The organism is Paenibacillus sp. FSL H8-0104 (genome assembly GCF_038050215.1).
Lineage (GTDB): Bacteria > Bacillota > Bacilli > Paenibacillales > Paenibacillaceae > Paenibacillus > Paenibacillus amylolyticus.
Genome location: NZ_JBBOTC010000001.1, coordinates 5709485 through 5824827 on the forward strand (window position 1 = coordinate 5709485; position 115343 = coordinate 5824827).

Sequence of the window (115343 nt, forward strand, 5' to 3'; positions counted from 1 at the left end):
GCTCGCTCCAAGCATCGGCTTCAGCAATTTTGGCCAATATGGCGTTATATAAATCTTCCACCTTCTCGGTGGTAACCACTTCGCCATCCACCAGGGCATAAGGAGTCATAGAACATTGGCCGCAGTTAGTGAGGCAGCCGTATTCAATCACGTCATAGTCTGGATTTTCATCCAGTTGATCCATGACTTCATCTGTGCCAAAATGCATATTATTGGCACAAAATTCAATAATCGGTCTCATGTAGGTTCACCTTCTTTGTTTGACCATTTTAATTTGTGGCCAATTGTAATATAATATAGGGGAAAGGAGTTGAAAAAAATGAGCGAAAACGCACAAAGCACCATGTATGATGAAGTAATTGATGTGCTTGACAAACTTCGTCCGTTTCTGCAACGCGATGGCGGTGACGTGGAACTGGTCGACGTGGAAGACGGCATTATTAAGCTGAAACTGGTCGGTGCCTGCGGCAGTTGCCCAAGCTCCACCATTACCTTAAAAGCCGGGATTGAACGTGCCCTTCTCGAAGAAGTTGAGGGTGTACAAGAAGTCGTACAAGTATTCTAATCAATCCTTCACGAAATAAACCTCAAGAGCCTTTCGCTTCGCATGAAGCGGAGGGCTCTTTTTTTGTGTGCATATGCAGAGAGTCCATTTCATCTGTCCCTTTTACCAGATTCCACGTACAATCCTTCAATTCACCTTTTAAGTATCCTCGCGCTGTATGGTCGGACGAATCGGATCAAGTCCTCCAGATACATCCATAATGTTACCTGTTATAAAATCGGAATGATCAAGGCACAGATACGTAATCACTCGTGCAATATCTTCACCGCTGCCTGGGCGCCCTCTTGGCGTTTCCTCGTCGGTGATGCCTGCCATCTCATCAATCGTTTTCTCTTTGTTCGCACCACGAATGTCACCTGGACATACCATGTTAACCGTAATTCCATACGGCGCTTCTTCAACCGCGAGTGTCTTTGTGAACGAAACCAGACCTACCTTGGCAGCAGCATATACTGCACGATGAGGCCAAGATCTCGCTTCTCCAGCATGACTGAAGCCAAAATGGATAATGCGTCCCCATTGCTTGCGTCTCATCTCTGGCAATACACGCTGATCCAGTAACATCGGTCCCAACAGATTTCCCTGCACAAGCATCTGGACCTCAGCTTCAGAATAATCCGCAAATAATCGTCGTTCACGGACAAATGGACCTGCGTTATTCACCAAAATATCAATGCTGCCCAGCTTACCTTCCACCTGCTCAACCAATGAAGAGATATCTTCCACCTTGGATATATCAGCCTGGATGGCAATGCACCGCACACCCTTGGCTATAATCTGAGCCTTTAAAGCCTCAGCTTCTGTTCTGCTGTGTACATAGTTGAGGGCAATATGACACCCTTGATCTGCCAGACTGAGGGCCGTCATTTTACCAAGACCTTTGGCACTTCCCGTTATGAGGGCAATCTTTCCCTTCACGTTCATCCCCCTCTTCAAAGAGCAGTCACTATCCAGTATAAAAGATTTATCGTCCTCCTACAACTCGCTTATCCACAAGGGATTATCCACCTTTAATTCCAAATATATCTTGATTGAAAACAAACACCTATGGTACTGTCGATGATATAACCCGAAAGGACCTCTACATGAATATGAAGAACAAAAGATGGATAGCATTTCTTACACTTTTAATGTTGAGTTTATTCACAGTCTTTAGTGCCTTACAGGTATCAGCGGCGGCAAGTGAGAATGAGCAAGCACCTGATGAGTACGATTGGATTATTGGACCAGCATCTGTCTCTCTGGATGGTAAGGCCACGCTGGAAGTCCCTGAAAGCCATTCCTATCTGGATAAGCCCAATACCCAACGCTCGATACTTAACAGTGATGGAAAGCCTAACGGGAATGAAATCGGAAGCCTAACCAGCAATAGCGAATTCGGCTCGTGGTATGTAGTGTTCGAGTACGTGAAGACAGGTCATATCCATGATGACGATCAAAATTTGAATGCCGAAGAGCTGTTAAGCAGTTATATCCGAGGCACAGAAGAAGATAACAGAGAACTTGATCCTGAATATAGAACGTACATAACGGGGTGGGAAATCGAACCGGCATATGACAGTACCAAACATCAGTTGGTTTACTCCCTTGGTTTCAAGAATGCTGATCAGCAAGCCATGGTCAATTACAATGTAAAACTCCTGACACGCGAAGGGTACATCACAGCCATTCTGGTTACAGATACGGCCAACTTTCAACAAAGCCGCCAGGAATTCGAGGAAACTGTCCTTAATCAACTTAGCATCAATGCAGGATATACCTACGAGGAGTACAATGCTTCGACTGACAAAACATCCACCATAGGGCTCAACAGTCTTCTGATGGGCGGGATCGGATACACAGCTTCCCAGAAATTCAGTGCTCTTCTTTTGCTCAAAAAAGGATGGGCCTTGATCTTGGTTGTCCTCCTTGGGCTGATCGGTTGGATCAGATACAAAATCAAAAGCTCACACGGAGAAGAAGAGAAACTCTCTCCCTCCGAGAGGACGTACCTGCAAGAAGCCGATGAACAGCAGTATGCTGATCAGAATGAATTATCCTACTACCGCCAATCTGGGCATCCATCCAACGCTGATAAACCGGAAAAACTTTGACTTATGTTGATCCCCACGTCAGCACAGATTAGGAAACATAAAATAAGCCGTATATCTCTTTAGAAGAGATATACGGCTTGTTCTTAATAGCTTCACATCATATCATACATATCGTGAATTATTCAGTTGCAGGTTCAACTGCACCTTTATAACGTTCTTTGATGAATGTTTTCACTTCTTCGGAGTGCAAAGCAGCAGCCAGTTTTTGGATTGCATCTGCATCCTTGTTGTCCTCACGGGAAACGAGGATGTTCGCGTATGGGTTACCTTGCAGATCTTCGATCAGCAAAGCATCATTCGCCGGATTCAGGTTCGCTTCGAGCGCATAGTTAGCGTTGATGAATACCAGATCCGCTTCATCCAATTGACGAGGCATCATGGCTGCATCCAGCTCAATGATATCCAGGTTCTTCGGATTGGCTGTGATGTCTTGAATCGTAGATGAGATATTTGTGTTGTCTTTCAGCGTGATAATGCCTTCCTTCGCAAGTAACAACAGTGCACGTCCACCATTGGATGGGTCATTTGGAATTGCTACTTTTGCGCCGTCTGCCAATTCATCCAAAGACTTAATCTTTTTGGAGTATCCGCCAAAAGGTTCAACATGAACAGGTGTTACAGAAACGAGGTTGAATCCACGTTCTTTATTCTCTGTGTCCAGATAAGGTTGGTGCTGGAAGAAGTTTGCATCCAATTTTTTGTCAGCAAGTTGCTGATTGGGTTGTACATAGTCATTGAACGTAACGACTTGCAAACGAATACCTTGTGCTTCCAGTTCAGGCTTGATGCTTTCCAGAATCTCTGCATGTGGTGTAGGTGAAGCTCCAACTTTCAATTCAACTGTACGAGGTGCACCTGCTGAATTGTCTGCGCCGCTATCGGCGTCCTTGTTGTTTCCGCAAGCTGCGAGAACCGCAATCAACATAAGACTAAGTAGAGCAAAAGACCATTTTTTCATGTGTAAAACCCCTTCTCTAATCATTTTGTCATGTGGCATCCGCATTATTGCATAACCATCATGTTATCTATGTGTTATTTCCTGGTGAAAAATGTAACCAAGCGATCTCCAGCCATCTGGAGAATTTGCACTAGAATGATCATCGACACTACGGATATAATCATGATCTCATTTTGATAACGGAAGTATCCATAGTTGATTGCCAGTGTTCCCAGACCTCCACCACCAACCATGCCCGCCATCGCCGTATAGGAGACAAGCGTAACGATGGTGATCGTTATACCAGCAAGCAGTCCAGGCAGTGCCTCAGGCAGTAACACCCGTCTTACAATCTGTCCGGTCGATGCACCCATCGACTGTGCCGCTTCAATGACACCCCGATCAACTTCTCGCAACGTCGTCTCCACCAAACGAGCAAAATAAGGAGCTGCTGAAATCACCAAAGGAGGTATAACGCCGAGCACCCCCGTAGCTGTACCGACGAGTATACGAGTGAATGGAATAAGAGCAACAATCAATATGATAAATGGGACTGAGCGCAAAATATTCACAATCAGGGATAGTATAGTGTACACTGCCCGTGACTTAATCGAAGCAGATCGGGCTGTCATGAACAGCAGTACTCCGAGCGGTAAACCTAAGATAACGGTAAACAAGCCTGATACACCCAAAATTTGCAGTGTCTCAATGGAGGCTTTACCAACCTCTTCCCAGCGAACTGTTGAAAAATCCATCTAACGAAGCACCTCCACATCAAGTCCCTCAGCGGTTAATTCTGATATCGTCCGATCAATCGCATTTGAATCACCCTCGAACCGAACGGTCAGCTGCCCATAAGGAACCTGTTTGATCGTAGAGATTGTACCTTGCAGGATGGCAAAATCCACGCCTGTCTTACGTACCGTTCTAGACAAAATCGCTTCATACGTTTTGTTACCCAGAAAGGATATCTTCACAAGTTTGGAAGCAGCACCTGCCTGCAATTCAACGCCTGCATTTGCCAGAGCGGTCTCTTCCAGAGCAAGTCCAGCTTCATGGTCACGCATCATGAAGTCCCGCGTGATCGCATGCTGTGGCTTCAGGAACACGTCTGTTACAGGTCCTTGTTCCACAATGCCACCTTGATGAATGACAGCCACCTTGTCACAGATGTTCTGAATGACATGCATCTCATGTGTGATCAGCACAATCGTTAGGTTGTACTTTTCATTAATGTCGAGTAATAACTTCAGGATTGAATTTGTCGTCTGCGGATCAAGTGCCGAAGTAGCCTCATCACAGAGAAGTACATTTGGATCACTTGCAAGTGCTCTCGCAATCCCTACACGTTGTTTCTGGCCACCCGATAATTGAGCCGGATATTTGCTGCTGTGGTGCTCCAGACCAACCAGTGCAAGCATTTCCTTCACTTTGCGATCAATGGCTTCCTTGGGTGTATTCACAAGCTTTAGTGGAAAAGCTACATTGTCATATACCGTTGCCGAAGATAACAGATTAAAGTGTTGAAAAATCATTCCGATCTTGCGTCTCTGTTGCTGCAATTCGGTTTTGCTCAGTTCAGTCAGGTTAATTCCGTCAAGCCATACCTCACCCTCCGTAGGCCGTTCCAGCAAATTAATACAGCGAATCAATGTGCTTTTGCCCGCTCCGGAATGGCCAATCACTCCGTAGATTTCGCCCTTTTGGATGCTCAAATTCAACTCGGATAACGCTGTTGTAGATTTTGTTCCTTTGCCGTACGTTTTCGTTAAACCTTTTAATTCAATCAATCGCACTTGCCCCTTTCCAACCACCTACTTGTATCTTTACCCGATCTAAAGGAAAACTCCCCTTAAAGTACAAAAAAAGAGCCCTTTGCAGATACAAAGAGGGCTCTTCACGTGAAAGAATATACCTTCTCATCTGCCAAAATCGTGTCTTGCACCATTTTGTAGGAATTAGCACCTAACATCTATAACGAACGATACATGTATCATGTCATTACAAATCGGTTGCCGGGCTTCATCGGGCCTGTCCCTCCGCCGCTCTCGATAAGAAATATGTTGTTGTAGGATTTTATAAGTTCATGTAGTTTATGCTTTATAATGTGAACGTAACTTCCAAAAAATCAGTTATATCCGTGTAACATTCGATTGAAACTCAGTATATTCCAAGTATTCCGATTTGTCAAAGGGAATTATTTCTTTTCCATATTTTATTGATATAACTATAAGAGGCTGTTAACGTTTCACAGACCATATCGACACCCTGACGCATTTCCTGCACATGCTGATTCAGATCCTCCAATTTCACTTTACCTTGCAAGGTCTGGTGTAACTGCCACAGGTCATCGTGCATTTCTGAGTTCATGTAGTGAATTTCCATATTACGTCGTTTGCGCAGCTTGCTCATCGGCTCACGATAAGAGTCCTTGATCTGTATTAATTGCAACGCAAGATCATGATGTTCCCTCGCATAGTCGAACTGCCTTAACATTGTGAAATAAGAAAAATGCGCTTTGGTATTTGAAGTATTCAACTGGAATATTTCATTTAATACCGTGCCGACTTTATCCAGAATGGCAAAGCAGCGGATAAAGCCATCTTTGTAGAAATACACATACCGTGCATACTCGGCTTTTTCAGTCGGCGTCATATCATCCGTTGATCCTGCAACGACCTTTTTACGAAAATGAGCAGCAGCGAAACAGCTTTGCTCCAGTTCATCCAGTGAGGAGATGAGTCCCTGAGTCCACACATACAGTTTCCGATAGTCATGCGTGGGATCATGGTCCACATGCATTTGTCGTTGAAATAGCTCAAGCGTATGCGCCATTGCGTCCATCGCTGCCTTCAATTTACCTTCGTTTATACGTGGCTTTTCCCCCAACAACGTTCGCAGCATATCTAACCTCCTCTTTTCCAAATCAACAAGAATTCATCACCGTAAACGAAACATCATTCATTCCGTGTAATTGCTGCTTGCCATAGGTTGCCCTGATCCCTCTGACATCAAACAAAGTCCACCTGTCCAATGATGTACATCACTGGATGGTGGACTTTCATATTTAAAAACGATTAGCCGGGCGATGTAGCTTGTACACCAGGAAACTCATATACGTTAAGACTCCGAACAATATGGCGATATCCAGCATATGAGCAAGAGCTACGAACATGTATACTTCCGGACGGTTCATTGTCACCATCATGAAAATACCAATGACTACTTGCATCAGAATAAGAACAACGGATACCACACCCAGAGTACGCATTTCCTTGTTGTCCGGATGATTACGGTAAGCGAAATGACCCAGGATTGCGATAACAATCACGAGCGACGCAGCTGCTGCACGGTGAGCAAAAGCAACCGCTACCCCACCCGAAAGCTCAGGAATAATCTGACCGTTACAAAGCGGAAATCCAGAACATCCGCCGGCAGAATCCGTGTGACTCACAAATGCACCTGTGTATACCACGAGATATGTGTAAATGGTGGAGAACCAGACCAGATTCCTGAATTTTTTGCTAACCCGAGGGTATTTATTCAGGCGCTCCAATCCGCCATCTTTGGCCTCCTGCCTTATGCCCAGCGCCATCATTAGAGAACTCGCAAAAGCAATCAGTGCAAAACCAAAATGCAGTGCCATGACTGCTGAAGATTGGGAGAAGACAACGGCAAAAGCCCCCATGATTCCCTGGACGATAACAAATACCAGAGTTAAGAAAGAAAACAATTGCAGGTCACGGCGTGACTTGCCAAACCGCAGAAAAGCAACAAACGAGGCAATGGACAACAGTCCAGCCAGTGCACTTACAGCGCGATGGGAATATTCAATGAGTGAAGCCACAGTATGTGCGGGAACGAGTTTTCCGTTACATAAAGGCCATTCTGTTCCACAGCCAAGGCCTGATTCCGTTTTGGTTACGATGCCTCCACCAAAAGTGGCCAGAAACATGACAAGACAGGTTAATACGGTTAACCATTTAAACAAAGTTAAGTGTTTCAATTTTTTCTCACCCGCTGTTGGTTTAAGATGGCGAAGAATATTCTCCGCTTGTTTCGGTACTTTGACACTTATTTCACAACTAAATTCATTATAACGGATAAAATGTTCATTGACGTCGCGCTTTGTGACAAAATGTTAACGTCTGGTGAAATAATGACCCGCAGGTCATTGGAGATATGTAATTGAGGGATATGCCAGTTCAATTGTGTCTTAAACAGAATCCTGAACACACAAACGCCATTTCCCTATTTCAAGAGAAATGGCGTTCTTTTTATTATACCCTTTTACAACATGAACCTGTCATACTTTTATATAAGTTCATGAAACATTTACACAATAACGGAGAGGACAGAAATAACCAGAAGAAGCGGAGCTAAAAGCTTTCTGAAAGAAAGCTGCATCGGAAGCATATGCTTCGCCTTTATCCCCGGATTTTCCCTTTATAAAAGGGATCAAAGAAATCTGGGGATAACAGCGATCGGAAGGTTATTCTGGCATCGTAGTGCCTGTGTGATATTCATCATTTGAACTTATATAACATTATTTATGGATCGTGTTGTACACTTCAACTGCTCGATCTAAGAACTGCTCAATCTCTTCTCTCGACTTGCGCAGCTTGTTCACATACCGTACGAGTTCGCGGCCATCTGTATACGCCACAAAGCTCGGAATGCCAAGAATATTCTGCTCTTCACTAACGGTTCCAACCTGATCCACGTCGACCTCAATCAAGGTCAATTCACGTGCATATTTCTCTTCAACCTCAGGCATAAACGGATCGATGTATTTGCAGTCACCACACCAGTCTGCCTTGAATACGGCAATCGTCAAACGTGGGGATTGGATGGCTACATCAAAAGCCGGTTTGGAGGTAATCTGTTCCATTCGGTTCATCTCCCTTTCTGTACCTTGTCTTACCCTAAGTGAAGCAAATTGGCGAGTGGAAGTCAAATAATCAGCGCATACTTAGAATAACCACATGGTCTGTGAAAATAAACCCAGAACATCATGAAAGGATGTCACATCATGACTTCCACCAGAACCGATTCTTCCAGCGAACAACATCACGGGTCCCTTCTGCAGATGGTCCGTTCCATTCCGGGTGCTGCCCGTGAAATCTGGCGTGGCAAACAGGCTGCATGGCAAGCTTCAGCACAGCTTCGTCACCCATTGCGTGACATCGAGTGGGATACCGATACGGCAGCTGCCTTACAGTCTGAGGTGGAGCGTTTGTTACCTACCAGCAACAAATCTTTTACACGCACGGACCAGGTTCAAAGCGCACTCGTCTGCGAAGAAGATTGCATCATTCTGGAAGAGATTAAGACACTGACTCAGGAGCACAATCGGAGTAATATCACCCGCACGGCAGCCTATCTGGAATGTTATGAGCAATATCCCGAACTGCATTGGGCACTACTGGCCCATATGGTCTCTCGCAACGGCGGATATCACATGACAGATCTTCAGAGTGACTTAATGCATAATCTACAGAATCAAAGCGATCACCAGCATATGTATCGGCTGCTGGAGCGGTGCAATGCACTCATTTTCCAGGATGCATATCCACAGCTTCTGCTGTATATGAACAGTCGCCGGATTGGACGTAGCTGTTTCCATCTCTTGTCGCACTTTCACGTATCGGCGTTTATGACGCCGTTTTGGGAACGCTTTTGGCTGGAACGATGCAGTTCACTGCTAAGTGTGGCATTAATTATTAATGAGCAGAACTATATCGAGAGCCGGGTGGTGCAACATCTTTATTTTCAAAAAGAAGTACTTTCCAAACCCGCATTCCATCTGCATAATCTGGCCGGTCTGAATCATATCGTCTTTCCTCTTGGACAGGGAGCAGGACTCGCAGGACGCGTCATTGAACATTTTGGCAAACTAGATGAGCGAATCATGTTTGGTAAAGGGCTATATGCCCTGTTGTTTGGCGTGGAGCAAGTACACACACATGTGTTGGAGTTCGCACGCTTAGTTCCCCATCGTGGCTCGCGCGCTGAATATTGGCCTGGGCTGTTTACCAATCGTGAAGACGAGGCAGGGGAACATACACTTTATGCTCAGGAGCTAATGGATGAAGAATGGCTTCCAGAAGGGCAACGATTATATAGTCCGGAACTGCTCTCCGTATGGGGGGACACACCTTATGAACCGATCACCAGACATGACTGGCTTCAGACTCGGGATAGTCTCGGTTATCTGACGGCACCGCGTCGGCCATGGCTGTTTGAGATGAGTCACGAACACCGGTATGGCATGCTGAAAACAGCACTGGCTCATGATGCCAAGGCCATCACACACTAATGCTAAAAATCATATAGAGCAGGCAAAGACGGATGATGTGATACCCGATGTACCGCTAATCCTCGCTTGCTGGGCTAATGTCGAGTTCAGTCGCTCAACTCTCCTTAACTATACAAAAAGCCCTGTCCGCTAAACAGCAGACAGAGCCTGTATCCTATTTTCACAAAATATTGGAGCATGGATGATGCTCCTTGCATGTTTAACCTCTTTGCCCAGCTCCACGTTGAAGACGCATAAGTGGACGAAGAATTTTTTGCAGAATACGGGGGTAACTGCCCAGCTCGTCCTTGCGCAGTACACGCAGCACAACCATGAGAACCAGATACACCACCACAACAAGCAAACCAACCACAAGGCAGGTAAGCAAGAAGGATACACGCGCTGGCAGGAACAGTCCAAAGATCGTATTGCCAATCCAGTTCGTTGCAAATCCTACACCTGCTGCAAGCAACACTGTAATGATAAATCCTTTCCAACGATCTCCCATGATGGAGAAATCAACGATTTTGCGAAGGACCCGCAGATTCAGGTACGTGATGACCAAGAAGCAGAGGGCCGTTGCAATAATGATGCCGTAAATGCCGAAAATCGGCGCCAGAATCAGACTTGCGATCAGTTTGATCACAACACCTGCTGCGACACTGATCATCGTAATCCGCGGTTTCCCTACCCCTAGTAAAATAGAGTTGGTGGTCATCATCGTAATCTGGAAAATGGTACCGAATGTTAACAAGGCAATGATCGGCGTTCCATCCAGATTGGTAAACAGCAATCCGTTGACCGAATACGCTGCCGCACAAAGTGCAATGACAATCGGCATACCAGTCAGAATCGAAATGCGCAAGGCAAGTGTAACCTGACTCTTCAGATGCGCTTCATCCTTGCGTGCAAATGCTGCTGAAATGACAGGCACCAACGATTGACTCAAAGCGATAGCCAGAATCGGAGGAATCCCCGCAATACTTTGGGCCTTCGCCCCGAGGATCGCAAGTACACCAGTCGCTTCTTCGAGTCCGATCTGGCCACTAAGCAGTGGTACCACAAGGGATGAATCGATGAAGTTAATGGCTGGAACTGCAAGTGAGGACAGCACAATTGGAATAGACAGCTTGAAGATATCACTGTAGATACCTCGCATCGGCAACTGCTCTGCACGCTCGTAATTCAATTGGGCCGCACGGTCGCTACGACGTAGCTTCAAGGTGAAGTACAGCATGACACCGAAGGCACCCACACTTCCTAATACCCCACCAAATGAAGCACCCGCAGCAATCGTCTGGTCATCATAATTCCATTGCAGCATGACATAAGCCACGATAATGGCTGTACCTACACGGGCGAACTGTTCCACGATCTGTGAAATACCGCCTGCTGTCATGTTGCCGCGTCCCTGGAAATATCCACGCATCATCGCAATGGCCGGGAAGAGCAGCAACGCTGGAGCCAAGGCGCGAATGGCGCTGACCGACTCCGGTACTTTGGACACATACGTAGCATAATAAGGTGCCGCGAACCACAACAAAGCAGACATGACTACCCCGGCCACAGCGGCAAAGATCAGGGCTGCACGGTAGATCTGTTGGGCTTCACTCGCGCGTCCGAGCGCATAACGTTCCGATACCATTTTACTAAGTGTACTCGGTATGCCCGCCGTTGCTACAGTTAACAGCATTAAATATACCGTATTGGAGATGGTAAACGATGCGTTACCGATATCGCCGAGGATATGCTCCAGCGGCACCCGTTGAACCAATCCGAGTACTCTTGCGATCAGTGCAGCGGCCGCCAGAATGAGCGTACCCCTAATGAATGTTTCTTTCTTAGACAAACGAATTCCCCTTCTTTCCTCCACACCGGACGTGCATCCCGTTGAAGCTAATCCTGAACGTTTAGGCGAATCTTACCACCCAGATAATAAAGAGAACAATCATGACGATTTGCAAAATAATTTTCATCACAGTACTCGTAAATAGCCCCACAACGGAACCAAATCCAACTTTCGACGCTTTGGAAGGTGAAGACCCTCCGATCAGTTCCCCGATAAAAGCACCGATAAATGGTCCCAGCACCAGTCCAAATGCCGGAATGACAAATGGGCCAATGATAACACCAATAGTACTCAGCGTTGTTGATAACTTGGAGCCACCGAACTTCTTCACGCCCCATGCACTGACGACATAATCAGCCACAAACAACACAACAACAATCAGAATCTGAATGATCCAGAACCACACACCAAACGGATCAAAGCTGAAGAACCAGCCGTAGACCAGAAACGCGAAGAAAATCGCTACAGCACCAGGCAGTATGGGATATACCGTTCCAGCCATCCCCACTGCAAACAGCAGCACAATTAAAATCCAGGCAATGGTTGCGAGCAAAGGTTACTCCCCCTTCAAAATATGTTCACGGATCACTTCGACAATGCCGTCTTCATTGTTACTCGCTACGATCAGATCAGCCGCTTCCTTCACCTGCTCCTGCGCATTACCCATCGCTACACCAAGACCCACGGCCTCAATGACAGCTAGATCATTCAAACTGTCTCCGACAGCAACAACTTCGGACATCTCGATGCCCAGCAGCTTGCAGACTTCGGCTACACCACTGGCTTTGGATACGCCGGCAGGGTTGATCTCAATATTAACGGGTGAGGAGTTGGTCATTTGCAGACCGCCCATTTGTTGCAGTTCCATCATGATCTGGTGACGCACTTCATCCACTTCCGTATTGAAGCCGAATTTCAACCATTCCAGACCTTCAATGTTGTCCGTCCAGCGGTCCCGATTGAACAGTTCTTCCACGGAGTATGCCCAGTACCAGCTATTATATTTTTCACCGATTTCCTGCATTCTGCGAATCAATGCCGGGTCCATCAGATGACGCATATGCAGGTCATGCGGGGCTTTCCAGACCTCACTACCATTAACAGTAACCATCGGTGTCTCCAGCCCAAGCTGGACCGCATAAGGCATGGCGTGGAATACCGCTCTTCCCGTAGAAAGGCACACATGTACACCCCGACGAATGGCAATTTGAATCCACTTGGCGGTCTCCTGTGTAATTTCATGATTATCGTTAAGTAATGTTCCATCCATATCCAATGCAAGCAATTTGTATTTCAGTTCACTCATACAGTAGTTCCTCCTAGGTTGTCTCTCTATTTCTCCCTAATTTTAAACATTCTTTCACAACAAGATCGCCCGGCACCCGTAACAACGGACGCTCCGGACGTCACAGCTAACGACATTTTACCACAGATCATCTGTATGCAACAAAATAACCCGTAATCGGCAAGATGACGCTACATTATCAATTTATATTGTATATCTTATATCCGGTTGCCCTTGTAAAAGTAATACGACCAGACACGCAAAAACCGCCTGCGATGCAGACGGCTTCTTAAAATTTTGTTTATTCACCTGTTATCTACTTAAACTTCCATTACCTTGCCGCGAATTTGCGACGAGCGTAACGGAATACGATGCCATGTTTCGGTGACAGCAGCAGTGCAAGAACAAACAAAATTCCAGCAACAGCTACCATGCAGCCCGCGATGGAAGCATCCAGAGCGTAAGCCATGATGTAACCTCCAACCGAAGATGCTGCTCCGATCAGAACGGCATACAAAATCATTTTGCCCAGACGATCTGTGAGCAGGTAAGCCGTTGCTGCAGGTACAATCAGCATGCCCACAACGAGAATCGAACCAACACTTTCAAATGAAGCTACGGACGTCATCGAAACGAGTCCCATGAGCAGATAGTGGAACAGCACTACTGGAATGCCGCAGGCCGCAGCCAGCGCCGGATCAAAGGCACATAGCTTAAACTGTTTGTAGAACAGCCCAATAACGACAAGGATGACTAGCAAAGTAATACCCAGCATCCAGACCGCCCTCGGCCCGACATCCGTACCTCCAAGGGTTAGTGTATCCCACTGTACATAAGCGATCTCACCAAACAAGACACAGTCCAGATCCAGATCAATATGCTGGGCGTTCAGACTAATCAGAATAACACCTACTGCGAAGAGTGCAGTAAACACAATTCCGATCGAGGCATCAGACGAGAGTCCTCCCGCCTGCAAACTCTGTATGAAGAACACCGTCAGTAGTCCAAACACCGTTGCACCAAGTAGCATCCACAATGAATCTCTGGAACCGCTCCACAGGAAAGCAATCGCAATACCGGGGAGAACCGCATGGCTGATCGCATCACCGACCAGAGCCATTCGCCGCAGAATCAGAAAACAACCGAGGATGGCGCAGGCGGAAGAAACCAATACGGCCGTTAAGATAATCCAAAACGTTGCCATTACATCTCCCCCCGTTCCTGCTGATTTCGTTGTGTGGCGAGAGTCTGGAGTGTAGCCCGCTCTTCACGCATATACGCCGATTTTGCCTGAATACTACGCAAACGTCGAGCTAATAATCCACGACGCGGAGCCAGCAAGGCTGACCCGGCAAACAACACCGTAGCCGCAAGAACGGTTACAGGTCCTGTCGGCAGATTAGGTACAAGCGTACTGAAGATCGTGCCTGTTGCACCACTCAATGCACCAAATATGCCTGCCAATACCACCATCAGTGCAAGTGAGTCGGTCCAGCACCGTGCCGCTGCTGCTGGAGTTACCAGCAAGGCTGCAACAAGCACCACACCAACGGCCTGAATCCCTGCAACCACCGCGATCACTGTCAAGAGCAGAATGAGCTGCTCTAACATGGCAACTGGCAGACCCATACCACGTGCAAATCCCGGGTCAAAACTCACCAGTTTGAATTCCTTGAACCAGGCAAGACAGGCAATCAGTAATACTAGACATACGCCACCCATGACATACACATCCGTCATGACCATGGATGCCGCCTGCCCAAACAAATATTTATCGAGTCCGCTTTGACTTCCGCTCGCCCCATGCTGGATGCGCGTCAGCATCACTACACCAACCCCGAAAAAGACGGTCAGCACAATTCCCATCGCCGCATCCTGCTTGATCCGGGAGTAGCGTGTAATCCACGAGATTCCGAAGGTAGCGACAATGCCAGCCACCAGAGCACCGAACAGAAACAAGCCTACGGACTTCGTTTCCGTCAACATAAATGCAATACAGATCCCAGGCAGAGCAGCATGAGCAAGGGTGTCCCCCATCAGGCTCTGTTTACGAAGAAAGGTGAAGGAGCCAATAATCCCGCTACTGAATCCTAACAACAGACAGCCAAGCAATATCCAACGTGTATTGGGGTCAGATAAGATGGCAACGATCCAGTTCCACATGCACTACACCTGGCCTTTCTCCGTCCGGCTTCCGATCATCGCAATCCGGCCTCCGTACGTCTCTTGCAGTGTATCCGGTACAAATACTTCACTTGTCGGTCCACCTGCCACCAGTCGTCCATTGAGTAGTAGCACATGGTCGAAGTATTCCTCGACTGTCGCTAGATCATGGTGAACGACCAGTACCGTCTTGCCTTGTTTCTTCAACTGTTCCAAAAGCGAAATGATCGCTTTCTCTGTGGTGGCATCCACACCTGCAAATGGCTCATCCATGAAATACAGATCTGCGTCTTGCACGAGTGCCCGCGCCAGAAAGACACGTTGCTGCTGTCCACCGGACAACTGACTGATCTGGCGGTACATGTAATCACCCATGCCGACTTGCTCCAGGCAGTGTGCCGCCAGGTCTCGCTCCTTTTTCCCCGGACGACGGAACCAGCCTAGATGACCATACCGTCCCATCATCACTACATCGAGTGCATGCGTTGGAAAATCCCAGTCCACCGATTCCCGTTGGGGCACATAACCGATGCGGCGACGTTGTTCCCTGTACGATTGTCCGAAGATCCGTACCTCTCCATGCATCTTCGGTACTAGTCCCAGAACGGCTTTGATCAGGGTCGATTTCCCTGCACCATTCGGTCCGAGTATTCCGATGAGTTGTCCTTCAGGGATATCGAAGGATACGCTGCTAAGCACCGGCTTTTTGTGATACGCAACAGCCAGATCCCTCACACTAAGAGGAGCCGATGTTGGCTGCGTTCCTTGCAAGTGACTATTGTTCAGTTTCGTAGGAGTTTGTTTCAATAAAGTTGTATCTTCCATAATCCTGTACTCCTCTCTTCATGTGATTCATTATTTCAGGGCTTCTACAATCGTCTCAACATTGTGGCGAATCATACCGATGTATGTGCCTTCTTCCGTTCCCTCAGCCCCCATGGCATCCGAGAACAGTTCTCCGCCAATGCTGACCGTATGTCCTTTTTGAGCTGCTCCGGCAATGATGGCTTCCATCGCTTTTGCAGGTACACTCGATTCAACAAATACTGCTTTGATATGGTTATCTACGAGATAATCCCGCAGTTCGCTAACATCTTTTGCACCGTATTCGGCTGCTGTACTGATGCCCTGAAGCCCCATCACTTTCATGCCATATGCCTGACCGAAATATCCAAATGCATCATGCGCCGTAACCAATACCCGGCTTGCTTCCGGAATCTCCAGAATCTTCTCACGCACCTCGGCATCCAGTGCTTCGAGCTTCGCCAGATACGCCTCTGCCTGAGCCTTGTACTCTTCCGCATGGTCCGGGTCCGCCTCCACGAGCGTATCGCGTACGGCTTCTGCCGCATGCATCCAGTGGCTGACGTTAAACCAGACGTGTGGATCATATTCGGTACCGCCTGTATCTTTGCCTGAGTGTAACTCCTCGACTGGAATAGTCTCTGTAACAGCAGTAACCAGCTTGCTTGAGGACATTTTCTCCAAAATGTCTGTCATTTTGCCTTCAAGATGCAGTCCATTATAGAAAATGACTTTTGCTTGTTCCAGCTTGCGAATATCACCTTGGGATGCCTTGTACAAGTGGGGATCAACTCCCGGGCCCATTAGCCCGGTAACATCAACATATGCCCCGCCTACCTCACGTGCTACGTCAGCGATCATTCCCGTTGTAGCGGTTACTTGTAACTTGCCACCACTGCTCGTCTCTGCATCACTGGAACATGCCGTAAGTACAACAACCAGAACCAGCGCCGCTAGCGTAATGACCCCCCTCTGAATACTCCTCATTTTCACCATTAACAATTCAACCGACCCCTTTCCCTCTCCTAAAATACTTGTCTACATCTAATTTTGTTGTACAAGGTATTAAGTTTTAATCAAGACTAATAATGTTTCCCTTGTGCAAATTTTATCCGAAGCCAAAAAAAAAGGCAAGGGATTATTTCCCCTGCCTGTCCAAATGTATTTAATTCACTTCATTAAATTTCTGGTCATGATGTTAGAAGAGCTAACTCACGCGACGTTCTTTTGCATTACTCTTTGTTTTTCCCTTCGTCTTTCTTACCTTTCGGCGTTCCATCGAGACCATACACTTCATCGTATGCATCGAAGATTTTCCGTGCAATCGGCGAGGCACTGACTGACCCGAACCCACCTTCCGGTACAACGACAGCGACAGCAAGCTTCGGATTATCTCGTGGTGCAAAGGCAATAAATACACCATTCTCTTTTTTGTTCGGTCCGGTTCCCTGCTCTGATGTTCCTGTTTTCCGAGCATAATCGTAAGGGAAACCGTCAAATGCACTTACTTTGGTAACCATACCTTTGTGCACTTCATTCCAGTGCGCATCGGCAAAATCAACTTCATTGAGCACCTTAGGTTTGATCTCTTTCACCACATTGCCGTCCGCGTCACGGATTTCCTTCACCAGATGTGGTTCCATTCGCTTGCCCTTATTGGCAAGCATGGTGGTATATTGTGCGAGTTGCATCGTAGTGTACTTGGCTTGTTGTCCAAAGGAGGCAAATGCCAAACGTGTTAGAGCTGATTCGTCTTCATTAGTATATTCTAGCCTACCCAGAAATTCATTAGGCAGATCTACACCAGTGGACACACCCAAGCCAAATTCCTGCATGTGTTTATGCCAGACATCGATACCTTTCTCTGAGCCATATTTACTTAACAAACGTTTCCCCACCATATCAATCATGAAGGCATTGGAGGATTTCTCAATCGCTCTTCTCGCCGTAATAGAACCATTATAAGCAGAATGCGAGTTCTTCACTTGTCGGCCATCTTTCCCCAAAACCGCATATCCCTGATCATGATAGGTCTGTCCTGCTGTAAATAATCCCTCTTTCAATCCAATCAGGACACTTAACGGCTTGATTACTGATCCAAGAAGTATAACGGATTCCGCCCGACTAGGCTTGGCATCATTCGGTGGGAACGACTCGGTGGTTCCGTTCCGGAATACATATTTGATTTTGTCATAATCCCAATCGTTCGGATCATAATCCGGCATACTTGCCATAGCCACCACATTCCCCGTATCCACTTCCATGGCTACTGCGTATCCTGTAATTGCCTTGGGAAGTCTGCGCAATTCGTCCGTTATCGCCTCTTGTGCAGCCATCTGAATTTCCTTGTTAATGGTGGAAACCAGACTGTAGCCTTTCTCCGGTGGTGTTTGTAACATCGTCCCATCTGGCAGATTACGTGCGTCAATATCAATGGACTGATATCCGCTTCGTCCACGAAGTGCTTCCTGATATTGAAGCTCCAGCCCATCGAAGCCAACCTTCTCTTCTTCATGGTACACAAGACCAGGATCACGCTGGGTACTTGCCCCCTCGCGGATGGCCTTATATTTGGTAATGGAATCTGGTGCTCGCTTGAACTCTCTTGTGTAACCCACAACCTGAACCGCTACGCCATCCGGGTCATATTTTCTGATGTTCTCTTCCAACACCATAACGCCTGGATATTCTGCTTTTTTCTCCATGAAAAAAGCAATTTCTTTGGTCGATAGATCTGACTTCACAAGCCTCGGCACATACCCAAACGTTTTCTGGTAATCCAGATCCAATCGTTTGATGATCTCTTCCCCGTCCGGCTGCTCCTTGTCCCCTGGATTAAACTGCTTAAACACAGCCGCCAGATCATGAGCCAGTTCCTCTGCTTCCTGTCTACGTTCATCATTCCGATAATCCTCATATAACAGCACATACAGGGACTGTACAGGTTCGGAATAAGCGAGCGCGACTTCCCCTGTCGCATCATAGATGGGACCACGAACAGGTGCGAGTGGAATGTCTTTGGTATTACGACTCGTTTCCATATACGTCAGTTCAGGACCCTCCACAAACTGCACAAAGGCTAATCTGAAAATAAGGATACTGAATATGACAAATGCCGCGAAAAAAAACAGATTCAGCCTTGCGGTGGAAGGCTTGTTGACGGGTGTATCTTCCTCAGTCATGGGTTTCTTCCTCAATCGGTTAAACATGTTTTAAGCCTCTCCCGTTCCTCTATAAAAATAAAATATTTAATCCGTCTTGTGAACGTGTTCAATCCAATATTTAATCCTTTCTCATACAAGTCTACCAAAGGTTAGCTGTCACGTCTTTCAATATTTGGTTACATTTTCGTAAACAGAACCGTTACACTACCCAATCTACCGATCCCAATGTAAACACTGACATATCAACGTTATCCCGTTCCCCAGATCGCGTTTACCCTTCCTTTATATAAACGTGGTACAGCTCATATGGTTACATATTAATGCAACTAATTAATTCACTCTTACGATCCATTCTCCACGTAAAAACAAAAAAGAGGACCCATGAAGGGTCCCCTCTGTAACCAATGCCTCACATCACTGTGTGCCTGATCCCGATTCTGAATCTTTATTTTTGTCTTTTTTCGGTACACCGTCGAGACCGAATTCCTCGTCATAGGCATCGAAGATCGCACGTGCAACCGGAGCCGCACTGCTCGATCCAAAGCCCCCTTCGGGGATAACCACAGCGACAGCAAGCTTTGGATTATTACGTGGTGCATAGGCGATAAATACACCGTTATCCACCAGTTTACCGCCTACTACCTGTGTCGATGTTCCTGTTTTTCTGGCAAAGTCATAAGGGAATCCGCTAAATGCAGATACCTCGGTTGCCATGCCTCGTTGTACTTCATTCCAGTAGGCATCGTTAAACTCCACCGTGCTGAGTACCTTAGGTTTTACTTTCTCGACCACGTTGCCTTCCGAATCCCGGAACTCTCTAACCAGTTGTGGCTCCATCCGCTTTCCTTTGTTCGCCAGCATTGTCGTGTACTGTGCTAACTGCATGGTTGTGTATTTTCCCTGCTGTCCAAAGGAACCATACACGAGACGAGTCAGCGAGCTTTCCGTGTCGTTCATGTAATCCCGTATCCCCAGGAATTCATTCGGCAGATCAACCCCTGTAGATACCCCAAGGCCGAACTGCTTCATGTATTCATCCCATTTGTCAATTCCGGTCGCACCGTATTTTGAGTACATCTTCTTCCCAATCTCATCAATCATGAATACGTTCGAGGAATGACGAATCGCATCACGAGGATACATTGCACCATACACATGCCCTGATGAGTTCTGCACTCTGCGATTGTCCCCACCAAAGGTCGTTGAACCTCTATCCGAATAAACCGTATTGGTAGTGAAGAAACCTTCTTTCAAACCGATCAAGACACTAAGCGGTTTGATGGTGGAACCGAGTAACACGATCGATTCAGCTCGCTTTTTAGAGTCATCCGGAGGGAATGAACGAATCGTACCATTTTGATACACATATTTGATATCATCATACTGATCATTTGTGATACTGCCTGTTCTCCAGATGTTGGTATCATAATCTGGCATACTGGCAGCAGATACGATTTTCCCGGTATCCACTTCCATCGCAACTGCAAATCCGGTCTTGGCATTCGGATGTAATCGACCGGAAACTTGATTCCGATGAAGCCAACTCAACTGATCCAGAATGGCCTGTTCTGTTTTCACCTGAACGTTTTTGTTAATGCTGGAAATCAGGTCGTAACCTTTCTGCGGCGGGGTAGAGCCTGCTACACCTTCAGGCAAGTTACGCAAATCAACATCAACCGATGTATATCCACTTTTGCCGCGGAGGGCATCCTGATATTGCAGCTCCAGTCCATCAAAACCAACGAATTCGTTCTCTGTATACACCAGGCCCGGATCCGTTTGCGTTTTATTGGCCTCGTCCACCTCTTTGTATTTGTTCAAGGACTTCGAGCTTCTGAACTTCTTCAGATAACCGATGGTCTGAACCGCTACCGTATCCGGATCGTAGAATCGTACATTCTCCTCGACGATCTGAATACCTTTGAACTCGTCCTTGTGCTGTAGGAAATAAGCAACTTCTTCCTCGGACAGATCACTCTTGATCAGACGTGGCATAAAACCGTTCGCTTTGCGGGAGTTCAAGTCCATCTCTTCAATAATTTTCTCCACCGTAAGTGACTCTGAATCCTTCAGCTTGTACTGTTCAAACACATCATGCAACCGGGTTGCAATATCCTGCACTTCCCCTATGTTAGGACTCGGTTTCCCATCAACATCCCCATAGTTTTTATAAAGCGTCAGGTAGAGAGACTGAATGGGCTTGGAGTACGCCAACTTCACCTCACCTGTGGAATCATAGATCGTGCCTCTCACAGGAGGAAGTGGTACATCCTTGGTAATGTTACTTGCTTCTTCCTGGCTAAGTTCAGGCCCTTCCACGAATTGCAAAAAGGCCAAGCGTACAATAATAACGCTAAAAATAACAAAGGAAGCGAAGAAAAATACGTTCATTCGGTAACTGAAGCGCCGTTTGTCCGTAAGTTCATCCTTCTCATTGGAATGTTTTTTCATCCATCCTACCTCTTTCATGACTTGATGCATACCGCTCAAACTGATTCTCCGCGGCATGATAACCTGGCAACGTCGTCATATTCCGGACCCATGTCCGTTGTATTGCTAAGCTGATTGATCCTTTAGATGGGTGTCGGCAAAATTCGGAGGATTAAACCAGTCTCCACTGATCGCCCATGTCGGGTCAAGCGGAACCCAGCTCTCGGAATCACTCAAATACACCTCATTCCACGCATGCGGACCATACCCTCCCTGGCCGTTATAACCAAGTCCTGTAACAACTTTGACTTCAAGTCCTTGTGAACGGGCCATCACGGCGTAAAGACGGGCATAATCAATACATACGCCTTTGCGTGTATCAAATGTATTCTGTGGATTTTGTTCATGCCATATGCCCTTTTGCTCATAGTCATCCACTTTACCATAGTCATACTGAATACGTGAACCTACCCAGTCGTATAGCGCTCTTGCCTTGGCTTCATCTGTCGATTGGCCTTTGACAATCTCACTCGCTGCAGATTCAATGTCCGTCGGAATATTGTGGTCGATAACTTCATATTTGCGTTGCAGGATGCCGCCCAGTTCCTTCTGCACAGCCTGCGTAAATACGGGTAGCTTGTCCTTGATAAACGTGCCAGACAACGGTTCGATAACCGATTTGGCCCCTTGCATATAGATCGGGGATGCTTCCACATATCGGCTGAACATGCTTCCAGGGTAAAGACTGACAATCATGAACAAAACTGCGATGACAATCATTCCGCGGACGGAGCCTATGATCGTGCCAATGAATGCACCCGTCAAGCGACTAAACATACCTTTAGGCGCACTTTCCTCGGATGACCTCTGCCTGCTACTAAAAATAAATGAAGAGAGAAACCCGAGAATCAGTCGGATGAGTCCATAGCTAAGTACAAATAATACAGCGAACCGCATCAGCGGAAAATCTGCAATCGCCGTAACCAACGTATAATACATCTGTTCCCACCGGTTCAACTCACGGTTAGGCATGGCTGAAGCATACTCAGACAGCCACTGCTGTACATATGGCGCAAGCCACAACGTTAAACCGATCGACAACAGAATACCGATGACCGCCATAATGCCATCCATCAGGAACCCAAAGAGTCTGCCTGCTGAACGCGAAGCCCCTCTGGACCAACCCTGCAATAATGAAGCAGCCACAATCAGCAACAGCATAATCGTGATGCCATTCAATTCCTTCAGGCTGTCCAGCCAATTCTGCAGCACGTACCGATTCCCCCTTTACTACGATGCTGGTGCTGTTTTGTTCTCCTGTGCCTGTTCGACAAACGTACGTATAGTTTCATTGTCGAGTTTCCATTCGCCAAGTGAAATTCCGCGGAAGGTCACATCAACTTTATCCGATTGAGTTCTGCCCTTAATCTCCACATTGGGACTTGTGATGGTGAACGCTCCATCCTGTCCTTTGACGTATTTCGCTTTGGAAGCCTCCTTCAGCATCATGCTGGTTGCTTCCTTCTTCAATGTGTCCATCGTGCTGGATTGTACGTCTGTCACTGTCTGTTTGATCTGATCAATGGAGATGCCGCTGTATATCAGTAGAGCCGCAATAATGATGATGGCAATCGCCCATTTCAATACGGTTTTGACCACATTCAGAACAAAGAACAATATGATCAATGCAACCACGATCACCAGCCAGTTCTGCATCACAAACTCTTTGATTACTTCTATGTTCATGACTACACCTTCCGTATTAGAATTCATTCGTAACACTCCCGAATATTATACATGATTTCCGAAGCTGCTGTCAGCTAAGCCCTCTCCCTTAAAAATAAACGGTCTAAGTTCGTCCCGCCGGGCGTACAAGTAGTACCATGAGGTTCTGCCGGGCGAACGGGGAACACGTTCAAGACCTGTAGTTTGAACATGCATCGCTTAACAAGGAGGGGCTTATGTGAAAACGGCCATCTGGCTATACCTGTTTTTGTTCCTTGCTGTATTTGATTTGCACGCCCAGTATCCCATTCTGACCCCTTTTGCCATCTCGCTGGGAGCCGCCCCTACTTTCATTGGCTGGATGATGGGCATCTATTCCTTAACACATCTTCCTGGCAATCTGATTGCTGGAACACAAATCGATAAACATGGGAGTCGCCGCTACATTGTATTCAGTCTGCTCGGAGCAGGATTCATCCTGCTCTTACAAGCCTATGTCCAGACACCATGGCAACTGCTGGCGTTGCGTTCCATCAGCGGGTTTGTACTGGCCTTCCTGTCTCCTGCATGTCTCGCCCTGCTTGCACAGTTATCCAGCGATCCGGTGAAACAGGGGAAGTATATGTCGGGTCACGGGGTAGTACATACCCTCGCTTCTGTTGTATCGCCAGCAGCCGGTGCGATCATTGTGGGTTCCATGGGATTCTCTGCTACATTCTCAGGTTTGGGTTATCTGCTTATTCTCACAGGTGTCATTGCTTTCATGACGATGCCCCGTGGTATCGTCAAACAGCAGGAGAGAGTAACGGTACCTACTAAACCTGACGCTTCACCAGCAGATGCCACAAGTGCATTCCTGCCGGTGTCCTGGCGATACTTTGCTTTGCCTCTGGTGATTGCCTGTGCCCAAGGGATTCTCTTCTTCGAATTACCCCTGCGGGGCGGAGGACAATCGTCCATCATGTCTACCGGACTGCTGTTCTCTATAATCAGTATTGGGGCACTCTTCACCCTCAGCATGTTATTTCTCAACCGGTATTCCCCCAAGCTGCGTCTGGTTGCGGGCGTGCTGTTAATGTCCTTGTGTTTTTTTGTGATGGCAGCCATTCCGCAAGTTCCGTTGACCACCGTATTGTTTGTACTTGGGATGTCCAAAGGCATCATCTTTCCAGCTATGGCTACTCTATTTATCCGTCTGAGCGGAGGAAGCAAGTTGGGCCGCATTTTCTCGCTGCAATCCATAGCCACCTCCATCGGCTCTTTCATCGGCCCCATCACAGCCGGGCAACTTCGTGTCGGGTTATCACCCTATTTCATCGCGTTTCTTTTGTTAATGATTGGTATGCTGCTGCTTCCATACTATACATCCAGACGCGAAGCTCCCCTGTCCGATCCGAAAAGTATATTGAATTAGGCCTGTATCAAGCTCTTCTTCCCTACTGTTATGACAGCAATTAGGTCTGTATTTTCATTAGCTTTGCATCATTCCCCCATTTACAGCTAAACTATATAAAATGGACTAACGTTTTACACGTTAATAAAAGCTAACTGGGAAATCTATCTTTTACAATCACCGAAGGTTTTATCTTATTGAAGACCATTAAGGTTGAACAATTAGCCAAAAGTAGTGAAGGGGACGGAATCGATTTTGAAGAAGCGGTAGCGTTCGCCTTTGTCTCCAAATATTAACTTTATAAAAGCAAATCAGAAATATATGGAGACAACAGCGATCGGAAGAACGATCCGTAACCGGAACGGCCACTAAAGCTATTACTGACCTAATGATGCATTTATGAAATAAGACCTCAAACTTGATGTGTTGTTCTATCCAGTTAGCAGTCGTGTAAAGAAAGGAGTCCATTTTATATAATCAGTCGATTTTCGCTGCAACATTTCCCGGGGAATGTCGACATAAGCTCTCGAACAAGAGGTGAATATCATGCCTATTCATGTCATTGTGGAAGGTAAGAATGACCGAAGCAAACTGAAACGTCTGGTTGGACCCGAAATCAACATTCTATGTACGTTTGGAACACTTAATTCCCTCAAGTTGGAGACCCTGCGCAAGCAAGTCGGTTACGATGAAGTCTTTTTATTTATGGATAATGACAGTTCCGGCAAAAAAATTAGAGGTGTACTTCGGGATGCTTTCCCGGATGCAGTACAGATGTATACACGACGAGGATATGCGGGTGTGGAAGGAACACCTGATGAGTATATCATTGCCCAGCTGGAGAAAGCCGGGTTAGAGACATACATCCAATACCCTGAACATCCTTCCTATTAAAATGAAATACCAAAAGGCTGCCTTTGGGTTGATATCCAACCAGAAGGCAGCCTTTACAATATGAGTATCATGTTATTCGTTGATCAGATTGCGAATATCCTCGGCAATGACAGCTGGCACAACGTCCTCTGTATTAAATGCGTTATATACCTTGCGCAGCTGGTTGTTCTCATCCACCAATCCAATCATATTCATATGGGCAAAATCGTCCTTACTCTCCCCATCGATCAGGATCTGAAATGATTCCCTGGCCAACTGTTTGGTTTTGTCCATATCCCCTCGCAAGAAGTACCATCCGGAATAATCCGCGTGAAAGCGGTCTGCAAACGTCTTAATCTTCTCTCTTGTATCGACTTTCGGGTCGAATGAAATAGATACAAATGAGACATCTTTACCAAAGGTATCGTCCTCTTTCAACAGATCCTGCACCTGGGATAACGTAAAGGTCGTAATAGGGCAGACATCCGGACAACTGGTGAAATAAAAGTAGAACAAGCGGACTTTCCCTTGCGTATCCTCCAGCGATACTGTACTGCCATCTACATTTTCCATAGAAAAGGATTGGATTTCACGAATCTCGGGTAATTTTTCCTTACTGGCAAATACGGTGCCCCACATCAGATACACAGCCATAATAAGTGCGAGCCCGAGCAGCATCCATGTCCATTTGTACTTTTTCAGCATCTTCCTCGTCCCTTCTGTATCTTTTCTTATGAATACGCATACATATGTGAATCCAAAATCACGTTCGTTTCGCTTTATCCATCTACTGTGACATATGTATTCAAAGAAACCTACTTTTTATGAGATTCTATATTATTGTAACGGTTTAAAGGAACAATGCCCATAAATTATTTTAGCATTGTATATCATTCGAATAGTATCGTACGTTCTCTGGCGATTTTCTCACTGTATCCGATATAAAGTTTATCATAGGAAATGCCAAAATAGTTTGACAAACTACGTACATTTATTGGGTGTGGCACAGGAAATTGTCATAACTTTGAAATTAGGGATGTTTTGCATCCTGACAAACGGATATTATACACTATATATGGGTATCACCTAGATAGAGAAGTAATATGCCTTAGAACGATATACCACACAAAGGAGACGTTTATGGATACCTCTACACATTTTGTCATGGGGATTGGTCTAGCCGGTCTGGCTTATGTCGATCCTGTCGTCGCGGCGAGTCCCATGCTTGCAGCTGCGGTAATGGTTGGCACGATCGCCGGTTCCCAGGCCCCGGACATTGATACTGCGTTACGTCTCAAAAGCAATTCGCTTTACATTCGGAATCATCGGGGCTTGTCACACTCTCTGCCATTTCTCCTGTTATGGGTTTTGCTCATCACCGGCGTCATTGCACTGATATTCCCTGGTGTCCCTATTGGACACGTTGCCACCTGGACCGCTGTGGCCGTAGGCTTTCACGTATTCACCGATCTGTTCAACACCTATGGAACCCAAGCCGCCCGGCCTTTTACAGAACGCTGGATTGCCTGGAACATCATTCATATTTTTGATCCGTTTCTATTCACTACACATGTCATAGCTATCCTGTTATGGGCCTTTGATCTGATCGCCCCTGCACCACTCTTCGTTACGTTGTATAGTTTGACCGGTTTATATTATATATGGCGAACGATTGCTCGTGCACAAGCGGTCAGAAAAGTTAGACGTCTCGACAACAGCCCAGAGCAGGCAAGATACATCGTCATTCCAACGATATCATGGAACCGCTGGCATGTGGTTAAACGAGTTGAGGACGGCAGTTATGTGATCGGTAAAATGGATGGTTCTAATCTGGTATGGAGTCTGCACGCTTCGTCTTCTACTCATGCGGCCGTTGCTGCTTCACGCAAATCACCGGAAGTCAGTGCCTTCCTCTATTTCACCTCCTATGCGGTGGCAGAGGTTGAAGAACTGCCTGCCGGTTACAAGGTCCGCTGGGCAGATGTACGTTATCGACACCGGAAACAATATCCATTTGTCGCTGTAATTGTGATGGATCGGAATTTCGAAACGATTGATACGTATGTAGGCTGGTTAAGCGATGAGAAAATGGATAAAAAACTTTTATCTGCACGCCCTTGACGAAGTGAGCATGGCAAGGCACAATCAGACATAGGAACTGATACGCGAGAAAGCCCGGAGCGTTTCCGCTCCGGGCTTTCTGTTTATCCTGTTTTGTTGCTGTTGGTTAAAATAAATTATTTGCCAGACCCAGCCAGAGACTGCTCAGCGATTTGTACCAGACGTTTGGTGATATATCCACCCAAAGATCCTGTTTCACGGGAAGTGTAGTTACCATAGTAACCGTCTTGTGGGATAGTTACACCCAGTTCCTGTGCAGCCTCGATTTTCAATTGTTGCAGTGCTGAATTTGCCTGAGGTACCACCAAGTTGTTAGAACGAGATCCTTGAGCCATATTTATAATCTCCCTTCAATCTGTGTCTGTAATGTAATTGCAAGCTTGCAAGATTATTATGGCTCGTAGGCTACAGGTTATACGGAGTTTTACTAAATTTGTAGATGGAGGTTTTTCCCAATGAGTAAAGGCTTGTCTTTATGGTTCGCATTCTCTTCGATTATCTTGTTAACGGTTTCAGCAATTATGATCTCCTACTCCGGTTGGTTTGCTGCACTACTGTTTGTCCTGTCCATTGCCAACATTGGCTGGGGATTTGTGATTCGCGCCAAAAAAGAACGTCAGGAAGTTCGCTCGGCTGCTTCAGAGCCCACTTCTTGAGCAGGTCATTTGATAGTTCAATAATGAACGCACAAATAAAGAGGAGTCCTTCAATAGGGCTCCTCTTTATTTATGTTAACTATTCATTGCATGAAATGAAGATCTTTGTTCAGGACTACTGTTTACGTCTCGGAACAAATCCCATACGTTCTTTAACTGCATCCAACGTTTGAGCAGCAACTTCTTCTGCACGACGGGCTGACGTATCCAGAACATCCGCCAATTCGCCAGACTCACGAATCTCATTATATCGTTGTTGCAGCGGTTCAATCACAGATACAACCACTTCAGCCAGTTCCTTTTTGAACGGACCATACATCTTGCCTTCATAACGCTCAGCTACTTCCTTAAGTGTCATACCTGCACATTCAGCATAAATACTCATCAGATTGCTGACTTCCGGTTTGTTTGCCGGATCATATACGACTTCACGTCCCGAATCTGTAGTGGCACGGCTGATTTTTTTGCGAATCACATCCGGCGGATCCAGCAGGGCAATATAGCTGCCAGCGTTAGGGTTACTTTTGCTCATTTTCGAAGAGGCATCATCAAGTGACATTACCCGTGCACCCACCTGCGGAATATACGGATCTGGAATGGTGAAGTACTCCCCATAACGGTGGTTAAAACGTCCTGCCAGATCACGTGTCAGTTCCAGATGCTGCTTCTGGTCCTCACCTACTGGTACAAGGTCAGCATTGTATAACAAAATATCAGCCGCCATTAATGATGGATACACAAACAGTCCGGCACCAACGGAATCTTTACCGGATGATTTATCCTTAAACTGAGTCATGCGTTCAAGCTCACCCATGGAGGTCAGCGTTGTCATCAACCAGCCCAATTCCGCGTGCTGCGGTACATGGGATTGCAGAAATACGTTAGATTTCGAAGGATCAATACCTGCTGCAATAAACAGTGCAGCTACCGCTTCAGACTGTTCACGCAATGCTGCTGGCTCCTGAGCCACGGTGATGGCATGAAGATCAACCACCATGAAATGACATTGATAGTCATGCTGGAGTTTTACAAAATTTTTGATTGCACCAATATAGTTGCCCAATGTGAGCTTACCACTTGGCTGAATACCTGAAAGTACTGTTTTCATAACATAACGCCTCCCTGATTGTTATAAAAAACTCCTGCCATTCTCTGCGAACGCAAAAAGGCCCCACATCCGCAAGGGACGTGAGACCGTGGTGCCACCCTTATTCGCTTTTCTTCGATTGCTCCTGACCCTGAAATCAAGTCAAGCTGAAGAAATGCCTTCATTGTTCCGTAACGTGGATTATACGGCAGACTCTAGTGGGGCAAGCCCATCTCTGGCTTAACCTGTTCAAACCTACACTCAAGGGTCCATTCGGTAAAGAGCTCACACCGGTTCACATCAACCACCGGCTTTCTGGAGAGGATTCTCTTGGCCTACTTATCCCTGTCATCGATTTCATGTCATTTAATTCTAATAAATGCTTTCAGAGTTCCATCTTAATGCGCACAGGCGTGAATGTCAAAATGAGTTGAACTTTTTTACCCGAGACATCAAAATCTGTTATGATGGAATTGCTTATCCTGTTGCCTGCTTCACACGAAATAGCGCAGGAAATAGCTGGCATGTACACAACGACACGCCTGCAGCAGTAGCTTCATCACAACTGCTTGCAGACAGATTTCAAGTGGGAAAAGGAGCATCGATATGAAACAAGTGACCAAAGGCCAATGGAATGGTTACGACACGTATATCCTACATAGCCGTGAATTGGAAATCACCCTGCTGCCGCGTCTTGGAAATAATATTATTTCTATTCGCGATTTAGTGCAGGACAGAGATGTCGTCCGCCGTCCGGATGAAGACGATCTTGCCTTTTATCTGCAGAAGCCGTACCATTTTGGCGTTCCTCTCCTGATTCCACCAGGGCGCATTCATCGTGGACAATTCGAATATGAAGGCGTTCGTTACCAGTTCGATCAGAACACGGCGAATGACAACCATATTCACGGTCTCCACCGTACCCAATCCTGGTGTGTCAGTGACATTGAGGAAGATGAAGACGGCTGTGCAATTACGACTGAATTACTGACCAAAAATGAAGAGCATTGGATGGCCCAATTCCCGATTCCCCTAAAACTTGAGATGACGTTCAGTCTGCAAAACGCTGTATTTAGCCAGCGTCTGCGAGTCACCAATCTGAGCTCAACGCCTGCTCCTTTTGGGATGGGATATCATACATGGTTTTTGTTAGACGGCAAACCTGCCGACTGGACACTGCAACTTCCTGTTTCCGGAATATACGGACAGAATGAAGAACAACTACCGACAGGTGAACTGGAATCCCTGGGTGAATGGTCTGCTCTGAACGAAGGCATCAATTTGCAGGGACGTAACTGGGATACCCTGTTGAAAGCTACCGAAGGTGAACCGGCTACGGCTTACTTACGCAGGCAAGATGGGTATACATTGAAATATTCAGCAGATGAAGCATTTTTCAAACATTGGGTTCTCTTTACCAAAGGTGAATCCGATCAGTTCTTGTGCATTGAACCGTACACTTGGCTCCCGGATGCACCTAATTTGGCTTTATCGGATGAACAAACCGGGTTGATTCGCTTGGAACCGGAACAGCCTGTTGAGTTATTTACACGTATTGAGGTTATACCTCCTACAGACTAAGCGAGCTGATCATGCTCTACTTTGCTTTTACGCATATCACCCTATATTTTGATATCCACATACAACTTGCCGACCCGCATTGGGTCGGCTTTTTTATGTGTCCTGTGCACTGATAGTTATCCATATTTTCCCTTACGCCATATCATGTATATTTCCGTATTCTCTAACCATACTAACATCACCAACCCATAAGGAGGTGACACATATGTACGGAAGTCAAGGTAGCGGTAGCCGCTCCAACAACCTGGTCGTTCCCCAAGCAACAGCAGCATTGCAACAATTGAAAATTGAAGCTGCTCAAGAGCTGGGTGTAACTATTCCACAAGATGGTTACTACGGTAACTATACTTCCCGTGAGACAGGTTCTCTGGGTGGATACATCACTAAACGTCTGGTGCAAATCGCTGAGCAGCAATTATCGGGTCGTTCGTAAGCTCGTAATTATTGCTTGAGCCTAAGCAGAATCCAAAAGTAAAAGCGGCCTTCTTCGGAAGTGCCGCTTTCTCTTGTGCAACTAATTAGGAGGTCGACTCCATATCTGAATCCTTGTATGTATTGGTTCTAGGGTAACGAATCATCAGGCTCGCCATATTGTAATTAGACTCCATCGTTGCATCTACCAAAATCATACCTTGTCTTACTGTGAAGTCGTACGATATTTCGCCATGCGTCCAATTGCGTTTGAATTTCAACGTCTCCAGCGCCATCGCCCGGAAAGAAGTTCTCTGGGTTACGTTTAGCCCCCCTTCCTCCACATCCATCTGCCCATCTCGTCCAGCTATCGGATTATGTCGAATACCAAACTTCCCAATTACGTTGTTTCGTATTTGCACAAAAACTACCCCTGAATCTAACCCTGATAACTCATTATCAAGTTCTTTGAATACCAGATCCAACTGTCTCGCTAATGAAAGCTCATCAATTTTCATATTAACACTCTCCTTATATGCTTATAGTCCTATAAAGCAAGGACTTACGACTCATTATATGACATCATATGTGCTCATTCAACAAAGAACGGCAAAGTTGGGTATTTCTAACTATGATTTGCACAATTAATTGCCATTCCACTCCCTTAAACTGAGCTTTTTCAATTAATTACGACAAAATCTTCGAGAATCAAAAATGAGGATTCTGTACAAAAAAAAGGCTACAATCCTGTGTCTGTTAACACGGAATTGCAGCCTTTTCATATATATTCAACCTATTTTTCGGTTGCTGTCATCTGCAGAAACTGCTCAATATCGGCAATAACCAAGTCCGCAGCATTTTGCCAGAATTCCGGTTGTGTCAGGTCCGTACCCAGATGTTTCTGAGCAAGTTCTTCGACCGTCATACGCCCTGTATCCCGCAACAAATCATCGTATTTATCTGCAAATGCCGTTCCTTCTTGCTGTGCTCTCGCATAGATTCCCGCACTGAACATATAACCGAACGTGTATGGGAAATTATAGAATGGCACACCCGTCAGATAGAAATGCAGTTTGGATGCCCAGAAATGAGGATGATCTGATGCAAGTACACCGCAGAACGCTTCCTGCTGCGCCTCCACCATTAATTTGGATAATTCATCCGCGTTGACCAGACCTTTTTTGCGTTGTTCATAGAAACGATTCTCAAACAGGAACCGGGCATGGATGTTCATAAAGAAAGCCACACTTCGCTGTATCTTGTCTTCCAGCAAAGCCAGCTTCTCTTGCTCATCTGTTGCCGCCTGCACCAGGGCATCTGCTACAATCAGTTCAGCAAACGTGGACGCTGTCTCAGCCACATTCATCGCATAACGTTGATTCAATGCAGGCAACTCTTCCATAATGTGTTGATGATATCCATGCCCAAGTTCATGCGCAAGAGTCGACACATTAGATGGTGTCCCGGAGAAGGTCATGAAAATTCGGGTTGCTTTGCTAAGTGGCAAAGACGTACAGAATCCGCCTGGACGCTTGCCAGGACGGTCTTCTGCTTCGATCCAGCGTTTCTCAAAAGCCATCTCTGCAAACGAGGAAAGTTTAGGACTGAACTTGGCAAACTGTTCAACAATATTGATGGCTGCCTCATCGTAAGTGATTTTGCCACTCGATTTACCTACAGGTGCATCTACGTCGCTCCAGCTGAGCTTGTCTACCCCCAGCAGTTCTGCCTTGCGCTCCAGATATTGAACAAGTGCAGGTTTGGCACCATTAATCACATCCCACATCGTATCCAGTGTCTGACGTGACATCCGGTTGATGGCCAGAGGTTCTTTGAGGATATCATCCCAGCCACGTTTCTCATATAACTTCAGACGGAATCCCGCGAGGTGATTCAGCGTGTCAGCACAGAAATCTTCGACATCAGTCCAAGCTTGCTCCCAGTTTGCGAATACCGTCTCGCGTACATTCCGATCACTATCGCTCAGCTTGTTGGCAGCCTGTCCTGCGGAGAGCATCACCGTTTCCCCATCTTGCTCAAACGGAATGTTCACCTTGCTGACAATCGTGTTATAGAATTTGCCCCAACCATGGTAACCATCCACACCCAGATCCAGAGCAAGACCTTCCAGTTCAGGCGACAGCTTCTCACGAGCCAGCGTGCGACTCTCGTTCAGTACAAATGCCAGCGGCTGAATATTTTCCCGAGCAATCCAAGCGTCCCACACCGAATCCGATGTCTGACTGAGTGTATTATCAAACTTCGATTTGCTGCCGTTCAGCATCGCTGAAATAGAACTGATGGCGCCCTGAAGCTGCGTTGCCTTTTTGTCCTTCTGGTTTTGCGATGAGAGGCAGGATACAAACGCAGATCCTTCCGATATGCGGATATAACAGCTTTGCAGCAGTTCCAAAATCGGATCAAATGCAGCCGTCTCTTCTAATGAAGTCGGTGCAGCTGTTTCGTTCAGCAGATGTTGCAGTTTACGTACATCCTCTTCCAGTTCAATCAGATACGCAGCAAATGTCTCGGAGGAAGAACCTCCACTAAAAATGGACTCCAGGTCCCATACGGGGTGTAATGGCGTTTTCATTTAATAAGGCACCTCTCTCTATAAATTGGATGGTTAGTATTGAATTAAAAACTGGTTTTCTGTCAGCCATATCTCTATACTAGAGAAATACTTATAGCAACCTTCAGGAGGTAAACGTATGAAACCTTTACAAGTATCGGCTGATACAGCCGTCAAATTAGCAGAATCCCTGGGCGTACCTTTGGAGCACCTGATGCACATGCCCCAACATATCCTGATGCAGAAGATTGCGGAACTCGCCAAACAAGAAACCTCCAAACCTTCCGCACCAGAAGGCGAACAAGAATGATTCCGTTTGAGAACAGCTGGCCTTACGATATTGTGATGGGAGACATCTATGTACAGCAATGTCCCTACTGTCATGCAAGCAACGTGCTGCTCCCCCTCAAACCCAAAGAGCTTGTGCTCATTCGCGAAGGCAAAAAGAAATTACTGGTCTTTCCCTGCTGTAATACAAGCATGACTGTGATCGACAACGACAGTGACTATTTGTTATCCAGCCGTCCTGTCCGTAACTAATGTAAGATCAACCTAGAGGGGGCTGCGCTTCGCAGCCTCTTTGTCTGTTTCCAGCATCTCTTCAGGGAGTTCCAACTTACTTGAAATCATCTGCTCACGCAGCACGGCCCACTGTTCCCTTGAAGCACGAATCATGGCCGCATCTGTGATCCGCTTGTCATGAATGACCTTGCTGAACCATTGCACTGCTTCATTAAACCGGCCTACCCTGCGGTTCAATTCCCCGAGCAAATACAACAGTTTGGCTTCATTGCCACCCGTTCCTTCACGTTCGAACACCTTCACATAGGCTTCCAGGCTAAATTCAAGAAAACGATGTTCCTGTGCATGGTCCTCCATATAACGATACAACCAAGCTATATGATGCAACAGACCAGCGACGACACGATCTTTCTCCCGGATAACCTGTGCGCACAGCAAGGCAAGCTTGTACGTAGCCAGCGCCTGTTCCAGTGTTCGTGCTCCGCTATAATCACGTTTAACCCAGCGGTTACCGATCTGTTCCTTAAATGCCTTGCGCTGAGCATCATTTAAATGCTCCGTTGCGTTCTCCGTCGTGGCAAACCCGCACTGCGGACAGATGCGAACCACATAAAAATCTGGATTCTCCAGCTTGTAGTAAGCACAAAAATCCGAATCCGTCCGGTAGGGCCTTTTCAAACTCGGTCTTACCCGTGAGGTTTCATACTCGGTTTCGCAATAATGGCAGGTCACTTTCACCTTATACAGCGGCTCTAATTCCAATCTCTTCCATCCCTCTCCCGTACGCTTGTAATCATATTCGGATCTACGGTGTATTCACAAAATGATGTGCAGGCCCGGATAAACGCTGCAGGATAAACGCATGCAAGGGCTCCTCCACACCAATCTGTGTTAAGGCTTGATCCATACATGCCAGCCACGCCTCAGCCCGTTCAACCGTCACTTCAAAATGCATATGACGGGCACGCATCATTGGATGTCCAAACGCCTCGGAAAACAGCCCTGGTCCTCCAAAAAACTGAGACAAAAACATATACTGCTTGTCGATGACCGGCTGAATATCTTCCGGGAAAAGCGGAGCCAGCTGCTCATTCTGCTGAACGATCGGATAGAAAGCCTCGACCAGCGCGCGAACACCTTTCTCACCGCCAAGATTGTCATAAATACTCAAACTGGGATTCATTCGTCTGATTCCCCTTTCTGATGTCGAATTTTGCCATATATTACACGTTCCGTGAACATTGTGAAAACAGTAACAATATCCAGGCCACAAAAGCCTTTATCTTCATTCTATCAAAAAAAACCAAAAAGTCCTATATAACATGAAATCATCAGGACATGTAACCTGCCATCTGTATATAGGACCTTATTCGAAACATAACACAAAAAAAGCGCCAACCGCTTGGGTTGGCGCACTAGATATTTCATTAATAACTCCGCCAGTCCTCTTCCTCAGAGCGTACCAGCGAGGCACGTATCACATATACAAAAGCACAGACCAGGATTCCGGTGACAAGACTCATGATCATCACTCCATCCGAATTGAATTCCACCTTGGAGACAATTAGGTGACGTTCAGGCGTTTTTCTCATTTTAGCACACATCACTCAAAAACACAGCCACTTTTGCAAGCGCTTTCTACGTATAATTTTGTACTGTTTGTCCACTTTTTTTCATATATTGATGGCAATAACATCACAGACTTCCGCACACTGACCATTCCAAATATAAAGGAGAAGAATTCATGGCTGCTTCACAACGACTCACCCATGTCCTGGTCACACTCGCTCTCCTGATCCTTTGTGTGTTAATGGTCTTGTATCCAGCGGAAACCTGGCATGCAGGTGTACGTGGACTGTCCATCTGGTGGGACGTATTGTTTCCCTCCCTTTTTCCTTTTTTGGTGCTGTCCGAGCTGCTGCTCGGCTTTGGCATTGTTCATTTTCTAGGTACCTTGCTGAATCCACTGATGCGTCCATTGTTTCGTGTTCCCGGAAGCGGTGGTTTTGTATTTGCCGTGAGCTGTGCATCCGGTTATCCTACAGGGGCGAAACTGACCGCTCAGTTATGGGAACAAAAGCTGGTTACCCGGGAAGAAGGAGAACGGCTCGTTGCCTTCACTACATCATCCGATCCGATCTTCATGATTGGAGCGGTATCGGTTGGGTTCTTCCATAATGTCGCCATTGCTCCAGTATTGGTTGCGAGCCATTACGCTGCAGCTTTTCTGGTGGGTATGCTCATGCGTTTTCACGGGGGTACAGCCAAAGGCTCACACCCAGACAGTTCTTCTGGATCTCCATCGGAGGAGATACCTAGAAACAGACTGGTCCGGGCCATCTATGCGATGCACGAAGCAAGAAAAGCTGACGGACGGGCATTTGGTGAACTGCTGCGCCAGGCAGTCTCCTCATCCCTTCGCCTTATTATTATCGTAGGAGGGCTGGTTGTATTCTTCTCGGTCATGATGGAGCTGCTTGTCCAGACCGGTTGGCTTGGCGGATTATACGGCATAACCGAGCAATTGTTACGACATAGCGGACTGCCTCCATCTTTATCTCCTAGCTTGGTCGGTGGACTATTTGAAGTAACGCTGGGGAACAAAGAGGCTGGGAGTGCCGGGGCATCCATCCCTCTCGTCTATAAAGTAGCAGCAGCAGCCTTTGTTCTCTCCTGGGGCGGATTATCCGTCCATGCACAGATTATGAGTGTCCTTAGCAACACACCCATGAGATATGGTCCCTTTCTATTTGCCAGAGCCATTCATGCGCTAATCGCACCTGTGCTGGTCCTGCTCTTGTGGACACCCATGATGGGACGTTCCTCTTCACCCGTTCTCATGGAGCCCGGTTTCATCCCATCGTTATCAACGTATACACCGGACTGGGGACTGATTTTCTTATCCGGAATGATTGTTTTTGTAAGCCTCATCGTGTTGTTGTTATTCCTTGCGATATTAAGTTCCATTCTCAAGCCTAGACGACATACCAAAAAATAAGTGAACGATTCATCTATATTTAACTGAATATGCGCCCAAACGTTGTGTTCTTCCGCGGAATTGATTATCATCGGTAGTATAATGACCACAAAGGAGCTTTCATCTTGAGATACTATGTTCAAGACCGCGGAGACCAGTTATCGATTGATCTCAGTCAGCAGTTTCACGCGCTGGCGAAGGAAGAAGGGTTCAAGCTGGATGCAGAATCGCCGGAGATTGTTATCTCCATCGGGGGCGATGGTACGATGCTACAGGCATTTCACAATTTCATCGACCGTATTCCGGATATTGCTTTTGTTGGGGTTCATACAGGCCATCTCGGCTTTTACGCCGATTGGAAGAAGGAAGAATTACGGGAGTTAGTCAGGCTGATGAGTGGCAAGGGAGATCCGGAGCGTCTCAAACCACGTATTGTACAATACCCACTCTTGGAGCTTGAGATTCGTAAAAAGTCGGGGAATTCCTCTTACATCGCCCTTAATGAATTTACGTTAAAAGGTGTAGACGGTACCGTCGTAGCCCAGGTCGATATTAACGATGTGACATTTGAGATGTTCCGTGGGGATGGCATCTGTGTATCCACGCCATCAGGCAGCACGGCATACAACAAGGCCCTTGGCGGTGCCATGGTTCATCCAACCATCGAGGCGATTCAGATTGCGGAGATTGCATCGATTAATAACCGGGTCTATCGTACACTTGGTTCACCGGTTATTTTGCCCAAGCATCATCATTGTGATATTTTCTCCCGCAAGGATCAGCGGTTATTGATGACGATTGATCATGTGAATGTGATGGTGGAGGATCTGATCTCCGTCCGTTGTCAGGTATCCAGTCACAAGGTCAGTTTCGCACGTTTCCGCCCTTATCCATTCTGGAACCGGGTTCGCACGGCATTTCTTGACTAAAATAAACACACCAAAAAAGCGGTCCTTCTCAGGAACCGCTTTTTGCTTTGGCTTGAGGTTGATCCTTGCTCTTCTGAAGCACAAAGTACGCACAGCCAAAGTTACAATATTCATTGATATAATCCACCATACTGGCAATCGTGGAATCCTTCGTTGCTTTTGGATGGTTATCACGGTAAAAACCTTTTAACCTCAACTGGCTATAACCCCAGTCTCCGATAATATAATCATAACGCTCCAGCACTTCACTGTAACGATCACGGAAGACCTCTGGATTCCAGCCTTCTTTGTGGTTCTGGACGATTTCATAATTTTTGCCGCCGATCTGTACAATGACCGGTTCTTTGGGCTTTTCCTCAACTGATTCAACAACTGATTCCTGAACCGGCTCCTGGATCTGCTCCTGAAGTTGGTCCTGAATCTGTTCTGTGATTTTTTCTTCTTCCAATCCGGTATCCTCCATCACGCGTGTGTTGCCGCCTGTTCAGCATGTTTGGTAGCCGATTTCACCTGTTCATGCGCATGGTAGGAGCTGCGTACCATCGGGCCGGATTCGACGTGGCTGAACCCACGTTTTAATCCTTCCTGTTTCAATGCAGCAAACTCCTCTGGCGGATAATACTTTTCAACATACAGATGTTTCTCCGATGGCTGCAAATATTGACCAATCGTCATAATATCACAGTTCACCGCACGAAGATCATCCATTGTTGATAAAATTTCATTATATTCCTCACCTACACCAAGCATAATGCTTGATTTCGTAGGGATGTTAGGTTGCATTTCTTTGGCACGAGCAAGCAATTCCAGTGAACGTTTATATTTCGCCTTGGCACGCACTTTGTCTGACAACCGCTCAACCGTCTCAATATTGTGATTCAGAATGTCCGGTTTGGCATCCATTACAATCTGCAAAGATTCCCGATCGCCCAGAAAGTCTGGAATGAGTACTTCAACGCTGCACAATGGCAACCGTCGTCTTACGGCCTTCACGGTCTCTGCAAAAATCGTAGCTCCCCCATCCTTCAGGTCATCACGGGCTACACTTGTAATTACGCAGTGTTGCAGATTCATCTGCTCTGCTGCTTCCGCCACACGTTCTGGTTCCTGCAAATCAAGCTCCGTTGGCAAGCCTGTATTCACCGCGCAAAAACGGCATGCCCTTGTGCAAATGTCGCCCAAAATCATAAAAGTGGCCGTTCGATTGGCCCAGCATTCATAAATATTCGGACACCGTGCTTCCTCACATACCGTATGCAGCGTTTTGGAACGCATCATCGTTTTCATTTCCTGATAGTTATCGCCGGTTGTCAATTTGATCCGAATCCAATCCGGCTTCGGTTCTTTAACACGTTTAGCCAATGCATAAACCTTCTTTCTACTGAAGTTAGGCTGTTGCTCGGAACATATTATACCATGAAAGCGCTGGAAAAACCCCCATTTGTCACATCTTGTGCATTCATGCCCGATATGGACAATTTGTATAATTGGATTCCCCCCCCCAAGAGCTTACATGGATAAAATGAGAACTTTTGAAGAACGCTAACCTTTAGCTTGGTTCATCGGGTACCTTGTATCATTCTAATGGAAAGGGGTTGCTTCCCAGTGCAACAACGCTTGACCTTCAGGCACACGTGCCGCTTTTGGATCAAAACATTACTTGCAGGTACTCTGCTTCTCCCATTCTTGCCTGTTGAAGTTTACGGTGAACCCGCCCAGGCCGCTCCCAAACCAGAGGTTGCCGAGTTAAAACCCGCAGAAATTTTCGCTGCACGTCGCCATTTATATGAAACCATTGGTCAGATGACCCAGATTCCCTGGTACAGGCTTGCTGCCATTGATCAGTATGAACGAACGATTACTCGTGCACATCCAAAGGATCGCAAGCATCCGGAGCGGCTTACGGGTATCTTCATGACCCCTCCGGCCTGGAGAGGATGGCTAAATCCCGATGAGACGGATCAACATCCGGAATCCATTCTTTTTTTCAAAGGATATGGACGTGATGGTTCAGGAGACGGTATAGCGGATGCCAACAATGATCAGGATGTGCTGTACAGCATGGCTTCTGTTATTCAAGGTTACGGAAACAAACAAGAGGACTTCAACATTGCCTTGTGGGAATATTATCACAACTCCCGTGCTGTGCAACGGATACAGCAATTCGCGAAGTTATATGAGCATTTTGACAATCTGGATCTATTCGGACATGCCTTTCCGGTCCCGCTCGGAACCAACTACTCCTATCGCAGTACCTGGGGGACAAAAAGAAGCTGGGGCGGTTATCGCATTCATGAGGGAACAGATATTTTCGCTCCACATGGCCTGCCTGTGCGCAGTACCTGTTACGGGGTCGTGGAAATCAAAGGCTGGAATCCGTTTGGTGGCTGGCGCATCGGAATCCGTGATTTGAACAATCATTATCACTATTACGCCCACCTTTCGGGTTTTGACAAAAGTGCACGCATCGGTGAAGTTGTGATCCCCGGTCAGGTCGTAGGTTGGGTTGGCAGTTCGGGGTACGGGAAACCTGGGACACAGGGCAAATTCCCTCCACATCTGCACTATGGGATCTATCGCGACAGCGGACTGCACGAATGGTCGTTTGATCCTTATCCACAGCTGAAACATTGGGAACAGGATGAACGCAAACAAAAGAACAAGAAAAGTAAGTGAGACGAGGATATGCACGATAAGTATTCGAAAAAGGGACCTCTTTAATAGAGGCCCCTTTCTTTGCTTTACAATTCAAATTTGTGTGTATCATGGGTGCGCGTCCTTATTGAGCTGTAATCCCCCATTCACATCAGGCAGATCATCCGGTTCAATTTCTTCAAGTTCATTCCCTTGCAAATGGTCTGACGGCGTCTGTTGCTGATTCTGGCTAGGGGGATTCGTAGTTACTCCATTACCGCTTGATACACCCGTATGACCTGATGGCAGAGCAATAGCTGGGGCATTACTGCCGTTACTGCCCACTGGCTTGCCCTGATTATCGTAATAATACATTGGCACATCCCCGACAACCAGAAGGTAGGAAATCGGGATCTCCGTATCGACCGTTTCGGGTTCCATGTCGAAGGGCACCACGACCGCGACCTCAGCAATGATGTGAATGTACACTTCCACCAAAATCATGTTAATACCCGCATTCTGTTGACGGGTGTTCAGATCCACTTTGACAGCGCCTTGGGGCTCAATACGAACCGGTATACTCGGGCCAAATGAAGCCAACACCGGACTGCCCAGCGCCTGCCCCAGCGGGATTTTTTCTTTTAACATGTGTACATTCTGCAACGTGGATTGCACAATATTCATCGTACTTGCAGTGATTCGCATATGCTCATTGTAGTTCAGCATGAAACCGGACACTTTCCCGGCGGTATCCGTCTTCCAGTCAATCAGTCCTTCGTTGGTTTTGCCATCGGCAACCTGTGCTGTAATCGCCTTGTTGATCGCTTCGGTCGCAATCTGCTTCACTCTGATCTTGGCCAAGTGCATGATGGGGGGCTTCATCTTTTTATCCACATAAGCAAAGCCCTGCATCAAACAAAACGCGGTGACCAATAAAATGATCAACCACATTTTGCGTTTGCCGCTTGGCGGCTTACGGCGTCTCCGGCTTCGCCATTTTCTTCTCATCATCGAAGTGTCCCTCCCCTACGGGATGAGCTATAGGCTATATGTTAACCTTATGCACCGTTGTCCCGAAAAAGAAGGACAGCACATGGACACTGGATAAAAAGTAACAACAACATGAAAGGGACAAGCACTCCTCATTGGCTAAACTAACCTCGAATCGGAAACTACATAAAAAGAGATAAAAAAACCTTTCACCCGCAGATTACTCTGCAAGGCGAAAGGTTTTATGTTCAGACCACCCAAAGATTCAGGCCATGTCTATCCTTTTATTTCGGAACAGATTCCCAGTCTTTCAGGAAACGTTCAATCCCGCTGTCCGTCAGTGGGTGTTTCCAAAGTGTCGGCAGAAGCGAACCCGGAATGGTGGCAATATGCGCACCGGAAAGGGCTGCATCCTCTACATGTTTGATATTGCGAATGCTTGCTGCGATAATCTCGGAAGGCAGATCATACATGTCCAGAATAAGACGCAGATCACGAATCAATTTCATACCATCCACCGCAATATCATCCAAGCGACCAACGAATGGACTGATGTAGGTTGCACCGGCTTTCGCCGCCATCAGGCCCTGTGCTGCGGAGAAAATCAACGTAACATTGGTTTTGATCCCTTTTTGCGTTAACTCATGACAAGCGTACAACCCATCTTCGGTCATCGGCAATTTAATGACTACATTCGGTGCCCATTCTGCAATTTCATAAGCTTCCTTCAACATATCCTCGGCTTTGAGACCGATGACTTCAGCACTGACCGGGCCTTTAACAACGCCACAGATCTCCTGAATGACTTCTTTAAATACGCGACCTTCTTTAGCAATCAAAGACGGGTTAGTCGTGACTCCATCCACCAGACCCAGACGTTCGATCCGTTTGATTTCTTCCACGTTCCCTGTATCCAAGAAAAATTTCATGATATGTTCCCTCCACTTGATGAATTCGTAAACACGATATAAGTCATTACCCGATGTTCATCATATGTTAACAGTTATATATAAAATTAATTTTTCTCTACAGCGTGACCGCCAAATTCATTACGCAATGCTGCTACCACTTTACCTGTGAATGTGTCTGTTTCCAGGGAACGGTAACGCATCAACAAGGACAAAGCGATAACCGGTGTAGCGGTTTGAAGGTCAAATGCCGTTTCTACCGTCCAGCGTCCTTCACCGGAAGAATGCATTACACCTTTAATTTCGTCGAGGTTTGCATCCTTGGAGAAGGCACGTTCTGTCAGTTCCATCAACCAAGAGCGGATAACGGAACCGTTGTTCCATACGCGAGCCACTTGTTCGAAGTCGAAATCAAATCCACTTTTCTCCAATACGTCAAAACCTTCACCGATGGATGCCATCATACCGTACTCGATACCATTGTGAACCATTTTGAGGAAGTGACCGCTGCCCGCTTTACCTGCATACAGGTAGCCGTTCTCTACGGAAGTATCTTTAAATGCCGGTTCAACGATTGCCCAAGCTTCCGGGTCTCCACCGATCATATAACATGCGCCATTACGTGCGCCTTCCATACCGCCAGATGTACCTGCATCCATGTAGTGAATGCCTTTAGGTTTCATCTCTTCGTAACGACGGATAGATTCTTTGTAGTGGGAGTTACCCGCTTCAATAATGATGTCACCTTTGGACAACAATGGGCTAACTTCTGCCAATACAGCGTCTACTACGTTGTGAGGGACCATGATCCACAATACACGTGGGGATTCGAGTGAAGCCACCATCTCTGCGTATGAAGATACGCCTTCAGCGCCATATTCTTTCATTTCATTTACTGCTTCAGCGTTCAGATCAAAAGCAACCACTTCGTGTTTGTGATCAATCAGGTTTCTACCCAGGTTCAATCCCATTTTTCCTAATCCGACAAGTCCAAGTTTCATTTCAAAATCCTCCTGTTATAAACAATGTTTAAATTTCATTTGCGTTCAAAATTAAAAATAAGAGCTTACGTTTGGCGAAGTAACCGTTCCGGTCACGAATCGTTCTTTTGATCGCTGTTATCCCCAGATTTTTTGAATCTCCTATATAGGAGAAAATCCGGGGATAAAGGCGAACGCTTTGCTTCTACAGAATCGATTTCGTCCCCTACACTACATTCTCAGCGTTCAAGCCAACCATTTTTAAAACTGAACAGCTAATCTATATTCAAAAATTTTCACGGCCTTCCGGCAATCATAACCGGAAGGGCTTATGCAAAATTGGAACGGTATGATTCGTAATAGTTACTTTGTTATATCAGCAATTTGCTTCCATCCAACTCGCTTCTGAGTACAAGCTCTAGGGGAATAAAACATTTCGTTCTATATCCTGTTAACTTGGAAAGGTTTGTTTGGATTTGTGCAAATGATTATTTGTGAGCAGAACGGATTGTAAAGTTGTTTTTACTATTTGTGTTCTCTTATGCTCACTCTTTTGTTTCACTTACCACCAACGGTAACCGTCTGCTGCGGTCAGACGATCTGCTGACTCTGGTCCATGTGAACCTGCATTGTACGTATCCAGTGGCACGCTACCTGCTTCGAATGCTTCCTGAATCGGTTGCACCCATTGCCAAGCCAGCTCCACTTCGTTCCAATGAGCAAAGAAGGTGGAATCTCCACGCATCGCATCATAGATCAGATTCTCGTAAGCTTCAGGAATGTTACGTTTACCTGAGTTGAAGGTCATATGCATTGGTTCCACTTCACCATGGTTCAATGGATTCTTCGCATTTAATTGAAGCGAGATGCTCTCTCCCGGACCAATTTCAATCGTCAGCAAGTTAGGTTCCGTTGTATTTTCGGATTCATGACCGGTCTTCAGTGGAGCCTTGAACTCAACAACGATTCGGGTGGATTTCTCAGCCAGGCGTTTACCTGTACGGATATAAAATGGAACCTCGCTCCAGAACGGATCATCGATCCAAAGTCTTGCGGCAACATAGGTCTCATTCTGAGATCCGGCTGGAATGCCAGGTTCGTCCAGATATCCAACAACCGAAGCGCCTTGCAGCTCACCTGCTGCATATTGCGCACGAACAACTTCAGAAGCGATATTTTCTTTTGTCAACGGACGAAGTGCTTCAGCAATTTTTTGTTTTTTGAATTGAATTTCTTCCGGTGTGCAACGTTTTGGCAAATGCAAACCAATCATCATCAGCAACTGAAGCATATGGTTTTGGAACATGTCACGAAGGGCACCGCTTTGATCGTAATACGCGGCACGTTCTTCAACACCCACCGTCTCACTTGCCGTGATTTGTACATTGGCAATATAACGATTAGACCACAACGCCTGAATCACCGGATTTGCATAGGTGAGCGTCTCAATATTTTGAACCATCGGTTTACCGAGGAAATGGTCAATGCGATATATTTCTTCTTCCGCAAAGGTATTGCTCAGTTTTTCGTTCAGATCACGAGCCGATTGCAGGTCGTGTCCGAATGGTTTTTCGATAATCAGTTTCTTCCAGCCTTTGGTGTTACCCAAGCCACTTTCTTGAATGTTTAATGCAATTGGCTCAAAGAATTCCGGTGCCACCGACATGTAGAACATACGGTTTTCGGGAATGTTAAGCTCTTGTTCACGCTGTTGAACCAATTCCAACAGTTTGGTGTAATCTTCAGGCTTCGTATTATTTAAAGAACAATAACGGAAAGCGCCAATGAAATCACGAACTTGAGATGCTTCTTCCGGCGTCTGACGTGAGAATTCATGCAGTGACTTTTCCACATTCGCCTGGAAGTCCTTATCCGACAATTCTCGTCGTCCCAAACCGATAACGGAGAAGGATTTCGGCATTTTCTGATCCATGTACAAGTTATATAATGCAGGGTAAATCTTGCGTTTGGCTAAATCGCCTGTTGCCCCGAACAGGACAAATGTCATTGCATCCATTGGAGTGCCTCCTGTGATCTGTGCAGTATAGTATATGATGTTGCAAAATGTTCAAATCCAAGCATGACAAAAGACGGAATAAGTGGGTATGGTCCCCGCCTTGCCTCCGTTTATATAACGCACCTGAATTCAACCATGGAACATTCCTTCTCTCCACAACCTGTGTTTAGGTTATAAATTGTAACCATTTGAATTAACGTTACCCATATTACACCTGTCGTCACAATTCGTCAACAATCGTGTCGAACCTGTGAACTCCAGTGTTTATAGGGTTTTTATTTGATGATAACGCTTTATGTGGTAACATTAAGAACAATTGGTATGTGACATTTTACACATATGGCCTGTGGACAAGTAGGTTACAATAAGTATACTAATGATATTACAAGCAATACTAAATCAAAGGAGTACAATCATGAGCGATGATGAGAATGCCAAGCAAATATGTACAAAAGTGGAACAATCTTATCAGATCATTGGCCGAAAATGGGTAGCCCTCATTATCCATGCGTTGATGGAGGAACCCAAACGCTTCAGTGAGATTCACGCTTATATCCCTGACTTGAGCAAACGTGTGTTAAATGAGCGAATGAAGGAACTAGAGGAAGAAGGACTAGTGGTTCGCCATGTGGTCACGGAACGTCCAGTTCGGACTGAATATATGTTGTCACGAAAAGGAACGGAACTTGGGAGAGCGCTAAGCGCCGTGGAACGTTGGGCTGATAAGTGGCTGTAACAGCTTGAGGAAAACCTTAATGTTTATTTAGCTTGAAGGTTACCGATGTGTAATCCCGGAGGTGAGTATCGCATTTAGCAACTGGCTAGTGCAATCCACAGCCGGGATTTATTTACTTCAAACGGTAAATACTAATTGTGTATCTAGAGACGTAATAACGCTATTATTTTGCAAACTAAAATAATGCTTGCTGCACCGTTCAAATTGTTGCCAATAATACAGCGGGCTCGTCCCGGCAGATTTGCGAAATAATTGGATGAAATACATCCGTTCGGAAATCTGGCACGTCTGCCAATCTCCTCCACCGAAAATGTTGTTATATCAAGGCGTAAGTAGTCCTGCTTCAACCTTCGAGCTGTGACGTAATCCGTAATGCTGCTACCTGTCTCTTGATGAAAAATGCGGGAAGCATACGATTTGGACAGGTGAACATCTGCCGCCATCTAACCCAATCTTGATCTCATAATCCAAATGCTTTTTAATCCACCACATCATCTTCTCCAAGTGTCTAAAATGACGTGAATCCGCTAACTGTAAAAGCGCTACATTTGCACCCTCTTTCTGTTGAACCAACACGCTCAAAAGCTGAAGCTAAACAGCACTGATTCTTCCTATTCTCCCTCACACGACTACGAGACTGATTGTAGCTCTCATTGATCCAATCCCTGACTATGGAGATTATGATCTTGAAGCGAATACGAGTTACATGGAAGGAAAAACAGGGTGTATTGATTTTTTATGGTGATGTAGGTGTAATCAACCTAGTACAAAAAAAGATGCCCATCCTCACTTATGTGAGGGGCATCCTTTTCACGGAAAACACTACGAATCCAACCCGCTCCCGAGTGTAATACTCGAATCCTCGAAGTTGTCCACCGTCGTCTTTTTTTCATGAAAATGTACGGCATGTTGCATGATTCCTTCTCTTGTGTAAAACGCGTCTTCCGCCCCTATTGGAAAAATAACCTTTTCTCCCGTGCTTGCCGACTTATAGATACCCACAATCAGTTCAAGCGTATTTCGACCACTTTGGCCATCCACCAGAAGGGGAGATCCTGTCTTAATAGCATTTAACACATTCTCAACTTGCCCAGCGTGACCGACATGAGTAACATCCGGCAATTCGTGAGCGAACTTCTGAATCTGCTGTTCCAGCTCTTGATTGGGTTCCGGAAATCCGTTATTCCTCGCGGTAGAAGCAACCACTTTCCAAGGTGCAGATACTCGGGCTTCCTTCCCCTGAAAAATTAACTGCTGCTCCTCTCCGTGATGTACGACGGAACTGGTAATCATACCAAGCGCCCCTTCCTGAAATCGAAGCATTGCCATGGATATATCCTCAACTTCGGCATTATCATGTGCGGTATTCGCCATCATGGCCTGCAATTCCACTGGAGGTCCCATCATCCAAAGCATGGCATCAATATGATGCACCGCATGATTGAGGGTACAGCCTCCGCCTTCTTTTTCCCATGTCCCACGCCACCACAGATCATAATAATTGTGACCCCGCCACCAGAACGAATCAACCTGCACATGTACAATCGGTCCCATCCGTTTACTGTCCAGCACACCTTTTAGCTTCATCATTGGTGTCGTAAAACGATTCTGTGCTACTACGGATAACAACTTACCACTTGCTTGCGCTGCCCTCAACATCAGATCCGCTTCCTCCAGGGAAGATGCCATCGGTTTTTCAACCAACACATGTGCACCTGCTTGCATGAAATCACACGCAATGGGAGCATGCGTATACGGTGGTGTACAGACTGATACCAGATCAATGTTTAGGGCAAGTAACTCTGTGTAATCCGTGACAGCTTGTGCACCTTCCAGACCATATTCATTAATTCGCTTCTGTGCTTTTTCCACGTAGATATCGACCACAGCAACAATCTGACATCGCTCAGGGAACGCCATATATGCTGAGATATGTGCTCCACTAATTGCACCTGCTCCGATAATCGCCACTTTTAACATCGTTGCATACCTCCCTTATTCTCTTCACAATACACAATAATAAAGCGCTTTTATGCGTTCATCTTGTGCTAAAATAAAACTATCTTGCGCATGATAAGGGAGGCATTCATGAAGTCCATCTTTCTGGGAGAACAATTTAATCTGGTCTGTCGTCGTACATCCAATACTACGTCTCGCGAAGTGTTCCATGCTCATTCGCAGCTGGAGATAACCTATATTCACGAAGGATTTGGGCAGTTGATAACCGAAGGTCAGGTTTTCTCCCTTGAACCCGGTATGCTCATGATTTTTCGACCTTTTCAATTGCACCACATCCAGATTCAAGTATCCAGACAGCAGCCTTTCATTCGAAATGTACTCATGGTTGAACTTGATCTACTGAAGGCACATTGGCCCCAATTTATCGTTACTCACGACTTCATACAGGATCTGCTGGAAGAGCAATCCCCCATTCAGCCCATCCGACTTGCTGCCACATCCCCACTCGTTCAACGAATGGAACAATATGCAGATACGTATCCAGCTCTCCTTCCCCACGTAATAGAGGAGGATACACGCCTCTTTTTATTGGATCTGCTCGCACAACTTCGCTATCTGTGGCAGGACGGGCAGCAGCACCGCTCCCAAGATGTACTTTCGTCCAGTGCAACCGTTCTTCACCCTCATGCCGAAGCCATCATGCAATGGATTGAACAGCATTACCAGGAGCCTTTTCGTTTGGAGCATATCGCAGATACACTTCATCTGTCCCCCTACCATCTATCTCATGTATTCAAAAAAGCGACTGGCACCACCATCGTTGCTTATGCTCAAGCCACCCGCATCCGTCATGCCTGTGTGCTACTCACTCGATCCTCGCTCACCGTTCCCGAAATCGGTCACCGTGTCGGTATGACGAGCCCCTCCTACTTTTGCAAAGTATTCCGTACTACCACAGGCTCTACACCACATCAATATCGGCTGAAGGTGCAGGGGAGGAAGTAATGGATTACAACAACTTCCTATTTCATTTCAATGACTTTACCTTTACTTCGCAGGCATAGCTTAATCCCTTGTTCCCAATGCAAAAACACCTCCAAAATTATCTCCCTATCTTACGACAAGGTTTAATTCTCTTGAAGGTGTTCAGATCAAACTCACATTATGGCCAATCCTTAAATATTCGCTTGATATAACTTACTGTACAGGAAAACTCAATAAATCTAGTTCTCCGTCAACTTCACATACAGAGACATTGAGCCAAAAGCAGTAACCTTATATTCTCCAGGTTGTAGATCTTTAGTATCAAATTCGAAAGTCATATCAGCACCGTCCATAGGAATATCCAATTTATAACCATGGCCATCTGTCACTTCTTTATCGTAATCACTTTCAGTACCAAAAGTATCTTTATATACAAAATAGAATGTATCTCCACCATAATTGGCTTTAAATTTGATCACCGTTCCGACTGGGACAGCTATTTCCCATTTATCGGGATAATCAATAAACTCAGGACGTGTAAAAGTCCGATATTGGGTTGATGCGTAAACTTTATTTTTAAAGAGACCGTCCAACGTCTCCACCGCATCAGCATTTAATCGGATATATGTTGCTTTACCATAGTTATGTTGTGGAGTTATCACGATACCATTATTAACGATTTCCACGCGATCTCCATCACCTAGCGGGCGATAATTAGGTTGTTCCGTTCCCGTTGAAATCTCAATACTATTTTTCAATGTATTTAGATCTATCGCTTTAATCAGTGTGTTGAAGTAAATAAAATATGATTCGTGATCATTTAGCCATCCACCTGAAGATAAAATCATCCCCTGACTTTTAAGCTCTTTTCCTGGTCCATCCAGAATCATAATATTTTTGATATAGGAAGCGCGATTTTCGTTATCCACAGCAAAAACTTTAAAGTAGCTACTAAACTCGGTTGCTATCTCTCCCACAGGCAATGCAGTACGAGTATTAGCTTCAATCTTCACTCTATATGCTACTTTTTGTCTAATTGCTTCTTCCAACAAAACTGGATCATTCTCATTAATACTGCTTTTAGATACGTAGGCATACCCGCTGCGAGGACTATAAATATATACCGCATCCGTAACAGGGATTGCATCAGATTCTACTCCTACAAAGTAATAAGAACCACCGTCATAACTACCGTATTCATTGCCCGGTAAAGGAGTAGTTGGTGTAGTTCCTCCGCCATTGCCCGTACCCGGATTTACAGGAGTTGTACTACCACCGCTTCCTCCTGATGAACCTGAGGATGATCCTCCACTAGCTGATGGAGCAGGCGTAACTGGAGGTGTAACTGAAGTCACGGGTTTACTTGTCCCACCAATTTGTACTGTTGTATCGGCAGGTACACTCTCTCCCAAGTTAACCTTATTTGGTGCTGTCTCCATGGTCACGCCTACAGCGTTAACTGTAGCCTGCTCAATGGTTCCTGTCCCTAACATTCTTACAGCTGCATTAAGAATAGCTGATATAATTTTGGCTTCCTGATTAGTCTCAACCGTAGTTCCTGACGCAGAATCGTCAACGTTCAGTTGATTAATCGTACCCGATGGAATTTGAATGTTAATGCTTTTGGCAACCACATTAACCGTTTCAAAATTACCTTTAAGGTATACTCTTGATTTTTCCGGCAGTGCCTCGGACAATGTCAGTTTGTCGATCTTTGCCCCCATGTCAGACTCGATGTTGGCCGCCGTTTGAACAGTGATTTCCTGAACCTTTGTTTTTCCTGTTGCAACCAAACGCACAGTACCATCCTGTTTATTCACAATAACCGTCAACAGGACCGAATCTTCCAGATGCACGCTATTTTCACCGCCACCATATACATATGTTTTCCCCTGCACAGTTACGTTTTTAAGGAACACATCGCCATCACCGACCGCTTTACTAATGATCAAATCACCTGTAATATTCATATTCTGAAGTGTAACGCCTGATGTACCGATCACTACACTGCCAGATATCTCTTCCCTTTTTTCTGTAGATCCATAGGTTCCTTCTTGCCCATACCAACTGCCATATGTACTAAAAGCTCGATCCAAAATCTGTACTGCTTCAGCTCTAGTAATTGCCTTGTTCGGCATAAAATTGCCGTTACTGTAACCAACGATAATCTTTTTGTCAGCTGCTCCACTTACTGCTTCTTTACTCCAACTTTGGATATCCTTATCATCGGCAAAATTAGACTCCCCACTTCCCTGCAATTGCAGTATCCGTGAGATCGTAGCTGCTGCTTCTTGCCTTGTCACTGAACCAGTCGGCCGAAATGAGTGATCTGCATATCCTCGGATATATCCAGCTTGTACTCCTTTAGCAATATCTTGAGCATACCAACCCGATGATGTTACATCTGAAAAAGTAGTATTGCTTACCTCTTCATACTGGAAAATTCGGTTAATCATCGCGACCCACTCAGCACGCGTAACTTCTCCTTTGGGCAAAAACGTATTTCGTTCATTTCCTTGGACGATTCCACGGTCAGCCCACTTTTCAATTACTTCCTGAGCCCAGTTGCCCTCCACATCTTTGAAAGAATGTTGAGCTGTTTTTAAGGATGATTCATTCCCAATCCATCCGTCTTTGGTTACTTCAGCCTGTACTGATGTAGCCATACCACTAAATAACAATACTCCTGATAAAAATAGACTTCCCCACTTTTTCACGTTTCAATTTCGCCTCCATTGTTTTTAATTCTATAGACCTACTACTTTAGTATCATAAGCCTCTTAAAAAGGTATCACAGAAATTTAAAACTAACAATATTTTCATTCATTTGTATACTTTATTTTTTAATCCAATAAAAAAGATCTTCACTTAACTAAAAACATTTAAAGTACTTATTGTGTCTTTGTCATCAGACTCCTTTTTTTTCCATTTCTGCACATCGCAATAAACAATAATCATAAAACTCATGATTATCCTTTATTGCCTAACTCAACGCACATTGAGCTCCAACCGTTTCAAGTAGGGAATTAGGAGTCTCTCTAGATACCTTAAATCATCCTTCTGCTCCGCTGACAAGCGTTCCTCATGGATACTTCCATCCTTGTCCATCACCATAACTTTGTATTTTTTCATTTGTTCATAGACAGACTTGAACTCCCGATATTGTTCCTTGGTAAATGTCTTTTCTGCCTGTTCCAACTGTTCCGTCCAAAATTGCTGCTCGTCCATCAGTTTTTTGGAGGACCCTACACTCACAGCTTCCAGCTTCTCGAAAAACGGTTCCAGCTCGGCTACAAGAAGGTTATATCGTTCCTGCTCCACTGTACTCCACTGCTCTGGATGCATATTGCCCTGAGAATCGGCATACTTCACGGCCATTTGCCCTAATTGCTTCAGCAAGTCCATATATTGAACAAATTCTTCTTCGCTGAAATGGGCCTTGGCCGTCTGCAGCTTTGCTTCCAACCTCATATAATCTTCAGCTGTTCCCCCCATAGCTTTGATATTCTCCTGTGAACCATATATTCCGTCTGCGAGATAGGTGTATCCTGCGTAGGCTCCGGTGGGTATAATGAGCACAACAGCTAATAGTCCAGTGACCAGCCATTTTTTTCGATTTCTTCTGAAGTGTGAATCATTTCGAATACCATCCATCATTTTATTTTTAATCCTCGTAGGAACGGACCAGTCTTTGGTCTCTTCCTGGTAGGCTGTTCGCAACTGTTCATCGAGTTTCATGCAGATCCTCTACCTTTCCCCGCAATCTTGGATTCATCTTCTCTTTCTGTCTCAACTTCGCCAGCGCCGCATGTATGCGCGATTTTACGGTTCCAAGCGGAATCTCCAATATGCCAGCAATCTCCTCTTGCGTATATTCATTCAAATAATGAAGTGTGACCACCTGCTGCAGCTTGTACGGCAAACGGCGTACCTGTTCCAGCAGAGGACGATTTGCCAGTTTGTTGACCAGATCAGTGGAAAAATCATATTCTAGTCCCACGTCAGATTTCTCGATCCGCTTACCAAACCGAAACTGCATCAATCTTTTGCGTCGATAACTCTGAACCTGTCGCATCGTCACCCCCATCAACCAGGGACGAAAAGCACGCTCCGCATCATATCGCGCCAATGATCGATACGCCTGAATGTAAATCTCCTGTACTACATCCTCCGCATCAGACTTGTCCTTGATGAGAAATCGCACAGTTTGATATATCCTCGTCACTGTTTTCTCATATAATTCTCCATAAGCTTCTTCATGCCCCGCCCGTATTAACGTTACAAGTTCTATGTACTCATCTTGCTCACTCATTATCTATCCCCCTCCTCCTTACACTATATATTGGCATGCCAGCATCATATCGTTCGATTTATTTATTGAATGAGTAGGTATGGCTGAATCTGATACAAAAAGGTCCTCTGGTGTTCATCATGATATAATATACCTAATTTTGATATAAGTGGAGGTTCTGCATCTGAGTTATAAGATCCCCTTTGGTCTTTTGCTATTATCTTATTTCGATCATCGGATTGGTGATCGCCAGAAGCTACTTCGAGGCTTACGCCACGGTATACAGCCTTATTGGGATATTGGTTATCTTATCGTCTCTTTTTCTTTCGAAATCGGAAATAAGGGAGTAACTTAGCAGGGGTGGTCACTACTGTAATGAAACTTTTCAGCAAATTGTACTCAAAATATCTCCTGATTCCACGACCTCTACGTTTGTTGTTTTTATGGGGATGGATTGTTTTGTTTATTGTTGCTGGTACCAAATTCAGATGGTTCTACTTCCTACAATAAACTGATTTCAAAGAAGTCTGATCCCCTGGGACATCAAAAAAGAGCTGAGTCGTCATTATGACGTCTCGGCTCTTCTTTGATGCTCATCCTCTTCCTTGCAGATAAAGATATAGGTAATCAACTCGAACTCGCTTATATGTTCCTTTTTGAGACAAACTTTATTTGATACTCAGAAATTCATATCACTTGATCACCGCTTCTGAATAGTTCTACCTGTTCAAGTCTTGCCAGTACGTTGGCAAGGCTTTTTTCTCTTAAACATACGTTGTTTGGCTTTGCTTATGTATTCTTTAGATTTTCTTCAGATTTATGCTCATTAATTCCTTAGTTTTTTTCTTTAAGATTGCTATATCAACAAGAGAGGAGGCAAAACAATGATCAATAATACGATCTTAGAGCTACTTCATCAGTATGGTTATCTGATTTTTTATTTTGCCTTCTCATTAGGGCCTTTCGGAATTCCAATCCCAAATGAAATCACGATTATCAGCGGTGCCATTTTGAGTCATACAGGAGTTATCAATTCATGGATCACATACTTCTGTATTTTATCAGGACTATTAACAGCCATTACCTTTGCTTATTTTGCAGGGAAGTTATTTGGAACCAAGATAAAACACAGATTTCAACATCATAAACACTTCGTTAAGGCTGAACTGATTCTGAATAAAAGTGGCAATTGGGCGATGTGCATCGGTTTGTTCATTCCAATCGTGCGGTATGTTCTCCCTTTGGTGATGGGACTCAGTGGCGTGCAGTATAGAAAATTTGCTCTTATCTCCTATTCCAGTGCTTTGTTATGGACCATAACGTATTTTACAGCGGGAATTTACTTCGGTGACCCCATTCTATCTACGCTTCATTTATTACATTTCTAACTGGTTTGGATAACATACCATCACATTATGGAGGAACCCTATGAATTCCAATGAACCTGTTTTATTTTTGAAAAGCTTTCTGCAAAGCCCTAAACATGTCGGCAGTATCATACCCAGTTCCCGGTTTCTCGCCAGCAAAATGGTGAAGCAAGCCTCTTGGCTAGAGGCAAAAGCAGTCGCCGAGCTAGGATCGGGTACAGGTCCGATCACTCGTTATATTCATCAACAAGTACAGGATTCCACCAAAGTCCTATTGTTTGAGATGAACGAAACGATGAGGAATACTCTTCAGACGACATACCCGGAGTTCTCCTGTTATCCAGACGCCGCTCGATTGGTAGAATCTATGAATCAAGAGGGCGTTCAGCAGCTGGATTACATTTTTAGCGGATTGCCGTTTTTCAATTTTGAGCCTGAATTAAGAAATGCGTTGGTAGACCAGATCCATAAGGCACTCAAACCTGGAGGGTTATTCATCGCCTTTCAATATTCACTCCAAATGAAAAAAACATTATCCGAACACTTTTTCATCGAAAAAATAGAATTAGTGCCTTTTAATATCCCACCTGCGTTCGTTTATGTCTGTCGCAAAAAGGAAACAATTTAAACATTCCGAACGATCGTTTACACTGATGTTATCCTAATTTTTAAGGAGTGTTGAATTATGAATACCGTTCTCGTTGTTGATGATGAACCCGATATCCGGGATGTCATTCATGTCTATTTACGTAACGAAGGATATCATGTCATTGAAGCAGCCAATGGTGAGGAAGCGCTAAATATTATCAAAACAACATCGGTTCAACTCGTTATTCTGGATGTTATGATGCCCATTATGGATGGAATCAAAGCCTGCTTCAAAATAAGAGAAGTATCATCCACTCCGATTATAATGCTATCCGCCAAGGAAGAAGACATTGATAAAATCACGGGCCTGACTACCGGGGCTGATGATTACATGGTCAAACCGTTTAATCCACTAGAATTGCTGGCTCGCGTTAAAGCTCAGTTACGACGTCAAACACTGATCGGAAAACCAGAATCCAATTCACTTATCCTGATCAAGGACCTTGTCATTGATACCAGTAAACATTCTGTGAAGCTCCAAGATAATGACATTTCGCTTACACCACTAGAGTTTTCCATTCTGGTGCTGCTTGCCAGCTATCCTGGACAAGTATTTAGCTCCGAGAAAATTTACGAAACCGTATGGAAAGAACCTTACGGGTATTCAGATAATACGGTGATGGTTCATATTCGTAACCTGCGAGAGAAATTGGAAGTAAATCCGCGGGAACCTCATTACATTAAAACGGTATGGGGAGTGGGATATAAAATTGATTAAACGATTACCACAGTTTAAAAAAAAGATACAGATTAACATCCTATATCAAATGTTGATCAGTTTATTGATTTCGTTTGTTGGCTCTGTGGGTGTAAATAATATGTTAATCATAGCTGCCGCAAAAATTAGTGAAAGATTTAATTGGCCTTCGCTCCTCTACATTTTTCCTTACGTTCTAACACCAATCTTCATCGTAATTTTCACGTTAATTTTTTTGTTTTCCACACGAAAAATTGTGAGAGATCTCATTACATTAGAGCAAGGGCTTCAAATCATATCTGAAGGAAATCTGAATTATAGGGTGCCCGTTAATCGACAAGATGAACTTGGACGCGTTGCTTCCAACATCAATCACATGACAGAACAGTTAAAGCAACAGATTGCTAAAGAACGTGAATTAGAGCAATCCAAGATGGACATGATCACTGGCATCTCACATGACCTGCGTACACCGCTTACCAGCATAATTGGCTATATTGAGCTTCTCAAATCAGAATCATTTCAAGACAAAGCAGAGTATGATCGTTTCATCCAAAATACCTATAACAAAGCAACGCATTTGAAGAAGTTACTTGATGATTTATTTGAATATACGCGTCTTAACGAAGTGAACACCCAATTGGATTTGAAAAATATTGACCTCTGTCAGCTATTGGACCAATTGTTGTTTGAATTCGAACCTTTAGCTCAGGAGCATGGGATTCGTATTGAAAAAACACTCGGTAATGCTCCAATCATGGTTTCCCTGGATAGTGATAAGATCGCTCGAGCCATCGACAATCTCCTCATGAATGCACTCAAGTATTCCTTTAAACCGGGCACGATTCATGTTCGAATGAGTGTGCAGCATAATCACGTTACCATTGAAGTAGAGAATAAAGGCATACCACTAACGATAGAACAAAAAAACAGACTGTTTGATCGCTTTTATAAGGTGGATTTTTCGAGGAATAGCGAAGGTATTCAATCAGGATCTGGTCTGGGTCTTTCTATTGCGAGGAACATTGCGGATTTACATCAGGGGACTTTAACACTAAAACATACGCGTAACGTATTTATATTCCAACTAAGCTTGCCTTCTAACATCCAGTGAAACATCAATAGCAATGATAATGGAGGATACCGCGATGAAAACATCCGAACCACTTCTTTTCCTGCAAGGATTTCTGAGGAACCCCAAACGAGTAGGCAGTGTCCTCCCCAGCTCCAAATATTTGGCTAAGAAAATTGTCCAGTCTGTACGATGGGATGAGGTAAGAACCATTGCTGAGCTGGGTCCAGGAACAGGGGCCGTCACACGTCTCATAAGATCACATTTACCGAAATCTGCAACCGTGTTTTTATTTGAAAGAGACCCCAAAATGAGAAGTAATCTGAAGAAAACCTATCCTGAATTCATGTTCCATTCCAATGCATCCTATCTATTAAAAAGGATCAATCAAGAATATATCCATCAGTTGGATAGCATCATTTGCGGACTGCCATTTTTTAATTTTTCCAGAGAAATGAGACAAAACATCCTGTCACAGATCCATACAGCGCTCCGACCTGGAGGCACATTAGTGTTATACCAGTACTCCCTTCATATGAAGAAACAATTAGCTGAGTTATTTGAGATGGAGAAAATTCAATTTGTGCCCTTCAGCTTCCCTCCTGTTTTTGTATATGTTTGTCGTAAAAGACAAGATGAAGGACAACGTGTATCGATCGACTTGAGGAAGACTTGATTTATCCACTTTATATGTTTAATGTCCTGTCTTGTCCTGTGAGGATCTAATTATGCGAGTCATCATCTTACGCGGCAACAACCGCGGCATAAACGCGATGAATCGGTTTCGAGCACCAGGCATAATTAATGTCTTGCCACGCAAAAAGCCTCGATACCCTTCTTCGGCCACCTGTCCGGCTTCCATGATCGGGCCCTGCAACATCTTCGAGACACCCATACCCGAACGATCAACAAATCCGGTAGATGTCAGGCCTGGGCACAGTGCTGTCACCGTAACCCCAGTTCCGCTTACTTCATTTTCCAAAGCCTCAGTGAACGATAGCACGTATGCCTTTGTTGCATAATATACCGACATCATCGGCCCAGGGAAAAAACCTACCAACGAAGCCACATTCATCACACCGCCATGCCCACGTTGGATCATATCCGGCAAGAATAGCTTTGTCATGACGGTTAAAGCCTTGATATTCACGTCAATCATATTAACTTCTTGTTCCATATCCGTCTCCATAAATGTCCCGAACAGACCGAAGCCTGCATTATTGACAAGATAGTCAACAACAATGCCCTTTTCCTTCAACTCATGATAAATCTCCTGTGGTACCCCAGGTGCCGCTACATCTTTGGCAATAACCGTCGCCTGAATGCCATACTTTTTCCGATACTCCTGAGCTAGACCCTGTATTTTACCCTCACTTCGTGCTACCAGCACAATATGATGTCCACCTTTGGCAAACCGATCAGCTAACTCTTTACCGATCCCACCCGATACCCCTGTGATTAGAACTGTCTTTATCATATCGTGACCTGCCTCTCTTTTCTATAACATATGTTTCATCTGGAACATCAATTAGAATGAACATTCTATAATAGTAAAAAAATAGACTACCTTAGTATGAGTTCCATGGATAGCATCGCTATACGAAGCAGTTTTTCCTTGGTCATCGAAGTCTTGGCCATCCCCCTTAACCCAATGCTTACGTTATGCAGATATTCCGCCAATACCTCGGCGTTGTACTCCGTTGTGAATTCACCTTCTTGCTGTCCCCACACCATAATGTCCTTGATTAGTTTCTCCGTATTTGCAAACATCTCCGTCGATCGGTGGTTCATGTCTTTATCACGTGCCGCCAATTCTACCGTCGAATTAACAATGAAGCAACCTGATGCTGGAGATTCCTCTCCATGAATTAAAGAAAGAAATATAAACTGAAGTGCTTCCGTTGCCGTTTTAGAACGCTTTACGCCTGCTGCAAGAGCGGAGCTGATTTTGTGATCATACAGATCTACTGACTTTAGAAACAAGGTATGTTTGTCACCAAATGTGTCATACAAGCTTTTACGATGAATTCCCATATGATTAACCAGATCCGTCATAGACGTCTTCTCATAACCTTGTTCCCAAAAAAGTCTCATCGCTTTATCCAGTACAACAGACTCTTCGAACTCTTTGCCTCTCGCCATTGCCTTCCCTCCTGTTCAGAAAACGAACATTAAATAGCATGAGCATGATCTTAACGAGCCTTTAAAAGGTAACAATGACTTTGCCCTGAGAGTGACCCGTTGATACTTTAATCAATGCCTTTTCAATGTCATCAAACGTATACGTAGAATCGATCGAAGGTTTAATGTCTTCTTTTTCTACAAGAGCTGTAATCTCTTGCAATTGAACTCCACTGGAGTGCACGAATAAAAAACGATATTCATTTTGATTCTTACGCGCTAAAGAATCCAGGCGTGCACCTACGAGACCAAACAATGCTCTTTTCCACAACGGGAATTGACTGTCCACTGCAAAGCGATAATTGGGTCCTGCCTTCAAAGAGACTAATTTCCCCTGTGGTTTCAAAATGCTCAGTTCATCTTTGATCTCGTCCGCACCCAAGGTATCGATCACATAATCAATATTCGACAGAATATCAGCATACTGCTCGGTCTTATAATTAATGAATTTATCTGCTCCAATGGATAAAGTACGTGCTCTGCCCCGTTCACTGCCACTTGTAATCACCGTTAATCCCATAGACTTGGCAATTGGGATAGCCATCGCACCGAATCCCCCGGTTCCGCCAGGAATAAACAACTTTTTATTCGGTTCCGCTCGGAGCACATCATGCAATGCTTGATACGCGGTCAAGGCAGTAAGGGGTACTGCAGCAGCTTCGATAAAAGATAGATTTTCAGGCATCATGGATAAAGCATCCTCATGTACAGCCGCATATTCAGCAAAAGCACCAATTTTATTCAGAGGTAACCTTGTATAAACCTTATCACCCACTTTAAAATTCAAAACATCATCACCGACAGCTTCAATGACACCCGATAATTCATTCCCTAAAGTTAAAGGTAACGCATAGTCGGCAATCATCCGAACACTGCCATTCATATTCAAGATATCCAGTGGATTTACACCCGCTGCTTTTACTCTGACAAGAACCTCATGGCTCTGGATCTGAGGTGTCGCAATATCATTAATTTCCACCTGGATTTTTTTAGAGTATTTCTGTATTTGAGCTGCTCTCATCATTTATCCTCTTCCTTTGCTTATAGACTACATAAGTTGAACTAAAGATTATTTACACTGATACTACGATGACAGAACAACCTTCCAATCGCTGTTATCGTGTAAATAAGTAGTTCAACTTATGTAGGAACATGGTGCGCAATCTTCAGTTGTACGCCATGCTCCATACTTGTGCTAGTGTAGCCCCTCTTGCGACTTTAATTCTTCCAACGTAGGGTAATCCGTGTAGCCCTTACTTCCCAATCCAAAGAATGTTGTCGGATCTGCTTCATTCAGTGGCGCACTTTGTTGAAGTCGTTCCACCAAATCTGGATTAGCTAAGGACCATACACCCACAGGTACCACATCAGCGAGACCACGATCTAAATCGACACTGAGATCCTCCAACGTTCTTCCAGCCCGATTGACCAGCAATGGATTTTTCCAGATCGAACGAATGTCTTGGAGCAGGTTCTCATCTCCAAGATGCATAACATGAAGGTAAGCCAAATCCAATTGAGCTAATTCTTTTACAAGGTAGCGATACAGATCAGGACCTTGTTCGCCATCTTGAATTCCACCCAGCGGTGTCCCTGGTGAGATGCGGAAGCCTGTTCGTTCTGCCCCTATTTCCTCCACAATGGCTTTGGTTACTTCAATCGCGAAGCGAGCACGATTTTCTATAGATCCGCCATACTCATCCGTACGTGTATTCGAATTTTCACCGAAGAACTGGTTGATCAAGTAACCATTGGCCCCATGAATCTCAACGCCATCCGCCCCTGCTTCGATCGCTGCGGCTGCTGCTTTTCGGAAATCGGCAATGGTCGTTTGAATATCCTCCTGACTCAATTCACGGGGAACGGGGATATCCTGCATCCCTGTAGCCGTAAACATTTCTACACCCGGTGCGATTGCTGATGGAGCAACCGGTTGACGATGATGCGGGGTATTGTCCGGATGTGACATGCGACCCGCATGCATTAATTGGATATATACATATCCGCCAGCTTCATGCACCGCATCCGTTACCTTTTTCCATCCTTCAATATGCTTATCGGTGTAGATGCCAGGTGACCATAAGTAACCCTGTCCATCATCGGAAGGTTGTGTTCCTTCCGTAATCAGGAGTCCCATCGTTGCGCGTTGAGCATAATAAAGTGCCGCCAACTCTCCAGGTGTACCATCTTCTTGTGCTCGACTGCGTGTCATAGGTGCCATTGCTAGTCGATGAGGCAATTCCATGTTGCCAATCTTTGTTTTACTCCATATCATTTCCAATTGAATGTACTCCTCTTCTTATTTGAGATTTTGTAAATGTATCCTCTGGATTCTGCTGTATTAATTCAATTCTGAAATCACCGGGTAGATTGCACCTGTCAGCTGAAAATCATAGTTCTGATCTACAATCCCTACAACCACTTCATTGTGATCATACAGATCGATCATGAAGCCTGCCATTTCTTTAGCTGTGTGATATTTGGGCATATTCGCTTTGTAATCAAATCCTTCAGCATCTATTGATTTTTGCACAAATTCTGTTTCCGTGATCGCTGGTGCCAGGATCTTCGCTTTTAGTTTTGCACCTTTCAGTTCCAGTTCTTTGGCAAGACCTTCTGTGAAGGCACTAACGTAGTATTTCGATGCAGAATAAGCAACACTGCCTACAGCAATGGCATATCCGAGTGCGGATGAGACGTTGATCAATTGAGTGCCTTCCACATTCGCATAATCTCGCACATACAGTGTAGATAGAATGGTCAAAGATTCGATGTTAACACGCAGCATCGTCTCCACTTTATCCAAATTCTGTTCAGCAATGAACGAGCCTTCTCCGAGCCCTGCATTATTGATCCAAGTCTCAATTTCATATTCCTTCAAATCGTTATAAAGCGTGTACGCCTCTGCGCTAACAGACAGGTCGCTTGTATGAACGATAACATTTACTTTAGGGTCGATACCCTGAATAGTTGATTTAAGTTCTTCAAGCTTATCCAATCTTCTAGCTACCAAAATCAAGTTTTTGCCCCGTGCTGCAAATGCCAATGCTGTTTCATATCCAATTCCTGAACTTGCTCCTGTAATCACTGTGTATTTCATCATATTCTCTCCCTTATATTCTTTAGATTAGTGTACTTTTGTTTCAAGAACGATCATTCTTTAATGTGTAAAAAAACTAGTTAGATCTAACTTGCTGTTAGCATATCATTTCTAGAACGATCAGTAAAGAATTATTTTATATGTAGAAAACATGTTTGGAACTTACTTAAATGAGAAGAGAAACGCTATATAAACCATTTTATATCATAAATTAAGAATTCCTATATCGTTTCACTCCTTCAATTTAAGCAGCACTAACTTTTCCTTCATTGGTTAATCTAATGTCAGGCCAATGGCCATAAGTATAACCATCAACCTTTCCTGGCTATGCTAATCTGAATTCGACATCATCCATCCCAGAAATTCTCCAAACGAATCGGATACCTTTTCAACCTCTTCAAATTCAGGCTCACATCCACGGACAATAGCCCCACTGTCGGTTGTTAAGTCAATGGCATAGAAGGAATATCCATCTTCCACAGACATTACGATCGGCAAGTGATGATCCCACCAGGCCGTTATCTCTAACTGCCAAATAGAATCACCCTCTGCTGCCTCCAAACTAAGCATTTCAAATTCATTCCATTGGAATGCGGTCTCCGTGCTATTGTTGAACTCAGCCTCACAAATAAACCAGGTTTTCTCATCCGGTGCAACGCATTTTTCAACTACATTTAGAAATTCTAAATATTCATCTGGAAGTCCTTTATATCTTGAAGTAACGCTGCTGTTTAAATGTGACTGCGAACCGGATTTACTCATTATGTCCCAGCCCTTTTCCCCTGCCCAAGTCATAAATTCCCTAAAGTGATTGTTTCCTTTTCCATTATTCATTTCCAAATTATACACCTGCCCATCAGCTTAAGAGATAGAAACTATATCACCTATTCGGGATTTGAATGGAAAATCCCTGCTGTCGTGCTTCAAAGAGAAAGACAAAAAGACTGGGAACATGGCCCGAGAAAAGCGGCAACCAGGTTCCAGCCTTTGGTGAGTTGCGGAAAGTTAATTTTAGTTAGGGACAGTTAATTGGGAAATGGACAGGAATTATTAGTTAGTTAGTTAAATATCCGCTGTCTCATCGCCTCAAACAACAAAATCGTTGCCGCCATTGCCGCATTAAGTGACTCAGCCTGTCCTTGCATCGGAATCGTAATCGCATCATCCACCAAACGTGCCGTAGAATCCGAGATACCCTTGCCTTCGTTACCAATCACAAGCCATACCGACTGCGTAAAATCATAACTATAACATGAATGCTCTGCCTGCAAAGAAGTACTTACCAGCTTCACGCCTGCAGCCTTCGCTTCGGGAAGCAAGGATTCCAACTGGCCCTCCACAATGGGCAAATGAAACAATGACCCCATCGTCGAACGAATCGTCTTCGGGTTATATACATCAGCACAGCCAGCACCAAGTACAACCCCCGCGGCTCCAGCTGCGTCCGCACTACGGATGATTGTCCCCACATTCCCTGGGTCCTGCACCCCATCCAGTACAACAACAAGCCCACGCGCTCCGGTAATTAGGCTTTCCAGTGGCTCACTGCCTTTACGCACAATCGCGAATACAGGCTGTGGAGTCATTGTATCCGTACATTTGGCGATAACCGCTGGAGATACACTGACCCACTCCACACGCTGAAGCGGGTTTTCAAGCCCTGCAAGCTCAATCGGCACGCCTTGCTCTCCGTCGTACACGATGCACTCCAGATCTGTCCCGGCACGCAGTGCTTCCTGTACCAGATGAATGCCCTCAATGATATATTTATGTTGACGGGTACGATGCTTTTTCTCCAGCAACTGCGCCCATTCTTTTACACGTGTATTTTGCGGTGATACAATATCCATCTTTCCATCCTTCCCATCTGCATCCATCACTTCGGATACGCAAGCTCCATTTTCGTCAAATGATCCTTGTGACCCACAATGATCAGCACATCTCCAGCTTCGATCCGATCCTCAGCGTACGGCGAGATGTTCATCGAATTCCCACTGCGAATCGCCATCACGTTACACCCAAAACGTGCACGGATGTTTAATTCCATCAGATTTTTACCGATCATTTGCTCGGAGGCTCTCATCTCCAAAATGCTGTAATCCTCAGATAACTCGATGTAATCCAGTATATTAGGCGAGGTCAGATGATGGGCTACGCGTAGTCCCATGTCCCGCTCAGGATAGATGACTTTATCCGCCCCAATCTTCTGCAATACCTTACCATGAAGCTCATTTTGGGCTTTTACGATCAGCACCGGTACACCCATATCTTTCAATATCAGGGTTGTCAGAATGCTTGCCTGAATATCTTCACCAATCGCCACAACGACAACGTCGAAATTCCGTATGCCCAGCGCACGCAGCGCTTCTTCATCTGTTGAATCTGCCGATACCGCATGGGTCACCACATTGGACATTTCCTGGGTCCGTTGCTCGTCCGCATCAATTGCCAGCACGTCAAATCCCATGCCACTCAGTGCATTGGCAACACTTGATCCGAACCGTCCCATGCCAATTACGGCATACTGTTTCTTGGCCATTAGGGTCTTAACCTCCCGCTGCACTTCAGCATGACGCATCATTACGGATACCCATGCTAACGTAAATAATCCTTCGTAGTATACCACAAAGCCTGATAAACTTGAATGCGTTAGCGCTTCCCAGGGAACAGTATTAGAGCAGCCGAATATACGAGGAGGGAATTGCGATGCCCATTACATTAAGCCTGCGTGAAGCGATTGTTCATAAAGTTCATGACAAGAGTGATGATCAGCTCCGGGAGATGATTGAAGGTTCAGTAGATGGACCGGAAGCTGCATTACCTGGACTTGGCGCCATTTTCGAGATGATCTGGAAGAACACAGAACCTGCCAAGCAGGAAGAACTCATTCAAATCGCGCAGGAGCATCTGCACACCATTCCCGTTCAACCGCTTCGCTAAGTGAAGCATTGGAGGGTAAGGTAACCATCATTACGTTTGTTCTGTCTGCAAAAGAAAGCTTTCCCTTATTCGGCTGGATCATACCCGCCTCCAGGTAAGGTGTATAGCAATAGATCCCTCCGCCAATTGGCGGAGGGATCTTATTTTTAACAAACTATCTCATCACATGAGCTTGTCACGTTTAACTAATTTTTTAACAATTCCCACGAAATACTTTTGTCTTCACTTAAGGCGCAGTCTCCAGGAATTGAGCTGTAGGATTTTTATCCATAGCCGTTCTCATTGCGTACTCATTTTCGAAGAGCACTACATAATTTCCTTTTTTATCTTTTACAAGCGCAGAGTTAATCCGGAATTTGCTTGGGTCCAGATTCTCGTCCACGATCCAGCGAGCGAACTGATAAGGCATGCGTTGTAATAGTACGTCTACCCCATACTCGCCTTTCATCCGGTATTCAAATACCTCGAACTGAAGTTGACCAATTACGCCGAGGATAGTCTCGTCGAAACTTGCCGTCTGGAACACCTGAATGGTTCCTTCCTCCGTCAACTGATCAATTCCCTTTTGGTACTGTTTATGTTTCAATGCATTTTTCACAGTAACTTTGGCGAAAATCTCTGGGGAGAACGTTGGCAATTCCTCAAAAATAACTTCGCTGCCTTGGCTCAGTGAATCGCCAATCCGGAAAATACCCGGATCGAACAAACCGATAATATCGCCAGCATATGCCTCTTCGACAATATCCCGGTCTTGTGCCAGGAATTGCTGTGGCTGTGACAGCTTGATTTCTTTGCCCACACGAGTATGCTTCACACTCATTCCACGTTGGAACTTGCCTGACACAATACGAAGGAACGCAATACGATCCCGGTGTGCCGGGTTCATGTTTGCCTGAATCTTGAACACATAACCGCTGAATTTTTCATTCGTTGGCTGAATCTCTCCTGCCGTACTGCGACGTGGTTCAGGCTTCGGTGCCAGTTCCAGGAAGTTCTCCAGGAAAGTCTGTACGCCGAAATTGTTAATCGCACTACCGAAGAATATAGGTGTCAATTCGCCGCGTTGAACTTTCTCCATGTCGAATTGGTCGCCCGCGATATCCAGCAACTCCAGATCCTGACACAATTGATCATGCAGGTATTCTCCTGCCATCTCACGGATAATCGGATCTTTGTAGCCATCTACCTTTTGTACTTTGATCGTTGAGTGATCGTCCCCTTGGAACAACTCCACCTGATTTTTCATCCGGTCATAGACACCACACAGCTCGCGACCTGTACCAATAGGCCAGTTCATCGGAACCGAACGAATACCCAGTACATTTTCAAGTTCTTCCATCAGGTCAAATGGGCTTTTACCCTCACGGTCGAGTTTGTTGATAAACGTAAAGATTGGAATGCCGCGCTTCGCACATACCTGGAACAACTTGATCGTTTGTGCCTCGACACCTTTTGCCACGTCAATCAACATCACCGCGCTATCGGCAGCCGTCAGTGTACGATACGTATCTTCACTGAAATCCTGGTGACCCGGTGTATCCAAAATGTTGACGCGATGATCCAGATAATCAAATTGCATTACGGAAGAGGTAACCGAGATCCCCCGTTGTTTCTCAATTTCCATCCAGTCACTTGTTGCGTGTTTGCTGGCTTTCCGAGCTTTTACCGTTCCCGCAAGGCGAATCGCGCCCCCGAACAGCAACAGTTTCTCGGTTAATGTAGTTTTACCCGCATCCGGGTGAGAGATAATGGCAAACGTCCGGCGTTTGTCCACTTCCTGTTGAAGAATATCATTTGCAGCTTTGCTCATAGGTTTAATCCCTTTCGTCCGTTCATTCACGTTAATCCGGCATAGCCGGTCCATCATTCAATCTTTATGCAATCCGGCGAGGCCGGTTGATTGTACATCAGTTTTTACGTACTAGGTATTTACACACTAGATTAATTTTACACATTTACAATGGAGTTCATCCTCCTCAAATCTGTGCTTTCATGTATACCGTGAACTGCTTCTTAACCCAACTCTCCTATTGTACCATAATCTGTACCGAAAATAACCGATTACTACCGCAGATTCTTCTCTTTTCCCTTGCAAAAAAAAAGCACCCTTCAGCCATTTCCATGGCATCCAGGCACTCCTCATTCATTTTTATTTATCGGTTTTAGAAAATCAATGCATCCAGCGCGTATTGTCCGCCACCTGTCAATGCCAGCGCTACACCAATCACCAGAATCGCGAGATTATATTCGAATCCGTTCTGTGTGGACCAGTATCCGTTCGCGCCATGGACTTTCACAATCGCAATGACCATCGTCAATGCAATCAGAATGCCACCTACTGGTGTAAGCAGACCCAAAGCCAACAGCAATCCGCCACCGAATTCCGCGAGTCCAGCCAGCAACGCCACCAATGCACCGGGCTTCATGCCCATCGACTCAAACCAGCCACCTGTACCCTTGATCCCGTAACCTCCGAACCAACCAAACAGCTTTTGAGCCCCGTGCGCCATGAACGACAATCCAATCACCAAACGAATCAACAACAATCCTACATCCAACATCATTTTCTTTTTCCTCCATTCGATATATACAAAATAGTATTCTTAGATTAAAGATATTATGCACATTTTTTCTTCATGATTCTCTGTGACGCAAACCCCTTCAACTGGTTTACATTTTATCTCATGAATGATAACTTATCCGAAACGTTTGCCCGAATGAAGTTTGTCATTTGCGTAACTCTTTAACTCATGTGTTGAGTATAAGTTACATACTTACTTTTTGTCAACAACTTAATTTAAATTACTTATTTCCTTATGATGGATACCTACCTTTTCCCCCACTAAAAAGCCTGGGTACACCGCAAAATTTGCGATTTCCCCAGGCTCAGTCATGTTGTGTATGTTGTTAATACTGTTGTTAATGACCTTACCCTAACCATTCACTTGCCAGATCACGCTGTCCTCGTCCTGACCATTCACCGGCCACCAGTGGAATCCATCCTGCTCCAGTAGCTTATCTGTCGCTTCTGGTCCCCAAGTTCCAGCAGGGTACGTATGAAGCTCTCCTTGATTCTGCCCCCAGGCTGCTGCGATCCGATCCACAAAAGACCAGGCTGTTGCCACTTCATCCCAACGGGTGAAGTACGTAGAATCCCCTTCTGCTGCATCGTGCAGCAGACGTTCATACGCTTCAGGCGAGTTAATTCCAATCATGCAGCTCTGACAGAAATCCATTGCGAGTGGCTGAATCTCAGAATCCGAGCCTGGCTTCTTGGCATTGATTTTGATATATATGCCTTCCATCGGATTCACCCGAATGACCAGCAGATTCGGCTCCAATTTATACTTTTTACCAAGGTACACGTTGTTTGGCATCGACTTGAACTCAACTACGATCTCGGTTGTTTTCACCGGAAGACGCTTGCCTGTCCGAATGTAGAATGGAACACCCGCCCAGCGGAAATTATCCACGAATACACGTGCTGCAAAATAAGTTTCCGTATTCGACTGCGGATCAACCTTGTCTTCCTGACGATACCCCGGAAGCTGCTTGCCACGGTACTCCCCTTCGGCATACTGCCCCCGTACAACGTTGTTGCTCACTTCCTCATCCGAAGTAAAGGCTCGCAATGAACGCAATACCTTCACCTTCTCATCCCGAATGTCCTCCGGGAATAGGCGACTCGGCGGTTCCATCGCAATCATTGTCAGCATCTGAAGCATATGGTTTTGCCCCATATCACGGAGTGCTCCGGAGTGATCATAATAACCGCCACGTTCTTCCACGCCTACCGTCTCACCCAGCGTAATCTGAACGTTGGCAATATGTTTGTTATTCCAGAGCGGTTCAAAAAAAGCATTTCCGAAGCGGATCACTTCGATATTTTGCACCATTTCCTTGCCCAGATAATGATCAATCCGATAGATTTCCTCTTCACGGAATACCTCACGAATCTGCTCATTCAAATGTTCGGCCGATTGCAGATCATAACCAAATGGTTTTTCGATCACCAAACGGTTCCACCCCTGACTTTCCAACATACCACCGTCCCGCAAACTGTACGAGACACTACCAAACAGCTCAGGTGCCAGTGCCAGATAGAACAGTCGATTCCCCGGCGTGTTAAACTTCGATTCCAGATGCTCTGTCTGCGCACGCAGCTCTTTGAATCCTTCCACATTATTGATATCCAGTGCTTTGTATTCAAAATGATCGACAAAAGCGTTCCACTCATCAGGTTCCCCCGCTGGATAACGGCAGAACTCTTTAATGGATTCATAGATGTCTTCCCGGAATTCTTCTGGGGACCTCGGACGACGTGCTACGCCAATAACCGCAAAGTCTTCGGCAAGCTTGCCTTCACGGTAAAGACTGTAGATAGCCGGAAACAGCTTCCGGCGGGCCAAATCACCCGTTGCTCCAAAAATGAAAAATACTGCGCCTGGTGTCTGTACTTCATCTTGCAATTGTTTTTCAACCATGGGCTCCTCTTTCTTCCGGGAAGATAACTTTCACGCTCTCCCCGAGCTATGTAATGGTGTTATATATGCACGACATACAACTGTCAATTACCAGCAAGTTCCTTCTTGGATGTGATGCCATTTTAGCATATCAACTGAACGGATGCACTATTTCAAACTCATTTTTCTGATAAAGATTCTCAATATTGGGTCCTAATTCATGAAAAATCCATCCCTTAGTATTCAATCGTAATCACCGGAAACCCCACTGTAATTCGATTATCGACCTCGTCTCCAACCTGGTGAACTGCGAGTTGCATATTCAACATGTGCGAGCCACTCTTGATCGATAGGGGCAGCTCAACCGCCTTATAAGAGACACTTGCAGTGCCTGCATCTGTATAACGTTCGACGGAGGCGATATCCACCTTTGTGGACAGCTGTTTTTCGATCAGTTCCAGTTGCTGACTCGCATCATGTTCAGTAGCAGTAACTGCTGTACCTTGCACAGACATATTCCAGCTTGCCTTCATCCCTGAGTCTACAAGCAGTTGACCGATCTGTTCATGTACTGTCATTAATGCCTTCCGATCCATGTGTGCATCCCCTGAAAGTTGTACAATGGCGTAGTATCCGTTGTCTCCTGTATCGACGACATTGACCAACATGCCTGCACCTCCAGTAGCCGTATCGACAATCTCTTCACTGCGGTAAACATCATGGCCCGTCTGGCGTACCCGCACAGGTGGTTCAAGTCCCAAGTGACTTGCCAGTAACACGGCCTGCGCTTGTGCATCTCCCTTGCCTTCTCCTTGCCATTTAATAACTAGACGATCCACATTATCAATCACACTGTCAGCAGTATAGATTAACTGTTCCAGTTGGGCAGCTTTGGATTCGTTCTTCTCTGCGTATACCTGTGTCACACCAATAAGAATTATGATAGCTATTGCCAAGATACCTGTTGTCATCCATCGATTTAACATTTGAATCCCCCGCTTCTTTCTTGCATTCTATGAATCTATCAACAGCATGCCCCTTTCGCATATTTGCTATACTTCTTCTGCACACAACAAAAAAGCCCCACCCGCCACTTGCATGGCACATCGGAGCTTTCATTTATAATTTTCTATATAAATTGAACTACACAATATTTACACTCGCCACTCCGCTGACAGAACAACCTTCCGATCGCTGTTATCCCCAGATTTTTTTTGATTCTTTTTATAAAGGGTAAATCCAGGGATAAAGGCGAAGTTTATGCTTCCGAAGTAGCTTTCTTTCAGAAAGCTTTTAGCTTCGCTTCTTCAGGTTCTTTCTGTCCTCTCCGTTTTGTGTAAATCTTTAGTTCAATTTATATAAATCATCTCTTATCTATACTTCCGCACATTAATGCACGGTTCTTTGGCTTAATGATGTTATTGCATATAGTTCTTGTTATTACTCTGCAAGTCCATTTTTATAAGCATAGATCGCGGCCTGTGTACGGTCGTCTACGCCCAATTTTGCCAGTAGGTTTGTAACATGGAACTTGACTGTTTTGATACCAATGATCAGATCATCAGCGATGTCCTGATTCGATTTACCTTTGGCGAGCAACCGGAGCACATCCATTTCACGGTCTGTTAATTCATCGTGCAAAGGAGCTGCTGCCTGTGGCTGCCGGAAGCGATTCATCATTTTCGAAGCCACCTGTGACTCCAGAACGGATTGCCCGCGAGCGGCTGCGCGAATCGCATCTGCCACTTCATTGGCTCTTGATGTTTTCAACAGATAACTGAATGCACCTGCTTCAATGACAGGATACATTTTTTCATCATCCAGGTAACTGGTCAATACAATGACTTTGCACTCAGGATACATTTTAAGTACCTGACGAGTAGCCTCAATGCCGTCCATTCCTTCCATAACCAGGTCCATCAGAACAACATCAGGCTTATATTCCTGTGCAAGCCGAATGCCTTCCTCTCCACTACCTGCTTCACCAACAACTTCAATTCCATCTTCGGTATCCAGTACCGCTGCAAGACCAATACGTACCATCTCATGATCATCCACGAGCAACACTTTGATCGACGTTTCCGTCTCCGTTTCGACTTCCGGTTCCATTGACATGTTCTTCCTCGCTTTCATCGTTCATCAAAGGTATCGTAATCTCAATCCGCGTTCCCTTACCAGGCGCTGTTACAAAATGTATGGCCCCGCCAATCTCCGTAACACGTTCACGCATGTTAGCCAGACCGTAAGAAGCTTGTTTATTCTCATCCAGATCAAAGCCTTGCCCATCATCACGAATCAATACCCGGATCGCATCAGTACGACGCTGGATCCGTATCTCCATTTTTTCCGCTTTTGCATGCCGTAACGTATTGGACATAGCCTCCTGAACGATCCGGAACAGATGATTCTCGATGCCTTTGATCAGATCAATGTCTTCGTCCATTTCGAGCACAATGTCCATGGGTACTTTTGTTTTCAGTTCCATCACCAGATCACGCAGACCTTGTTCGAGATGTTTACCCTCCAGATAGACTGGACGCAGATGTAACAGTAACGCACGCATCTCGGACTGGGCTACCGAAGCCATCTCCTCAATCAAAGCCACCTGCCGCTGAGCACGTTCAAAATCCTTCTCCATCTTCCGTCCAACGGCCGTTGCTGTCATGGATATCGCGAACAATTGTTGCGATACCGCATCATGCAGTTCCCGTGCCAAACGTTGCCGCTCTTCCACAATAGCCGTAATTCTGGCTTGTTCAGCAAGCTGTGCATTATGAGTAGACAATCGCTGGAGCGTAGATATCTGATCTTCCCACTTTTTGCCGATTCGTCCGAGTTGCTCACTTAAACGGCCCACATCATCATCGCCCAGATCAGGTACAGTGCGTGATAGAGAGCCCTTCTCCCACAGTAGAAGTGTTTCCCGCAGCAGTTCGAGCCGGCGTTTAACCCGGTAACTCTGATAGAACCCAAAGACCGCACCGATTCCAATCAGAAGCAGCAATAAGGCCAGACCCGATTGAATCAGATGACGCCAACCTGTAAACGGAGCAAGATAACCATATGTATACAATACATACAAAATAACAGCGAGCACAATGAAAACCAGGAGGATCCCTTCACCCATACTTCGGGTTACCATGTCGGTATGTCGTTTTGTCTTCATCGGGGTCTCCTCCTTCTCTTCATCTATTTTACTACGGATTACTGATGTTTAGGTCGCCAACAATATAAGAAATGACAAATTTTGCTTTATGTTCACTGGATTCATATCCAGGCGTTCTCCATACTAATTTGTTCATCATACCGCTATCTTGTTCTCCAAGAAGATTAATCCGGCCGAAAAGAACCGATGCTTCAATCTCCACACCATAATCTTCTGGTAGTGTAAGGCGAACATTACCCATAACTCCTTGCAGCAGCACAATTGTTTGTTTCTCCTCCGGAATTGAAAGAGATAGATCCGCGTTAACCTCACCTATGGCATGCCACAGACTCATACTACGTAACGTCCAGGATGATTGATCCCAGTAGTACCGAGCCATGAAATTCTGTTTCTTCATAACGCCTTCGTCCAGATGAATCTTTTTGTTTTTCGAATAAAAGTAAGCTAAAGAAGCCAGTACAATCAAAAATACAATCATTAAATTATCCAGCAATAACAGTGCCGCACCAATGCCAAGATACCGATGACCTTTGCGGGTATCCCCATTGCGGACTTGAAGCATTCCAACCGTTAACAGAATCAGTGCGGCAGCGGTCAGGAAGTTAATATTGTCATTCAATAACATCATTGTGCCAATAATCATAATGACAACTGCAAGCCATTTACTCTTTTGATTCATCCCCGCCGCACCTCCTCTGTAAGTTAATCTCTCTTTATTCAACGGAAAAGCCATACCAGGCAATGAAGTCCTGTATGGCTTAACTTTTGTTCTACCAACCGTACATTATACACGATTTATAGAATATCATATTGTCCACTAAGCGAACAGTTATTCTTTTGAAGTTCCGTTCGCTTCATTCTTGGAACCATTGCCCATTTTATTTTTGAGGGCTTGTAATTGCTGATCCACTTTGAATTGTTTTTCCACATCTACAGGATTCGTATACGTGGATGATGTGTTGCGATAAGGTGCACGAGCTACGTCAGCTTCAGCTTCCAGCTGCATGATTTTCTCTTCCATGCGGTGGAATCCAAGTGATGCGCCGCCACTTTCGATCGAATGCAAGCTGTTGATGGAAGACATTTGTTTTTTAGCTTTTGCCATTTGTGCACGGGATACAAGTTCATTACGTTTGTTACGCATTTTGTAGAACTCATCTTTCATATCATGCAACTGTTGCAACAGATCTTTTGCTTGTGCTTCGGACTGTGCATGCAGTTCGCTGTACTCCGTAATTTTTTGATCAAAGTAGATTTTCTCTTCCAACAATTTGCGTGCCACTTCTTCCTGACCGTTAGACAGAGCAGCTTCTGCTTGGGACTCACGTTGTACCGAAGTACGCTCCGCTTCATCCAAACGTTGTTTCATGCGGCGCTCATTTGCCATTTGTTTAGCAACAGTTACCTCTGCCTCATGAATCTCAGCCTCCATATCACGCAAGTACTGGTTCAACATTACAATCGGGTCCTCTACTTTATCCAACATATCATTTACCGATGCTTTCGTCATATCCTTAATCCGTTTAAATACTCCCATTTTACTTTTCTCCCTTCTCGTAACGAGATAATTTTTGGCGAAGCTCTTCAACTTCTTTTTTCAGTGCTTTTTTCTCGATATCTTTCATCATGGAATCAAGTTCACTTTCTTGCGGTGCTCCTGCTCCGTAGGCGTTGTTGTCATAAGAACGGGGACCAGATTGAGGTCTGCCGTTGAATCCAGGGCCGGGACCGAAGTTACCAGGACCTTGTTGGTTGTGATTATTTTGAAAAGGACCTCTTGGTGGCTGATGATCATAGTTGTCGTATCCTCTGCCAGGACCAGGGCCTTGGCCCGGACCGTAGCCATATGGATCATAAGGCGGATACGGTTCTTTTGGTACCACCAGTGCTGCAATAAAGTATATTAACAACGACGTGCCGCCAGTTACGAAGATACTGATAACAAAGATGATACGCAGCAGGGTGGAATCCATTCCGATGGTTTCGGAAATTCCGCCGCACAAGCCGGTTAACATCCGGTCACGCGTTGAGCGGTATAATTTGCTCATGTGCTTGCTCCTTTCGTTTACTTGTATCCTCTTACGTTGGAATCATAAGCATATGGATCAACGTGATTGGATTCCTTTGGTACCACCAATGCAGCGATGAAGTAGATCAACAATGATGTACCTCCCGTAGCGAAAATACTGATGAAGAAAATGATACGTAGCAGCGTGGTACTCAATCCGAGATTTTCAGAAATGCCACCGATCAAACCTGTTAGCCTTCGATTACGCGCCGAGCGGTATAATTTATTCATTGTGACTACTCCTTTCTGTCATTGTTCAATTTCTGTCTTAAGCGTTCCAGTTCCTTATCCAGCGTAGAGGATGACATGCTGCCAGTCACTCCTGAACCATCTTGATTCATCCGCCGGATATCGCGGAGACTTTGTGCTTCATATTCGAGATCAGAGACTTGATCATCCAGTCGGTTAAACATACGGGGTACATTCTGACCGTTGTGATTGCCTCTCTGGTTCATACGTTGCTGTAACTGAATCGTCTGCATACGAGCGTAGTAATATTGGCGTTTGCTGTATACATTCTGATATTCAACCTTCAGCTGGTCGATCTGTTCATCCAACTCCTGTAATGCCGCATAACTTTGTGCATACAATTCATTGTATTGTTCCATTTTTTCCTCGTGGAGGATTTTCTCCTGCAAGGCCAGCTTAGCGAGATGTTCTTCCCCTGCTTTCAGAGCCATGGAAGCCTGTTCTTCCCGTTTGTTCACCATACCTGCTGCCTGATCGGCTTGTTGTTTCATTTGTCTGGTATGGCTTGCATATTGATGACGAAGTTTCTCGGCTTCACCGATGTCTTGGCGGGTCGAGACCAGGAACTGATCAATCAGTTTGACTGGGTCCTGACTTTGCTCCAAATGTTCGTTCAGATTGGCTACGGTAATATCCCGCATTCGACGAAATACACTCATTATGTTCTGTCCCTCCTTTTCATAATCGTGAAAGCTTAGTACCGACCACGACGACTGCGGTTATTGCTTAGCATTGAGATACCAAAGATGATTAACCCGATCGCGATGATCGGTCCGATCAACCATGCCAGTTTACCCATCAGTGAGATGATACCGATGATGAGAACAATCCAGCCAAGCATCACATTCCCTCGTTTAACTCCGTAGTATCCCAGTGCAATCATCAGGACCGGAATCAGATAACCCATTAAGTGTCCAAGAAGTGGAGTTAACTTTCCGAAGAGGAGTAGTGCACCCAGCGCAATCAATACAATCGCCCAGCCATTTCCCTTATTCAATCTCATAATTGTTGTTCACCGCCCTTTCCATTCGTTCCTTTTAATGTGTTGAGTCATTTGTTCGTTTGTTTCTTGTTTTTTTGTTTCCGTGTTTCTTGTTTAACCTTATGTCCTTATTCTAGGGGATTCCGCGACTTTTCAAAACAGACCGTGGACGGTTTTTCATCCTAGACTCAGGTCGGGGATCTAGTTGGACCTTTGACTGTCCCTATATAAGACCAACGTTCCACCTAAGCTGAATAGCACTCCAAGATACCTTCTATTACCCGTATACAGGCTCTACTTCACCCGATATCACCAGGTAGAGAGAATGATGTCCATGTCTCTATTTACGTTCACACTGCAATTTCGTTTCTCATGATTCCGTATTGGATAGTCATTCCAAGCCGTTTCTCTAACCTTTTCTGCAAAATCATCTATCAGCAATCCCTTATCTCTACTTCTATACTCTCTTATGAAATTACTTTTTTATCCAAATAAACAAAATTTAGATTGTTCTATATGTAAGCGTTTACTAAAATAGAAAGTGTTACTATTTCTAATGTCAGGGGTGGAACTGAAACTGTGCGACCAACCAGCTATCTCCATAAAATGATCATCTTCGGAATCCTGTTAAGCACCCTGCCCATTTTGTTAACGGGAATTGCCGCATTTATCTATTCATCAAACCAAACAGAGCTGCATCGTACGCTGGCCAACAGACAGTTGCTGGAACAAATGCAATCCAACGTTGAGCACAAACTCGCTACAGTTAGTTATATGCTTGATCAGGCCGTTCGCTCTCCAGTAACCCTTCGTTCCCTGTCTGCTTCTTCTTCACTAGAAGGGAAAGGACCTTTGCTTGCCGACAAGCTACAGAGCGAATTTCAGAATATGAGGTCATGGGAACCTTTGCTGGATATTACTCTGGTGAATCAATCTCAGAATTGGCTTATTGATCATGCCGGATTATATCGTAATACGGATTTTCCACTGGCTCTTCCCATGAAGGAATTGATATCGGATACGTTAACTTCTGGATGGCAGCTCTCCCCTTCATCGGTGTTCAGCAATGATGAGCGTTCACCCGGTACAGGTTGTATTTATCATATTGCCCTTGCGAGATCTATTCCGATTCTGAATACGTCTTCCGATGCTGCCCTGATTGCAGGAATCCCTGCATGCTCTTTGCAAAATACAATAGGAGAAGTCTCCTTAGGCAATGCTGCCTCAGGACTGATCATTTTGAATCGGGAACAACGTATCTTGGTCCATCCCGATCCTGTATACATTGGACAACCGTTGTCTGCCATTGGATTACAGGATCGGGATACGGAAGCCAACATAACCAAACTATCACCCATCACATTTTCAACAGGCTTTGAAAAACGGGAAGTTAAGATCGCCGATACACATTATTCTCTGACGTATAGCCCTTCTACCTTAAAAGGATGGACTTATGTTCTAATCTCACCTACCAATATTCTGACACAAGAATATATCGATATCGGATTGCACACCTTGTATATCAGTATCTTCTTACTTCTAATTTCATTATTACTCGCCTGGCTCGGCTCCAAGCGAATGCATGTCCCGATTCGTAAACTTTTAACCCAACTTGGTGACAACCATCTGTCCAAAGAAGGAAACACGGTAGCTCAGCAATCACCACCATTTTCTGATGAGTTCGAACAGATCAGAGCAGGTGTCTCACAATTATCTGCCTCTCACTCCCAATTAGAGAACACACTTAATGTGCATCTATTGCAGATTCGCAATCATTTTATGATGAATCTGTTCCAGGGTAAGATCCCTGTTCATACTCTTCATGACGCCCTGAATGAATATGGCTACACGCATCAGGTTCGGGAATGGCAACAAATTGCTGTTATTACACTACAGGCCGATCTTGTTAATCATACAAAATATAGAGCTAGTGATCGTGATCTCTTATTATTCGCTATTCAAAATATATTGGAGGAAACGGTTGTGCATAACCAACAATTGCTTCCCATTGTGCTGGAACATACAGTAGTCACGGTGATTGGCACCGTGGAACAGGATCAGTTTATTTTTTCACAGCAGCTATATGTATTAACAGACCAGTTACAACAACAGATGGATAAGATTCTGGCTCTTCAAGTCAGTATAGGATTCAGCCAGTCGCACAGCTCTCTACATCACATCCCTCAAGCTTACACAGAAGCCTTGGAAGCACTGAGGCATCGGATGAAGCTGGGAACAGGCATTATTTTTCAATATGAGAACATAGATCATCACACTCCCACTTGGTCCATGACCTACCCGGAATCATTGGAATATTCGTTGATCCAAGCTATTCAAAATGCGGACGAAGTCCAGGCCTCTGCTCTTCTGAAACAACTGCTTGAAGTGATCTTTGGTATGGAGGTTACACCGGAGGAGTATGAGGTGGCTCTTACGAGGCTACTCACGCATATTTTGCAAATGACTCAGGAATCCGGCATACGACTCGGACAGATCTCCCAAGGTCGTGGTTCGATGTTTCATGAACTTCATAGTTTGCAGTACGCTGCTGAAGTTGAGGATTGGTTTAAATATCAAGTCATCTTGCCCGTCATCCAGGTTTTTAAAGCGAGACAGTACGCCCAGTATCAGCATATATCTGAGAAAATGATTGCCATGATTCATCAAGATTATGATAAGGATCTGACGCTTGAGGAATGTGCTGTTAAGCTTCACTACAATGCCAACTACTTAAGTAGTGTTTTCCGCAAAGAGACAGGCTGTGCATTTAGTGAATATCTGACCAAGTACCGATTTAATATCGCTAAAAAATGGCTGGACGAAAGTGATCTAACCGTTAAAGATATCGCAGCACGACTTCGGTACAACAATCCGCAAAACTTTATCCGATCATTCCGTAAATTGGAAGGAATCACCCCCGGCCAGTATCGGGAACGTAAGCAGAAAGCAGAAGTATCGAACAGAAATTAGAAAAGGAGAACGAATGTAAGTCGTACTCCTTCGTCCAGCTCGGATACCTATCCATATGGCTCCCGAACAGGGCCAGGGCTCGGACCTGTGACAATTCAATTAACCGTCGAGTACTCTACCAACTGAACTATCAGGGAATATGCTTCAGAGATCATTCTCTGAAAACGAGGTCTGTGTTTTGTTTTTTCGTTGTCTCGATTTTTGAATTAAGGTTGGCTTTAGCCCATGTGCAGTCTCATGAAGCAGCTTAACATCTTCAAGTAACCGAGGATTTTGTTTAGTATAGTCAATTAATTATTCGCTTCAAAAAAAGAGGGAGCACATATCTGCTCCCTTCACTTACAACTTTACTTCTGCAATTTTAACTTCTATGTTTCAACCGTTCATCTTTTGGCACAGCGTTGTGATGCTTCCTAGTGTCATCTTAGACGTTAGACTACATTGTCTCAGTCTCAATTCCTGATTATCAGTACACGTGCCACGCTTATGCGATTTATCGCTTATCCTTAGTGCGAACTGTTTTCATATTGGGCTGTTCAAGTTGAATTAGAATCTTACCAAATCTTCCTCCACGTGAGAAGGTCACCGTACTATCCTTGTACGTATCCAGAATGTACTCTTCAGCCAGTCTGAGAGAATCTTCATCCGATGGTAACTCATACGTATTAAGCCATTCTGGCAGCTTCTCGATAGTCTCTTCCACCGGTACTTCAAATGAGTTAACTTCTCTCGTAATGATCATCGTATAAGAATAGCCCTTCAAATACAGCAACTGTTGGATATACCCCATATCACCGACCTGGTGTGAAGAAGTTACACCCAGTACATCCTTAAGTTCATCCATTAGTGTGTGTTCCTTATGTCCCGCCATAGTACTTATATACACATACTTCCGGGCACAATTGATCGCCTGCTCAATCGTTTCCCAATCCGACATCGCCGGACACATGGATGCAAATGCAAAGTCATATTTCTTCTCCCAGCCTTTATCCTTAATGGAGATTTCTTCATATCGTTCGTTTACGATTTCGATTTTGGATTCCAGAGCTGAAGGTATCGTCTCTTTCATGAGTGAAACGAGTAACTCAGAAGGCTCAACTGCGGTCACACTTGCCCCCTTTTCTGCAAAAGGAATGGTAAATATGCCTGAAGCGGCTCCAATGTCCAAAATGGATAACCCTACGAATTCCACACCCTGGTTTTCAATCCAGCCCATAATGCGTTCAGAACGCTGCTTTCCTTCTTCGGTGAACGACTGTGCATGATAATCCCTGGCCCATCGCTCAAAAGCTTCTTCTATATTAGAGGGGACGCTTTTCTTCTTATATTTTGAACTTCTCGGACGATTCTTCCATGCCTCTTCCCATACAGAAAGATCAAATAACAGATCGGTATCCGATACATTTTTTCCATTAGTCACTCTACTTCACTCCTCCATATTAAAGACTTTACTTATCTACAATATACTCAATATAATCATACGTCAATCTTTATTAACGTCCATCTTCTCTTACTCTAGATTTTCTTACTGCACATAAATCGTTTCATATAAAATAAAAATAGCCCTACACATTGCATAAGCAACATGTAGGGCTATTCAATATACCGGCGAGAGGACTCGAACCTCCACGGTTTCCCACTCGATTTTGAGTCGAGCGCGTCTGCCATTCCGCCACGCCGGCATATGCTGGAGGCGCCACCCAGATTCGAACTGGGGATAAAGCTTTTGCAGAGCTGTGCCTTACCACTTGGCTATGGCGCCATATTTTGGAGCGGACGACGGGAATCGAACCCGCGACCCTCGCCTTGGCAAGGCGATGCTCTACCGCTGAGCCACGTCCGCATAATGGCTGGGGATATAGGATTTGAACCTATGCATGACGGAGTCAAAGTCCGTTGCCTTACCGCTTGGCTAATCCCCAATAAAAAATGAAAAAACAAAGGGGCGATCGAGGGGAATTGAACCCCCGAATGCCGGATCCACAAACCGGTGCGTTAACCACTTCGCCACGACCGCCATAAAAGGTTAATTTCTAAAAAGTTAATTGGCAGGGGCAGCAGGAATTGAACCCACACCAACGGTTTTGGAGACCGTTGTTCTACCTTTAAACTATGCCCCTAAAAACTGGTGGAGGATGATGGATTCGAACCACCGAACCCGTACGGGAGCAGATTTACAGTCTGATGCGTTTGGCCACTTCGCTAATCCTCCAGGATTACATGGTGCCGGCGAGAGGACTTGAACCCCCAACCTACTGATTACAAGTCAGTTGCTCTACCAGTTGAGCTACACCGGCTTATTAAATTATTTTAAAAATGGTGGCTCGGGACGGAATCGAACCGCCGACACGAGGATTTTCAGTCCTCTGCTCTACCGACTGAGCTACCGAGCCATAATAAAGTCTAATCTTAATTCCTTACACTTTATATAGGGCATCAGTGCCATACAGCAGATGTAGTGAACAGTTTGCCTCATGTAAAGATTAAATGGCGGAACCGACGGGATTCGAACCCGCGATCTCCTGCGTGACAGGCAGGCATGTTAGGCCAACTACACCACGGTTCCAGATCACTTTCTCAAAGGAAAGTATAATTGCGGGGGCAGGATTTGAACCTGCGGCCTTCGGGTTATGAGCCCGACGAGCTACCGGGCTGCTCCACCCCGCGTCGTTATAAAGTTTATATGGTGGAGGCTGAGGGGATCGAACCCCCGACCCTCTGCTTGTAAGGCAGATGCTCTCCCAGCTGAGCTAAGCCTCCGAACAACACATTTATGATCATACCATAATCTTGTTGTAAAAATCAACTTCTTTTTTTGAAGTTATTATGACCCGTAGGGGATTCGAACCCCTGTTACCTCCGTGAAAGGGAGGTGTCTTAACCCCTTGACCAACGGGCCTTAATATTATGGCGGAGAGAGAGGGATTCGAACCCTCGAGACGCTTGTGACGCCTACACGATTTCCAATCGTGCTCCTTCGGCCAGCTCGGACACCTCTCCATATGGCTCCCCGAACAGGGCTCGAACCTGTGACAACTCGATTAACAGTCGAGTGCTCTACCAACTGAGCTATCAGGGAATATGCTTCAGAGATCGTTCTCTGAAAACTAGATTCGAAACGAAACACGCGAATTACAACTTGCTATTGGATAAGCCCTCGACCGATTAGTACTGGTCAGCTCCATGCATTGCTGCACTTCCACCCCCAGCCTATCTACCTCGTCGTCTTCAAGGGGTCTTACATACTGGGAAATCTCATCTTGAGGGGGGCTTCACGCTTAGATGCTTTCAGCGTTTATCCCGTCCGTACATAGCTACCCAGCGGTGCTCCTGGCGGAACAACTGGTACACCAGCGGTACGTCCATCCCGGTCCTCTCGTACTAAGGACAGCTCCTCTCAAATTTCCTACGCCCACGACAGATAGGGACCGAACTGTCTCACGACGTTCTGAACCCAGCTCGCGTACCGCTTTAATGGGCGAACAGCCCAACCCTTGGGACCTACTTCAGCCCCAGGATGCGATGAGCCGACATCGAGGTGCCAAACCTCCCCGTCGATGTGGACTCTTGGGGGAGATAAGCCTGTTATCCCCAGGGTAGCTTTTATCCGTTGAGCGATGGCCCTTCCATGCGGTACCACCGGATCACTAAGCCCGACTTTCGTCCCTGCTCGACTTGTAGGTCTCGCAGTCAAGCTCCCTTATGCCTTTGCACTCTTCGAATGATTTCCAACCATTCTGAGGGAACCTTTGGGCGCCTCCGTTACTCTTTAGGAGGCGACCGCCCCAGTCAAACTGCCCACCTGACACTGTCCCCGCACCGGATTACGGTACCAGGTTAGAACCTAGATACGATCAGGGTGGTATCCCAACGTTGCCTCCATGCAAGCTGGCGCTCACACTTCAAAGGCTCCCACCTATCCTGTACAGATCGTACCCAAATTCAATATCAAGCTGCAGTAAAGCTCCATGGGGTCTTTCCGTCTTGTCGCGGGTAACCTGCATCTTCACAGGTATTAAAATTTCACCGGATCTCTCGTTGAGACAGCGCCCAAGTCGTTACGCCATTCGTGCGGGTCAGAATTTACCTGACAAGGAATTTCGCTACCTTAGGACCGTTATAGTTACGGCCGCCGTTTACTGGGGCTTCGGTTCACAGCTTCGGATTGCTCCTAACCACTCCCCTTAACCTTCCAGCACCGGGCAGGCGTCAGCCCGTATACTTCGCCTTACGGCTTCGCACAGACCTGTGTTTTTGCTAAACAGTCGCTTGGGCCTTTTCACTGCGGCCCCCTCGTGCTATTCACACTACCGGGGCACCCCTTCTCCCGAAGTTACGGGGTCATTTTGCCGAGTTCCTTAACGAGAGTTCTTCCGCGCGCCTTAGAATACTCTTCTCGCCTACCTGTGTCGGTTTGCGGTACGGGCACCATCACCTGGCTAGAGGCTTTTCTTGGCAGTGTGAGATCATGACCTTCGCTACTATAATTTTCGCTCCCCATCACAGCTCAGCCTTACAATGTGCGGATTTGCCTACACATCAGCCTTACTGCTTAGACGGACATCCATCAGTCCGCGTCACTACCCTACTGCGTCCCCCCATTGCTCATAACGGCTTACGGTGGTACAGGAATTTCGACCTGTTGTCCTTCGACTACGCCTTTCGGCCTCGCCTTAGGTCCCGACTTACCCTGAGCGGACGAGCCTTCCTCAGGAACCCTTAGGCTTTCGGCGGATCAGATTCTCACTGATCTTTTCGTTACTCATACCGGCATTCTCACTTGTATAATGTCCAGCGCTCCTTACGGTACACCTTCAACCCTTATACAACGCTCCCCTACCCCTGATGCAAAGCATCAAGCCATAGCTTCGGTGGTGTGTTTAGCCCCGTTACATTTTCGGCGCAGAGTCACTCGACCAGTGAGCTATTACGCACTCTTTCAATGATGGCTGCTTCTAAGCCAACATCCTGGTTGTCTGTGCAACTCCACATCCTTTCCCACTTAACACACACTTGGGGACCTTAGCTGATGGTCTGGGCTGTTTCCCTTTTGACAATGGATCTTAGCACTCACTGTCTGACTCCCGGAAGTAAGTCTATGGCATTCGGAGTTTGACTGAGCTTGGTAACCCTTGCGGGCCCCGCACCCAATCAGTGCTCTACCTCCACGACTCTGTTTTCCGAGGCTAGCCCTAAAGCTATTTCGGGGAGAACCAGCTATCTCCGAGTTCGATTGGAATTTCTCCGCTACCCCCACCTCATCCCCGCATTTTTCAACATGCGTGGGTTCGGGCCTCCAGTGCGTGTTACCGCACCTTCACCCTGGACAGGGGTAGATCACCCGGTTTCGGGTCTACGTCCACGTACTAAGTCGCCCTATTCAGACTCGCTTTCGCTGCGGCTCCGGCTCTTCACCTTAACCTTGCACGGGAACGTAACTCGCCGGTTCATTCTACAAAAGGCACGCCATCACCCCTAAAACGGGCTCTGACTTTTTGTAAGCACACGGTTTCAGGTTCTATTTCACTCCCCTTCCGGGGTGCTTTTCACCTTTCCCTCACGGTACTGCTTCACTATCGGTCGCTAGGAAGTATTTAGCCTTGGCAGATGGTCCTGCCGGATTCATACGGGGTTTCACGTGCCCCGCACTACTCGGGATCCGTCTCGGAGGGAACCAACTTTCAACTACAGGGCTTTTACCTTCTTTGGCGGGCCTTTCCAGACCTCTTCGCTTAACCGGTTCCTTTGTAACTCCATGTGAGACGTCCCACAACCCCAAAGAGCAAGCTCTTTGGTTTGGGCTTCTCCGCGTTCGCTCGCCGCTACTGACGGAATCACTATTGTTTTCTCTTCCTCAGGGTACTTAGATGTTTCAGTTCCCCTGGTATGCCTCTGCATAACCTATGTATTCAGTTATGAGTAACTGGAAATTACCCCAGCTGGGTTTCCCCATTCGGACACCCCCGGATCAAAGCTTGCTTACAGCTCCCCGAGGCAGTTTCGTTGTTCGCCACGTCCTTCATCGGCTCCTAGCGCCTAGGCATCCTCCGTGTGCTCTTAGTAGCTTAACCTCGTGCTCCGGTTTCGACTGCTCGCTTCCCTTGGTTTGCTTGCGCAAAGCCAAAAGTCGCTCCCATTCGATACCATCGTACGTGCAATCTACCGTTTTTATTGAAACTTGTTTAACACAAGTTCAGCTAAAAAGGAATGTTCTAATTCGCGTTTGTTTCGTTTCGATATCTAGTTTTCAAAGAACAAGCTCCATGCAAAAGCAAGCTGTTTGAGAGTTTGAGCTCTCAAAACCGAACAACGAGTGAGTGTTTTGCAGCTAAGCTGCATATTTGAATGTTTCCGTTGCAGGAAACGATTCTCCATAGAAAGGAGGTGATCCAGCCGCACCTTCCGATACGGCTACCTTGTTACGACTTCACCCCAATCATCTATCCCACCTTCGGCGGCTGGCTCCTTGCGGTTACCCCACCGACTTCGGGTGTTATAAACTCTCGTGGTGTGACGGGCGGTGTGTACAAGACCCGGGAACGTATTCACCGCGGCATGCTGATCCGCGATTACTAGCAATTCCGACTTCATGCAGGCGAGTTGCAGCCTGCAATCCGAACTGAGACCGGCTTTGTTGGGATTGGCTCCATCTCGCGATTTCGCAGCCCGTTGTACCGGCCATTGTAGTACGTGTGTAGCCCAGGTCATAAGGGGCATGATGATTTGACGTCATCCCCACCTTCCTCCGGTTTGTCACCGGCAGTCTATCTAGAGTGCCCACCCGAAGTGCTGGCAACTAAATATAAGGGTTGCGCTCGTTGCGGGACTTAACCCAACATCTCACGACACGAGCTGACGACAACCATGCACCACCTGTCTTGAATGTTCCGAAGAAAAGGTACATCTCTGCACCGGTCATTCAGATGTCAAGACCTGGTAAGGTTCTTCGCGTTGCTTCGAATTAAACCACATACTCCACTGCTTGTGCGGGTCCCCGTCAATTCCTTTGAGTTTCAGTCTTGCGACCGTACTCCCCAGGCGGAGTGCTTAATGTGTTAACTTCGGCACCAAGGGTATCGAAACCCCTAACACCTAGCACTCATCGTTTACGGCGTGGACTACCAGGGTATCTAATCCTGTTTGCTCCCCACGCTTTCGCGCCTCAGCGTCAGTTACAGCCCAGAGAGTCGCCTTCGCCACTGGTGTTCCTCCACATATCTACGCATTTCACCGCTACACGTGGAATTCCACTCTCCTCTTCTGCACTCAAGTCACCCAGTTTCCAGTGCGATCCGGGGTTGAGCCCCGGGATTAAACACCAGACTTAAATGACCGCCTGCGCGCGCTTTACGCCCAATAATTCCGGACAACGCTTGCCCCCTACGTATTACCGCGGCTGCTGGCACGTAGTTAGCCGGGGCTTTCTTCTCAGGTACCGTCACCTTGAGAGCAGTTACTCTCCCAAGCGTTCTTCCCTGGCAACAGAGCTTTACGATCCGAAAACCTTCATCACTCACGCGGCATTGCTCCGTCAGGCTTTCGCCCATTGCGGAAGATTCCCTACTGCTGCCTCCCGTAGGAGTCTGGGCCGTGTCTCAGTCCCAGTGTGGCCGATCACCCTCTCAGGTCGGCTACGCATCGTCGCCTTGGTGAGCCGTTACCTCACCAACTAGCTAATGCGCCGCAGGCCCATCCCCAAGTGACAGATTGCTCCGTCTTTCCAGTTTCCTTCAGGCGAAGAAAACAATTATTCGGTATTAGCTACCGTTTCCGGTAGTTGTCCCAAACTTGAGGGCAGGTTGCCTACGTGTTACTCACCCGTCCGCCGCTAACCATCCGAGAAGCAAGCTTCTCTTCAAGTCCGCTCGACTTGCATGTATTAGGCATGCCGCCAGCGTTCGTCCTGAGCCAGGATCAAACTCTCCAATAAAGTATTGAAAAGAGCGATAAGCTCATTTTGAATCTGACGAGATTAAAAATCTCAATTGTGCTCCAGTCGATTCAAGCCAAGGCTTGTCTCAAACTTTTGCGTTCATTCTGCAAGCAGAATGTTTACTCACTCGTTGTTCAGTTTTCAAAGATCAAACACGATTTGTTTTACTTTTTTTCGTCTCAACCAAGTTTCGGCGGCGACTTAAATAATGTAACACATTTCGTTTGTTTTCGTCAAGAACTTTTTTTAATTTCTTTTTTGAAGCTTTAGTTCTTCACTTTTCCTCTGAAGAATTTATCGTTTGTTGGCGATAATCTCGTTTGAGGAACGAAATATAATGTATCATATATCGTGAATGAGAGTCAACATCTTTTTATAAATTATTAAACAAACAAAAAAGGAAGGTTTCCCCTCCCTTATGTGATCAATATAATGTCAGGCCTCTGGAGAAGGTTATGCCTCAATCCAATACCGAATTTCCCGGCCCTCTCCTCCGATTGATGGCCATCCTGCCGATTCTTTTACAATAGAACGAAAGACCAGCTTACGTATTACCAAAGGCAGATCTTCTCGAACAAATCTTAACTGTGGATGATGAACAAGTTCATTCATGCTCCACGGCTCCTTGCGACTTCTTAACACACGCAGCAACAGTTCTGAGCACTCACTCATTTTGGACATTACGGAAAACTCACAGGCAAGCAGGACAAGCTCTACTCGTTGCTCCAGCGTCTCCGAGCTTACGGTAAGCTCTTGATAAAGTTTCCATAAAGCGCGATCCAGATTCTGCACATGTGTCCAGACGGCATGATCCGGGTATATCCCCTGTTCAATCAATACAATTCTTGCCCAGTTCCCCAGAGCCTCTAATACATTGTAGTAGGCGTCTACAACATGACCTTCCTGAATATGACGTTTGGCCTCCACATACATTCTCAAGAAACTGGTGAATTCATGAAGCAGCTTCTGCTCACGCAATTCTGCCCCAAAGGTAGACAGTTCTTCTCGCAAATCACTTAAGGCGCTGTCCGCTTCCCAGATAATCTCACCTTCAATCAGACACTGGGTGAGATTATTATGATTCCCGGTTACTACACTACTCTTTAATTCATGACGGCTCGCATAGATCATCTGATAACGAAGATCACCATATCTGTAATGTCCGACCGTCGACTTCAATTGATCATCATTATGAACAACAAGTACTAATAATTCGAAATCTTGAATTAGGGAGCCGTGGAATCGCTCTCCCGGGTGGGAATAAGCGATAGCCCCAACTGCCCCTGTCTCTTCCGACTGTTCGGACAAAAAAGCAAGGTTCTTTAATTCCACGATTCCCTCCATACATTTCATGGCAGATAAGCGCCAAGTCAGTTATAATGTAATTCTACATCCAGACTGAAGTTTCCTTCTTTTCCAGGTCCAATACTACTCATACGATAGGAGCATTTTTCATGATTTTTAAATCAGCAAAAATTAATGCTTTTCGCACTTGGGGATTACTACTGACCATGCTAGGTATGGGCCTAATGATACTGGGAACAGCCGGGATTGTTTTCTGGGGACATGCAGGCAAGGTATTCGCAGCTGTAGGACTCGTCATCGGACTGATTGCCATGATGGCCAGTCTAGCCATTTATTTCTGGGCGGGTATGCTCTCCACCAGCGCAGTACAAGTCGACTGTCCTGAATGCGGGAAGTTAACCAAAATGCTTGGCAAAACGGATCGTTGTATGTTCTGTCATACCATCCTCACCCTGGACCCTAATAAAGCCAACATGACCAGTCAACAACTGAAAGCGCCTTCTACACAAGCTCCCCCCACCGATGGTTAGCACAAAATGGTCTCCAACCGTTAAATGTCTTTTACCTTAATTTCATTGAAGAACAAAAAAAGGCCCGGTATGTTTACCGGACCTTTTTGGACTTGGCTTATAAGTGAGCCCTTATTGCTGTTATCGATAGCTAAAATATGAAGTTAAGTTATAAGTTCTACGACCAATAAAACGCTAGACTGTACGTACGATGGTATCCAATGAGAAACTTTGAACTTAGTGAAAATAAATTGGAGCAAGCAGGCACTCTGAGTTCGAGTAAATTATTTCTGGTAACCGGCCTGCTTTAATACCTCCCATGCAGAAGCATTAGCAAAACTTCGATTCCATGCTGCTACTCCGCCCAGCTTCAGCGAAGCAATCAAATCCACACGCGCCTGAAGGGACACGGCATCTTCGATCCATATTTTCTTGGTAGCTCCGTCTTCCTTATATTCCACATAGTTTTGTCCACTTGCCTGATCCAGTTCAGGTTTGAGTTTCTTCTCTTGGATCAGCTCCACAATGGCATTCATGCCCACCGCTTTGGAAGACACTTTAACCTCACCCTGATCATTCGTCTCTTCCGTCCATATCCGGGTATAGAGCGGAACCGCCATGATCAACTTGTTAGAAGGGACTTCATCCTCCTCAAGTATGCGTCTCATGGAAGCCTCGGTCCAAGGCAGAGATGCTACCGAACCTGCCTTGGGACTGGCCGCCCAATGTTCATCATAAGCCATCACAATAACATAGTCTGCAAAAGAACCTAATGCACGGCGATCCAGAAAGGCAGACCACATCTCACTGTTTGATTTCGGTGTTACATCGATTGATAACATCAATCCATGTATACGAGCCATCGCCTTGATCTCGCGCACAAACTGCGTAATATTCGGCCCGTCATCGGTATACACGTTCTCAAAGTCGATGTTGATACCATCCAGTTGATACGTCTGTGCATACTCCAACATCTGCTCGATAATATGCGTGCGTGTCTCGTAAGAAGCTACAACTTCTTTTGTAACGTCCGGGTCAAAACTGTTATCCATGAGTCCCCATACTTCCATACCCGAACGGTGAGCCCAGTTCACATAAGCTTGGTTTCCCTTGCTTTTCACAGTGCCTTGTCCATCCGTAATATGAAACCATGTGGGGCTGACCACATTCACACCGGGCATTTTACCGATAGAACCCACATCAGGCTGACGATTGTACACGGCTTCCCAAACCAGATTTACCGGTTTATTCTGCCACTTCTTCTCTGCTGCAGTCAGCGTATACTTGGGCAAGTCCACCTTCTTTTTCTCAGTGAGGACAATATAATCATTATCTACATATCCGGCATATCCATTATCGAGTTGAACAAAACTCTGTTTATCACCCGTCTGCCATACACGTACCCGTGCATCCTTTTCCATGTCGGCAATGATTGGTGAGGATTCTCCCCCACGTTTATATAACGGCACCGTCTTGTCCGCTTTGGATGATAACGTATCAATCTCTGCATACTGTATCATGTCTCCACCACGCATCAGCAGCACAGCACCTGTTACTGAATCTTCCTGTACGGTTATGCCATATACTTCTTTCAAAGGTTTGAGCGGAATATAGACTTCTCCGTCCTTAACCTCAGGCTTAACTGTCATAGGATAATCTTTGTGATTAAGTTCTGCTTGTGTGCTTCCATCTTTCATATGAAGGACTCGCTGAGGAGAGGCAATAATGATATCTCCCGATTCTGATTCATAACGTATGCCTGCATCAATCGCTTCTTGTAGCACATCTACAGGCAACTTGAGTTGATCTCCTGTACCCAGAGCGTCTCCATCCATCAGTTGCCCATCTACAAAAATAGGCTGGCTTCTTCCTACCCAGTCGGGGTCTTCATGGGTCTGGTTCAACCATACATTTGTTATAAGCCAGTAAGCCCCCCCGGCGATCAGACAAGCCCCGAGAAAACCGGGCCAAAATGAACGTCGCTTCTGACGTGTATATCTGCTTTTTCTACCCAAACGTCTACCTCCGTTAATTATGCTGATCATAAGGATGTGCGCATAAGTTGTTATAAAGATGAGCATTTTGCATAAATGCTAAAAAAAAAACGTGAAGAATCCATACTGAATTCTGCACGTTAATATTGTAATTCAACTCTCTTAATCCCTGCAACTTTTGCAAACGCCATATACTTCCAATCGGTGACCGTGTACTTCGAATCCTGTACTAGACTCCGCCTGAAGCTCTACACTTTTGAGTGAAGGATAGCTGAAGTCTTCAATCTTGCCGCATTGATCACAGATAACATGATAATGATCCGTCACATTGGCATCGAAGCGACTTGAATTATCTCCGTATGTCAATTCCCGGACCATGCCAGCTTCCAGAAACATCTTCAAATTATTATATACCGTTGCCACGCTCATACTGGGAAATTGGGGTTCAAGGGCTCGGTAAATTTCATCGGCTGTCGGATGCCCCATGGATTCCATCAGATAGTTCAATATGGCATGACGCTGGGGTGTAATACGGACACCGGTCGTTTTCAGATGCTCCAACGCATGTTGGACACGTGTTGCCATAAAACCCACCGCCTTACCTTTCATTCTCTGGTGAAGAGTAAGTTACCGTCTCCTCGCTCAGAGTTGATTCCCGGCCATTAAGAACGACAATCCATCTTTCATGCCGTGTAATCTTGCCAGTGTACATTTATTGTACGGCGATTACAAGTTTATTGTCAACGCGGCAGTCAAGGAACCTCTGTAGAATCCTCCTGGGAATTTGGTCCGTCCTCGGTAGTCTGTTCCAGATTCTCAGCCGTATCTTCAGAATCAGGTGTAACTGTTTCAGGCGTAGATACAGCCGGGTTACTCTGAATGGTGAGATCACTGTTGCCTTCAATTTTCACCCTGTACTCGCCCTCACCGAGCTGGCCTTCTATGGTTTTATTCTGTACTTTGAACGGCAGATCCGTACTTAGATCTCCATAACTGCTGGAACCCGCAAGACTGTAGTCTCCACGATCAGGAAGTAATACGTTAATGGCTCCCACCGCACTGTACACATCCCAGTCCCCTCCGACTTTGGTAGATACGATGTTAATACTGCCATTAAGTGATTGGGCTTTGATTCCCAGATTGGCTCCATCCAGCGTAATATTGCCGTTGCGTGTCTCTGCGATGAATTCACCAACGGAGTCCGCAATACTGATACTTCCCACTTGTGTAGCAAGATCTACATCGCCGGAAATACCGCGAGCCTTCATATCTCCACGGTTACTGTCCAGATCGACATTACCTATGGCGTTGGCTACAATGACATCTCCGTTCAACGTTTTCCCGGAGATATCTCCAACAGCATTGGTAATCCGGATACGTCCGTTACCTGTTTCGGCCAGTATGGTACTAATGGCTTCCGGACGATTTAATAATATGGCTCCATTGGAAGTTCGAATATCCAGATTAAAACGACGATCATCCGGGATCGTTATGGTAAGATTCATACGCGGCTGCGTTTTTTCATTGTCTCCATACGTCTTGCCTGTAGCTTTGATATAAATTACTTTTGTACCATCGGCCTCTACAAAAGAGGCTGCTGCAACGGCCTTTGCCTGTACTTCCGTCGTCTGATCTACCCAGATCACCGTCCGTACTTCAATCTCATCCGTATCTCCGCGTTGTACCGAGATATCTCCGTTGACACCTTCGACCACCAGATCTGACGTATCCATGCGAACAGGTACACGAATCGTGCCCTTATCCTCCATATACCCTGCCGCTTGACTGTAGTCCATGGATGCCGCTCCGAGATTTAGACTCACTCTATTCCATAAGTGCATGTAGTGATCCTGCTCGGTGACGATAAATACGGAAGCTGCCAAAATCAGTGAGGTTAGAATGCCTTTGGCATCGGGTCTGAAACGTACTTTGATTTGCTCATCAGGATTGCTCGGGTTATCCGATTGCACCTTGTTTCTTCTGCGTGTCCACAGGAACAGCACAATATATTCAACACCCAAAACAACGAGCAAAAATGGCCACCAGTCCACCATCTCATATACGTAGTCAGTTCCCCACCGTTTATCCAAAATCAACAGCACACCGACCGCTATGATTAAGGCGGCAGCCGTATAGCGGCCAACCCGGACTTTACGGTTCATCACGTTCCCTCCTTGTATCGTTTCCACTACATTTTTTTCTTGTTCAACATCACCCAGAACTCACGACCAAACAGAAGCAAACCGCCTACGATCATGAGAACCGCAAATGAATATCCGCCGTACATGGCGAGAAGCTCTTGAAACCAACGTGGTTTGCGGAAAAAAAGTACCATTAAAGATCCTCCCACAATCAGAAGTAATCCAAACGATATGCCTCTCTCCCAGACCATCATTGCATCTCGTGTAGAACGTTCATTGGTTATCGGCTTGTCCGAAGTTGCCTGGGTTACGGCTCTACGTCTGCGCATCATGACCCAATCCGCAGATTGCAACACATCATATACATTGTAAAAGTAAATAACCGGAATACACAAAGCCAGTAAGATGAGCAATGGCACATTAATCTGTATACCAATAGATGAGAAGTACAACACCGCTGACAGATCAAGCAAAACAAGCAGCATAAAGGTCAAACCCCTCATGTACAATCTCAGATAAATATGACCCAGGCCAGGAATAATGGCACTCAGTAATCCCGCAATAAACTTGTGAGTCCGATTTCTGACCGGTTTGGTCTGAACTGTACGAGTCTTTTGGTTCAATTGACGTCTCCGTTTCATAACATACTCCTCTCTTCTGATCTGACCTTCCGCTCTTCATGCATTTGGTTAGATAGTACCCTAAAGAGCAAGGAGAGTAACTGGAAGAAATATGGATATGACCAAAAACCCTCCGGCACTACTGGCCTGGGGAGGGTTGTAATTCATTATTCGATCGACACCTTGGTAACGTGTTCCCATTGTCTTAACTTGGATACCAAGCCTACCGTTTGGAAATCATGCGGTACCTGAACATGTAACACAATCTCAATTTTACGTTCAACCGACACCATCTCTGCGTAGGCCAAGTCTTGTTCATTCACGGTAATTTTACGAATTTTGATCTTCTCCTGCTCCATACATGAAGACAGTTGTTCGAGAAAACCGGGTTCTGACAAGGTATGAAGTGTAACAACATGCAGTTTGTTCCCTCGTAGATACCTTAGCTCTAATTTGTTAAATACCCAGAGATTAAGCAATACCAGAACGGTGGATACGATAGAGGCAAAAAAGAATCCCGCACCTGCTGCGAGCCCAATGGCTGCAACAACCCAGATTGAAGCAGCTGTAGTCAGTCCGGTAATGGATTTTCCCGTGAAGAGAATTGTCCCTGCTCCCAGGAATCCGACACCAGTAATTACAGCAGTAGCCAAACGCGCTGGATCAATCCTTACGTTTAATTCATTAGCAAAATCTTTAAAGCCATAAACAGATAACATCATGATCAGTGCAGAGCCAAGACATACCAGGATATGGGTACGCAAACCAGCAGCATGATTGGACCGTTCCCGCTCCAGGCCTACGAGCCCTCCAAGCAGCATAGCCAGCAATAATCGTAATAAAATGTGCCACTCATCAATGAACCAGGGATCGCCCAAAGTCGGTATTCCTCCTCAAGTTGTTAATATTATTAAAGTTTATTCTTGTGAAAAGTCGTTAATTCCACTCCAGGTGCAATCTGTGTGACCTCCACGGGATTAAAACCAAATTTGGTGTACAGATTCACTGCGGGTTGATTCAACGTTCCTGTGGAGACGATATAACGCGGAAGATCCGCATGCTGTTCCAACACATACGTCATCAAAGATGCCGCAATTCCCTTGCGAAAGTGATCCGGGTGCACCATCATTCGTGTAATGGTCAGTGTATTCTCCTCTTCCTCCGCTACAGCGACAGCCCCGATAAGCTCTCCGTCATTATGGATACAACCATAAAAACTCTCTCCACAATCCCGAAGTGTCTCCATCGTATCCATCAAAGGAGGAATCTCCTGAAATCCGATGATTTCGGCTTCCAATCGATAAGCTACATGTTGTAGTCTCCATAACTGTCCCAACGTCTCCAGATCACTCAGTGACAATGGTTGAATGTTCATATCCGTTCCCCCGTCCGAAATACATTTGTATCTATCAATACCAAAAAGAGGCTGTCACAGGGACGAGCCTCTTTCTGTCCGGCCTCACCGGAAGGATTAGCGGTTCAGTACATCTGCAAGCAGTTGGTTGGCTAGAGCGGGATTCGCCTTGCCTTTACTTTCTTTCATAACCTGACCAACAAGGAAGCCAATGGCTTTTTGTTTACCAGCTTTATAGTCTTCCACGGATTGAGGATTATTCGCTACAACCTGCTCAACGATGGCAAGAATGGCGCCTTCATCACTAATCTGCACAAGACCCTTCTCTTCAACGATCTGCTGTGGAAGCTTGCCGCTCTCCAGCATTTCCTTGAATACCGTTTTGGCGATTTTGCTGTTGATTGTGCCCTTCTCAAGCAGGCCAATCATCTCACCCAAGCCTTGACCTGTCAGTGGAACTTGAGTCACTTCAAGGTTGCTCGTATTCAGGTAACCCAGCAAGTCGCCCATGATCCAGTTGGATACGGACTTCGCATCCTGAGTGTATTTCAGACTATCTTCAAAAAGATCTGCCACAGCTTTGGAGGAGGTAATAACCTCTGCATCATAACTAGGCAATCCATAATCAGCCGTGTAACGCGCCTTGCGCTCGTCTGGAAGCTCAGGTATGGTAGCTCTGATCCGCTCTTTCCAGGCTTCGTCAATATGCAAATTCACCAGATCCGGGTCCGGGAAATAACGATAGTCATGCGCCTGTTCCTTACCACGCATCGACAGTGTTTTCCCTTGAGCTTCGTCCCAGCGACGCGTCTCCTGAACCACTTCACCGCCATCATCCAGAATCTCAGCCTGACGGTATTGTTCATATTCCAGACCACGCTGAACACCACGGAAGGAGTTCATGTTCTTCAGCTCGGCTCTTGTTCCCAGCTTCTCCTGTCCATGTGGACGCAAACTGATGTTGGCGTCACAACGCAGTGATCCTTCTTCCATCTTCACGTCCGACACATCACAGTACTGCATGATTGCACGCATTTTTTCAAGATACGCACGTGCCTCTTCCGGAGAAGAAATCTCAGGTTCGGATACAATCTCCACAAGTGGAGTACCGACACGGTTAAAGTCCACCAAAGAAGCGTATCCGCCATCAATATGTGTAAGCTTCCCTGCATCTTCCTCCAAGTGAAGACGCGTGATGCCGATTCGTTTCGTTTCACCATTTACTTCAATATCAATCCAGCCGTTCTCACCAATCGGTTGATCGAATTGCGAGATCTGGTAGGCCTTTGGTGAATCGGGGTAAAAGTAGTTTTTACGGTCAAACTTGCTGACATCAGCAATCGTACAATTCAGGGCCATCGCTGCCTTCATGGCGTAGTCTACCGCCTGACGATTCAATACAGGCAGTACACCCGGATGTCCGAGACAGACCGGGCAGGTATGCGTATTCGGCGGAGCTCCAAAAGCTGTGGAGCAGCCACAGAAAATTTTGGAGTTGGTATGCAACTCCACGTGGACTTCAAGTCCAACGACCGTTTCATATTTAGATGCGGACATTTCTATATTCCTCCGTTCCGGGCAGTCTACAGCTGCGGACGCTGCTTGTGGAATTCTGTATTTTGTTCAAACGCATGCGCTACACGCAATACGGTTGTTTCATCAAAGGCTTTACCGATAATCTGCAGGCCAACAGGCAATCCATCCGAGAATCCACATGGAATGCTAACAGCAGGTACACCAGCAAGGTTAACCGGAATAGTCAAAATATCGTTCAGATACATCGTAAGTGGATCATCCACCTGTGAACCCAGTTTGAACGCCGTAGTTGGCGCAGTTGGTCCGATAATCACATCATATTTGGCAAATACATTGTCGAAATCCTGTTTGATCAATGTACGTACCTTCTGTGCTTTCAGATAATAGGCATCATAGTAACCCGAGCTGAGTGCATACGTTCCGAGCATGATACGTCGTTTCACTTCCGGACCAAAACCTTGACTGCGGGACTGATGGTACAGATCCAGCAAGTTATCCGGATTGTCAGCACGCACGCCATAACGTACACCATCAAATCGAGCCAAGTTGGAAGAAGCCTCTGAAGATGCCAGCAGGTAATACGTAGCCACCGCATATTCGGTATGCGGAAGGGATACTTCTTCCCATGTTGCCCCGAGCCCTTCAAGAACTTTCAATGCAGACAAAACTGTCTCTTTCACTTGTGGATCTACGCCTTCACCGATGTATTCCTTCGGAACGGCAATGCGAAGCCCTTTGACATCACCTGTCAGTCCGCTCAAATAATCCGGGATTTCTACTTTTGCAGATGTCGAATCTTTGGCGTCATAACCAGCAATGGCTTGCAATACATAAGCAGAATCTTCAACATTTTTCGTCAAAGGACCAATCTGATCCAGGGATGATGCAAATGCAACCAATCCAAATCGGGAAACAAGTCCGTACGTCGGCTTCAATCCAACAACACCGCAATACGAAGCAGGCTGTCTGATGGAGCCACCTGTATCTGATCCAAGCGTGAAGTATGCTTCTCCCGCAGCTACAGCTGCTGCAGAACCACCGCTGGAACCTCCTGGAACACGATCAAGTGCCCATGGATTACGTACAGGGGAGAAACTTGAATTCTCATTGGAGCCGCCCATGGCGAATTCGTCCATGTTGAGTTTACCAATAGTTACGGTGTCCGCAGCTTTCAATTTCTCGACAACTGTCGCGTCATACACCGGGTCGAAATTACGAAGGAATTGGCTACCACACGTCGTGCGCAGTCCGTTCGTAACGATGTTATCCTTAATACCTACTGGCAGACCAAAAAGCAAACCTTTCTCCTCGCCACTAACCAGACGGTCATCCAGTTGACGTGCACGAGCGCGTGCTTGTTCTTCATCCAGTGCCAAATATGCCTTAACTTTATCGTCATGCGCGCCAATGTTCTGATACGCCTGATCCACCAAATCGCTGACCGACAGCTCTTTGGCATGCAGCTTGTTATGTAACTCAGGCAACGATTGTTCAAATAAACTCACAGTTTTTGTCCTCCTTCCGGTTATCCGTTATTCCATTACTGCAGGCACTTTAAACTGCCCGTCTTCTTCTTCCGGTGCATTGCGCATCACCTGTTCAATCGACAGGCTTTCTTTGGTCTCATCTTCACGCATAACATTGCTTACGTGCAGAACGTGAGTGGTGGGCTCGATGTCTTCTGTATCCAGCTCATTCAGCTTTTCTGCATATTTTAAAATCGCGTTCAGCTGACCTGTCAGGGTCTGTTCTTCTTCAGCAGTCAAGTTGAGCCGGGCCAGCTTGGCCACATGCTGAACGTCATTATTCGAAATACTCATTAGCGGATGCCTCCTTCATTCGTTCTGATTCCCGAAACGACCTGAAACGAATCGCTCGTTTAACGGGCTAAAGTCTCAAGATAACTTTTTTCATTATAGGTGAGATAGTTCGACAATTCAATGCAAATGACCTGACAGGCTTCCGGGAAGCTAAAATCAAACTTATAAAATAAAAAAGAGCCGGCATCAGCCGACTCTTAAAATTCTAAATCCATGCACGCAGATTAACCTGCTTTATAAAATCCGCCTGTGACATAACATCGTTCGCGGTTTCCTCTTCCTCTTCCACAGCTTGAAAATCTCCGTTCATCAGATGATGAAACAGCTTCTCATTGTGTGTCGCAAGGGCGTAATCTATCAACGCTTCTCGCTCGACCCGCTCAGCTTCCTGCTTCAGCAGAACCTCTTCCAGATCGACGTCGCCGGATGGAACAAAAAAGTTCCGGTTCACCTGCGGCACTCGAAGCACGTAATCGAACGCATTGTCCGGATTCCGGTCATAAGCGATGATGAAACCATATTCCCCCACAGGAAGATTCTGCTCAAACGCATCCGCGACGATGACAACCTTCTCTCCTAATCGCAGCATCGTCTAACCTCCTGGTAGTCTATCATTAATATTTATTTGTATAGTCTACTAGAAAAGAATAACGATGTCTAGGAATACTAGAATTAAACAACATATTTGTGCAAAATCTTTTTTCCATTTTTAAAATGATGTTATTTCTGATTCCGTGCACCTGGCTTGCGCTGTGATCGAATCACGACAAACCAATATATTATAAGTGGCGTGGGAAATCCTGTGATTCCCCATAATCCCCATAACCAAGGGAAACGTCCACGTCTGCGTGCGTCCTGAAAGATCCATGTGCCCTGAACCAGAAGGAAAATGCCAAGCAATGCCAGCCACAGTGGAGAAATCTCATCCAATGAATAATGTATTTTATTCATGATGAACCTCCTTCCGGCGCCGTCCGGCCCAAATCACAGCCAAAATCACCCCAACAGCTGTACCAAGCGCCTGGATTCCCAGATAAAGAGCTGGAGCAGATACGAAAAATAATGCCCCGAAGGTAATGGCAAGCAATCCAACCAACCAGAAACATATCATCTCAATCCAATTGGCTCGACGTCTAATCTGTCTCCGTTCCCTGACTTGGGCTTCAAGTGCATCCAAAGAAGGAATACTTGTCGGCTCAAATGCATCATCCAGCACTTTCATGTGTTGCTGCAATCGTTCTACAACTTCTTGTTCTTGTGCATCATCTGATCTGCTCATCCTTATTCCAGCTCCTTTCTTAACTGACGGAGACCATAAGCTGTGCGTGACTTCACCGTTCCCGCAGGAATACCCAGCATTTCCCCGATCTCGTCATACCCGTATCCATAATAATGCTTCAGTAACACTGCAACACGATGTTCGGGTGTCAGTCTTGTCATCGCATCCATAACATCTGTCCATTCTTCATTTCGAGTCTCAAGCTGCCAGCGGAATCGACGTACAGCCTGATCCCGGATGAGAGTAAGCCAGTTCTGTTCTCTCTTCTTACGTCTTGTCTTATCGATATAGATGCGGGTCGCAATGGTGATCATCCATGATGAAAAGGCAGACGTGCCATCATATCGGTGGATATTTTCCATACAACGAATCATCGTATCCTGCACCGTCTCTTCTGCAAGGTTAGCGTCCATTGTCACTTTGACAAGATACTTATACACAAACGTGTAGTGACGTTGCAACAACGCTGCGAGTGCGCTATCGTCTCCCGATACTGCTCTGCGTACCTCTTCAAGCTCAGCTACCTTTATCATGAAATCACCTGCTTCCCGTTCAATCTGGAGTTAATACGACAGGCTCTGCAAAAACGTTCAATGAAATCAAAAAAAAATTTAAACCCGACAATTTCCCGGGCAATCAGACTTGATTCCGGTAATCTTGCAGCTTGTCGAACCACGGTTGGTTGCGGGCTCCGTTTCTTAAAACACGGCTTGCCCATATATTCTGCTGAGACTTCACCACTTCATTGGTCACGCTAGGGTTATGTATTAAAGCTCGCTCAGTACCTGTTTCTCTTTTCCCACTTTCCAATATGCGACGGTTTTCTTCAATGATCGGATACTCGACACGCTGATTCAACGGAATAACTCTTGTTTTCTCCACTTTGATATTCCCCACTCTCATGATCTACTATTTCTTAAATTTATTATTTCTAAATCAATCTGTACTTGCTGCTAACTTGCTATTGGTATCAAACTGGCTTGTGATGAAGCGCATCTTGCATCTCTATGTAGCGTAAAAAAGGGCTAATTCTGTGATAAAAAGGGGCTGAAAACAAAAAAAGAACGCAAACCGGGTATAGACCACAGTCTGCGTGCTTCGCGAGGTTGGGTGTTTCTTGGTAATGCTTCAGTTAGATGATGCCTTAACGCTTGTAACAACTAATTGCTATTCTAATGAAAAAGTTGTCACTTGTCCAGACTTTCTTCACATATCATGTCGGATTATCTTGCGGACACGTAAGGATTGTTCTGTTTCTCATAACCAATGGTCGTTTTGGGACCATGACCTGAATATACTTTCACTTCATCAGCAAAGGTGTAAAGCTTGTTCTGGATTGAATCAATCAGATCCCGTTCACGCCCTCCTGTCAGGTCCGTTCTGCCCACACCCATGCGGAACAGCACATCACCGGCAAACAGGTCGTTATCACAAAGCAAACTTACACTGCCTGGTGAATGTCCAGGTGTATGGAACACTTTAAACGTATGACCAATCAGATTCAGCTTCTGCCCTTCGTCCATGGCATATTCAGCAGGATCTGTCGAAAGCGGTGGTGTCGCCTGTGGCCAATTCAAAGATCCATTTAATTTCGGGGTGGTCAGCCAGTCACTCTCCAAGTCATGAAGATAAACGGGACATCCCTTCAATTTACGGATCTCATCTACCCCGCCCATATGATCAAAGTGAGCATGAGTGAGGAGAATGGCTTCGATCTCCAAGTCTTGGATCGCCTTAAGCAGCGGCCCTGGATTCATGCCTGGATCGATAATGACGGCTTTGCCCGGATCATCTCCTTGTAGAAGATACGCGTTGGTCTGAAGCGGGCCTAGTGTAAACGTACGAATGTTAAGCATATCGGCTTAGTAACCCGAAATCAGTTCACGCAGCTCACGGATAATGGCCGCATGTGACTCCGTTCCTTCCCCATAACGTTTACCAATCTCTTGACGCGCTACAGCCAAATTTTCTTGATAATCTGCTGCTTCACGATCCGGATTAAGGCGTTTGAATTCAATCATGACTTCCTGTACATGCTGCGGACGAGGTCCCCACTGACCTAACACATGACCACCTGTATCTGCAAAAATAACGACTGGCACGGAACGGCCACCCATCGTCAGGAACTCATCCATCACTTCCGGATGGTTCTCCATAATCAGAACTTCTGTTGGAATTCCTGAGATTTCAAGCGCCTGGAACACAACCGGAATATTACGGACAACATCCCCGCACCAGTCAGCAGCCAGAATTAACACACGCAGATCATCGCGATGGTTCAGGCTCTCAAAGAACTCACGATCCTCTTCGTTCGACCAAGTAAAGCTATCATAGTTGGCCTGGAATTCACTTTGGTTCTTGGTCATACTCTCGATAAAATCTTTCGGTGGAAGACCTTTACCGAATTTGTGAGACAAGTTGGGTTTACCCATGACTAGACACTTCCTTTCTTTTTACGAACATTCATCCATTTAATAAGTACATAAACGATCATAAGGGCGAGAGCGACAAGCAAAATAGGCATAACATATGGTGCCGCTTTCTCATCAATATGCTTCCATTGATCTCCAAGAATCATCCCTAAATATATAAACAATGCAGTCCAAGGTATAACAGCGAGTGTAGTAAGCAAGATGAATTTGCCTGTGTGCATTTTCGTGATGCCAGCCGGGATGGAGATTGCATGTCTTACCACCGGAACAAAACGAGCCGTGAAAATGACACCTGTACCATACTTGCGGAACCACTCCTCGGAATGGTCGATGTGTTTTTTCTGGATGAGTATGTATTTACCGTAGCGTTCAAGTACAGGTCTGCCGCCATAACGGCCAATCCAGTAAATAAATAACTGGGCAATCACACCGCCCACCGTACCAAAAATCATAGCACCGAAGAAGTTGATATTACCTTGTGAAACGAGAAAACCTCCATACGCCAGCACAATTTCGCTTGGGATAACTTCCAACATTAATCCAAGCATGATTCCAAAGTACCCAAGACTTTGAATCCAATCGAACAATTGGCCAACAAGGTTATGAATAAAGTCCATCTCAACCCTCTTTCTCCATCCTGATTGGCGGTGCCCCTCCGCACCATGGATGTTCGTCCCTATTTTATCACAGGGCTGTGGACGTTGCTACTTCACGAGGTTGGGATAGTGTCCCGTTCGCAGCAGTCCGCATATGGTATGGGGAGAGGAGCGTGAGAAGATGTCACACAAGTCAATACCCGGTTCTCCGCCGGTCAAACATACGCAATCTGGTCAAAACCTTCCTTCCGCCAGAGGAATTCGCAGAGCATGCAGCAAGGAATTGTACCGGACAGCCAAAAGGCTAAAAGTATATGTCTCTCCCGAACGGATGAAACAGGCGGAAGAATATTATTACGGTAAAGTGATCACAAATCTGCTCTGGATTGGGGAGAATCGCGATAACCGCAAGAAATTATGTGAGTGGTGGAACAAGGATGTCAGTGCAGAGATCGCCGCGATGTGGGAAGTAGACGTTGAACCATTAAAAGATGCGTTTCAGCACGCATTTGGCGGTTATCGTCTGTAGATTATGGAGGAATGAGGCAGATAGCTGTGTCTTCAAACCTACTGAAAGACGCAGCAAAGCTGAAGCGAATCTTAAGCGAATCTGAACATGTTAGGAACGGGTGAGGGCACGGGCACTGTGTCCTTAACGTGTGATGTTAATGCCCCCTTCACGTACGAGCAAGCGATAGAGACAACATAAATGCGAATTGCTCACTTATGATGTAAAGCTTCGCTCTGGGCGGAGTTCAGGGTCGTCCTCTGGCTTGCGGATCGAGCAGAGCATGGAGCCGACCACCATGGGGAGCATGAACATAAGCTGAGAGTATATTTTCATGCTCATGCTCAAGCCCATACTCATAACTCAAGCCCAAGCCCATGAGCGGTAACGAATCTGAGTCGTCTTATTCAAGGATTTGAAGCACTCTTAGAAATCTAAGGAATCTGAGACACGTTATATCGGAATTTTTGACCTTTTATAGGTTTTTGTTAGGGAATTTCCGGAAATAACGTGTCTGATGTTCCTTACAATTTAAAAGGAGGAGCTAAAGGCCAAATAAGACGTCCTGTGTTCCTTAGAAAATCGCATACCCATCCGCGAGGAGCAGCCAGATTGGACTTCCAGACTTTTAGACGCTGACATCGATCATCATATCGCCTGGGTAAGCATCAAGATCCAGCAGTGATTCAAGGGCTCCGCTTGGTCAACTCTGGAGTGAACGGAGGAGAAGAACCCGAAGCAAGCCTGCGCAGGTTCTCTCCATAGCCTGGAGCATGTTCTTCCAGTACAAAACGACGATCATTGCGAACGTTTCCTGCTTCCACTTCCTCCGTCAGCAGTTGATACCGTTCATACATCTGGACACCAGCGGCGGCAGTCTGTCGGGCTCGATCCGTGAATCCTGCCTTCCATTCCCGCCGCGTTGCCTGCTCCATCCAATACAAAGCCGTGGATTGGCCAATGCCATCATACCGATTCAATGCGATCGCTTGTTCAAAATATTCTCCAGCTTGCTGTCCTTCGTCGAATTGGGCTGCCAATCGTCCCAGTTCGATGTAAATCTGAGGGTGCATCGGGGAATGGGACAAGCTGTTTAAAAGGAGTGTTTCTGCTTCTCGTACCGGGAGCGTTCGCGCAAAGGATATCACGATATCCGCTCGATTCGGGTTAGACTGAAGAGCAGCCATAAGATGCACCTTCTGTGCTGGAGTGCCATCCGGTTCAGACATCGCCTGACGGTACTGCACTTCTGCTACGGCATATCGAGAGGTCAGCCAGACTGTTCCACCAATCCAGAAAAGGATGATCATCACTGTGGATACCCTTATTAGCCGAGCAGTTACTCGCTGAAAAATATGAAAGAAGGAACGCATCGGGACAGCTGATTGGTGGGATTGGGTTGATAAATATCGCAAGTAAAGAGATCTGGATTTAGATCTCAATTTAGATCCCGATTTGGATCTGATAGGAGTGTATTTCACAGTTACGCCGGATCGCTGGACCCCCTCTGTTTCCGTCTTCAATGCGACTGCCCAGGCACCGAGCCAGATGAAGAGCATCCAAAATAGTGTAAAGCTCCAGTCAAAGTCCATCGCCCCATGCAGGCCAAAAATAAGCACGGAAGGCATGAGCTGCGGTGCAAAATGAAAGATGCTTCGCAGGGTGAGTAGAAACCACCCTGTGACAAGCAGGATGCCGATCATGCCCGTGTCCAGGGCGAGATCGAGCAGGCCGTTGTGAACCTCGCCTCCAACATAAGGCGAGGATTGAATGGCGCGGAACATGTTGCGCCATGTATCTCCCCCGTGGCCGAGCCATGTGGCCTCGGTCCACAGCTGGAGGGCGTCCCGCCACATCTGTAGGCGGGACACCCCAGTGCCGACACCCGCCGCGAGGCGATCGGCGGTGGAGGCCACGGCCATTAGTGCGGCGGCGGCTCCCGCCAGCACAATGGCCGTCAGGGCAGCGGCGCGTGGAGCCTTGGCGGCGCCGCTGTGCCATAGACGGCACAGCAGCAGCGTGCCGAGCAGCGCAGCTGCCCATGCCCCGGCCAGTGCCAGCAGGCCGGGCACGGGTGCAGGCGCCAGCTGGGCAGCAGCCAGCTGGCGGTACAGCCAGGCCGCGCACGCCAGTGGCGCGGCCATGGCCAGCAGCAGCGGCAGGCGGGCACCGCGCCGCTGCAAAGCAAAGGCGGCGACCGCGGCGCAGCCGGTCGCCAGCCAAGCGCCGCGCGACTCGCTCAGCAGGAGCGCGGCTTGCGCGGGCATGAGCGGCAGCACTGCCGCGATGAGTCGCCCGGCCGGTACAGGCCGGGCTATGACTCGCGCGGCGGCTGTCAGCCGCTCCAATGCGTACATGCCAACAACGGCACCGTACGCATTCGGGTACTGCAATAGTCCGCCGAGCCTTGCTCCGGCGGAGCTGATCTCGGGGTCAGCAGTTCGCATCACCCCGAAGGGCAGCGGCAATATCCCGCATACGGCAAGGATGCCGCTTAGCACAAGCAAGCCTCCTGCCATCTGCCAACCGCAAGCTAACCAACGCGCACCATCCGTGCGCGCAGCCAGTATTGCAGTGAACAGAGTAAACATCGCAAGCAGGCTCCATCGCAGCATCTCATCCATGCTGCCCTGTTTACTCACCGAACCTGCCCACGCATGTACCCCAAAACATGTCATCATCCCCAGCGGCCACAACACCCGCAATATTCCCGAGATTCGAATCATTCGCCAAACCATTCGTTCATTGTTCCCTAGCCAATGTACCGGTGACAGAGGTACTTGTTTTCTTCCTTGCTCCTGCTCCTGCTCTTGCTCTTTCTCTAGACGAATACCGACAAGAAATAGCACAATCATGATCAAAGTACTTCCTGCTGCGATCAGAATTACAGGATACAGATCAGCCGAATAATACAATCCCCGACTCAGACATCCTGCAAGCAGCAAGAGAATGGAGAGTATGCCTACCCCAACAGTCCAACCCCATCCTGAATAACGTTTACACCTCAAACTTTGAGAAAAACTCCCTGACGCATCGGTCTGAATAGCTCCATTTGAATTATTTTTATCCTCTTTTTTATACGTATCATCTTTGTTATATGTATCTTCCCTATTATATGTACTGTCTTTACTACCCTTACTGTCCCCATTACATAAGTCCCTGTTATCTACATATTCTGTACCATTTGCGTGGTGAGACCGTTCAAACGCCTGTTCCATCATTTCCTCATTCGCCGCATACCCTCGTCTATACCTTACAACTCCCTTATGCATTGTCCTATTCTTCATCCTTATACACCCTCCTTCCTTCCACCGCTCCATATGCATAACAAAAAGACAGAAGATCCCGATAACGGGTCCTTCTGTCTGATATACATCTGACAGTTATGATGTTGATTGCTACGAAGTATGTGCATTGAATATCATTTTACATTCAGGGACCCTAGTTGCAGTATGTCCCTGGATTGTCATTGGCACACTCAGCAAAGGTCGCAATTTGCGGAATCTTGATCGGTTTCTTTGCTCGATTTTGATTTCCCGTTGGCCTGCTTGCCATCGCCAGGAAGCAAATCGGCACAAGCCCGCTCCAAATATGGATCGGCATGAATGAAATCACGGAAAGCTGTGTATTCATTCCACATCTCCGTCACTTCGCCGGCCTGACCACGAACAGCACGAATCAATATGTTTTTAGGCGTATTCTCCATATCGATGAATTCAAGCAATTGTGTCTTGTATCCCATCAGATCAAGCAACTTGGCACGAATCCCATCCGTAGCCAGTGCGGAAAAACGTTCCTTGAGGATGCCATGGGACAACAACGGATTCATCACGGAAGCCTCTACTTGGTCAAACAGTTCATGCTGACAGCAAGGAACAGACAGAATAACAGAAGCCCCCCAACGAACTGCCTTCTCCAAAGCAGCATCGGTAGCTGTATCACAGGCATGCAGCGTGACAACCATATCCACTTCATTTAATTCATCGTAGTCCGCGATGTCTCCAACCAGAAACTTCAGATCGCCATAATGCAATCGATTAGCCAGACCATTACAGTGTTCAATTACATCTGCCTTCAAGTCCAGCCCAATAATCTTGAGTGAACGCCGTTGTTGTACAGACAGATAATGATATAACGCAAATGTCAGATAAGACTTGCCACAACCAAAATCAACGATGGTCAGTGGACGCCCCTCCGGCAGATGCGGAATAACATCCTGCACCATTTCGAGGAAACGGTTGATCTGTCTGAACTTGTCATACTTACGGGCCAGCACACGACCTTCTTCGTTCATAATACCAAGTTCAACGAGGAACGATACAGGTACGCCTTCTTCCAATACATATTGCTTCTTGCGATTATGCGACAGGTCCACCGCAGTTTTGGAAGCAGATTTGGTCAGAATGGATACTTTATATTTTTTGCTGATCAAAATTTGATAGTCTGCCTCGGTCGTACAGAGCAGGCCTTGACGAAACGTCTCTTCGCATAACAAAGTCATGCGCTCAGCCGCTTCAGCCGGAGTCAAATTCTCGTGCAGCACTTTGTTGTTATAATGAAATGCAAATTGATAATGCAGCTGATTCTTCAGTGTCACCGGCTTGACTTGCACTTTGGTATACGAGACATTGTCCCGTCTGCGCAGCTGGCTCCAGGTCGCTGTAATCAGCGAATTCTGTTCAAAGATGTCTTGTATAAGCTTTCGCAATGAATCCACGGGGTACATCTCACTTTCGATTTGGTTTGGTCAACCGTTACCATACCACAATTCCGTTCCCTCTCCAAGTAAAGGCATGTAACAGGCCTTGATCCAATCCATATTTTATGAGTTCATCTCTTGACGACTTAATTCAGCTAGTCCCTCTTCAACTTCGTTCCGTGGCAAACCGCCCTGCTCCAGCTGTTCATCCGTGAGTTGGCTCAACCTTTCATAGAACGCCTGTACATCATCTCGGTAGCTCACCGGGAATTCAGCACCAAGCTGTAGCAGCCTGTACCAACTGTTCTCTGCCTGGTCATAACGCCCTTGTTGTTCACGATAAAGGGCAAGCTGTCTTTCGGTTCGAGCAGGGAGTTCATATTCTTTCGTAAGCCCCAACACACCCTCCACCCGTTCCGGTGCGTCCAACAACTTGGGATTAGCGCCATGATTCAATGCATACAGGTAAAAATGAAGTGATCTCATCAATCGAATGAGGGCGTCATCCTCTGCGTCCATTCTCTCCTGATCATCGATGCCTTCCACTTTGGCCTTCTCTTGATAAATATATGCCTCTTCTTCAATTAGCCTGGCGGCTTGTTGCAGATTATCTACCTCAATCATTCCGCGAAAACGGAACATTTCAATAACATCCTCTGCTGGCAATGAGTTCAGTAGAGATAAGTTCAACCCAAACTGCCTGCGCATCAACTCATCCAATTCAGACAATGCCTCGGTGTGCTTACGTTGCTGTTTGAGCGTGAACACTTTGCCTATTGCTTCAGTCATTTCCTCCATCATGCGGAGCAGATAATCTTTTCTGAACATGCTGTATGCCCCCTCATCATTCGACCCTATACATTCAATCGTTCTCATATCGTTCCTTTATATTTATTTTAATTCATGCCATGACAAAAAGCCAAAAACAAGACACACGTGTCTTTGCTCTGGCCATGAACACACTAAACCCCTGCCTATCCCAAAGGGACGTTGCAGGGGTTCGGTTGAAATGGAACTGGGTACTCCTCCTCCACAAGAGGTTGAATCATCCAGAAACCAAACTATATTCTAGGACGTGTCTCAAAACTCGCTGAAGTGCATCTTTTACCGCCTTTTCGCCCCATGCTGCGTCACTTCCCCTTGACGTGCCCCGGCACGCCTGCGGAAAACTTCCTTGCTTGGAACGAAAATTCAGTAAAATCTACTTCCTTCGGAGTTTTCAGACACGCCCTAATGATATCAACATTAATCACTTCATCAATTACTTCGATAATCCAGCCATAAATTGTTTAATGACCTGAATTAATTCTTCAGGAGCTTCATACATGCTCATATGACCTGCACCCGCAATCACGGCTTGCACGATATGTGGCTTGTCACTTGTAAATGTACGTTCTGGCGGGATAACAGCATCCTTCTCTCCCGCAACCAGCAATACAGGTAAAGGTGTAGCCGATAACACATCGCGGCGATCCGGGCGTTCTCGCATAGCAAGTGCAGCACCAACAGCACCTTGAGGAGCAGTCTGGTATCCAATTTCCTTCACACGTGTTACATGCTTAGATAGCGATTCCACATGTTCCGGTGCAAACAGTCCGGGAACCAGTCCATCTACAAAATTTACGATACCTTCAGTCTGAATGGTGGATACAGCACGAAGGCGTTTTTCCTTAGCTTCTTCACTGTCCGGATAGGCTGTGGAATGAATCAGACCAAATGCATTCAAACGCTCCGGGTGACGTTGTGCAATCGAGAGCGCAATGTATCCCCCCATCGAGTGTCCCAGAAGGACCGCTTTTTCCACATTCAACTCATCCATCAACTGTAATACATCGTTGCCCATCTGTTCGATGGTATAACTTCCTACAGGTGCATCTGTTTTTCCGTGTCCACGCAGATCAGGTACGATACAGCGATAGCTGCGTGCCAGTTCAGGTACGACCTCATCCCAATACGATGAACTGCCACAGTATCCGTGGAGCAAAATGAGTGCTTCTCCCTTACCTTGTTCGGCATAACAAATCGTCGTTCCATCACACATCACTTTTTCCATATGAATCCCTCTCTCTGCGCGAATTATATAATTCAGGTTGTATATTATTAAGCCTACATATCATGAATGAAACGTTTGTCTCCATTTCCATGCTTCAATTGCGGCATCTGCAATCGTTCGGGACATCCCCATAACCAAGTGAAGCGAGGTCATCTGCAAAATGGAATAGGGCCTTGGTCCATTCGCATTAACCACAGCTGCTACACTGTATTGTCCAACAGGGGGTAGCTTGCCTCCGACCGATTGGGCCGGAATGAGTGGGTTATTCGAGAGATAGTATGTACCTACCGCATGCTTTGGACCCAGACATGCATCAATCGCTATGATGGCATGGTGTGCAGGAATAAGTGCCAATTTCTTTTCCAGCGTATCTGCATCACAAGGGGAAGACAGCGTGCCAATCACGTTCTCCATTCCGCTCTCTTGCAGTAAACTTCCTGTCATTGGACCCAGAGCATCCCCGGTGGAACGATCAGTACCGATGCAGACAAACGTGATTTCAGCTGGAGAATGAAGTTGAACGATGTTTTTGAAAAATAAGACCAGATTCTCTGCAGGCACGCCTTTGCGGACTTCCCTTCCTTGATGGCGAACCATTTCTCGCTTATACGCTGCCAAACTGTATTCCCTCCAGTACACTCAGGTTTCCGTTAAATCCTGTTGTTGTATCCATCATTGTAACCGATGCTTGGTTTCCTCGCAAAAGCATTAGCCTGAGCGCTTCCAATCATGATACAATAACAAGAGTTTCCGATACGGAAGGGATGAACTTAACGATGGATTTATCACAAGCAACAGCAGCCAATATGGAATATATGATTGAAGCGATCAAAACCAAACTTCGTATGGCAAGCGGTGCCGCCATGCAAGCTTCTTCATTCCCACTTGAGAAATATGAAGATCTGTTTGACCTGTATGAAATGATTTTGAGCAAGGAACATCTCAGTATCTCTGAAGTGGAAGCTGTCGCTTCGGAACTGGGTAATCTTCGTAAATCCTAAGCAAAAAAAGGACCTGTTTTCCACATCACCGTGGGAACAGGTCCTTTTTCGCATGTTTATATCCTTAAGGCAGGTCAACCAAAACAAATTCAGCAGGTTCACTGTCTGTGCTCGTGATTTGCAGATCACAACTTTTGCGAATTCGTGCGGCATCCCCCGGCTTGAGGTTGAAGTTACCATCCGAACAATGAATCTCTACATGTCCACTGATCAGGAAAAGATGTGTCCGTCGATCTTCGTGTTGCGGGTACATCAACTTTTTCCCGGACTCCAAATGGGACAGATAACAGGTTACATCCTGGGAAATAGGCAATGCGCCTTCGCTTCCCTCGCCCCCTTGGCCGGATACAATCGGACACAGACGATTCAAATGCTCCTGCGGCTCTATTCTCCGATTCATATAAGAAGGTTTCAGCATACGCTCCGATGGCAAAAACCACATCTGGAGGAAACGTACCGGTTCATCCGCTGACGGATTGGTCTCGGAGTGTTCCACTCCCGTACCCGCACTCATCACCTGGACCGTACCCGGTTCAAGCAATTGTTCTGTTCCCATACTATCCGTATGTTTGAGTGTACCTGATATGACATAACTGACAAGTTCAAGATCATGATGTGGATGTTTCTTAAAGCCTTCTTGCGGCATCAGCGTGTTTTCATTATGAGCCAACAGACAGCCAAAATGGGCGTTGCTTGGATCATCATAATCCGCAAACGAAAAGCTGAATTCACTGTGTATCCAACCTCGATCCGACGTGTGCCTTTCTTCCGATGTTACCACTTTAATCATGTTCATCCACCTCCAAGGGTTTAGAGCTGCCACATTACCGCGGCAGTCCATGCGTGTATATGAATTGTATAGATGAATACCAGTTGGTATGTCATCTTTACCCGGGGTCCGGCAACTCTAATCACGCCCCTTCTTAAGGTTATACGCTATCTTCAAGTGAGTGGAGAATGAACTCACTATCTGCATGACCTACAAGGGTACCCGCATCATTTCGGATGTCCGAAGGGAACACTTCAGCCAATCGTTCAATGGTTCTTTCATTGGAATAACCAATCTGTTTCAGGATGGATTGGGTAATGAAGGCCCACTCTTCCTCAGAACCATCAAGCACCTTGAAGGTGATTCCCAGTCTTTCTTTTTTCAGACCAAAACCGAATACCCCCTTGAATCCACCCTTCGCTACAATGTTATTGTCTTCCAGCAGCACTGAATCTACACGCTCCGTGCCACCAACCATCAACGGATGTTCATTCATAGCTGATGTTATGGTCTCTACAGCTGTTCTTGTGGAAGGATCAGCGATAAGATCTGGACAAGCGAGCTTCAGATAGGCGTTCGACAATGCCGACAACGGCAAAGAAAATACCGGAAAGCCGCAGCCATCCGTCCCAAGCTTAATCTCTTTTTCCTCAATACCTGCCAGGTCGGCAAAGGTTTCAAGAATTTCTCGTTGTACCGGATGATCCGGTTCAGCGTAACTGCCCAGATCAACCTGCTTCATCTGACTGTACCCCAGAATTCCCAGATGTTTTCCGGAGCAGTTGTGCAAGATGCGCCGTTTCTCTCCTTGTCCACGTAACCATTGATTACGGCTTTCTTCATTAAGCGGATAACTTGGTGCACAGATCAGGCATTCTTCTCCCAATCCGATCTTACCGGATAACTGCTCCAGCACCCGAATGTGTTCCGGTTCCGAACGATGCGAAGAGGACATAATGGCAATCTCCTGTGCTGATAGGCCATAGTGACTGGCAATTCCTGCCCGAATACCTGGAATGGCTTGAAAAGGTTTGGCAGATGAACGAGTGAACGCTCTAAAATGAGGGTCACCAGCCGAGTATACGATTCGTCCATACTCATCCGTAATACTTATGTGTCCGTAATGGGCGCATTCCATAACGCCTGCACGGTATTCTTTAATTAACAAGGCACTCTCCATGCGAGTTCTCTCCTTTGTGCTCCCGATTTCATCTCTGCTTTGCGTCACGACGCCGCATGGGATATCTTAAATAGTATAGTACAAAAGCGACGTTTTTACAGTTTTTTCGACAGGCATTTCGGGTATAGCTTTATCATCTATGTTCATCTACTACAATAACTGAAGGAGAAACTCATTATGCCGCGCAAAACGTATTCACCAGCCTCATTCAGTTCAAATTCCGGTACGTTATTAAGTCCACTCCTCAACTGGGGTTTGGCTGGCCTGGTCCTCAGCGCATCGGTCGTATTTATCCTGGCAGGTCTGGGTGCCTGGTTGGGTGCTGATGTTATTATTCGTCTGGATGATCAAATTCAGCAATTATTTTATCTGAATTCAGATTCACGTCTTCATCTATTCCCTTACACTGCATTCATAACCGCACTGGGTTCTTTCAAAATCTCTGCGGTGGCTGCGGGAGGTTTTGCTCTTCTTTTCTTCATTCAACGCAGTCCAAGGTTTGTTGTATATGGATATGCGCTCACGGGAAGTTTTGCCATGATGTGGATTCTGAACACGTTATTGAAGGAATTTTTCAGACGAAGCAGACCTGAACTGGATCATCTGCTGGTCGTTCACGGGTACAGCTTTCCCAGCGGACATGCCATGATCTCCATGGGCTTCTACGGCATGCTCTTTGTAATCTGGGCCATTGAACGGCAGCGACATAACTCTTCCAGTGTGTGGCTTCCTGTCCTGGGGGGTATCAGTTTTATTTTATTGATTGGCCTCAGCCGGATCATGTTGGGCGTTCATTATCCTACGGATGTATTTACTGGATTTACTGCTGGATTGGCATGGATTTTCTGCATGGTTAAAGGCATTAAACAAAGCCGCTAAAGAATGAATTCCTCTAATTTCCAGTTCATTCATCCTCATCTTTATTGTTTCACAGGGTTGCACGGGGTTTATATACGAAGTAAGCAAACGCGAACAGACAACATCCTACATCAAGTTTAAAGGAGGCGGTTGTTATGTGGGGCATCATTATCAGCATTGTGATGGCTGTCATCATCGGTTTGATCGGAGATGCACTTGCCGGTCACAACATGCCTGGAGGCATAATCGGTGCAATGATTGCCGGATTTGCCGGAGCCTGGCTGGGAGCACTTTTGCTTGGTAACTGGGGACCAGTTATCGGTAACTTTGCCATTATCCCTGCCATCATTGGTACAGCGCTCTTTGTTTTCTTGCTGGGGCTTGTGTCCAGACTGCTAAGACAGGCTGCCTGATTCGGGCAACAAGGTGTTCGTTGTTTCGTATTTGTTTCTTAAATTGAAGAAGGAGTGATTAGACATGAATAAAGCAGAAGAGCAATATCCTGTACAGACGGGTTCAACTTTCGCAAAAGGTATTTTCATCGGGGGTTTGCTGGGAGCTGCAGCAGCACTACTCTTTGCGCCTAAACCGGGACGTGAATTGCGTGGTGACCTTTCCGAGAAAGTGGGCATCGTTACTGACCGCACCAAAGAAGTGGCAACTGTTGTAGGTGACAAAGCCTCTGAACTGGCTAAAACTGTCTCTTCCAAAACTTCAGACATTGCAAAAACGGTAAATCAAGGCCGCAATGATGTAATGGACTCTGTGAGAAAAGCGTCCGCTGATGTCGCTAACGAAGCATCCCGTGCATCTGATGAAGTGGCTGCCGCTTCCGTTGAAGCGAAGGAAGATGCACGTAAAGAACTTAACTCGACTAGCCTGTAAGGCGATACAGATCGAGTGACCAATAGCCAGCTGC

Annotated in this window: 113 protein-coding genes, 16 tRNA genes, 2 rRNA genes, 1 riboswitch and 1 other annotated feature (1 of these 133 cut by a window edge); of the genes, 29 read left to right on the forward strand and 102 right to left on the reverse strand. The window is 46.0% G+C overall.

Annotation, left to right across the window (positions count from 1 at the left end):
• Nucleotides 1–241, reverse strand: partial view of a YuzB family protein gene (locus NST38_RS25135; protein WP_341344102.1) — the 5' portion only. 14 nt of this gene lie to the left of the window's left edge; 241 of the gene's 255 nt are visible here — the first part of the coding sequence; the start codon lies at nt 239–241; its stop codon lies beyond the left edge, outside the window.
• Nucleotides 242–319: 78 nt separating this feature from the next.
• Between NST38_RS25135 and NST38_RS25140 the strand changes: the two genes are divergently transcribed.
• Complete coding sequence (locus NST38_RS25140) at nt 320–565, forward strand: NifU family protein (RefSeq protein ID WP_017692412.1); 246 nt, start codon at nt 320–322, stop codon at nt 563–565.
• A 138-nt stretch (nt 566–703) separates the two neighbouring features.
• Here NST38_RS25140 and NST38_RS25145 read toward each other — a convergent pair whose 3' ends face one another.
• Entirely contained in the window at nt 704–1483 is a 780-nt protein-coding gene (locus NST38_RS25145; protein ID WP_253503151.1) for an SDR family oxidoreductase, read from the reverse strand.
• Between the two features lie 212 nt (nt 1484–1695).
• On the opposite strand from NST38_RS25145, the gene NST38_RS25150 reads away from it, so the two are divergent.
• Nucleotides 1696–2658, forward strand: a complete 963-nt coding sequence (locus tag NST38_RS25150) for a DUF2167 domain-containing protein (protein ID WP_341344103.1) — start codon at nt 1696–1698, stop codon at nt 2656–2658.
• Nucleotides 2659–2776: 118 nt separating this feature from the next.
• Here the strand turns inward: NST38_RS25150 and NST38_RS25155 are convergent, their stop codons facing one another.
• The 6 genes from NST38_RS25155 to NST38_RS25180 all read right to left on the reverse strand — a co-directional run bounded on the left by NST38_RS25155 (nt 2777) and on the right by NST38_RS25180 (nt 8486).
• Nucleotides 2777–3616 (reverse strand): MetQ/NlpA family ABC transporter substrate-binding protein, encoded by an 840-nt coding sequence (locus tag NST38_RS25155; protein ID WP_036673328.1) that lies wholly within the window; start codon nt 3614–3616, stop codon nt 2777–2779.
• Nucleotides 3617–3690: 74 nt separating this feature from the next.
• Entirely contained in the window at nt 3691–4350 is a 660-nt protein-coding gene (locus NST38_RS25160) for a methionine ABC transporter permease (RefSeq protein ID WP_036673326.1), read from the reverse strand.
• Nucleotides 4351–5385, reverse strand: coding sequence for a methionine ABC transporter ATP-binding protein (locus NST38_RS25165; RefSeq protein WP_341344104.1), 1035 nt, complete (start codon nt 5383–5385; stop codon nt 4351–4353).
• A 126-nt stretch (nt 5386–5511) separates the two neighbouring features.
• Nucleotides 5512–5653: riboswitch (SAM riboswitch) on the reverse strand.
• Between the two features lie 129 nt (nt 5654–5782).
• Nucleotides 5783–6499, reverse strand: coding sequence for a Cthe_2314 family HEPN domain-containing protein (locus NST38_RS25170; protein ID WP_076253223.1), 717 nt, complete (start codon nt 6497–6499; stop codon nt 5783–5785).
• A gap of 163 nt (nt 6500–6662) precedes the next feature.
• A complete protein-coding gene (locus tag NST38_RS25175) occupies nt 6663–7550 on the reverse strand; it encodes a COX15/CtaA family protein (protein WP_243391500.1) in 888 nt (295 codons plus the stop codon).
• A gap of 591 nt (nt 7551–8141) precedes the next feature.
• Nucleotides 8142–8486 carry a thioredoxin family protein gene (locus NST38_RS25180; protein WP_017692403.1) on the reverse strand — a complete coding sequence of 115 codons (345 nt, stop codon included), beginning with the start codon at nt 8484–8486 and terminating at the stop codon, nt 8142–8144.
• A gap of 141 nt (nt 8487–8627) precedes the next feature.
• On the opposite strand from NST38_RS25180, the gene NST38_RS25185 reads away from it, so the two are divergent.
• Complete coding sequence (locus tag NST38_RS25185) at nt 8628–9914, forward strand: DUF2515 family protein (protein ID WP_341344105.1); 1287 nt, start codon at nt 8628–8630, stop codon at nt 9912–9914.
• A gap of 199 nt (nt 9915–10113) precedes the next feature.
• Here the strand turns inward: NST38_RS25185 and NST38_RS25190 are convergent, their stop codons facing one another.
• From NST38_RS25190 to NST38_RS25240, 11 genes are all read right to left on the reverse strand, one after another.
• Nucleotides 10114–11742 carry a putative polysaccharide biosynthesis protein gene (locus NST38_RS25190; RefSeq protein WP_076328978.1) on the reverse strand — a complete coding sequence of 543 codons (1629 nt, stop codon included), beginning with the start codon at nt 11740–11742 and terminating at the stop codon, nt 10114–10116.
• Between the two features lie 61 nt (nt 11743–11803).
• Complete coding sequence (locus tag NST38_RS25195; protein ID WP_047841365.1) at nt 11804–12244, reverse strand: DUF456 domain-containing protein; 441 nt, start codon at nt 12242–12244, stop codon at nt 11804–11806.
• Nucleotides 12245–12298: 54 nt separating this feature from the next.
• The gene (locus NST38_RS25200; protein ID WP_036605740.1) at nt 12299–13048 is read right to left on the reverse strand and encodes a Cof-type HAD-IIB family hydrolase; all 750 of its coding nucleotides are present in this window, start codon (nt 13046–13048) and stop codon (nt 12299–12301) included.
• Nucleotides 13049–13358: 310 nt separating this feature from the next.
• The gene (locus NST38_RS25205) at nt 13359–14231 is read right to left on the reverse strand and encodes a metal ABC transporter permease (protein WP_047841304.1); all 873 of its coding nucleotides are present in this window, start codon (nt 14229–14231) and stop codon (nt 13359–13361) included.
• Entirely contained in the window at nt 14231–15190 is a 960-nt protein-coding gene (locus tag NST38_RS25210) for a metal ABC transporter permease (RefSeq protein ID WP_017692397.1), read from the reverse strand. Before NST38_RS25210 ends, NST38_RS25205 begins: the two co-directional genes overlap by 1 nt.
• Nucleotides 15191–15193: 3 nt before the next feature.
• Nucleotides 15194–16015: a metal ABC transporter ATP-binding protein gene (locus NST38_RS25215; protein WP_235193917.1), complete on the reverse strand. Its 822-nt coding sequence runs from the start codon at nt 16013–16015 to the stop codon at nt 15194–15196.
• Nucleotides 16016–16045: 30 nt separating this feature from the next.
• Complete coding sequence (locus NST38_RS25220) at nt 16046–16990, reverse strand: metal ABC transporter solute-binding protein, Zn/Mn family (protein WP_076328976.1); 945 nt, start codon at nt 16988–16990, stop codon at nt 16046–16048.
• 236 nt (nt 16991–17226) lie between these two features.
• Nucleotides 17227–19176, reverse strand: coding sequence for a peptidoglycan D,D-transpeptidase FtsI family protein (locus NST38_RS25225; protein WP_341344106.1), 1950 nt, complete (start codon nt 19174–19176; stop codon nt 17227–17229).
• 396 nt (nt 19177–19572) lie between these two features.
• The gene (locus tag NST38_RS25230; RefSeq protein ID WP_341344107.1) at nt 19573–21609 is read right to left on the reverse strand and encodes a peptidoglycan D,D-transpeptidase FtsI family protein; all 2037 of its coding nucleotides are present in this window, start codon (nt 21607–21609) and stop codon (nt 19573–19575) included.
• A 105-nt stretch (nt 21610–21714) separates the two neighbouring features.
• Nucleotides 21715–22860 (reverse strand): transglutaminase domain-containing protein, encoded by a 1146-nt coding sequence (locus NST38_RS25235; protein ID WP_341344108.1) that lies wholly within the window; start codon nt 22858–22860, stop codon nt 21715–21717.
• Between the two features lie 18 nt (nt 22861–22878).
• Nucleotides 22879–23361, reverse strand: a complete 483-nt coding sequence (locus NST38_RS25240) for an ATPase (RefSeq protein WP_174806458.1) — start codon at nt 23359–23361, stop codon at nt 22879–22881.
• 190 nt (nt 23362–23551) lie between these two features.
• On the opposite strand from NST38_RS25240, the gene NST38_RS25245 reads away from it, so the two are divergent.
• A complete protein-coding gene (locus NST38_RS25245; protein WP_101314212.1) occupies nt 23552–24727 on the forward strand; it encodes an MFS transporter in 1176 nt (391 codons plus the stop codon).
• 525 nt (nt 24728–25252) lie between these two features.
• The gene (locus NST38_RS25250) at nt 25253–25600 is read left to right on the forward strand and encodes a toprim domain-containing protein (protein WP_036605733.1); all 348 of its coding nucleotides are present in this window, start codon (nt 25253–25255) and stop codon (nt 25598–25600) included.
• 72 nt (nt 25601–25672) lie between these two features.
• Here NST38_RS25250 and NST38_RS25255 read toward each other — a convergent pair whose 3' ends face one another.
• Nucleotides 25673–26284 (reverse strand): SCO family protein, encoded by a 612-nt coding sequence (locus tag NST38_RS25255; RefSeq protein ID WP_307416169.1) that lies wholly within the window; start codon nt 26282–26284, stop codon nt 25673–25675.
• Between the two features lie 435 nt (nt 26285–26719).
• Between NST38_RS25255 and NST38_RS25260 the strand changes: the two genes are divergently transcribed.
• Nucleotides 26720–27700, forward strand: coding sequence for a metal-dependent hydrolase (locus tag NST38_RS25260; RefSeq protein WP_036605731.1), 981 nt, complete (start codon nt 26720–26722; stop codon nt 27698–27700).
• 116 nt (nt 27701–27816) lie between these two features.
• On the opposite strand, the gene NST38_RS25265 is transcribed toward NST38_RS25260, so the two are convergent.
• Nucleotides 27817–28035, reverse strand: coding sequence for an alpha/beta-type small acid-soluble spore protein (locus tag NST38_RS25265; RefSeq protein ID WP_017692386.1), 219 nt, complete (start codon nt 28033–28035; stop codon nt 27817–27819).
• A 120-nt stretch (nt 28036–28155) separates the two neighbouring features.
• Between NST38_RS25265 and NST38_RS25270 the strand changes: the two genes are divergently transcribed.
• Nucleotides 28156–28356 carry a hypothetical protein gene (locus NST38_RS25270; protein ID WP_017692385.1) on the forward strand — a complete coding sequence of 67 codons (201 nt, stop codon included), beginning with the start codon at nt 28156–28158 and terminating at the stop codon, nt 28354–28356.
• A 115-nt stretch (nt 28357–28471) separates the two neighbouring features.
• On the opposite strand, the gene trpS is transcribed toward NST38_RS25270, so the two are convergent.
• Complete coding sequence (gene trpS, locus NST38_RS25275; protein ID WP_036605729.1) at nt 28472–29464, reverse strand: tryptophan--tRNA ligase; 993 nt, start codon at nt 29462–29464, stop codon at nt 28472–28474.
• A 71-nt stretch (nt 29465–29535) separates the two neighbouring features.
• Nucleotides 29536–29804: a binding site (T-box leader), on the reverse strand.
• A 245-nt stretch (nt 29805–30049) separates the two neighbouring features.
• Here trpS and NST38_RS25280 point away from each other — a divergent pair.
• Nucleotides 30050–31024, forward strand: a complete 975-nt coding sequence (locus NST38_RS25280) for an aldose 1-epimerase (RefSeq protein WP_315371211.1) — start codon at nt 30050–30052, stop codon at nt 31022–31024.
• Nucleotides 31025–31229: 205 nt separating this feature from the next.
• Nucleotides 31230–31457 (forward strand): alpha/beta-type small acid-soluble spore protein, encoded by a 228-nt coding sequence (locus tag NST38_RS25285; protein ID WP_341344109.1) that lies wholly within the window; start codon nt 31230–31232, stop codon nt 31455–31457.
• A gap of 85 nt (nt 31458–31542) precedes the next feature.
• On the opposite strand, the gene NST38_RS25290 is transcribed toward NST38_RS25285, so the two are convergent.
• Entirely contained in the window at nt 31543–31953 is a 411-nt protein-coding gene (locus NST38_RS25290; protein WP_282320259.1) for an O-methyltransferase, read from the reverse strand.
• Nucleotides 31954–32228: 275 nt separating this feature from the next.
• Complete coding sequence (locus tag NST38_RS25295) at nt 32229–34028, reverse strand: M3 family oligoendopeptidase (RefSeq protein WP_341344110.1); 1800 nt, start codon at nt 34026–34028, stop codon at nt 32229–32231.
• A gap of 118 nt (nt 34029–34146) precedes the next feature.
• On the opposite strand from NST38_RS25295, the gene NST38_RS25300 reads away from it, so the two are divergent.
• On the forward strand, nt 34147–34317 hold the full coding sequence (locus NST38_RS25300) for a YycC family protein (protein ID WP_074096390.1): 171 nt from the start codon (nt 34147–34149) through the stop codon (nt 34315–34317).
• Complete coding sequence (locus NST38_RS25305) at nt 34314–34547, forward strand: hypothetical protein (protein WP_017692378.1); 234 nt, start codon at nt 34314–34316, stop codon at nt 34545–34547. Before NST38_RS25300 ends, NST38_RS25305 begins: the two co-directional genes overlap by 4 nt.
• Nucleotides 34548–34559: 12 nt before the next feature.
• On the opposite strand, the gene NST38_RS25310 is transcribed toward NST38_RS25305, so the two are convergent.
• The 3 genes from NST38_RS25310 to NST38_RS25320 all read right to left on the reverse strand — a co-directional run bounded on the left by NST38_RS25310 (nt 34560) and on the right by NST38_RS25320 (nt 36121).
• Entirely contained in the window at nt 34560–35291 is a 732-nt protein-coding gene (locus tag NST38_RS25310; RefSeq protein WP_036605724.1) for a DUF2225 domain-containing protein, read from the reverse strand.
• 43 nt (nt 35292–35334) lie between these two features.
• Complete coding sequence (locus tag NST38_RS25315; RefSeq protein ID WP_076254602.1) at nt 35335–35712, reverse strand: globin domain-containing protein; 378 nt, start codon at nt 35710–35712, stop codon at nt 35335–35337.
• Nucleotides 35713–35956: 244 nt separating this feature from the next.
• Nucleotides 35957–36121, reverse strand: a complete 165-nt coding sequence (locus NST38_RS25320; protein WP_155984997.1) for a hypothetical protein — start codon at nt 36119–36121, stop codon at nt 35957–35959.
• Nucleotides 36122–36273: 152 nt separating this feature from the next.
• Here NST38_RS25320 and ylbJ point away from each other — a divergent pair, with 152 nt between their 5' ends.
• The gene (gene ylbJ, locus NST38_RS25325) at nt 36274–37527 is read left to right on the forward strand and encodes a sporulation integral membrane protein YlbJ (RefSeq protein WP_127548164.1); all 1254 of its coding nucleotides are present in this window, start codon (nt 36274–36276) and stop codon (nt 37525–37527) included.
• A 104-nt stretch (nt 37528–37631) separates the two neighbouring features.
• Nucleotides 37632–38435, forward strand: coding sequence for an NAD kinase (locus NST38_RS25330; protein ID WP_036673293.1), 804 nt, complete (start codon nt 37632–37634; stop codon nt 38433–38435).
• Nucleotides 38436–38463: 28 nt separating this feature from the next.
• Here the strand turns inward: NST38_RS25330 and NST38_RS25335 are convergent, their stop codons facing one another.
• A complete protein-coding gene (locus tag NST38_RS25335) occupies nt 38464–38883 on the reverse strand; it encodes a YutD family protein (protein WP_235200693.1) in 420 nt (139 codons plus the stop codon).
• Between the two features lie 14 nt (nt 38884–38897).
• Nucleotides 38898–39797: a lipoyl synthase gene (lipA, locus tag NST38_RS25340; RefSeq protein WP_017692371.1), complete on the reverse strand. Its 900-nt coding sequence runs from the start codon at nt 39795–39797 to the stop codon at nt 38898–38900.
• 243 nt (nt 39798–40040) lie between these two features.
• Here lipA and NST38_RS25345 point away from each other — a divergent pair, with 243 nt between their 5' ends.
• A complete protein-coding gene (locus NST38_RS25345) occupies nt 40041–41111 on the forward strand; it encodes a M23 family metallopeptidase (protein ID WP_341344111.1) in 1071 nt (356 codons plus the stop codon).
• 87 nt (nt 41112–41198) lie between these two features.
• Here NST38_RS25345 and yunB read toward each other — a convergent pair whose 3' ends face one another.
• The 4 genes from yunB to zwf (NST38_RS25365) form a co-directional block, all read right to left on the reverse strand.
• On the reverse strand, nt 41199–42080 hold the full coding sequence (gene yunB / locus NST38_RS25350) for a sporulation protein YunB (protein ID WP_051446910.1): 882 nt from the start codon (nt 42078–42080) through the stop codon (nt 41199–41201).
• Nucleotides 42081–42343: 263 nt separating this feature from the next.
• Entirely contained in the window at nt 42344–42988 is a 645-nt protein-coding gene (gene fsa / locus NST38_RS25355) for a fructose-6-phosphate aldolase (protein WP_036605718.1), read from the reverse strand.
• An 86-nt stretch (nt 42989–43074) separates the two neighbouring features.
• On the reverse strand, nt 43075–43968 hold the full coding sequence (gene gnd, locus NST38_RS25360; protein ID WP_017692367.1) for a phosphogluconate dehydrogenase (NAD(+)-dependent, decarboxylating): 894 nt from the start codon (nt 43966–43968) through the stop codon (nt 43075–43077).
• A gap of 541 nt (nt 43969–44509) precedes the next feature.
• Complete coding sequence (gene zwf, locus NST38_RS25365) at nt 44510–45964, reverse strand: glucose-6-phosphate dehydrogenase (RefSeq protein ID WP_341344112.1); 1455 nt, start codon at nt 45962–45964, stop codon at nt 44510–44512.
• Nucleotides 45965–46379: 415 nt separating this feature from the next.
• Here zwf (NST38_RS25365) and NST38_RS25370 point away from each other — a divergent pair, with 415 nt between their 5' ends.
• On the forward strand, nt 46380–46700 hold the full coding sequence (locus NST38_RS25370) for a winged helix-turn-helix transcriptional regulator (RefSeq protein WP_036605715.1): 321 nt from the start codon (nt 46380–46382) through the stop codon (nt 46698–46700).
• A gap of 143 nt (nt 46701–46843) precedes the next feature.
• On the opposite strand, the gene NST38_RS25375 is transcribed toward NST38_RS25370, so the two are convergent.
• Nucleotides 46844–47143, reverse strand: a complete 300-nt coding sequence (locus NST38_RS25375) for a hypothetical protein (RefSeq protein WP_341344113.1) — start codon at nt 47141–47143, stop codon at nt 46844–46846.
• A gap of 379 nt (nt 47144–47522) precedes the next feature.
• Entirely contained in the window at nt 47523–48680 is a 1158-nt protein-coding gene (locus NST38_RS25380) for a Gfo/Idh/MocA family protein (RefSeq protein ID WP_341344114.1), read from the reverse strand.
• Between the two features lie 108 nt (nt 48681–48788).
• Here NST38_RS25380 and NST38_RS25385 point away from each other — a divergent pair, with 108 nt between their 5' ends.
• Entirely contained in the window at nt 48789–49664 is an 876-nt protein-coding gene (locus NST38_RS25385; protein WP_339185774.1) for an AraC family transcriptional regulator, read from the forward strand.
• Nucleotides 49665–49882: 218 nt separating this feature from the next.
• Here NST38_RS25385 and NST38_RS25390 read toward each other — a convergent pair whose 3' ends face one another.
• The 3 genes from NST38_RS25390 to NST38_RS25400 all read right to left on the reverse strand — a co-directional run bounded on the left by NST38_RS25390 (nt 49883) and on the right by NST38_RS25400 (nt 53955).
• Complete coding sequence (locus tag NST38_RS25390) at nt 49883–52360, reverse strand: S-layer homology domain-containing protein (RefSeq protein WP_341344115.1); 2478 nt, start codon at nt 52358–52360, stop codon at nt 49883–49885.
• Between the two features lie 271 nt (nt 52361–52631).
• Complete coding sequence (locus NST38_RS25395; protein ID WP_341344116.1) at nt 52632–53381, reverse strand: DUF3600 domain-containing protein; 750 nt, start codon at nt 53379–53381, stop codon at nt 52632–52634.
• Entirely contained in the window at nt 53368–53955 is a 588-nt protein-coding gene (locus tag NST38_RS25400) for a sigma-70 family RNA polymerase sigma factor (RefSeq protein WP_076328962.1), read from the reverse strand. Before NST38_RS25400 ends, NST38_RS25395 begins: the two co-directional genes overlap by 14 nt.
• A gap of 863 nt (nt 53956–54818) precedes the next feature.
• On the opposite strand from NST38_RS25400, the gene NST38_RS25405 reads away from it, so the two are divergent.
• From NST38_RS25405 to NST38_RS25425, 5 genes are read left to right on the forward strand one after another with little or no spacing between them, the layout of a single operon-like run.
• Nucleotides 54819–55322 carry a DedA family protein gene (locus NST38_RS25405; protein ID WP_341344117.1) on the forward strand — a complete coding sequence of 168 codons (504 nt, stop codon included), beginning with the start codon at nt 54819–54821 and terminating at the stop codon, nt 55320–55322.
• Nucleotides 55323–55362: 40 nt separating this feature from the next.
• Nucleotides 55363–55929 carry a class I SAM-dependent methyltransferase gene (locus NST38_RS25410; protein ID WP_076254581.1) on the forward strand — a complete coding sequence of 189 codons (567 nt, stop codon included), beginning with the start codon at nt 55363–55365 and terminating at the stop codon, nt 55927–55929.
• A 57-nt stretch (nt 55930–55986) separates the two neighbouring features.
• A complete protein-coding gene (locus NST38_RS25415; protein WP_339185768.1) occupies nt 55987–56667 on the forward strand; it encodes a response regulator transcription factor in 681 nt (226 codons plus the stop codon).
• A 49-nt stretch (nt 56668–56716) separates the two neighbouring features.
• The gene (locus tag NST38_RS25420) at nt 56717–57760 is read left to right on the forward strand and encodes a sensor histidine kinase (RefSeq protein ID WP_083685159.1); all 1044 of its coding nucleotides are present in this window, start codon (nt 56717–56719) and stop codon (nt 57758–57760) included.
• 34 nt (nt 57761–57794) lie between these two features.
• Nucleotides 57795–58394: a class I SAM-dependent methyltransferase gene (locus NST38_RS25425; RefSeq protein ID WP_341344118.1), complete on the forward strand. Its 600-nt coding sequence runs from the start codon at nt 57795–57797 to the stop codon at nt 58392–58394.
• 18 nt (nt 58395–58412) lie between these two features.
• Here the strand turns inward: NST38_RS25425 and NST38_RS25430 are convergent, their stop codons facing one another.
• The 8 genes from NST38_RS25430 to NST38_RS25465 all read right to left on the reverse strand — a co-directional run bounded on the left by NST38_RS25430 (nt 58413) and on the right by NST38_RS25465 (nt 65577).
• Nucleotides 58413–59195, reverse strand: coding sequence for an SDR family NAD(P)-dependent oxidoreductase (locus tag NST38_RS25430; protein WP_341344119.1), 783 nt, complete (start codon nt 59193–59195; stop codon nt 58413–58415).
• A gap of 86 nt (nt 59196–59281) precedes the next feature.
• On the reverse strand, nt 59282–59860 hold the full coding sequence (locus NST38_RS25435; protein WP_341344120.1) for a TetR/AcrR family transcriptional regulator: 579 nt from the start codon (nt 59858–59860) through the stop codon (nt 59282–59284).
• Nucleotides 59861–59921: 61 nt separating this feature from the next.
• Nucleotides 59922–60920, reverse strand: coding sequence for an NADP-dependent oxidoreductase (locus NST38_RS25440; RefSeq protein ID WP_340020551.1), 999 nt, complete (start codon nt 60918–60920; stop codon nt 59922–59924).
• A gap of 174 nt (nt 60921–61094) precedes the next feature.
• Nucleotides 61095–62180 carry an alkene reductase gene (locus tag NST38_RS25445; RefSeq protein ID WP_341344121.1) on the reverse strand — a complete coding sequence of 362 codons (1086 nt, stop codon included), beginning with the start codon at nt 62178–62180 and terminating at the stop codon, nt 61095–61097.
• A gap of 60 nt (nt 62181–62240) precedes the next feature.
• Nucleotides 62241–62999, reverse strand: a complete 759-nt coding sequence (locus NST38_RS25450; protein WP_100529795.1) for an SDR family NAD(P)-dependent oxidoreductase — start codon at nt 62997–62999, stop codon at nt 62241–62243.
• Between the two features lie 330 nt (nt 63000–63329).
• The gene (locus NST38_RS25455; protein ID WP_341344122.1) at nt 63330–63833 is read right to left on the reverse strand and encodes an SMI1/KNR4 family protein; all 504 of its coding nucleotides are present in this window, start codon (nt 63831–63833) and stop codon (nt 63330–63332) included.
• 224 nt (nt 63834–64057) lie between these two features.
• On the reverse strand, nt 64058–64849 hold the full coding sequence (locus tag NST38_RS25460; RefSeq protein WP_341344123.1) for a TrmH family RNA methyltransferase: 792 nt from the start codon (nt 64847–64849) through the stop codon (nt 64058–64060).
• Between the two features lie 26 nt (nt 64850–64875).
• The gene (locus tag NST38_RS25465; RefSeq protein ID WP_076211287.1) at nt 64876–65577 is read right to left on the reverse strand and encodes a potassium channel family protein; all 702 of its coding nucleotides are present in this window, start codon (nt 65575–65577) and stop codon (nt 64876–64878) included.
• Between the two features lie 128 nt (nt 65578–65705).
• Here NST38_RS25465 and sspI point away from each other — a divergent pair, with 128 nt between their 5' ends.
• The gene (gene sspI, locus NST38_RS25470) at nt 65706–65939 is read left to right on the forward strand and encodes a small acid-soluble spore protein SspI (protein ID WP_036673259.1); all 234 of its coding nucleotides are present in this window, start codon (nt 65706–65708) and stop codon (nt 65937–65939) included.
• Nucleotides 65940–66165: 226 nt separating this feature from the next.
• Here sspI and NST38_RS25475 read toward each other — a convergent pair whose 3' ends face one another.
• From NST38_RS25475 to NST38_RS25530, 12 genes are all read right to left on the reverse strand, one after another.
• Nucleotides 66166–67749: a peptide chain release factor 3 gene (locus NST38_RS25475; protein WP_036605691.1), complete on the reverse strand. Its 1584-nt coding sequence runs from the start codon at nt 67747–67749 to the stop codon at nt 66166–66168.
• Between the two features lie 352 nt (nt 67750–68101).
• Nucleotides 68102–68500: a DoxX family protein gene (locus NST38_RS25480; protein ID WP_024634146.1), complete on the reverse strand. Its 399-nt coding sequence runs from the start codon at nt 68498–68500 to the stop codon at nt 68102–68104.
• A gap of 372 nt (nt 68501–68872) precedes the next feature.
• Nucleotides 68873–70423: a glucose-6-phosphate dehydrogenase gene (gene zwf, locus NST38_RS25485; protein ID WP_036605690.1), complete on the reverse strand. Its 1551-nt coding sequence runs from the start codon at nt 70421–70423 to the stop codon at nt 68873–68875.
• 215 nt (nt 70424–70638) lie between these two features.
• The gene (locus NST38_RS25490; RefSeq protein WP_341344124.1) at nt 70639–71373 is read right to left on the reverse strand and encodes a YwmB family TATA-box binding protein; all 735 of its coding nucleotides are present in this window, start codon (nt 71371–71373) and stop codon (nt 70639–70641) included.
• A gap of 469 nt (nt 71374–71842) precedes the next feature.
• Nucleotides 71843–72511 carry a response regulator transcription factor gene (locus NST38_RS25495; protein ID WP_091020933.1) on the reverse strand — a complete coding sequence of 223 codons (669 nt, stop codon included), beginning with the start codon at nt 72509–72511 and terminating at the stop codon, nt 71843–71845.
• Nucleotides 72453–73568, reverse strand: a complete 1116-nt coding sequence (locus NST38_RS25500) for a sensor histidine kinase (protein WP_076254542.1) — start codon at nt 73566–73568, stop codon at nt 72453–72455. Before NST38_RS25500 ends, NST38_RS25495 begins: the two co-directional genes overlap by 59 nt.
• Nucleotides 73569–73599: 31 nt before the next feature.
• The gene (gene liaF, locus NST38_RS25505; RefSeq protein ID WP_036605686.1) at nt 73600–74247 is read right to left on the reverse strand and encodes a cell wall-active antibiotics response protein LiaF; all 648 of its coding nucleotides are present in this window, start codon (nt 74245–74247) and stop codon (nt 73600–73602) included.
• Nucleotides 74248–74397: 150 nt separating this feature from the next.
• Nucleotides 74398–75105, reverse strand: a complete 708-nt coding sequence (locus tag NST38_RS25510) for a PspA/IM30 family protein (RefSeq protein WP_017692315.1) — start codon at nt 75103–75105, stop codon at nt 74398–74400.
• 1 nt (nt 75106) lies between these two features.
• A complete protein-coding gene (locus NST38_RS25515) occupies nt 75107–75616 on the reverse strand; it encodes a PspC domain-containing protein (protein WP_017692314.1) in 510 nt (169 codons plus the stop codon).
• A gap of 17 nt (nt 75617–75633) precedes the next feature.
• Nucleotides 75634–75867: a PspC domain-containing protein gene (locus NST38_RS25520; RefSeq protein ID WP_036673255.1), complete on the reverse strand. Its 234-nt coding sequence runs from the start codon at nt 75865–75867 to the stop codon at nt 75634–75636.
• 5 nt (nt 75868–75872) lie between these two features.
• Nucleotides 75873–76544, reverse strand: coding sequence for a PspA/IM30 family protein (locus tag NST38_RS25525; RefSeq protein WP_017692312.1), 672 nt, complete (start codon nt 76542–76544; stop codon nt 75873–75875).
• Nucleotides 76545–76579: 35 nt separating this feature from the next.
• On the reverse strand, nt 76580–76888 hold the full coding sequence (locus NST38_RS25530) for a LiaF transmembrane domain-containing protein (RefSeq protein ID WP_017692311.1): 309 nt from the start codon (nt 76886–76888) through the stop codon (nt 76580–76582).
• A 558-nt stretch (nt 76889–77446) separates the two neighbouring features.
• On the opposite strand from NST38_RS25530, the gene NST38_RS25535 reads away from it, so the two are divergent.
• Nucleotides 77447–79837, forward strand: coding sequence for a helix-turn-helix domain-containing protein (locus NST38_RS25535; RefSeq protein WP_341344125.1), 2391 nt, complete (start codon nt 77447–77449; stop codon nt 79835–79837).
• 56 nt (nt 79838–79893) lie between these two features.
• On the opposite strand, the gene NST38_RS25540 is transcribed toward NST38_RS25535, so the two are convergent.
• The 20 genes from NST38_RS25540 to NST38_RS25635 form a co-directional block, all read right to left on the reverse strand.
• Nucleotides 79894–79974, reverse strand: a tRNA-Asn gene (locus tag NST38_RS25540).
• A gap of 356 nt (nt 79975–80330) precedes the next feature.
• Nucleotides 80331–81257, reverse strand: a complete 927-nt coding sequence (locus NST38_RS25545; RefSeq protein ID WP_341344126.1) for a class I SAM-dependent methyltransferase — start codon at nt 81255–81257, stop codon at nt 80331–80333.
• Nucleotides 81258–81440: 183 nt separating this feature from the next.
• Nucleotides 81441–81519, reverse strand: a tRNA-Leu gene (locus tag NST38_RS25550).
• Between the two features lie 6 nt (nt 81520–81525).
• A tRNA-Cys gene (locus tag NST38_RS25555) sits at nt 81526–81599 on the reverse strand.
• A 6-nt stretch (nt 81600–81605) separates the two neighbouring features.
• A tRNA-Gly gene (locus NST38_RS25560) sits at nt 81606–81680 on the reverse strand.
• A 4-nt stretch (nt 81681–81684) separates the two neighbouring features.
• A tRNA-Gln gene (locus NST38_RS25565) sits at nt 81685–81759 on the reverse strand.
• Nucleotides 81760–81781: 22 nt separating this feature from the next.
• Nucleotides 81782–81854 (reverse strand) — tRNA-His (locus tag NST38_RS25570).
• Nucleotides 81855–81883: 29 nt separating this feature from the next.
• A tRNA-Trp gene (locus NST38_RS25575) sits at nt 81884–81957 on the reverse strand.
• Nucleotides 81958–81963: 6 nt separating this feature from the next.
• Nucleotides 81964–82049 (reverse strand) — tRNA-Tyr (locus NST38_RS25580).
• A gap of 9 nt (nt 82050–82058) precedes the next feature.
• A tRNA-Thr gene (locus NST38_RS25585) sits at nt 82059–82134 on the reverse strand.
• A gap of 20 nt (nt 82135–82154) precedes the next feature.
• Nucleotides 82155–82230: transfer RNA gene (locus NST38_RS25590), tRNA-Phe, on the reverse strand.
• Nucleotides 82231–82325: 95 nt separating this feature from the next.
• Nucleotides 82326–82403 (reverse strand) — tRNA-Asp (locus NST38_RS25595).
• A 27-nt stretch (nt 82404–82430) separates the two neighbouring features.
• Nucleotides 82431–82504 (reverse strand) — tRNA-Met (locus tag NST38_RS25600).
• A 17-nt stretch (nt 82505–82521) separates the two neighbouring features.
• Nucleotides 82522–82597, reverse strand: a tRNA-Val gene (locus NST38_RS25605).
• A 67-nt stretch (nt 82598–82664) separates the two neighbouring features.
• A tRNA-Glu gene (locus tag NST38_RS25610) sits at nt 82665–82736 on the reverse strand.
• Between the two features lie 9 nt (nt 82737–82745).
• Nucleotides 82746–82837: transfer RNA gene (locus NST38_RS25615), tRNA-Ser, on the reverse strand.
• A 3-nt stretch (nt 82838–82840) separates the two neighbouring features.
• Nucleotides 82841–82916 (reverse strand) — tRNA-Asn (locus NST38_RS25620).
• 66 nt (nt 82917–82982) lie between these two features.
• Nucleotides 82983–85908 (reverse strand): 23S ribosomal RNA (locus NST38_RS25625).
• Between the two features lie 306 nt (nt 85909–86214).
• Nucleotides 86215–87767: ribosomal RNA gene (locus NST38_RS25630) — 16S ribosomal RNA — on the reverse strand.
• The 16S and 23S rRNA genes sit together here with 15 tRNA genes alongside, the layout of an rRNA operon.
• A 456-nt stretch (nt 87768–88223) precedes the next feature.
• Nucleotides 88224–89102 carry a nucleotidyltransferase-like protein gene (locus NST38_RS25635; protein ID WP_036667991.1) on the reverse strand — a complete coding sequence of 293 codons (879 nt, stop codon included), beginning with the start codon at nt 89100–89102 and terminating at the stop codon, nt 88224–88226.
• Between the two features lie 122 nt (nt 89103–89224).
• Between NST38_RS25635 and NST38_RS25640 the strand changes: the two genes are divergently transcribed.
• Nucleotides 89225–89605: a DUF2614 family zinc ribbon-containing protein gene (locus NST38_RS25640; protein WP_017692307.1), complete on the forward strand. Its 381-nt coding sequence runs from the start codon at nt 89225–89227 to the stop codon at nt 89603–89605.
• Between the two features lie 263 nt (nt 89606–89868).
• Here the strand turns inward: NST38_RS25640 and NST38_RS25645 are convergent, their stop codons facing one another.
• The 17 genes from NST38_RS25645 to NST38_RS25725 all read right to left on the reverse strand — a co-directional run bounded on the left by NST38_RS25645 (nt 89869) and on the right by NST38_RS25725 (nt 103377).
• Nucleotides 89869–91599, reverse strand: coding sequence for a glycosyl hydrolase family 18 protein (locus NST38_RS25645; protein WP_341344127.1), 1731 nt, complete (start codon nt 91597–91599; stop codon nt 89869–89871).
• A 141-nt stretch (nt 91600–91740) separates the two neighbouring features.
• The gene (gene perR / locus NST38_RS25650) at nt 91741–92163 is read right to left on the reverse strand and encodes a peroxide-responsive transcriptional repressor PerR (RefSeq protein ID WP_026081471.1); all 423 of its coding nucleotides are present in this window, start codon (nt 92161–92163) and stop codon (nt 91741–91743) included.
• A gap of 167 nt (nt 92164–92330) precedes the next feature.
• Nucleotides 92331–93740, reverse strand: coding sequence for a DUF4097 family beta strand repeat-containing protein (locus NST38_RS25655; RefSeq protein WP_036667994.1), 1410 nt, complete (start codon nt 93738–93740; stop codon nt 92331–92333).
• A 26-nt stretch (nt 93741–93766) separates the two neighbouring features.
• A complete protein-coding gene (locus tag NST38_RS25660) occupies nt 93767–94360 on the reverse strand; it encodes a hypothetical protein (RefSeq protein WP_036667995.1) in 594 nt (197 codons plus the stop codon).
• A 146-nt stretch (nt 94361–94506) separates the two neighbouring features.
• A complete protein-coding gene (locus NST38_RS25665) occupies nt 94507–95217 on the reverse strand; it encodes an MgtC/SapB family protein (RefSeq protein WP_017692302.1) in 711 nt (236 codons plus the stop codon).
• 32 nt (nt 95218–95249) lie between these two features.
• Nucleotides 95250–95714, reverse strand: a complete 465-nt coding sequence (locus NST38_RS25670; protein ID WP_076319628.1) for a GNAT family N-acetyltransferase — start codon at nt 95712–95714, stop codon at nt 95250–95252.
• Nucleotides 95715–95810: 96 nt separating this feature from the next.
• The gene (gatB, locus tag NST38_RS25675; RefSeq protein WP_036667996.1) at nt 95811–97250 is read right to left on the reverse strand and encodes an Asp-tRNA(Asn)/Glu-tRNA(Gln) amidotransferase subunit GatB; all 1440 of its coding nucleotides are present in this window, start codon (nt 97248–97250) and stop codon (nt 95811–95813) included.
• 26 nt (nt 97251–97276) lie between these two features.
• The gene (gene gatA, locus NST38_RS25680; RefSeq protein ID WP_036667997.1) at nt 97277–98734 is read right to left on the reverse strand and encodes an Asp-tRNA(Asn)/Glu-tRNA(Gln) amidotransferase subunit GatA; all 1458 of its coding nucleotides are present in this window, start codon (nt 98732–98734) and stop codon (nt 97277–97279) included.
• A 27-nt stretch (nt 98735–98761) separates the two neighbouring features.
• Nucleotides 98762–99049, reverse strand: coding sequence for an Asp-tRNA(Asn)/Glu-tRNA(Gln) amidotransferase subunit GatC (gatC, locus tag NST38_RS25685; protein WP_036607033.1), 288 nt, complete (start codon nt 99047–99049; stop codon nt 98762–98764).
• A 205-nt stretch (nt 99050–99254) separates the two neighbouring features.
• On the reverse strand, nt 99255–99638 hold the full coding sequence (locus NST38_RS25690; protein WP_024631336.1) for a hypothetical protein: 384 nt from the start codon (nt 99636–99638) through the stop codon (nt 99255–99257).
• Between the two features lie 131 nt (nt 99639–99769).
• Nucleotides 99770–100000, reverse strand: a complete 231-nt coding sequence (locus NST38_RS25695) for a hypothetical protein (protein WP_174806499.1) — start codon at nt 99998–100000, stop codon at nt 99770–99772.
• Nucleotides 99993–100328: a YxlC family protein gene (locus tag NST38_RS25700; RefSeq protein ID WP_341344128.1), complete on the reverse strand. Its 336-nt coding sequence runs from the start codon at nt 100326–100328 to the stop codon at nt 99993–99995. The genes NST38_RS25695 and NST38_RS25700 overlap by 8 nt, the downstream gene beginning before the upstream one ends.
• A gap of 2 nt (nt 100329–100330) precedes the next feature.
• Nucleotides 100331–100861 (reverse strand): RNA polymerase sigma factor SigY, encoded by a 531-nt coding sequence (gene sigY / locus NST38_RS25705; RefSeq protein ID WP_341344129.1) that lies wholly within the window; start codon nt 100859–100861, stop codon nt 100331–100333.
• A gap of 103 nt (nt 100862–100964) precedes the next feature.
• Complete coding sequence (locus NST38_RS25710) at nt 100965–101231, reverse strand: hypothetical protein (RefSeq protein WP_164783448.1); 267 nt, start codon at nt 101229–101231, stop codon at nt 100965–100967.
• Nucleotides 101232–101551: 320 nt separating this feature from the next.
• Complete coding sequence (locus NST38_RS25715; protein WP_341344130.1) at nt 101552–102184, reverse strand: MBL fold metallo-hydrolase; 633 nt, start codon at nt 102182–102184, stop codon at nt 101552–101554.
• A gap of 6 nt (nt 102185–102190) precedes the next feature.
• Nucleotides 102191–102760 (reverse strand): thioredoxin family protein, encoded by a 570-nt coding sequence (locus NST38_RS25720; protein WP_017692292.1) that lies wholly within the window; start codon nt 102758–102760, stop codon nt 102191–102193.
• Between the two features lie 2 nt (nt 102761–102762).
• Complete coding sequence (locus tag NST38_RS25725; RefSeq protein WP_036607012.1) at nt 102763–103377, reverse strand: DedA family protein; 615 nt, start codon at nt 103375–103377, stop codon at nt 102763–102765.
• A gap of 160 nt (nt 103378–103537) precedes the next feature.
• On the opposite strand from NST38_RS25725, the gene NST38_RS25730 reads away from it, so the two are divergent.
• Nucleotides 103538–103885, forward strand: a complete 348-nt coding sequence (locus NST38_RS25730; protein WP_036607010.1) for a hypothetical protein — start codon at nt 103538–103540, stop codon at nt 103883–103885.
• A 665-nt stretch (nt 103886–104550) separates the two neighbouring features.
• Here the strand turns inward: NST38_RS25730 and NST38_RS25735 are convergent.
• The 5 genes from NST38_RS25735 to yyaC form a co-directional block, all read right to left on the reverse strand.
• Nucleotides 104551–107151, reverse strand: a complete 2601-nt coding sequence (locus NST38_RS25735) for an O-antigen ligase family protein (protein WP_341344131.1) — start codon at nt 107149–107151, stop codon at nt 104551–104553.
• Between the two features lie 191 nt (nt 107152–107342).
• Nucleotides 107343–108590 (reverse strand): class I SAM-dependent methyltransferase, encoded by a 1248-nt coding sequence (locus NST38_RS25740; RefSeq protein WP_339185740.1) that lies wholly within the window; start codon nt 108588–108590, stop codon nt 107343–107345.
• 96 nt (nt 108591–108686) lie between these two features.
• Nucleotides 108687–109391 carry a DUF6483 family protein gene (locus NST38_RS25745; RefSeq protein ID WP_339185738.1) on the reverse strand — a complete coding sequence of 235 codons (705 nt, stop codon included), beginning with the start codon at nt 109389–109391 and terminating at the stop codon, nt 108687–108689.
• A 433-nt stretch (nt 109392–109824) separates the two neighbouring features.
• On the reverse strand, nt 109825–110616 hold the full coding sequence (locus NST38_RS25750; protein ID WP_036607004.1) for an alpha/beta fold hydrolase: 792 nt from the start codon (nt 110614–110616) through the stop codon (nt 109825–109827).
• Between the two features lie 60 nt (nt 110617–110676).
• Nucleotides 110677–111234, reverse strand: a complete 558-nt coding sequence (yyaC, locus tag NST38_RS25755; RefSeq protein WP_340387563.1) for a spore protease YyaC — start codon at nt 111232–111234, stop codon at nt 110677–110679.
• Nucleotides 111235–111392: 158 nt separating this feature from the next.
• On the opposite strand from yyaC, the gene NST38_RS25760 reads away from it, so the two are divergent.
• A complete protein-coding gene (locus NST38_RS25760) occupies nt 111393–111617 on the forward strand; it encodes a DUF1128 domain-containing protein (RefSeq protein WP_036607002.1) in 225 nt (74 codons plus the stop codon).
• 64 nt (nt 111618–111681) lie between these two features.
• Here the strand turns inward: NST38_RS25760 and NST38_RS25765 are convergent, their stop codons facing one another.
• Both NST38_RS25765 and NST38_RS25770 read right to left on the reverse strand, forming a co-directional pair.
• Complete coding sequence (locus NST38_RS25765) at nt 111682–112407, reverse strand: pirin family protein (RefSeq protein WP_105601866.1); 726 nt, start codon at nt 112405–112407, stop codon at nt 111682–111684.
• Between the two features lie 139 nt (nt 112408–112546).
• Nucleotides 112547–113566 carry an asparaginase gene (locus NST38_RS25770; RefSeq protein ID WP_341344132.1) on the reverse strand — a complete coding sequence of 340 codons (1020 nt, stop codon included), beginning with the start codon at nt 113564–113566 and terminating at the stop codon, nt 112547–112549.
• A gap of 177 nt (nt 113567–113743) precedes the next feature.
• On the opposite strand from NST38_RS25770, the gene NST38_RS25775 reads away from it, so the two are divergent.
• The 3 genes from NST38_RS25775 (at nt 113744) to NST38_RS25785 (ending at nt 115309) form a co-directional block, all read left to right on the forward strand.
• A complete protein-coding gene (locus tag NST38_RS25775; protein WP_341344133.1) occupies nt 113744–114445 on the forward strand; it encodes a phosphatase PAP2 family protein in 702 nt (233 codons plus the stop codon).
• Between the two features lie 134 nt (nt 114446–114579).
• A complete protein-coding gene (locus NST38_RS25780) occupies nt 114580–114837 on the forward strand; it encodes a GlsB/YeaQ/YmgE family stress response membrane protein (protein ID WP_017692278.1) in 258 nt (85 codons plus the stop codon).
• A 64-nt stretch (nt 114838–114901) separates the two neighbouring features.
• Entirely contained in the window at nt 114902–115309 is a 408-nt protein-coding gene (locus NST38_RS25785) for a YtxH domain-containing protein (RefSeq protein WP_036606997.1), read from the forward strand.
• Nucleotides 115310–115343 lie beyond the last annotated feature (34 nt).

Coding starts and splice junctions, on each gene's coding strand:
- NST38_RS25140 (WP_017692412.1), top strand. CDS start 320: ATGAGCGAAAACGCACAAAGCACCATGTATGATGAAGTAATTGATGTG.
- NST38_RS25150 (WP_341344103.1), top strand. CDS start 1,696: ATGTTGAGTTTATTCACAGTCTTTAGTGCCTTACAGGTATCAGCGGCG.
- NST38_RS25155 (WP_036673328.1), bottom strand. CDS start 3,616: ATGAAAAAATGGTCTTTTGCTCTACTTAGTCTTATGTTGATTGCGGTT.
- NST38_RS25160 (WP_036673326.1), bottom strand. CDS start 4,350: ATGGATTTTTCAACAGTTCGCTGGGAAGAGGTTGGTAAAGCCTCCATT.
- NST38_RS25170 (WP_076253223.1), bottom strand. CDS start 6,499: ATGCTGCGAACGTTGTTGGGGGAAAAGCCACGTATAAACGAAGGTAAA.
- NST38_RS25175 (WP_243391500.1), bottom strand. CDS start 7,550: ATGTTTCTGGCCACTTTTGGTGGAGGCATCGTAACCAAAACGGAATCA.
- NST38_RS25180 (WP_017692403.1), bottom strand. CDS start 8,486: ATGGAACAGATTACCTCCAAACCGGCTTTTGATGTAGCCATCCAATCC.
- NST38_RS25185 (WP_341344105.1), top strand. CDS start 8,628: ATGACTTCCACCAGAACCGATTCTTCCAGCGAACAACATCACGGGTCC.
- NST38_RS25195 (WP_047841365.1), bottom strand. CDS start 12,244: ATGGCTGGAACGGTATATCCCATACTGCCTGGTGCTGTAGCGATTTTC.
- NST38_RS25200 (WP_036605740.1), bottom strand. CDS start 13,048: ATGAGTGAACTGAAATACAAATTGCTTGCATTGGATATGGATGGAACA.
- NST38_RS25205 (WP_047841304.1), bottom strand. CDS start 14,231: ATGGCAACGTTTTGGATTATCTTAACGGCCGTATTGGTTTCTTCCGCC.
- NST38_RS25210 (WP_017692397.1), bottom strand. CDS start 15,190: ATGTGGAACTGGATCGTTGCCATCTTATCTGACCCCAATACACGTTGG.
- NST38_RS25215 (WP_235193917.1), bottom strand. CDS start 16,015: ATGGAAGATACAACTTTATTGAAACAAACTCCTACGAAACTGAACAAT.
- NST38_RS25220 (WP_076328976.1), bottom strand. CDS start 16,990: ATGGTGAAAATGAGGAGTATTCAGAGGGGGGTCATTACGCTAGCGGCG.
- NST38_RS25225 (WP_341344106.1), bottom strand. CDS start 19,176: ATGACTGAGGAAGATACACCCGTCAACAAGCCTTCCACCGCAAGGCTG.
- NST38_RS25230 (WP_341344107.1), bottom strand. CDS start 21,609: ATGAAAAAACATTCCAATGAGAAGGATGAACTTACGGACAAACGGCGC.
- NST38_RS25240 (WP_174806458.1), bottom strand. CDS start 23,361: ATGAATTCTAATACGGAAGGTGTAGTCATGAACATAGAAGTAATCAAA.
- NST38_RS25250 (WP_036605733.1), top strand. CDS start 25,253: ATGCCTATTCATGTCATTGTGGAAGGTAAGAATGACCGAAGCAAACTG.
- NST38_RS25255 (WP_307416169.1), bottom strand. CDS start 26,284: ATGCTGAAAAAGTACAAATGGACATGGATGCTGCTCGGGCTCGCACTT.
- NST38_RS25260 (WP_036605731.1), top strand. CDS start 26,720: ATGGATACCTCTACACATTTTGTCATGGGGATTGGTCTAGCCGGTCTG.
- NST38_RS25265 (WP_017692386.1), bottom strand. CDS start 28,035: ATGGCTCAAGGATCTCGTTCTAACAACTTGGTGGTACCTCAGGCAAAT.
- NST38_RS25270 (WP_017692385.1), top strand. CDS start 28,156: ATGAGTAAAGGCTTGTCTTTATGGTTCGCATTCTCTTCGATTATCTTG.
- trpS (WP_036605729.1), bottom strand. CDS start 29,464: ATGAAAACAGTACTTTCAGGTATTCAGCCAAGTGGTAAGCTCACATTG.
- NST38_RS25280 (WP_315371211.1), top strand. CDS start 30,050: ATGAAACAAGTGACCAAAGGCCAATGGAATGGTTACGACACGTATATC.
- NST38_RS25285 (WP_341344109.1), top strand. CDS start 31,230: ATGTACGGAAGTCAAGGTAGCGGTAGCCGCTCCAACAACCTGGTCGTT.
- NST38_RS25290 (WP_282320259.1), bottom strand. CDS start 31,953: ATGAAAATTGATGAGCTTTCATTAGCGAGACAGTTGGATCTGGTATTC.
- NST38_RS25295 (WP_341344110.1), bottom strand. CDS start 34,028: ATGAAAACGCCATTACACCCCGTATGGGACCTGGAGTCCATTTTTAGT.
- NST38_RS25300 (WP_074096390.1), top strand. CDS start 34,147: ATGAAACCTTTACAAGTATCGGCTGATACAGCCGTCAAATTAGCAGAA.
- NST38_RS25305 (WP_017692378.1), top strand. CDS start 34,314: ATGATTCCGTTTGAGAACAGCTGGCCTTACGATATTGTGATGGGAGAC.
- NST38_RS25315 (WP_076254602.1), bottom strand. CDS start 35,712: ATGAATCCCAGTTTGAGTATTTATGACAATCTTGGCGGTGAGAAAGGT.
- NST38_RS25320 (WP_155984997.1), bottom strand. CDS start 36,121: ATGAGAAAAACGCCTGAACGTCACCTAATTGTCTCCAAGGTGGAATTC.
- ylbJ (WP_127548164.1), top strand. CDS start 36,274: ATGGCTGCTTCACAACGACTCACCCATGTCCTGGTCACACTCGCTCTC.
- yunB (WP_051446910.1), bottom strand. CDS start 42,080: ATGATGAGAAGAAAATGGCGAAGCCGGAGACGCCGTAAGCCGCCAAGC.
- fsa (WP_036605718.1), bottom strand. CDS start 42,988: ATGAAATTTTTCTTGGATACAGGGAACGTGGAAGAAATCAAACGGATC.
- gnd (WP_017692367.1), bottom strand. CDS start 43,968: ATGAAACTTGGACTTGTCGGATTAGGAAAAATGGGATTGAACCTGGGT.
- zwf (WP_341344112.1), bottom strand. CDS start 45,964: ATGGATGCAATGACATTTGTCCTGTTCGGGGCAACAGGCGATTTAGCC.
- NST38_RS25370 (WP_036605715.1), top strand. CDS start 46,380: ATGAGCGATGATGAGAATGCCAAGCAAATATGTACAAAAGTGGAACAA.
- NST38_RS25375 (WP_341344113.1), bottom strand. CDS start 47,143: ATGGCGGCAGATGTTCACCTGTCCAAATCGTATGCTTCCCGCATTTTT.
- NST38_RS25380 (WP_341344114.1), bottom strand. CDS start 48,680: ATGTTAAAAGTGGCGATTATCGGAGCAGGTGCAATTAGTGGAGCACAT.
- NST38_RS25385 (WP_339185774.1), top strand. CDS start 48,789: ATGAAGTCCATCTTTCTGGGAGAACAATTTAATCTGGTCTGTCGTCGT.
- NST38_RS25395 (WP_341344116.1), bottom strand. CDS start 53,381: ATGAAACTCGATGAACAGTTGCGAACAGCCTACCAGGAAGAGACCAAA.
- NST38_RS25400 (WP_076328962.1), bottom strand. CDS start 53,955: ATGAGTGAGCAAGATGAGTACATAGAACTTGTAACGTTAATACGGGCG.
- NST38_RS25405 (WP_341344117.1), top strand. CDS start 54,819: ATGATCAATAATACGATCTTAGAGCTACTTCATCAGTATGGTTATCTG.
- NST38_RS25410 (WP_076254581.1), top strand. CDS start 55,363: ATGAATTCCAATGAACCTGTTTTATTTTTGAAAAGCTTTCTGCAAAGC.
- NST38_RS25415 (WP_339185768.1), top strand. CDS start 55,987: ATGAATACCGTTCTCGTTGTTGATGATGAACCCGATATCCGGGATGTC.
- NST38_RS25420 (WP_083685159.1), top strand. CDS start 56,717: ATGTTGATCAGTTTATTGATTTCGTTTGTTGGCTCTGTGGGTGTAAAT.
- NST38_RS25425 (WP_341344118.1), top strand. CDS start 57,795: ATGAAAACATCCGAACCACTTCTTTTCCTGCAAGGATTTCTGAGGAAC.
- NST38_RS25430 (WP_341344119.1), bottom strand. CDS start 59,195: ATGATAAAGACAGTTCTAATCACAGGGGTATCGGGTGGGATCGGTAAA.
- NST38_RS25435 (WP_341344120.1), bottom strand. CDS start 59,860: ATGGCGAGAGGCAAAGAGTTCGAAGAGTCTGTTGTACTGGATAAAGCG.
- NST38_RS25440 (WP_340020551.1), bottom strand. CDS start 60,920: ATGAGAGCAGCTCAAATACAGAAATACTCTAAAAAAATCCAGGTGGAA.
- NST38_RS25450 (WP_100529795.1), bottom strand. CDS start 62,999: ATGAAATACACAGTGATTACAGGAGCAAGTTCAGGAATTGGATATGAA.
- NST38_RS25455 (WP_341344122.1), bottom strand. CDS start 63,833: ATGAATAATGGAAAAGGAAACAATCACTTTAGGGAATTTATGACTTGG.
- NST38_RS25460 (WP_341344123.1), bottom strand. CDS start 64,849: ATGGATATTGTATCACCGCAAAATACACGTGTAAAAGAATGGGCGCAG.
- NST38_RS25465 (WP_076211287.1), bottom strand. CDS start 65,577: ATGCGTCATGCTGAAGTGCAGCGGGAGGTTAAGACCCTAATGGCCAAG.
- sspI (WP_036673259.1), top strand. CDS start 65,706: ATGCCCATTACATTAAGCCTGCGTGAAGCGATTGTTCATAAAGTTCAT.
- NST38_RS25475 (WP_036605691.1), bottom strand. CDS start 67,749: ATGAGCAAAGCTGCAAATGATATTCTTCAACAGGAAGTGGACAAACGC.
- NST38_RS25480 (WP_024634146.1), bottom strand. CDS start 68,500: ATGTTGGATGTAGGATTGTTGTTGATTCGTTTGGTGATTGGATTGTCG.
- zwf (WP_036605690.1), bottom strand. CDS start 70,423: ATGGTTGAAAAACAATTGCAAGATGAAGTACAGACACCAGGCGCAGTA.
- NST38_RS25490 (WP_341344124.1), bottom strand. CDS start 71,373: ATGACAACAGGTATCTTGGCAATAGCTATCATAATTCTTATTGGTGTG.
- NST38_RS25495 (WP_091020933.1), bottom strand. CDS start 72,511: ATGGAACCGGAAGTCGAAACGGAGACGGAAACGTCGATCAAAGTGTTG.
- NST38_RS25500 (WP_076254542.1), bottom strand. CDS start 73,568: ATGAAGACAAAACGACATACCGACATGGTAACCCGAAGTATGGGTGAA.
- liaF (WP_036605686.1), bottom strand. CDS start 74,247: ATGAATCAAAAGAGTAAATGGCTTGCAGTTGTCATTATGATTATTGGC.
- NST38_RS25510 (WP_017692315.1), bottom strand. CDS start 75,105: ATGGGAGTATTTAAACGGATTAAGGATATGACGAAAGCATCGGTAAAT.
- NST38_RS25515 (WP_017692314.1), bottom strand. CDS start 75,616: ATGAGCAAATTATACCGCTCAACGCGTGACCGGATGTTAACCGGCTTG.
- NST38_RS25520 (WP_036673255.1), bottom strand. CDS start 75,867: ATGAATAAATTATACCGCTCGGCGCGTAATCGAAGGCTAACAGGTTTG.
- NST38_RS25525 (WP_017692312.1), bottom strand. CDS start 76,544: ATGAGTGTATTTCGTCGAATGCGGGATATTACCGTAGCCAATCTGAAC.
- NST38_RS25530 (WP_017692311.1), bottom strand. CDS start 76,888: ATGAGATTGAATAAGGGAAATGGCTGGGCGATTGTATTGATTGCGCTG.
- NST38_RS25640 (WP_017692307.1), top strand. CDS start 89,225: ATGATTTTTAAATCAGCAAAAATTAATGCTTTTCGCACTTGGGGATTA.
- perR (WP_026081471.1), bottom strand. CDS start 92,163: ATGGCAACACGTGTCCAACATGCGTTGGAGCATCTGAAAACGACCGGT.
- NST38_RS25655 (WP_036667994.1), bottom strand. CDS start 93,740: ATGAACCGTAAAGTCCGGGTTGGCCGCTATACGGCTGCCGCCTTAATC.
- NST38_RS25660 (WP_036667995.1), bottom strand. CDS start 94,360: ATGAAACGGAGACGTCAATTGAACCAAAAGACTCGTACAGTTCAGACC.
- NST38_RS25670 (WP_076319628.1), bottom strand. CDS start 95,714: ATGAACATTCAACCATTGTCACTGAGTGATCTGGAGACGTTGGGACAG.
- gatB (WP_036667996.1), bottom strand. CDS start 97,250: ATGTCCGCATCTAAATATGAAACGGTCGTTGGACTTGAAGTCCACGTG.
- gatC (WP_036607033.1), bottom strand. CDS start 99,049: ATGAGTATTTCGAATAATGACGTTCAGCATGTGGCCAAGCTGGCCCGG.
- NST38_RS25690 (WP_024631336.1), bottom strand. CDS start 99,638: ATGCTGCGATTAGGAGAGAAGGTTGTCATCGTCGCGGATGCGTTTGAG.
- NST38_RS25695 (WP_174806499.1), bottom strand. CDS start 100,000: ATGAATAAAATACATTATTCATTGGATGAGATTTCTCCACTGTGGCTG.
- NST38_RS25700 (WP_341344128.1), bottom strand. CDS start 100,328: ATGAGCAGATCAGATGATGCACAAGAACAAGAAGTTGTAGAACGATTG.
- sigY (WP_341344129.1), bottom strand. CDS start 100,861: ATGATAAAGGTAGCTGAGCTTGAAGAGGTACGCAGAGCAGTATCGGGA.
- NST38_RS25710 (WP_164783448.1), bottom strand. CDS start 101,231: ATGAGAGTGGGGAATATCAAAGTGGAGAAAACAAGAGTTATTCCGTTG.
- NST38_RS25715 (WP_341344130.1), bottom strand. CDS start 102,184: ATGCTTAACATTCGTACGTTTACACTAGGCCCGCTTCAGACCAACGCG.
- NST38_RS25720 (WP_017692292.1), bottom strand. CDS start 102,760: ATGGGTAAACCCAACTTGTCTCACAAATTCGGTAAAGGTCTTCCACCG.
- NST38_RS25725 (WP_036607012.1), bottom strand. CDS start 103,377: ATGGACTTTATTCATAACCTTGTTGGCCAATTGTTCGATTGGATTCAA.
- NST38_RS25730 (WP_036607010.1), top strand. CDS start 103,538: ATGTCACACAAGTCAATACCCGGTTCTCCGCCGGTCAAACATACGCAA.
- NST38_RS25735 (WP_341344131.1), bottom strand. CDS start 107,151: ATGAAGAATAGGACAATGCATAAGGGAGTTGTAAGGTATAGACGAGGG.
- NST38_RS25740 (WP_339185740.1), bottom strand. CDS start 108,590: ATGTACCCCGTGGATTCATTGCGAAAGCTTATACAAGACATCTTTGAA.
- NST38_RS25745 (WP_339185738.1), bottom strand. CDS start 109,391: ATGTTCAGAAAAGATTATCTGCTCCGCATGATGGAGGAAATGACTGAA.
- NST38_RS25750 (WP_036607004.1), bottom strand. CDS start 110,616: ATGGAAAAAGTGATGTGTGATGGAACGACGATTTGTTATGCCGAACAA.
- NST38_RS25760 (WP_036607002.1), top strand. CDS start 111,393: ATGGATTTATCACAAGCAACAGCAGCCAATATGGAATATATGATTGAA.
- NST38_RS25765 (WP_105601866.1), bottom strand. CDS start 112,407: ATGATTAAAGTGGTAACATCGGAAGAAAGGCACACGTCGGATCGAGGT.
- NST38_RS25770 (WP_341344132.1), bottom strand. CDS start 113,566: ATGGAGAGTGCCTTGTTAATTAAAGAATACCGTGCAGGCGTTATGGAA.
- NST38_RS25775 (WP_341344133.1), top strand. CDS start 113,744: ATGCCGCGCAAAACGTATTCACCAGCCTCATTCAGTTCAAATTCCGGT.
- NST38_RS25780 (WP_017692278.1), top strand. CDS start 114,580: ATGTGGGGCATCATTATCAGCATTGTGATGGCTGTCATCATCGGTTTG.
- NST38_RS25785 (WP_036606997.1), top strand. CDS start 114,902: ATGAATAAAGCAGAAGAGCAATATCCTGTACAGACGGGTTCAACTTTC.